Origin of the sequence: Streptomyces vulcanius, from assembly GCF_042653945.1 — a bacterium.
Lineage (GTDB): Bacteria > Actinomycetota > Actinomycetes > Streptomycetales > Streptomycetaceae > Streptomyces > Streptomyces mangrovi.
The window spans coordinates 1-112,028 of sequence record NZ_JBHSFK010000009.1 but is presented as its reverse complement, the minus strand read 5'-3'; the positions used below and the strand labels follow the sequence as shown (position 1 = coordinate 112,028).

General features: G+C 72.2%; 104 protein-coding genes and 1 pseudogene (1 of these 105 running past the window's edge). 56 read left to right on the top strand and 49 right to left on the bottom strand.

From position 1 onward, the window contains the following. On the top strand, nt 1–460 hold the 3' portion of the coding sequence (locus ACFPIH_RS15860; protein WP_381172531.1) for an ArsR/SmtB family transcription factor. 317 nt of this gene lie to the left of the window's left edge; 460 of the gene's 777 nt are visible here — the last part of the coding sequence; its start codon lies beyond the left edge, outside the window; the stop codon is at nt 458–460. A 79-nt stretch (nt 461–539) separates the two neighbouring features. On the opposite strand, the gene ACFPIH_RS15855 is transcribed toward ACFPIH_RS15860, so the two are convergent. Both ACFPIH_RS15855 and ACFPIH_RS15850 read right to left on the bottom strand, forming a co-directional pair. Further along, nucleotides 540–980, bottom strand: coding sequence for an SPW repeat protein (locus tag ACFPIH_RS15855; protein ID WP_381172534.1), 441 nt, complete (start codon nt 978–980; stop codon nt 540–542). A gap of 132 nt (nt 981–1,112) precedes the next feature. Beyond that, a complete protein-coding gene (locus ACFPIH_RS15850; protein WP_381172537.1) occupies nt 1,113–1,709 on the bottom strand; it encodes a sigma-70 family RNA polymerase sigma factor in 597 nt (198 codons plus the stop codon). A gap of 68 nt (nt 1,710–1,777) precedes the next feature. On the opposite strand from ACFPIH_RS15850, the gene ACFPIH_RS15845 reads away from it, so the two are divergent. Beyond that, complete coding sequence (locus tag ACFPIH_RS15845) at nt 1,778–2,815, top strand: MerR family transcriptional regulator (RefSeq protein WP_381172539.1); 1,038 nt, start codon at nt 1,778–1,780, stop codon at nt 2,813–2,815. 44 nt (nt 2,816–2,859) lie between these two features. Here ACFPIH_RS15845 and ACFPIH_RS15840 read toward each other — a convergent pair whose 3' ends face one another. Continuing rightward, nucleotides 2,860–4,233 carry a cryptochrome/photolyase family protein gene (locus ACFPIH_RS15840; protein ID WP_381172542.1) on the bottom strand — a complete coding sequence of 458 codons (1,374 nt, stop codon included), beginning with the start codon at nt 4,231–4,233 and terminating at the stop codon, nt 2,860–2,862. Nucleotides 4,234–4,318: 85 nt separating this feature from the next. Next, nucleotides 4,319–5,836 carry an SDR family oxidoreductase gene (locus ACFPIH_RS15835; RefSeq protein ID WP_381172545.1) on the bottom strand — a complete coding sequence of 506 codons (1,518 nt, stop codon included), beginning with the start codon at nt 5,834–5,836 and terminating at the stop codon, nt 4,319–4,321. A 152-nt stretch (nt 5,837–5,988) separates the two neighbouring features. On the opposite strand from ACFPIH_RS15835, the gene ACFPIH_RS15830 reads away from it, so the two are divergent. Further along, on the top strand, nt 5,989–6,156 hold the full coding sequence (locus ACFPIH_RS15830) for a hypothetical protein (RefSeq protein ID WP_381172547.1): 168 nt from the start codon (nt 5,989–5,991) through the stop codon (nt 6,154–6,156). Nucleotides 6,157–6,192: 36 nt separating this feature from the next. Here the strand turns inward: ACFPIH_RS15830 and ACFPIH_RS15825 are convergent, their stop codons facing one another. Beyond that, nucleotides 6,193–7,095, bottom strand: a complete 903-nt coding sequence (locus ACFPIH_RS15825; RefSeq protein ID WP_381172550.1) for a LysR family transcriptional regulator — start codon at nt 7,093–7,095, stop codon at nt 6,193–6,195. A 138-nt stretch (nt 7,096–7,233) separates the two neighbouring features. Between ACFPIH_RS15825 and ACFPIH_RS15820 the strand changes: the two genes are divergently transcribed. The 7 genes from ACFPIH_RS15820 to ACFPIH_RS15790 all read left to right on the top strand — a co-directional run bounded on the left by ACFPIH_RS15820 (nt 7,234) and on the right by ACFPIH_RS15790 (nt 13,306). Then, on the top strand, nt 7,234–7,317 hold the full coding sequence (locus ACFPIH_RS15820; protein WP_350760414.1) for a putative leader peptide: 84 nt from the start codon (nt 7,234–7,236) through the stop codon (nt 7,315–7,317). 119 nt (nt 7,318–7,436) lie between these two features. Further along, the gene (gene sfnG, locus ACFPIH_RS15815) at nt 7,437–8,543 is read left to right on the top strand and encodes a dimethylsulfone monooxygenase SfnG (protein WP_381172552.1); all 1,107 of its coding nucleotides are present in this window, start codon (nt 7,437–7,439) and stop codon (nt 8,541–8,543) included. Between the two features lie 87 nt (nt 8,544–8,630). Then, on the top strand, nt 8,631–9,185 hold the full coding sequence (ssuE, locus tag ACFPIH_RS15810) for an NADPH-dependent FMN reductase (RefSeq protein WP_381172555.1): 555 nt from the start codon (nt 8,631–8,633) through the stop codon (nt 9,183–9,185). 2 nt (nt 9,186–9,187) lie between these two features. After that, the gene (locus ACFPIH_RS15805; RefSeq protein ID WP_381172558.1) at nt 9,188–10,372 is read left to right on the top strand and encodes an SfnB family sulfur acquisition oxidoreductase; all 1,185 of its coding nucleotides are present in this window, start codon (nt 9,188–9,190) and stop codon (nt 10,370–10,372) included. A gap of 36 nt (nt 10,373–10,408) precedes the next feature. Further along, complete coding sequence (locus ACFPIH_RS15800; protein ID WP_381172561.1) at nt 10,409–11,560, top strand: LLM class flavin-dependent oxidoreductase; 1,152 nt, start codon at nt 10,409–10,411, stop codon at nt 11,558–11,560. An 84-nt stretch (nt 11,561–11,644) separates the two neighbouring features. After that, nucleotides 11,645–12,085 (top strand): peptidoglycan-binding protein, encoded by a 441-nt coding sequence (locus ACFPIH_RS15795; protein ID WP_381172564.1) that lies wholly within the window; start codon nt 11,645–11,647, stop codon nt 12,083–12,085. Between the two features lie 39 nt (nt 12,086–12,124). Beyond that, nucleotides 12,125–13,306, top strand: coding sequence for a hypothetical protein (locus ACFPIH_RS15790; RefSeq protein ID WP_381172567.1), 1,182 nt, complete (start codon nt 12,125–12,127; stop codon nt 13,304–13,306). Here the strand turns inward: ACFPIH_RS15790 and ACFPIH_RS15785 are convergent. After that, the gene (locus tag ACFPIH_RS15785) at nt 13,271–14,299 is read right to left on the bottom strand and encodes an acyl-CoA dehydrogenase family protein (RefSeq protein ID WP_381172569.1); all 1,029 of its coding nucleotides are present in this window, start codon (nt 14,297–14,299) and stop codon (nt 13,271–13,273) included. The two genes, ACFPIH_RS15790 and ACFPIH_RS15785, sit on opposite strands and share 36 nt — an antisense overlap. Before the next feature lie 99 nt (nt 14,300–14,398). Between ACFPIH_RS15785 and ACFPIH_RS15780 the strand changes: the two genes are divergently transcribed. Further along, a complete protein-coding gene (locus ACFPIH_RS15780) occupies nt 14,399–14,749 on the top strand; it encodes a YciI family protein (protein WP_381172572.1) in 351 nt (116 codons plus the stop codon). Next, on the top strand, nt 14,749–15,942 hold the full coding sequence (locus ACFPIH_RS15775) for an RNA polymerase sigma factor (protein ID WP_381172574.1): 1,194 nt from the start codon (nt 14,749–14,751) through the stop codon (nt 15,940–15,942). The genes ACFPIH_RS15780 and ACFPIH_RS15775 overlap by 1 nt, the downstream gene beginning before the upstream one ends. A gap of 117 nt (nt 15,943–16,059) precedes the next feature. Here the strand turns inward: ACFPIH_RS15775 and urtE are convergent, their stop codons facing one another. The 6 genes from urtE to ACFPIH_RS15745 form a co-directional block, all read right to left on the bottom strand. Then, nucleotides 16,060–16,752 carry an urea ABC transporter ATP-binding subunit UrtE gene (gene urtE, locus ACFPIH_RS15770; protein WP_381172577.1) on the bottom strand — a complete coding sequence of 231 codons (693 nt, stop codon included), beginning with the start codon at nt 16,750–16,752 and terminating at the stop codon, nt 16,060–16,062. Then, the gene (urtD, locus tag ACFPIH_RS15765; RefSeq protein ID WP_381172579.1) at nt 16,752–17,522 is read right to left on the bottom strand and encodes an urea ABC transporter ATP-binding protein UrtD; all 771 of its coding nucleotides are present in this window, start codon (nt 17,520–17,522) and stop codon (nt 16,752–16,754) included. Before urtD ends, urtE begins: the two co-directional genes overlap by 1 nt. Beyond that, nucleotides 17,519–18,598 (bottom strand): urea ABC transporter permease subunit UrtC, encoded by a 1,080-nt coding sequence (urtC, locus tag ACFPIH_RS15760; RefSeq protein ID WP_381172581.1) that lies wholly within the window; start codon nt 18,596–18,598, stop codon nt 17,519–17,521. Before urtC ends, urtD begins: the two co-directional genes overlap by 4 nt. Then, on the bottom strand, nt 18,595–19,491 hold the full coding sequence (urtB, locus tag ACFPIH_RS15755) for an urea ABC transporter permease subunit UrtB (RefSeq protein ID WP_381172583.1): 897 nt from the start codon (nt 19,489–19,491) through the stop codon (nt 18,595–18,597). Before urtB ends, urtC begins: the two co-directional genes overlap by 4 nt. Before the next feature lie 60 nt (nt 19,492–19,551). After that, nucleotides 19,552–20,811: an urea ABC transporter substrate-binding protein gene (urtA, locus tag ACFPIH_RS15750; protein WP_381172585.1), complete on the bottom strand. Its 1,260-nt coding sequence runs from the start codon at nt 20,809–20,811 to the stop codon at nt 19,552–19,554. Between the two features lie 223 nt (nt 20,812–21,034). After that, the gene (locus ACFPIH_RS15745; RefSeq protein ID WP_381172587.1) at nt 21,035–22,147 is read right to left on the bottom strand and encodes a substrate-binding domain-containing protein; all 1,113 of its coding nucleotides are present in this window, start codon (nt 22,145–22,147) and stop codon (nt 21,035–21,037) included. An 82-nt stretch (nt 22,148–22,229) separates the two neighbouring features. Here ACFPIH_RS15745 and ACFPIH_RS15740 point away from each other — a divergent pair, with 82 nt between their 5' ends. The 7 genes from ACFPIH_RS15740 to ACFPIH_RS15710 all read left to right on the top strand — a co-directional run bounded on the left by ACFPIH_RS15740 (nt 22,230) and on the right by ACFPIH_RS15710 (nt 27,855). Next, nucleotides 22,230–22,670 (top strand): MarR family winged helix-turn-helix transcriptional regulator, encoded by a 441-nt coding sequence (locus tag ACFPIH_RS15740; RefSeq protein WP_381172589.1) that lies wholly within the window; start codon nt 22,230–22,232, stop codon nt 22,668–22,670. Between the two features lie 139 nt (nt 22,671–22,809). Beyond that, the gene (locus ACFPIH_RS15735) at nt 22,810–24,129 is read left to right on the top strand and encodes an aldehyde dehydrogenase family protein (protein WP_381172591.1); all 1,320 of its coding nucleotides are present in this window, start codon (nt 22,810–22,812) and stop codon (nt 24,127–24,129) included. 237 nt (nt 24,130–24,366) lie between these two features. Beyond that, nucleotides 24,367–24,531: a hypothetical protein gene (locus tag ACFPIH_RS15730; protein ID WP_381172594.1), complete on the top strand. Its 165-nt coding sequence runs from the start codon at nt 24,367–24,369 to the stop codon at nt 24,529–24,531. Further along, nucleotides 24,528–25,094 carry a sigma-70 family RNA polymerase sigma factor gene (locus ACFPIH_RS15725; RefSeq protein ID WP_381172597.1) on the top strand — a complete coding sequence of 189 codons (567 nt, stop codon included), beginning with the start codon at nt 24,528–24,530 and terminating at the stop codon, nt 25,092–25,094. Before ACFPIH_RS15730 ends, ACFPIH_RS15725 begins: the two co-directional genes overlap by 4 nt. After that, nucleotides 25,091–25,933 carry a hypothetical protein gene (locus ACFPIH_RS15720; RefSeq protein WP_381172599.1) on the top strand — a complete coding sequence of 281 codons (843 nt, stop codon included), beginning with the start codon at nt 25,091–25,093 and terminating at the stop codon, nt 25,931–25,933. The genes ACFPIH_RS15725 and ACFPIH_RS15720 overlap by 4 nt, the downstream gene beginning before the upstream one ends. A gap of 403 nt (nt 25,934–26,336) precedes the next feature. Continuing rightward, complete coding sequence (locus ACFPIH_RS15715) at nt 26,337–26,735, top strand: VOC family protein (RefSeq protein WP_381172601.1); 399 nt, start codon at nt 26,337–26,339, stop codon at nt 26,733–26,735. Nucleotides 26,736–26,787: 52 nt separating this feature from the next. Next, the gene (locus tag ACFPIH_RS15710; RefSeq protein ID WP_381172603.1) at nt 26,788–27,855 is read left to right on the top strand and encodes an adenosine deaminase; all 1,068 of its coding nucleotides are present in this window, start codon (nt 26,788–26,790) and stop codon (nt 27,853–27,855) included. On the opposite strand, the gene ACFPIH_RS15705 is transcribed toward ACFPIH_RS15710, so the two are convergent. Continuing rightward, nucleotides 27,840–28,352 carry a mycothiol transferase gene (locus ACFPIH_RS15705; RefSeq protein ID WP_381172605.1) on the bottom strand — a complete coding sequence of 171 codons (513 nt, stop codon included), beginning with the start codon at nt 28,350–28,352 and terminating at the stop codon, nt 27,840–27,842. The two genes, ACFPIH_RS15710 and ACFPIH_RS15705, sit on opposite strands and share 16 nt — an antisense overlap. 25 nt (nt 28,353–28,377) lie before the next feature. Further along, nucleotides 28,378–29,268 (bottom strand): LysR family transcriptional regulator, encoded by an 891-nt coding sequence (locus ACFPIH_RS15700; RefSeq protein ID WP_381172608.1) that lies wholly within the window; start codon nt 29,266–29,268, stop codon nt 28,378–28,380. 131 nt (nt 29,269–29,399) lie between these two features. Here ACFPIH_RS15700 and mgrA point away from each other — a divergent pair, with 131 nt between their 5' ends. From mgrA to ACFPIH_RS15675, 5 genes are all read left to right on the top strand, one after another. Next, the gene (mgrA, locus tag ACFPIH_RS15695) at nt 29,400–30,392 is read left to right on the top strand and encodes an L-glyceraldehyde 3-phosphate reductase (RefSeq protein ID WP_381172609.1); all 993 of its coding nucleotides are present in this window, start codon (nt 29,400–29,402) and stop codon (nt 30,390–30,392) included. 367 nt (nt 30,393–30,759) lie between these two features. Continuing rightward, the gene (locus ACFPIH_RS15690) at nt 30,760–31,170 is read left to right on the top strand and encodes a hypothetical protein (RefSeq protein ID WP_381172611.1); all 411 of its coding nucleotides are present in this window, start codon (nt 30,760–30,762) and stop codon (nt 31,168–31,170) included. 56 nt (nt 31,171–31,226) lie between these two features. After that, nucleotides 31,227–33,566 carry an FHA domain-containing protein gene (locus tag ACFPIH_RS15685; RefSeq protein WP_381172613.1) on the top strand — a complete coding sequence of 780 codons (2,340 nt, stop codon included), beginning with the start codon at nt 31,227–31,229 and terminating at the stop codon, nt 33,564–33,566. A 103-nt stretch (nt 33,567–33,669) separates the two neighbouring features. Then, entirely contained in the window at nt 33,670–34,224 is a 555-nt protein-coding gene (locus tag ACFPIH_RS15680; protein ID WP_381172615.1) for an SH3 domain-containing protein, read from the top strand. Continuing rightward, entirely contained in the window at nt 34,224–35,198 is a 975-nt protein-coding gene (locus tag ACFPIH_RS15675; protein ID WP_381172617.1) for a serine/threonine-protein kinase, read from the top strand. Before ACFPIH_RS15680 ends, ACFPIH_RS15675 begins: the two co-directional genes overlap by 1 nt. Here ACFPIH_RS15675 and ACFPIH_RS15670 read toward each other — a convergent pair. Both ACFPIH_RS15670 and ACFPIH_RS15665 read right to left on the bottom strand, forming a co-directional pair. Next, nucleotides 35,189–35,602, bottom strand: coding sequence for a nuclear transport factor 2 family protein (locus ACFPIH_RS15670; RefSeq protein WP_381172619.1), 414 nt, complete (start codon nt 35,600–35,602; stop codon nt 35,189–35,191). The two genes, ACFPIH_RS15675 and ACFPIH_RS15670, sit on opposite strands and share 10 nt — an antisense overlap. A gap of 34 nt (nt 35,603–35,636) precedes the next feature. Then, complete coding sequence (locus ACFPIH_RS15665) at nt 35,637–36,902, bottom strand: streptophobe family protein (protein WP_381172621.1); 1,266 nt, start codon at nt 36,900–36,902, stop codon at nt 35,637–35,639. A gap of 127 nt (nt 36,903–37,029) precedes the next feature. Between ACFPIH_RS15665 and ACFPIH_RS15660 the strand changes: the two genes are divergently transcribed. Then, nucleotides 37,030–38,349, top strand: coding sequence for a DUF6777 domain-containing protein (locus tag ACFPIH_RS15660; protein WP_381172623.1), 1,320 nt, complete (start codon nt 37,030–37,032; stop codon nt 38,347–38,349). A gap of 86 nt (nt 38,350–38,435) precedes the next feature. Continuing rightward, nucleotides 38,436–38,888, top strand: coding sequence for an ATP-binding protein (locus tag ACFPIH_RS15655; protein ID WP_381172625.1), 453 nt, complete (start codon nt 38,436–38,438; stop codon nt 38,886–38,888). A gap of 42 nt (nt 38,889–38,930) precedes the next feature. Here ACFPIH_RS15655 and ACFPIH_RS15650 read toward each other — a convergent pair whose 3' ends face one another. Next, the gene (locus tag ACFPIH_RS15650; protein ID WP_381172627.1) at nt 38,931–39,818 is read right to left on the bottom strand and encodes an RNA polymerase sigma factor SigF; all 888 of its coding nucleotides are present in this window, start codon (nt 39,816–39,818) and stop codon (nt 38,931–38,933) included. A 205-nt stretch (nt 39,819–40,023) separates the two neighbouring features. On the opposite strand from ACFPIH_RS15650, the gene ACFPIH_RS15645 reads away from it, so the two are divergent. Beyond that, nucleotides 40,024–40,425, top strand: coding sequence for a helix-turn-helix domain-containing protein (locus tag ACFPIH_RS15645; protein WP_381172629.1), 402 nt, complete (start codon nt 40,024–40,026; stop codon nt 40,423–40,425). A 13-nt stretch (nt 40,426–40,438) separates the two neighbouring features. Here the strand turns inward: ACFPIH_RS15645 and ACFPIH_RS15640 are convergent, their stop codons facing one another. The 3 genes from ACFPIH_RS15640 to ACFPIH_RS15630 form a co-directional block, all read right to left on the bottom strand. Further along, on the bottom strand, nt 40,439–41,035 hold the full coding sequence (locus tag ACFPIH_RS15640) for a ClpP family protease (protein WP_381172631.1): 597 nt from the start codon (nt 41,033–41,035) through the stop codon (nt 40,439–40,441). A 2-nt stretch (nt 41,036–41,037) separates the two neighbouring features. Beyond that, a complete protein-coding gene (locus ACFPIH_RS15635) occupies nt 41,038–41,676 on the bottom strand; it encodes an ATP-dependent Clp protease proteolytic subunit (RefSeq protein WP_381172633.1) in 639 nt (212 codons plus the stop codon). A gap of 86 nt (nt 41,677–41,762) precedes the next feature. Further along, nucleotides 41,763–42,974: an epoxide hydrolase family protein gene (locus tag ACFPIH_RS15630; protein ID WP_381172635.1), complete on the bottom strand. Its 1,212-nt coding sequence runs from the start codon at nt 42,972–42,974 to the stop codon at nt 41,763–41,765. A gap of 122 nt (nt 42,975–43,096) precedes the next feature. Between ACFPIH_RS15630 and ACFPIH_RS15625 the strand changes: the two genes are divergently transcribed. Next, nucleotides 43,097–43,579 carry a VOC family protein gene (locus ACFPIH_RS15625; RefSeq protein WP_381172637.1) on the top strand — a complete coding sequence of 161 codons (483 nt, stop codon included), beginning with the start codon at nt 43,097–43,099 and terminating at the stop codon, nt 43,577–43,579. Between the two features lie 109 nt (nt 43,580–43,688). On the opposite strand, the gene ACFPIH_RS15620 is transcribed toward ACFPIH_RS15625, so the two are convergent. Genes ACFPIH_RS15620 through ACFPIH_RS15610 form a run of 3 tightly spaced genes read right to left on the bottom strand, consistent with a single transcriptional unit; the run spans nt 43,689 to nt 47,118 of the window. Continuing rightward, nucleotides 43,689–44,567 (bottom strand): geranyl diphosphate 2-C-methyltransferase, encoded by an 879-nt coding sequence (locus ACFPIH_RS15620; protein WP_381172639.1) that lies wholly within the window; start codon nt 44,565–44,567, stop codon nt 43,689–43,691. Between the two features lie 59 nt (nt 44,568–44,626). Beyond that, entirely contained in the window at nt 44,627–45,679 is a 1,053-nt protein-coding gene (locus ACFPIH_RS15615) for a family 2 encapsulin nanocompartment cargo protein terpene cyclase (protein ID WP_381172641.1), read from the bottom strand. Continuing rightward, nucleotides 45,676–47,118 carry a family 2B encapsulin nanocompartment shell protein gene (locus ACFPIH_RS15610; RefSeq protein ID WP_381172644.1) on the bottom strand — a complete coding sequence of 481 codons (1,443 nt, stop codon included), beginning with the start codon at nt 47,116–47,118 and terminating at the stop codon, nt 45,676–45,678. The genes ACFPIH_RS15615 and ACFPIH_RS15610 overlap by 4 nt, the downstream gene beginning before the upstream one ends. A gap of 299 nt (nt 47,119–47,417) precedes the next feature. Between ACFPIH_RS15610 and ACFPIH_RS15605 the strand changes: the two genes are divergently transcribed. The 5 genes from ACFPIH_RS15605 to ACFPIH_RS15585 all read left to right on the top strand — a co-directional run bounded on the left by ACFPIH_RS15605 (nt 47,418) and on the right by ACFPIH_RS15585 (nt 52,609). Next, on the top strand, nt 47,418–48,212 hold the full coding sequence (locus ACFPIH_RS15605) for a VOC family protein (protein ID WP_381172646.1): 795 nt from the start codon (nt 47,418–47,420) through the stop codon (nt 48,210–48,212). A 32-nt stretch (nt 48,213–48,244) separates the two neighbouring features. Continuing rightward, nucleotides 48,245–48,955 carry a ribonuclease H family protein gene (locus ACFPIH_RS15600; protein ID WP_381172648.1) on the top strand — a complete coding sequence of 237 codons (711 nt, stop codon included), beginning with the start codon at nt 48,245–48,247 and terminating at the stop codon, nt 48,953–48,955. A 171-nt stretch (nt 48,956–49,126) separates the two neighbouring features. Then, nucleotides 49,127–50,326, top strand: coding sequence for an FAD-dependent monooxygenase (locus ACFPIH_RS15595; protein ID WP_381172650.1), 1,200 nt, complete (start codon nt 49,127–49,129; stop codon nt 50,324–50,326). Between the two features lie 115 nt (nt 50,327–50,441). Continuing rightward, a complete protein-coding gene (locus ACFPIH_RS15590; RefSeq protein ID WP_381172652.1) occupies nt 50,442–52,025 on the top strand; it encodes an MFS transporter in 1,584 nt (527 codons plus the stop codon). Beyond that, on the top strand, nt 52,022–52,609 hold the full coding sequence (locus ACFPIH_RS15585; RefSeq protein ID WP_381172654.1) for a TetR/AcrR family transcriptional regulator: 588 nt from the start codon (nt 52,022–52,024) through the stop codon (nt 52,607–52,609). Before ACFPIH_RS15590 ends, ACFPIH_RS15585 begins: the two co-directional genes overlap by 4 nt. Here ACFPIH_RS15585 and ACFPIH_RS15580 read toward each other — a convergent pair. After that, complete coding sequence (locus tag ACFPIH_RS15580) at nt 52,606–54,339, bottom strand: cholesterol oxidase substrate-binding domain-containing protein (protein ID WP_381172656.1); 1,734 nt, start codon at nt 54,337–54,339, stop codon at nt 52,606–52,608. The two genes, ACFPIH_RS15585 and ACFPIH_RS15580, sit on opposite strands and share 4 nt — an antisense overlap. A 135-nt stretch (nt 54,340–54,474) precedes the next feature. On the opposite strand from ACFPIH_RS15580, the gene ACFPIH_RS15575 reads away from it, so the two are divergent. After that, nucleotides 54,475–55,458, top strand: coding sequence for an aldo/keto reductase (locus tag ACFPIH_RS15575; RefSeq protein ID WP_381172657.1), 984 nt, complete (start codon nt 54,475–54,477; stop codon nt 55,456–55,458). A gap of 45 nt (nt 55,459–55,503) precedes the next feature. Next, nucleotides 55,504–55,992 carry a DUF6328 family protein gene (locus ACFPIH_RS15570; protein ID WP_381172659.1) on the top strand — a complete coding sequence of 163 codons (489 nt, stop codon included), beginning with the start codon at nt 55,504–55,506 and terminating at the stop codon, nt 55,990–55,992. 9 nt (nt 55,993–56,001) lie between these two features. Here ACFPIH_RS15570 and ACFPIH_RS15565 read toward each other — a convergent pair whose 3' ends face one another. Then, nucleotides 56,002–57,057, bottom strand: coding sequence for a hypothetical protein (locus ACFPIH_RS15565; RefSeq protein WP_381172660.1), 1,056 nt, complete (start codon nt 57,055–57,057; stop codon nt 56,002–56,004). 126 nt (nt 57,058–57,183) lie between these two features. Here ACFPIH_RS15565 and ACFPIH_RS15560 point away from each other — a divergent pair, with 126 nt between their 5' ends. Next, a complete protein-coding gene (locus tag ACFPIH_RS15560) occupies nt 57,184–58,647 on the top strand; it encodes a serine hydrolase domain-containing protein (protein ID WP_381172662.1) in 1,464 nt (487 codons plus the stop codon). On the opposite strand, the gene ACFPIH_RS15555 is transcribed toward ACFPIH_RS15560, so the two are convergent. The 3 genes from ACFPIH_RS15555 to ACFPIH_RS15545 form a co-directional block, all read right to left on the bottom strand. Then, entirely contained in the window at nt 58,636–60,279 is a 1,644-nt protein-coding gene (locus ACFPIH_RS15555; protein WP_381172664.1) for a serine/threonine protein kinase, read from the bottom strand. The two genes, ACFPIH_RS15560 and ACFPIH_RS15555, sit on opposite strands and share 12 nt — an antisense overlap. A 299-nt stretch (nt 60,280–60,578) precedes the next feature. After that, entirely contained in the window at nt 60,579–62,183 is a 1,605-nt protein-coding gene (locus tag ACFPIH_RS15550) for a CAP domain-containing protein (protein ID WP_385876948.1), read from the bottom strand. Nucleotides 62,184–62,284: 101 nt separating this feature from the next. Beyond that, a complete protein-coding gene (locus tag ACFPIH_RS15545) occupies nt 62,285–63,487 on the bottom strand; it encodes a serine hydrolase domain-containing protein (RefSeq protein ID WP_381172761.1) in 1,203 nt (400 codons plus the stop codon). A gap of 292 nt (nt 63,488–63,779) precedes the next feature. Here ACFPIH_RS15545 and ACFPIH_RS15540 point away from each other — a divergent pair, with 292 nt between their 5' ends. Then, nucleotides 63,780–65,588 (top strand): M4 family metallopeptidase, encoded by a 1,809-nt coding sequence (locus tag ACFPIH_RS15540; protein ID WP_381172668.1) that lies wholly within the window; start codon nt 63,780–63,782, stop codon nt 65,586–65,588. A 16-nt stretch (nt 65,589–65,604) separates the two neighbouring features. Here the strand turns inward: ACFPIH_RS15540 and ACFPIH_RS15535 are convergent, their stop codons facing one another. The 5 genes from ACFPIH_RS15535 to ACFPIH_RS15515 form a co-directional block, all read right to left on the bottom strand. Next, on the bottom strand, nt 65,605–68,601 hold the full coding sequence (locus ACFPIH_RS15535; RefSeq protein ID WP_385876946.1) for a helix-turn-helix transcriptional regulator: 2,997 nt from the start codon (nt 68,599–68,601) through the stop codon (nt 65,605–65,607). Between the two features lie 196 nt (nt 68,602–68,797). Further along, on the bottom strand, nt 68,798–69,151 hold the full coding sequence (locus tag ACFPIH_RS15530; protein ID WP_381172672.1) for a UBP-type zinc finger domain-containing protein: 354 nt from the start codon (nt 69,149–69,151) through the stop codon (nt 68,798–68,800). Beyond that, nucleotides 69,148–70,611 (bottom strand): ATP-binding protein, encoded by a 1,464-nt coding sequence (locus ACFPIH_RS15525; RefSeq protein WP_381172763.1) that lies wholly within the window; start codon nt 70,609–70,611, stop codon nt 69,148–69,150. The genes ACFPIH_RS15530 and ACFPIH_RS15525 overlap by 4 nt, the downstream gene beginning before the upstream one ends. Before the next feature lie 11 nt (nt 70,612–70,622). After that, on the bottom strand, nt 70,623–72,299 hold the full coding sequence (locus ACFPIH_RS15520) for an NAD(P)/FAD-dependent oxidoreductase (RefSeq protein ID WP_381172674.1): 1,677 nt from the start codon (nt 72,297–72,299) through the stop codon (nt 70,623–70,625). Nucleotides 72,300–72,433: 134 nt separating this feature from the next. Next, nucleotides 72,434–72,787, bottom strand: a complete 354-nt coding sequence (locus ACFPIH_RS15515; protein ID WP_381172676.1) for a VOC family protein — start codon at nt 72,785–72,787, stop codon at nt 72,434–72,436. Nucleotides 72,788–72,848: 61 nt separating this feature from the next. Here ACFPIH_RS15515 and ACFPIH_RS15510 point away from each other — a divergent pair, with 61 nt between their 5' ends. Then, nucleotides 72,849–73,721, top strand: a complete 873-nt coding sequence (locus ACFPIH_RS15510) for a universal stress protein (RefSeq protein WP_381172678.1) — start codon at nt 72,849–72,851, stop codon at nt 73,719–73,721. A gap of 1 nt (nt 73,722) precedes the next feature. On the opposite strand, the gene ACFPIH_RS15505 is transcribed toward ACFPIH_RS15510, so the two are convergent. Further along, complete coding sequence (locus ACFPIH_RS15505) at nt 73,723–74,958, bottom strand: DUF4032 domain-containing protein (protein ID WP_381172680.1); 1,236 nt, start codon at nt 74,956–74,958, stop codon at nt 73,723–73,725. A 9-nt stretch (nt 74,959–74,967) separates the two neighbouring features. Beyond that, on the bottom strand, nt 74,968–75,717 hold the full coding sequence (locus ACFPIH_RS15500; RefSeq protein WP_381172682.1) for an MBL fold metallo-hydrolase: 750 nt from the start codon (nt 75,715–75,717) through the stop codon (nt 74,968–74,970). Nucleotides 75,718–76,097: 380 nt separating this feature from the next. Between ACFPIH_RS15500 and ACFPIH_RS15495 the strand changes: the two genes are divergently transcribed. The 5 genes from ACFPIH_RS15495 to ACFPIH_RS15475 all read left to right on the top strand — a co-directional run bounded on the left by ACFPIH_RS15495 (nt 76,098) and on the right by ACFPIH_RS15475 (nt 83,909). After that, the gene (locus tag ACFPIH_RS15495) at nt 76,098–77,282 is read left to right on the top strand and encodes a carboxylate-amine ligase (protein ID WP_381172685.1); all 1,185 of its coding nucleotides are present in this window, start codon (nt 76,098–76,100) and stop codon (nt 77,280–77,282) included. 97 nt (nt 77,283–77,379) lie between these two features. Next, nucleotides 77,380–79,164 carry an N-acetylglutaminylglutamine amidotransferase gene (locus ACFPIH_RS15490; protein WP_381172687.1) on the top strand — a complete coding sequence of 595 codons (1,785 nt, stop codon included), beginning with the start codon at nt 77,380–77,382 and terminating at the stop codon, nt 79,162–79,164. Beyond that, a complete protein-coding gene (locus ACFPIH_RS15485) occupies nt 79,137–81,368 on the top strand; it encodes a S9 family peptidase (RefSeq protein ID WP_381172689.1) in 2,232 nt (743 codons plus the stop codon). Before ACFPIH_RS15490 ends, ACFPIH_RS15485 begins: the two co-directional genes overlap by 28 nt. Before the next feature lie 152 nt (nt 81,369–81,520). Further along, on the top strand, nt 81,521–82,141 hold the full coding sequence (locus tag ACFPIH_RS15480; RefSeq protein WP_381172690.1) for a TetR/AcrR family transcriptional regulator: 621 nt from the start codon (nt 81,521–81,523) through the stop codon (nt 82,139–82,141). Between the two features lie 94 nt (nt 82,142–82,235). Beyond that, the gene (locus ACFPIH_RS15475; protein ID WP_381172692.1) at nt 82,236–83,909 is read left to right on the top strand and encodes an FAD-binding dehydrogenase; all 1,674 of its coding nucleotides are present in this window, start codon (nt 82,236–82,238) and stop codon (nt 83,907–83,909) included. Nucleotides 83,910–83,958: 49 nt separating this feature from the next. Here the strand turns inward: ACFPIH_RS15475 and ACFPIH_RS15470 are convergent, their stop codons facing one another. Beyond that, a complete protein-coding gene (locus ACFPIH_RS15470) occupies nt 83,959–84,759 on the bottom strand; it encodes an SDR family NAD(P)-dependent oxidoreductase (protein ID WP_381172694.1) in 801 nt (266 codons plus the stop codon). Nucleotides 84,760–84,864: 105 nt separating this feature from the next. Here ACFPIH_RS15470 and ACFPIH_RS15465 point away from each other — a divergent pair, with 105 nt between their 5' ends. Both ACFPIH_RS15465 and ACFPIH_RS15460 read left to right on the top strand, forming a co-directional pair. Continuing rightward, on the top strand, nt 84,865–85,458 hold the full coding sequence (locus tag ACFPIH_RS15465) for a TetR/AcrR family transcriptional regulator (RefSeq protein ID WP_381172696.1): 594 nt from the start codon (nt 84,865–84,867) through the stop codon (nt 85,456–85,458). Beyond that, nucleotides 85,455–86,162: a uracil-DNA glycosylase gene (locus tag ACFPIH_RS15460; protein ID WP_381172698.1), complete on the top strand. Its 708-nt coding sequence runs from the start codon at nt 85,455–85,457 to the stop codon at nt 86,160–86,162. Before ACFPIH_RS15465 ends, ACFPIH_RS15460 begins: the two co-directional genes overlap by 4 nt. 10 nt (nt 86,163–86,172) lie before the next feature. Here ACFPIH_RS15460 and ACFPIH_RS15455 read toward each other — a convergent pair whose 3' ends face one another. Next, nucleotides 86,173–86,520, bottom strand: a complete 348-nt coding sequence (locus ACFPIH_RS15455) for a DUF488 domain-containing protein (RefSeq protein WP_381172701.1) — start codon at nt 86,518–86,520, stop codon at nt 86,173–86,175. A 127-nt stretch (nt 86,521–86,647) separates the two neighbouring features. On the opposite strand from ACFPIH_RS15455, the gene ACFPIH_RS15450 reads away from it, so the two are divergent. From ACFPIH_RS15450 to ACFPIH_RS15435, 4 genes and pseudogenes are all read left to right on the top strand, one after another. After that, nucleotides 86,648–88,063 carry a M1 family metallopeptidase gene (locus ACFPIH_RS15450; RefSeq protein ID WP_381172703.1) on the top strand — a complete coding sequence of 472 codons (1,416 nt, stop codon included), beginning with the start codon at nt 86,648–86,650 and terminating at the stop codon, nt 88,061–88,063. Nucleotides 88,064–88,123: 60 nt separating this feature from the next. After that, a pseudogene (locus tag ACFPIH_RS15445) lies at nt 88,124–88,860 on the top strand (hypothetical protein). Nucleotides 88,861–88,894: 34 nt separating this feature from the next. Next, entirely contained in the window at nt 88,895–89,590 is a 696-nt protein-coding gene (locus ACFPIH_RS15440; protein WP_381172705.1) for a response regulator, read from the top strand. After that, a complete protein-coding gene (locus tag ACFPIH_RS15435) occupies nt 89,587–91,416 on the top strand; it encodes a sensor histidine kinase (protein WP_381172707.1) in 1,830 nt (609 codons plus the stop codon). Before ACFPIH_RS15440 ends, ACFPIH_RS15435 begins: the two co-directional genes overlap by 4 nt. Nucleotides 91,417–91,419: 3 nt before the next feature. Here ACFPIH_RS15435 and ACFPIH_RS15430 read toward each other — a convergent pair whose 3' ends face one another. Next, nucleotides 91,420–92,637: a saccharopine dehydrogenase family protein gene (locus tag ACFPIH_RS15430; RefSeq protein WP_381172709.1), complete on the bottom strand. Its 1,218-nt coding sequence runs from the start codon at nt 92,635–92,637 to the stop codon at nt 91,420–91,422. A gap of 133 nt (nt 92,638–92,770) precedes the next feature. Here ACFPIH_RS15430 and ACFPIH_RS15425 point away from each other — a divergent pair, with 133 nt between their 5' ends. Continuing rightward, nucleotides 92,771–93,478, top strand: a complete 708-nt coding sequence (locus tag ACFPIH_RS15425; protein WP_381172711.1) for a TetR/AcrR family transcriptional regulator — start codon at nt 92,771–92,773, stop codon at nt 93,476–93,478. Here the strand turns inward: ACFPIH_RS15425 and ACFPIH_RS15420 are convergent. Further along, nucleotides 93,468–94,367 carry a LysR family transcriptional regulator ArgP gene (locus ACFPIH_RS15420; RefSeq protein WP_381172713.1) on the bottom strand — a complete coding sequence of 300 codons (900 nt, stop codon included), beginning with the start codon at nt 94,365–94,367 and terminating at the stop codon, nt 93,468–93,470. The genes ACFPIH_RS15425 and ACFPIH_RS15420 overlap by 11 nt on opposite strands. An 80-nt stretch (nt 94,368–94,447) precedes the next feature. On the opposite strand from ACFPIH_RS15420, the gene ACFPIH_RS15415 reads away from it, so the two are divergent. Both ACFPIH_RS15415 and ACFPIH_RS15410 read left to right on the top strand, forming a co-directional pair. Then, nucleotides 94,448–95,065 carry a LysE/ArgO family amino acid transporter gene (locus tag ACFPIH_RS15415; RefSeq protein ID WP_381172715.1) on the top strand — a complete coding sequence of 206 codons (618 nt, stop codon included), beginning with the start codon at nt 94,448–94,450 and terminating at the stop codon, nt 95,063–95,065. Between the two features lie 105 nt (nt 95,066–95,170). Beyond that, nucleotides 95,171–96,481 carry an MFS transporter gene (locus ACFPIH_RS15410; RefSeq protein WP_381172717.1) on the top strand — a complete coding sequence of 437 codons (1,311 nt, stop codon included), beginning with the start codon at nt 95,171–95,173 and terminating at the stop codon, nt 96,479–96,481. Nucleotides 96,482–96,598: 117 nt separating this feature from the next. Here ACFPIH_RS15410 and ACFPIH_RS15405 read toward each other — a convergent pair whose 3' ends face one another. Beyond that, complete coding sequence (locus ACFPIH_RS15405) at nt 96,599–97,054, bottom strand: cyclic nucleotide-binding domain-containing protein (protein ID WP_381172719.1); 456 nt, start codon at nt 97,052–97,054, stop codon at nt 96,599–96,601. Nucleotides 97,055–97,340: 286 nt separating this feature from the next. Then, nucleotides 97,341–97,592: a hypothetical protein gene (locus tag ACFPIH_RS15400; RefSeq protein ID WP_381172721.1), complete on the bottom strand. Its 252-nt coding sequence runs from the start codon at nt 97,590–97,592 to the stop codon at nt 97,341–97,343. Nucleotides 97,593–97,734: 142 nt separating this feature from the next. On the opposite strand from ACFPIH_RS15400, the gene ACFPIH_RS15395 reads away from it, so the two are divergent. The 3 genes from ACFPIH_RS15395 to ACFPIH_RS15385 all read left to right on the top strand — a co-directional run bounded on the left by ACFPIH_RS15395 (nt 97,735) and on the right by ACFPIH_RS15385 (nt 99,726). Next, nucleotides 97,735–98,175 carry an ATP-binding protein gene (locus ACFPIH_RS15395; RefSeq protein WP_381172723.1) on the top strand — a complete coding sequence of 147 codons (441 nt, stop codon included), beginning with the start codon at nt 97,735–97,737 and terminating at the stop codon, nt 98,173–98,175. 198 nt (nt 98,176–98,373) lie between these two features. Next, nucleotides 98,374–99,213: a SigB/SigF/SigG family RNA polymerase sigma factor gene (locus ACFPIH_RS15390; protein ID WP_381172725.1), complete on the top strand. Its 840-nt coding sequence runs from the start codon at nt 98,374–98,376 to the stop codon at nt 99,211–99,213. Nucleotides 99,214–99,294: 81 nt separating this feature from the next. Next, a complete protein-coding gene (locus tag ACFPIH_RS15385; protein WP_381172727.1) occupies nt 99,295–99,726 on the top strand; it encodes a hypothetical protein in 432 nt (143 codons plus the stop codon). Nucleotides 99,727–99,747: 21 nt separating this feature from the next. Here ACFPIH_RS15385 and ACFPIH_RS15380 read toward each other — a convergent pair whose 3' ends face one another. Both ACFPIH_RS15380 and ACFPIH_RS15375 read right to left on the bottom strand, forming a co-directional pair. Beyond that, complete coding sequence (locus ACFPIH_RS15380) at nt 99,748–101,970, bottom strand: FUSC family protein (protein ID WP_381172729.1); 2,223 nt, start codon at nt 101,968–101,970, stop codon at nt 99,748–99,750. Beyond that, nucleotides 101,967–103,352: an NAD(P)/FAD-dependent oxidoreductase gene (locus tag ACFPIH_RS15375; RefSeq protein WP_381172731.1), complete on the bottom strand. Its 1,386-nt coding sequence runs from the start codon at nt 103,350–103,352 to the stop codon at nt 101,967–101,969. The genes ACFPIH_RS15380 and ACFPIH_RS15375 overlap by 4 nt, the downstream gene beginning before the upstream one ends. Nucleotides 103,353–103,660: 308 nt before the next feature. Between ACFPIH_RS15375 and ACFPIH_RS15370 the strand changes: the two genes are divergently transcribed. Continuing rightward, complete coding sequence (locus tag ACFPIH_RS15370; protein WP_381172734.1) at nt 103,661–104,026, top strand: PRC-barrel domain containing protein; 366 nt, start codon at nt 103,661–103,663, stop codon at nt 104,024–104,026. Nucleotides 104,027–104,043: 17 nt separating this feature from the next. On the opposite strand, the gene ACFPIH_RS15365 is transcribed toward ACFPIH_RS15370, so the two are convergent. The 6 genes from ACFPIH_RS15365 to ACFPIH_RS15340 form a co-directional block, all read right to left on the bottom strand. Next, nucleotides 104,044–104,478, bottom strand: coding sequence for an ATP-binding protein (locus ACFPIH_RS15365; RefSeq protein ID WP_381172765.1), 435 nt, complete (start codon nt 104,476–104,478; stop codon nt 104,044–104,046). A gap of 163 nt (nt 104,479–104,641) precedes the next feature. Beyond that, nucleotides 104,642–106,537, bottom strand: coding sequence for an AMP-dependent synthetase/ligase (locus tag ACFPIH_RS15360; RefSeq protein ID WP_381172737.1), 1,896 nt, complete (start codon nt 106,535–106,537; stop codon nt 104,642–104,644). A 164-nt stretch (nt 106,538–106,701) separates the two neighbouring features. After that, nucleotides 106,702–107,799 carry a glutamate--cysteine ligase 2 gene (locus ACFPIH_RS15355; RefSeq protein WP_381172739.1) on the bottom strand — a complete coding sequence of 366 codons (1,098 nt, stop codon included), beginning with the start codon at nt 107,797–107,799 and terminating at the stop codon, nt 106,702–106,704. Between the two features lie 56 nt (nt 107,800–107,855). Further along, nucleotides 107,856–110,060: a 1,4-alpha-glucan branching enzyme gene (glgB, locus tag ACFPIH_RS15350; protein WP_381172742.1), complete on the bottom strand. Its 2,205-nt coding sequence runs from the start codon at nt 110,058–110,060 to the stop codon at nt 107,856–107,858. Nucleotides 110,061–110,063: 3 nt separating this feature from the next. After that, nucleotides 110,064–111,425, bottom strand: coding sequence for a maltokinase N-terminal cap-like domain-containing protein (locus tag ACFPIH_RS15345; protein WP_381172745.1), 1,362 nt, complete (start codon nt 111,423–111,425; stop codon nt 110,064–110,066). A 28-nt stretch (nt 111,426–111,453) separates the two neighbouring features. Further along, the coding region (locus ACFPIH_RS15340) for an alpha-glucosidase C-terminal domain-containing protein (protein ID WP_381172748.1) at nt 111,454–112,028 on the bottom strand (575 nt) is incomplete at its 5' end.

The following is a 112,028-nucleotide window of genomic DNA, read 5'->3' as shown; positions in this document are numbered from 1 at the left end:
GACCGAGCAGCCCACATTCGTCTACGTCACCTACATCGCCAGCACGCCCGAGAAGGTCTGGGACGCCCTCACCGACGCCGACCTCACGGCCGTCTACTGGGGACACAGCAACGTGTCCGACTGGCGGCCGGGCTCCCGCTGGGAACATGTGCGCGTCGACGGCTCCGGGATCGCCGACGTCGTCGGCACGGTCGAGGTGAGCGAGCGTCCGACCCGGCTGGTGACCACCTGGACCGAGCCCGGGAACGAGGGGCGCGAGGACATGTACTCCCGGGTCACCTTCGACATCCGGCCGCACGCCGACATCGTCCGGCTCACCGTCACCCACGAGAACCTGCGCACCGAGCGCGACCTCGCGGACGTGTCCCTGGGCTGGCCGGCGGTGCTGTCGAACCTCAAGTCGCTGCTGGAGACCGGCCGGCCGCTGCCGCAGCAGCCCTGGACGGTGCCGGGAGAGTGAGCGGAGGGCGCGGATGACGCGGGCCGGCCGGCCCGTGGGCGCGGGCCGGCCGTACCGCCTTCCTGGGCGGGTGTGGGGTTCAGGGCTTGGTGGCGCTCCTCGCCGAGTTGAAGGCGCACAGCGCTCCCAGGACGATCGCCAGAGCGCCGATGATGATGTTGTTGACCGCGACACCGGCGTCCGGGCTGTCGCCGACGACCCACGGCGCGATGATCATCCAGATGCCGAGCGCGCACATGGCCCAGCTCAGCCCGTACATCCGGGCCGGAGCGGCGGTGAAGCCGAGGGCCAGCAGACCGATGGCGATGCCGACGATCAGGTTGTGTGTCATGAGGGCGGGCTGACTGGTGGTGTAGTGGAGGATCCACGGGGACACGGCGCAGTACAGACCGAGCAGGAACACCGGTCCGTCCACGAGCGCCACATCACGGCCGCCGAGCATGCGGTCGTACCGTGCCCGCATCTCGGAAACATCGGGGTGGGTCGACATGTCACCACGGCTGGGCGAGACGTTGGCCATGGTTCGTCTCCTTCGACTTGCAGGCCTGACCGCGTCTGGTGCGGTGTGCGGTGAGCGCCGCGCATCTGTCATTCTGCGCTTATTCGGCCTTTATGTGTAGAGGTAGAAGGTAATGCCCGGGCAGGAACATGGTCAGCGGAACACCGACGGTTCCAGGCGGACCCGCAGTCGCCGCAGGCCCCGCCGGGCGTGGCTCTTGACCGTGCCCAGCGGCCAGCCGGTGCGCTCCGCGATCTGGGTCTGGGTGAGGTCCTCGTAGAAGGTGAGCCGCAGCACCCGCTGCTGCGGCGCGGGGAGCCGGGCGAGTTCGCCGTGGACCAGGACGCGGTCGAGGACGGCGGACTCCGGGTGGCCGTGGCCGGCCTCCGCGAGCCTGGCACCGGCGGCGGCGAGCAGGTGCGTGCGCCGGGCCCGCGCGGCGAGTGCGTCGGCGATCCGGCGCCGGGTGATGCCCACGATCCAGCCGCCGAGCGAGCCCCGCTCGGACCGGTAGCCCGCGCGGCCCCGCCACACCCCCAGGAACACCTGCTGGGTGACGTCCTCGGCCTCCCGCGCGTCCCCCAGGGAGCGCCGGGCCAGCGCGTGCACCAGCGCCGACCAGCGGCGGTATGCGGCGGCCAGACACGCCTCGTCGCCCGCCACCAGGCCCCGGGCGAGCTCCGCGTCCCCGAGCGGCTCGTCGACACGGGCGCGGGCGGAACGGACGGCGGGGGAGGGCTGAGTGCTCATGCGATCATCCTGTGAGCCGTGCGAGCGACCCTTCAACACGCGTCGTTTCTGCATCGTATTGTCCTGGCATGAGCAAGTCCGCAGCCCCCGACGACCCCGCCCTGACCACCGGCGCCCTGGCCCGCCGCCTCGGCGTGGCGCCCACCACCCTGCGCTCCTGGGACCGCCGTTACGGCATCGGACCCGCCGTGCGCGACGACGGCCGGCACCGCCGCTGGCGGCCCGCCGACGTGGCCGTACTGGAGGCGATGTGCCGGCTGACCTCGGCCGGGGTGCCGCCTGCCGAGGCCGCCCGCGCCGCGAGAGAGGGCGCTGCCGGACCCGTGCGCGTGGTGCAGGGTCGGTCCGGCGCGCTGCCGCTCGGCGGTGACGTCCGCCAGGAGTGCCGGGGGCTGGCCCGGGCCGCCGTACGACTGGACGCGCCGGCCGTGGCCGGACAGCTGACCGCGGCCGTCGAACGGCATGGACTGACCACCGCCTGGCAGGAGGTGATGGCGCCGACGCTGCACGCCGTGGGCCGCAAGTGGGCCTCGTCCGGGGACCGTTACGTGGAGGTCGAGCACCTGCTGTCCTGGCACGTCTCCACCACCCTGAGGTGCGCCACCCGCCCCGCCGCGACAGGAGAAACCGCGCCGGGAGCAACCGCGCCGGGAGCAACCGCGCCGGGAGACGCCGTGCCGTGGGACACCGTGCCGGGAGACAACACGCCATCGGACACCGCCGACGGGCCGGGGCCGGTGGTGCTGGCCTGTGTGCCGGGCGAGCAGCACACTCTGGCGCTGGAGGCGCTCAACGCGGGGCTCAGCCGGGCGGGTGTCCCCACCCGGATGTTCGGCGCGGCGGTGCCCGCCGAAGCGCTGACCGCGGCCGTGCGGCGGCTGGGCCCGGCCGCCGTGGTGCTGTGGGCGCAGGCCCGTTCCACCGCGAGCCTGGCTCTCGCCCGGCATGTCGCCGGGACCCGCTGGGGCGTCAGCGGCGCCCGGCGGACCCCGGCCGTCGTGCTCGGCGGCCCCGGCTGGGCCGGCCGCCCGGTACCGGGCCTGCCCCGGCCGACGGGCCTCGGCGACGCACTGGAGACCCTGGCCGGGGTGTACGGCGCCTCCTGACCGTCGCCCTCAGCCCCTGGTTCAGGCGGCGACACCGTTCCGGCTCAGTCCCGTCCGCGCGCTCGCTTGAACCGGGCCAGTCCGTCGGCGAGTTCGACGATCGGGGGCGGGTAGTCGAGCGCCGTGCGGTCCAACTCCCTCAGTTTCCAAGGCTCGTGCACGGCCGGGCCCGGCATGTCCGCCAACTCCGGTACCCAGCGCCGCACATACACCCCCTGCGGGTCGTACCGTTTCGCCTGGGTGACGGGGTTGAGGACCCGGTTCGGCCGGGAGTCGGTGCCGGTGCCCGCCATCCACTGCCAGTTGAGCTGGTTGTTGGCCATGTCCCCGTCGACCAGCAGCTCCAGGAAGTGGCGGGCGCCGATCCGCCAGTCGACATACAGCGTCTTGGCGAGGAAGCTCGCCGTCAGCAGCCGTCCCCGGTTGTGCATCCAGCCCTCCTCGCGCAGCTGCCGCATCGCCGCGTCCACGACCGGGTAGCCGGTACGGCCCGTCGCCCACGCCTCGATGTCGTCCCCGGCTGTCCGCTCCGTACGCCAACGGTCGTGCTTGGTGCGGTAGTCGGCGCTCGCCGCGTCCGGGCGGGCCGCCAGCACCTGACGGTGGAAGTCGCGCCACGCGACCTGCCGTACGAACGCCTCGGCGCCCGGGCCGCCCGCCGCGCGCGCCCGGTGCACCAGCTCGACGGGGGAGAGGGTGCCGAAGTGCAGATGCGGGGAGAGCCGGGAGGTCGCGTCGCCCGCCAGGTCGTCGTGCCGGTCCTCGTACGCCGCGAGACCCGAGCGCAGCCAGGCGGTCAGCCGTTCGCGGCCCGCCGTCTCGCCGCCGGTCGCCAGTCGGGGCGACAGCCCCGACAGCCCCTTGCGCGTGGGCGGTTCCTGCGAACCGACACCCTCCGGAACCGGCACCGTCCGGGGCGCGCCGAGCGTGTCCCGCAGCCGCTCCCGGGACCAGTGGCGGAAGTACGGCGTGAAGACCGCGAAGTGGTCCGAGGAGGCCGGGGCCAGCGCACCGGGATCCACCGCGGTCGTCACCGTGCCGTGCACGTGCAGCCGCACCCCCTCCGCCTCCAGGGCATGCCGCAGCCGCTCCTCGCGGCGCTGGGCGTACGCGCTCACGTCCGCCGCGATGTGCACCTCGTCGGCATCCGCCTCGGCCGCCGTCCGGCACACCTCCGCCACCAGGTCCCCGGACCGCACGATCAGCCGGCCGCCGCGCTCACGGAGCCCCGCGTCGAGATCGCGCAGACAGTCGGCGAGGAACGCGAGGCGGTTCGGTGCCGCGAAGCCCGCCGACTCCACGGCCCGGTCGCGGACGAACAGCGGGACCACCTGCCGCGCTCCGTCCAGCGCCGCGCGGAGCGGGGGATGGTCGTGCAGCCGCAGGTCGGAGGTGAACAGGACGACCGAGACGTTCATGGACGGCTCCGGGGGAGGAGGTGGGGGAGACACACAGGCCATGGACCGCTTCCGGTCGGTGGCGCCCGGCGGATGCGGCACGCGGTCACCGGCTCGGCTCCCGGGCCGCCGCGTCCGCCACCGCCGCCCGCGCGATGTTGCGGGCCATGCCCCCGAACACGGCCGCGTGGAAGGGCGAGACACTCCACCAGTACGCGTGGCCGAGCAGCCCGTGCGGATGGAACAGGGCGCGCTGGCGGAAGCGGGTGCGTCCGGTGTCGTCGGTCTCCGCGTACATCTCCAGCCAGGCGAGGCCCGGCAGCCGCATCTCGGCCCGCAGTCGCAGCAGCCGCCCCGGCTCGATCTCCTCCACCCGCCAGAAGTCCAGCGAGTCGCCCACCCGCAGCCGCGCCGCGTCCCGGCGTCCACGGCGCAGGCCCACCCCGCCCACCAGCCGGTCCAGCCACCCCCGGACGGCCCAGGCGAGCGGGAACGAGTACCAGCCGTTGTCCCCGCCGATGCCCTCGATCACCCGCCACAGCGAGTCGCGCGGCGCGTCCACACCCAGCTCGCGGCGGTCCGTGTAGAGGCTGCCGCCCGCCCAGCCGGGGTCGGTGGGCAGCGGATCGCTGGGCGCCCCGGGCAGGGAGGCCGACGACCAGCGGGTGCTGACCTGCGTGTCGCGCACCTTCCGCAGGGCCAGCCGGACCGCCTCGTCGAAGCCCACCGGATGACCGGGCGGATCCGGAACGTACCGCGCGATGTCGTGCTCGCGGCAGACCACCTCGTGCCGCAGCGACTCGGTGAGCGGCCGCGCGATGGCGGCCGGAACGGGCGTCACCAGCCCCACCCAGTGGCTGGACAGACCCGGCGACAGCACCGGAACCGGCAGGATCAGCCGGCGCGGCAGCCCCGCGACGGCGGCGTAGCGGACCATCATCTCGCGGTACGTCAGGACATCGGGTCCGCCGATGTCGAAGGCGCGGCTGACCTCGTACGGCAGCCGCGCGCAGCCGACCAGGGCGCGCAGCACGTCCCGGACCGCCACGGGCTGGATCCGGGTGTGCACCCAGCTCGGGGTCACCATCACCGGGAGGCGCTCGGTGAGGTAACGCAGCATCTCGAACGAGGCCGACCCGGAGCCGATCACGATCGCCGCCCGCAGCACCGCCGCGGGCACGCCGGAGGCCAGCAGGATCCGGCCCACCTCGGCGCGCGAGCGCAGATGCGGGGACAGCTCCCGCTCTGGTACGCCGTACGGGGTGAGGCCGCCCAGGTAGACGAGCCGCCGTACGCCCGCGGCGCGCGCCGACTCCCCGAAGACCCGGGCGGCCCGCCGGTCGGTCTCCTCGAAGTCCTTGCCGGTGCCCAGCGCGTGCACCAGGTAGTACGCGACGTCCACGCCCCGCATGGCCGCCGCGACGGACGCCGGATGGGTGACGTCCCCGCGGACCACCTCGACCGCGCCGGCCCAGGGATGGTCCCGCAGCCGGTCCGGAGAGCGTGCCAGGCAGCGCACCCGCAGGCCCGCCGCCAGCAGCTCCGGGACGAGCCGGCCACCGATGTACCCCGTGGCGCCGGTCACCAGACAGAGCGGCTGCGCGCCGCGATCGTCCTGCGTCATCTCTCCTCGGCCCTTCGCGTAGGTGGTCCCCGTGGATGACTTCCACCCGGAGGGCCGTCACGGATGCGCCGACCGGGTCGGACCAGCGGTGACATGGTCGCGGCGATCCGGGGCAGGCGGACGGTACGACGATTTACGGAGGTGGCGCCGCCATGAGCGCGAAGGTGTTGGAACGGTTCCCCGCGGGGGCGCCCCGCGGATCGTGGCCGGCGGAGGAGTACGCGGCCCGTCGCCGCGCCGAGGGCCTCCCCGCGACCGTGGTCATGGACCTGAGGTCCGACGCCTTCCTCGTGGTGGTCCAGGCGAACGACGAGGAGTGAGGGCCCGGGCCCTCGGGCTCACCAGGAGCGAGGGAGTCAGGCGAAGAGCTCCCGGGCCCTGCGGACGAACTCCTCGTGCAGCTCCCCCGCCGCCTGCGGCACCGACTCCGCCCTGCGCCGCTCCAGCATCAGCAGGACGCGGGTGGAGTCCCCCGCGATCGGCCGGCAGACGAGGGCGCCGGACCGCTCCAGGGGATCCCCGACCACACTGAAGTCCGGCAGGACGGTCGCCCCCAGCCCCTCGGCCACCATCAGCTTGCCCATCTCCGCCCCGTCGGTGGAGTACGCGAACGCCGGATCGCGCCCGCCCAGCAGCCGGTGGACATAGCGGTGCATGACATAGCCCGAGCGCATGCCGATCAGCGGTACGCCGAGCAGGTCGTCCACCGTCACCGAAGGCGCCGCCGCGAGCGGGCTGTCGGCGCGCACGCACACCACCGGACGCCCGCGCAGCAGCTCGGTGGACTCCAGCTCGGCGCGCACGTCGTCGCCTTCCAGATGGTTGACCAGACCGAGGTCGAACCCGCCCTCCAGCAGGGCCCGCCGGATGTCGGTCTGCTGGGCGCCCACCACCTCGACCTGGGTGACGGGATGCGTGGCCCGGAACTCCCGCAGCACCGGGATCAGCAGCGGCACGGTGGCCGCGTTCACCGTGCCCACCCGCACCGTACGGCTGATCCGGTGCTGTTCGCCCGCCGACGCCCGCAGCCGGTCCACCGCCTCCAGCACCCCGATGATGTGCGGGAGCAGCTCCCGGCCCGACGCGCTCATCGTCGCGCCGGACCGCTTGCGCTCCAGCAGGTCCACGCCCAGCTCGCGCTCCAGGTTCCGCACGGTCTCGCTCAACGCGGGCTGTGAGAGCCGTAGTTCCTCGGCGGCCCGGCGCAGTGAACCGACCCGGGTGACCGCCGCGATGTATTCCAACTGTTCCGTCCGCACGTCCTCGACAATGCGGACTCATTCCGCACCCGTTCAAGGGTTTCCCTGTCACACCTTCGTGAAATTCAATGGTCCGCGATACGAGACCGGTCGGGTTTGCCTTGACTGCCTCGACCGGCGGCTGTCACGATCGACGGCATGAAGATGCGACTGGACCTCACGCGGCGACGCCACGTCGACCTCGCGCGCGTCTCCAGCGCCTCCTGTTGCGCCGCGGCCTGATCCCCTTCCGTAGATCCGCCGCGCTCTTCTCTTTTCCCGCCTGAATTCACGGCGCCCGCCCACCTGCGTGCCTCGTGAATTCGGCGTGCCTGAAAACATTTCCGCAACAGGAGTTCCGCATGCCCGCCGCGCCCCTGAAATTCGCCTACTGGGTCCCCAACGTCAGCGGGGGACTCGTCACCAGCAGGATCGAGCAGCGCACCGACTGGGGATACGACTACAACCGCGAACTCGCCGTCCTCGCCGAGAACAACGGCTTCGAGTACGCCCTCAGCCAGGTCCGCTACATGGCCAGTTACGGCGCCGAGTACCAGCACGAGTCGACCAGCTTCAGCCTCGCGCTGCTGCTCGCCACCGAGCGCCTGAAGGTCATCGCCGCCGTCCACCCCGGGCTGTGGCACCCCGGCGTGCTCGCCAAGTTCGGCGCCACCGCCGACCACCTCTCCAGCGGCCGTTTCGCCGTGAACGTAGTGTCGGGCTGGTTCAAGGGCGAGTTCACCGCCCTGGGCGAGCCCTGGCTGGAGCACGACGAGCGCTACCGCCGCTCCGAGGAGTTCATCCGCGCCCTGCGCCAGATCTGGACCGAGGACCACACCGAACTCGCCGGTGACTTCTACCGGTTGCGCGACTTCTCGCTCAAGCCCAAGCCCCTCAACACACCCGAGCGCCCGCACCCGGAGATCTTCCAGGGCGGCAACTCCACCGCGGCGCGCGCCATGGCCGGCCGGGTCTCCGACTGGTACTTCTCCAACGGAAAGGACTTCGACGGAGTCGTCGAGCAGATCAACGACGTACGCAAGTCGGCCGCCGAAGCGGGCCGCAGCGCGCCGAAGTTCGGCCTGAACGGCTTCCTCATCGCCCGCGACACCGAGGCCGAGGCCCGCGACACCCTGCGGGAGATCGTCGCGCAGGCCGACCCCGAGGCCGTCGAGGGCTTCGGTGCCGCCGTGAAGCAGGCCGGCCGCTCCACCGCCGACGGCAAGGGGATGTGGCAGGACTCCACCTTCGAGGACCTGGTCCAGTACAACGACGGCTTCCGCACCGGCCTCATCGGCACCCCCGAGCAGATCGCCGAACGGATCGTCGCCTACAAGCGGCTCGGCGTCGACCTCTTCCTCCTGGGCTTCCTCCACTACCACGAGGAGGTCGAGTACTTCGGCCGGCGCGTCCTGCCGCTGGTGCGCGAGCTGGAGGCCCAGCTGCCCGAGGCCGGCTCGTACTCCTGAAAGTCCTTCTCCCGCTTGAAAGTCCTTCTCCCGTTCTTGAAGCTTCTCGCTCGTTCTGTTCGTGACCGATCCTTCGAAAGAGGACCCATGGCCACCGTCCTGTCCGTCTCCGGCAGCCCCTCCGCCTCCTCCCGCACCGGCCGTCTGCTGCGCCACCTCGACCAGCGGCTGACCGCCCAGGGCCACCGGGTGATCCCGCTCGACGTCCGCACCATCCCGGCCGAGGCCCTGCTCGGCGCGGACTTCCGTCATCCGGCGATCGTCGAGGCCACCGAGCTGTTCGCACGCGCCGACGGCGTCGTCGTCGGCACCCCCGTCTACAAGGCGTCCTATTCCGGGGTCCTGAAGGCGCTGCTCGATCTGCTCCCGCAGTACGCGCTCACCGGGAAGACCGTCCTTCCGCTGGCCACCGGCGGCTCCACCGCCCATGTCCTCGCCATCGACTACGCGTTGCGGCCGGTGCTGAACTCCATGGGCGCCGCGCACATCGTGCAGGGCTGGTTCACCCTCGACAAGGACATCACCGCCCACGAGGACGGCACGCTCACCCTCGCCCCCGCCACCGCCGAGGCGCTCACCCAGATCGTCGACCAGTTCTCGGCCGCCCTCGGGCGCACCCCGCAGTTGGCCGCGGCGAGCTGACCATGACCGCGCACGTCATCGCCGACGACGCCGAGGCACTCGCCGTGGCCGCCGCGCTGGCCGACGAGTTCCGCGCGGGCGCCTCCACCCGGGACGCCGAACGCCGCCTGCCGCGCGCCGAGTTGGACCGGCTCTCCGCCTCCGGACTGCTCGCCGTCACCGTGCCCGCCGACCACGGTGGCGCGGATGTCGGCGCGGGGACCCTGGCGGAGATCTTCCGCCTCCTCGGCACCGCCGACGGCAGCCTCGCCCAGATCCCGCAGAGCCACTTCGCCTACGTCAATGTGATCTGCCGTCAGGGCACCGAGGAACAGCGGAAGTTCTTCTTCGCGGAGCTGCTCGCGGGCCGCCGCTTCGGCAACGCCCAGTCCGAGGCCGGCACCAAGCACGTCCAGGACATCCGCACCCGGCTGGAGCCCCAGCCCGACGGCTCCTACCTCCTCGAGGGCGTCAAGCACTACTCCACCGGTGCCCTGTTCGCCGACTGGATCCCCGTCCTGGCCCGCGCCGAGGACGACAAACTCCATGTGGCGTACGTCCCCGCCGACGCCCCCGGTCTCACCGTGACCGACGACTGGGACGGCCTCGGCCAGCGTACGACGGCCAGCGGCACCGTCGTCCTCGCCGGCGTGACGGTCCCGCGCGACCGGGTCCTGCCCCACCACCTCACCTTCGAGGGCCCCCAACTCCACGGAGCCGTGGCCCAGTTGCTGCATGCCGCCATCGACGCGGGTCTGGCCGCCGGTGCCCTCGCGGAGGCGGCGGAGTTCGTGCGGACGAAGAGCAGGCCGTGGTTCGAGAGCGGTGTGGAGACCGCCGTAGAGGAGCCGCTGCTGATCCAGCGGTTCGGCGAACTCGACCTCCAGGTACGGGCGTCGGAGGCGCTGCTGCGCGAGGCCGCCCGCGCGGTCGACGCGGCGCGGGCCGACCTCACCGACGACACCGCGGCCGGGGCGTCCCTCGCGGTGGCCGCCGCGAAGGTGCAGGCGGCCCGGGCGGCGTTGGAGGTGTCGAGCGCGCTGTTCGAGGTCTCCGGCACCCGATCCGCTGCCAACTCCCTGAATCTGCACCGCCATTGGCGTGACGCCCGCACCCACACCCTGCACGACCCGACCCGCTGGAAGATCCAGCACCTCGGGCGCCACGTGCTCACCGGTACCCGGCCGCCGCGCCACGGCCTCCTCTAGCGACGACCCACACGGCCCACCTGAACGGAGCCCCCCGTGTCCCTCACCTTCCACTGGTTCCTGCCCACCAACGGCGACAGCCGCCACGTCGTCGGAGGCGGCCACGGCACCCCGGCCACCGCCTCCGGACGGGACCGGCCGCCGACGGTCGCCTACCTGAGCCAGATCGCCCGCGCCGCGGAGGATCTCGGGTTCGTGGGGGCGCTCACCCCGACCGGGGCGTGGTGCGAGGACGCGTGGCTCACCACCGCCATGGTCAGCCAGCACACCGAGCGGCTGAAGTTCCTGGTCGCGTTCCGGCCCGGCTTCGTCTCGCCGACGCTCGCCGCGCAGATGGCGTCCACCTTTCAGCGGCAGACCGGCGGACGGCTGCTGCTCAACGTCGTCACCGGCGGCGAGAGCCACGAGCAGCGGGCCTACGGCGACTTCCTCGACAAGGACGACCGGTACCGCCGTACCGGTGAATTCCTGGAGATCGTCCGGGGGTTGTGGGAGGGCAAGTCCGTCGACCTGGACGGCGAGCACCTGCGGGTCGAGGACGCGAAACTGGCCCGGGTGCCCGAGCCCGTCCCCGAGGTGTACTTCGGGGGCTCCTCGCCCATCGCCGGGGAGATCGCCGCCCGGCACGTCGATGTCTATCTCACCTGGGGCGAGCCGCCGGCCCAGGTCGCCGAGAAGATCGCCTGGATCCGGGGGCTCGCGGCGAAGCAGGGGCGCACGCTGCGGTTCGGCATCCGGCTGCACGTCATCACCCGGGACACCGCCGAGCAGGCGTGGGCCGAGGCGAACCGGCTGGTCGACGGGTTCGACCCGGAGACGGTCAGGGCCGTCCAGTCCGGGCTGGCCCGCAGCGAGTCCGAGGGACAGCAGCGGATGCTGGCACTGCACGGCGGTGGCCGGGACGGGCTGGAGATCCATCCCAACCTGTGGGCGGGCATCGGGCTGGTGCGGGGTGGCGCGGGGACCGCGCTGGTCGGCAGCCACGAGGAGGTCGCCGACCGGATCGAGGAGTACGCGGCCCTCGGCATCGAGGAGTTCGTGCTGTCCGGGTATCCGCATCTGGAGGAGGCGTACTGGTTCGGCGAAGGCGTCCTGCCGAGGCTGGCCGCGCGGGGCGTGTGGCGTCATCCCTTCCGCACGGAGGCCCCGCCCTCGGCGCAGGTGCCGTTCGCCGACCGAGCTCAGTGAACGTTCAACCGGCGAACGTTCAACCGCCCACTCACCATCGGGACTTGAGTCGAGTTCTGTCCCATTTGTCACTAAGATGGAGGTATGACCAAAACAACGGAATTCTACGTGGTAAGGGCGGGCGACACGCTCGGCGGAATCGCGACCAGGCACCACGTGAGCCTGGCCCAGATCATCAAGTGGAACCCCCAGATCAAGAATCCGAACCTCATTCACCCCGGGCAGCGGGTCCGCGTGGCCGCGCCGACCGCGAATCCCGTCTTCGACGACGAGCCCTTCCCGGGCAAGGACTTCTTCCAGCCGTCCGTGAGCAGCCCGATCATCGAGGCCATGGGCTGGCGCCTCATCGACGAGGACTGCTCGGCGTACGCCGACGGGCCCGACAGCCGGTGGAGCGACGCGGACCGGAAGTCCTACGCCATGTTCCAGCGCAAGCTCGGCTTCGGCGGCCCCGACGCGGACGGCATTCCGGGACCCACCTCCTGGAAGCGACTCCATGTGCCCGCCCTGCCCGTGAGCGACTAGCCCGCCCGGACGCCGACGGACACCGGCGGGAGACCGGCCATGGGCACGACCGAGGCGGTCGTCAAAGGGCGCTCAGTGGGCACGGGCCGACGGCTCGCGGCCAGAATGCGTCCCCGACCGCCCCGGTCGCCCTGGCGGGCACGGGCCGACACCCGGCTCGCGACTCTCGAGGTCCAGCTCAGACGCGAGGAGACCAGGCCGTGCTCCGACGAACGCAGAACGCTCGTCGACGGGATGAAAGGCCATCTCGCGAAGGCCCGTGCCGCCGGGGACGAGACGTTCGGCTGGCGGCGGCCGTGGTCGGGTTCGACCGCCCGTGAGGGCGTGTGGTCGAACCTGCGCGCCGCCGAGGTGCTGCTTCTCCAACTGGTCCCGGACACGGACCTCGCCGGCCGCGCCGGCGAGGTGATGTCGCTGGCCAAGCGCCATCTGGACAAGGACGATCCGCTGCGCGCCAGACTCGCCCGGCGCATCCGTCCCATCGTCACCGGCCATATGACGCCGAGTGACCGTGACCTCGTGGCCCAGGCGCTCGGCAGTGCGTACAACGCGCTCGACGCCGAACTGGCCCGGGTCCGCAGTCTGCGCAACATCCTCTGGACCGCCACGTTCGTCGTCATGCTCGGCGTGGCGGGCCTCGCTCTCTACGGCTGGATCTCCCCGAAATCGCTGAGCCTGTGCTTCGCACCCAAGGTCAGTGCCGGGGAGGCGAACCTGCTCGACGTCGTGTGCCCCAGCGAGGAGTTCCCGAACAAGCCTACGAACACCGCTCCCAGCTCACTCGCCCAGCCGAGGGACATCCTCACCGTCGAGATCGCCGGTCTGGCCGGCGCGGCGCTCACCGTCATCGCCTCACTGCGCCGGATCCGGGGCACCAGTGCCCCCTACATGCTGCCCCTGGCCTCGGCGGTGCTGAAGCTCCCCACCGGCGCGCTGTCCGCCTTCCTCGGGGTACTCCTGATCAGGGGCGCTTTCGTGCCCGGGCTCAGCAACCTGGACAGCAGGGGACAGGTCCTCGCCTGGGCGGCGGTGTTCGGCGCCGCCCAGCACCTCGTGACCCGGCTGGTCGACGACCGCGCGCAGCTGACGCTGGCGGAGGTGGGCAGACCCACCGGCGTGACGGTCGATCCGGAGAACGCCGCGGTCAGGGAGGGCGACGGGGACAGGGAGGCCCCGGCACCCGGGTCAGCGGGCCAGAGCTCCGAGGTGCGCCGTACGTGACTCCCGCGTCTGGCCCTGGACGAGCAGGAACAGGCCCTCCCGCGCCAGGCGTTGGGCCCGGTGCGTCAGGAGCATCGTGCGGCCGCCGCCCGTCACCACGGCCGCGGTGGTCGCCGCCTGCATCACGTCGTACGCCCGCGTCCTGAGGGCGAGGCGTTCCTCCGGGTGCTCGTGCGGGGCCGCCTCGTCGATCAGGGCGTACGCCTGGTGGCGGACCTCCGCCAGACGGGCGCGCAGCGGCGTCGCCGTGTCCTCGTCCAGCAGTCCGAGTGCCGCCTCCGCGATGCCGAAGACCGCGGGGTTGGCATTCAACGTCTTGAGACGGTCCTGCGCCGCCCAGCGGTCGTGCGGCGCACACAGGGCCACCGACTCCTCCGGGAGCCACAGGCCGTCGAGTTCCAGGGAGACCGTGCGGGCCGCCGTGAGGGCGGCCAGCCGCATGGGGGCCGACGCCCGCAGTCCCGGCTGGTCGCGGGCGTCGGCGAAGGCGAAAAGGGCCTCGCCCGCGTCCGTGACCCCGGCCAGCAGCATCACGTCGTTGAGGCCCCAGCCGGTGTACCAGGGCACCTTCCCGTCGAAGCGCCGGCCGCCGCGCTCCCGGGTGACACGGACGGGCACGCGTGGGAACGCCCGCAGATGCGCGTACGCCACCCCCGACAGCAGTTCCCCGCTCGCCAGCCTTCCCAACAGACGCTCGCGCACCGGGCCCTCGCCCTTCGCCAGGGTCAGCACCGGCGTGTGGTGCTGCGTCTGCACGAACCATGTCGAGCAGCAGGCCCCGGCCAGGATCTCCGTCGTCTCGCGGAACACCGCGCCGGGTGCCGCCGCGCCGCCGTACTCCCGCGGCGCCTGCAGCCCGAGCAGGCCCGAGCGGCGGATCTCGGTGAGATGGCCGACCGGCACCTCCCCCTGGTCGACCTGCTCGGCGTGCGGCGCCAGGAGGTCGTCGGCGAGACGGCGGGCTTGGGCCACGAGGGGGTGCGGTGCGGTCATGAGCAAGATTCTTTCCCGATTCGCGGTGTGGGGTGTCGATCCGGGGGACTGCCGTTCGTGTAGTTGGTGACACAACGGAACGACGCCAAGGAGGACGTCATGCAGCACTACCTGCTCAGCGTGGTCCAGCCCGCCCACGGCGAGCCGCCCGCCCCCGACGAGCTGGCCGAGATCATGCGCCGCGTGGAGGCGTACAACGACGAGCTGCGCGCCGCCGGTGTCTGGGTCTTCGCCGGCGGACTCCACGGCCCGGAGACGGCCACCGTGCTGCGCCCCAAGGACGGCGACGTCCTGATCACCGACGGGCCGTACGCCGAGGGCAAGGAGTACCTCGGCGGGCTGTGCCTGATCCGTGCCGCCGACCTGGACGAGGCCCTGGAATGGGGCCGCAAGGCCGCCCTGGCCACCACCCTCCCCATCGAGGTGCGGCCCTTCGCGGACCAGCACTGATGCCGGACGCCGGCGCCGTCGAGGCCGTCTTCCGCGCCGAGTACGGGCGCGCGGTCTCGGTCCTCGTCCGCTTCCTCGGCGACATCGACCTCGCCGAGGAAGCGGTCCAGGACGCCTTCACCACGGCCGTACGGCGCTGGCCGGAGACGGGCGTACCGCCGAGCCCGGCCGGCTGGATCATCACCACCGCCCGCAACCGGGCGCTCGACCGGCTGCGCCGCGAGTCCACCCGGGACGCCCGGCACGCCGAGGCCGCCCGGCTGTACGCCGCCGGCCCGCCCGTCGAGGAGGGCCCCGTGCGCGACGACCGGCTCCGCCTGATCTTCACCTGCTGCCACCCCGCCCTCGCCCCGCAGGCCCAGGTCGCCCTGACCCTGCGGCTGCTCGGCGGGCTCACCACACCCCAGATCGCCCGTGCCTTCCTGGTCCCCGAGCCGACCATGGCGCAGCGCCTGGTCCGCGCCAAGGCCAAGATCCGCGACGCGCGCATCCCGTACCGCGTTCCGCGCGACGCCGATCTGCCCGACCGGCTGAAGGGCGTCCTCGCCGTCGTCTACCTGATCTTCAACCAGGGGTACGAGGGTGAGGCCGGCCTCTGTGCGGAGGCGCTGCGTCTCGGCCGGCTCCTCGCCGAGCTGATGCCCGACGAGCCCGAAGTCACCGGCCTGCTCGCCCTGTTGCTGCTCGTCGAGTCCCGCCGGGCCGCACGGGTCGACGCCGACGGGACGCTCGTACCGCTGCCCGAACAGGACCGCGCCCGCTGGGACCGGGAGCTGATCGCCGAGGGGCAGTCCCTCGTCCGGCGCTGTCTGCGCCTCGGACGGCCGGGGCCGTACCAGATCCAGGCCGCGATCCAGGCGGTCCACAGCGACGCCCCGACCGCCGACGCCACCGACTGGGGGCAGATCCTGCGGCTGTACGACCAGCTCATGGCCGTGGCCCCGAGCCCCGTCGTCGCCCTGAACCGCGCCGTCGTGGTCGCCGAGCTCGACGGCCCGGAGCAGGCACTCGACCTCCTGGCCGGCCTCGACCTGGACGGCTACCACGTCTACCACGCGGTCCGCGCCGACCTGCTGCGCCGCCTGGCCCGTACGGACGAGGCCGTACGGGCCTACCAGGCCGCGCTCACGCTCACCGAGAACCCTGCCGAGCGGGCCCACCTCGACACCCGCCTGCGCGAACTCACCCGCTGACCGTCGGCTGCGCGCGCTCGCCCGCTGATCACCGACGACGTGCGCCCACCCGCTGACCACGGACTGCCGCGTTCACCCGTGACCACCGACTGTGCGCGCACTCACCCGCTGAAAGCCCTACACGCTCAGTGCCTCCCGCACCGACCGCTCCGCGTCCCGGCCGCCCTCCCCGGACGACGTGACCCGGCCGGCCTCCAGGACGTAGTACCGCTGCGCCGCCCGCATCGCGAAGCCGACGTGCTGCTCCACCAGCAGCACCGACAGCCCGCCGCGCGCCGCCAGGGCGAGGATGGTCTCCTCGATCTCGGCGACCACCGACGGCTGGATGCCCTCGGTCGGTTCGTCCAGGAGCAGGATCCGAGGCTCCGTCACCAGGGCGCGGGCGATGGCGAGTTGCTGACGCTGACCGCCCGAGAGCAGACCCGCGCGCCGCCCGGACAGCGCCCTGAGTGCCGGGAACAGGTCCAGTGCCTCCGCCACCGCCTCCTTGCCGCGCCTGCGGCCGTCCGCGACCAGCTGGAGGTTCTCCGCGGTGGTCAGGTGCGGGAACGCCTGCTGGCCCTGCGGGACGTACGCCATCCCGCGCGCCACCCGCTCGTGGGGCCTGCGGCGGGTGATGTCCTCGCCGTCGAGCCGGACCGTGCCGCTCGTCGGGGTGAGCAGTCCGACGGCGGCGCGCAGGAGGGTGCTCTTGCCCGCGCCGTTGTGGCCGAGCACCGCCGCCACCCCGTCCGCCGGCACCTCGACGGAGACGCCGTGCAGGACCGTGCTGCGGTGGTAGCCGACCCGGACGTCCTCGATCTGGAGCATCACGCCTCCCGCACGGCCGCGCCGGAGGGGACGGCGTCCTCGGCGGCCGTGTGCCCGAGGTACACCTCCTGCACCTTCGGATCGGCCTGCACATCGGCGACCGTGCCCTCGCTGAGCACCCGGCCCGCGTGCAGCACGCTGACGCTGCGCGCGAAGGACCGCATGAAGTCCATGTCGTGCTCGATGACGACGACCGTGCGCTCTTCGCTGATCCGCTGGAGCAGCTCGCCGGTGGCCTGCCGTTCGTCGTGGCTCATCCCGGCCACCGGCTCGTCGAGCAGCAGCAGCCGGACGTCCTGCACCAGCAGCATGCCGATCTCCAGCCACTGCTTCTGCCCGTGCGCGAGGGTCCCGGCGGGGGAGTCGGACAGCCCGGTGAGCCCGACCGTCTCCAGCGCCTTCGCGACCGGCTCCGGCACGTCCCTGCGGCGGCGCAGCATGGTCCAGGCGTTGCGGCCCGCGCCCGCCGCGATGTCCAGGTTCTGAAGCACCGTCAACTCCTCGAAGACGGTGGCCGTCTGGAACGTGCGCCCGATGCCCGACCGGGCGATCCGGTGCACACTGCGCCCCAGCAGTTCCTCGCCCTCGAAACGCACCGAGCCCCGCGCCCTCACCAGCCCGGTGACGGCGTCGACGAGCGTCGTCTTGCCGGCGCCGTTCGGCCCGATGAGGAACCGCAGATCGCCCGTCGGCACATCGAGGTCGACCCCGTCCACGGCGGTGAACCCGTCGAAGGAAACCCGCAGTTGCCGTATCTCCAGCCCGCTCATGCTGCCTCTCCCACGGGAACGACGGCTGTCTTGCGTACGGTGTCCCTGCGGCGCCGTACGAGCTTCGTCAGCGAGGCCAGTCCGCCCGGCAGGAACGCCAGCGCCACGATGAAGAGCAGGCCCTGGAAGTAGGTCCAGGCCGCCGGGAACTCCTCCGACAGCGCCGTCTTCGCCCAGGCGACCGCGACCGCCCCCAGCACCGCCCCCACCAGGCTCGCGCGTCCACCGACCGCCGCGCCGATCACGAACTCGATCGACGGGACGATCCCGATCAGTGCGGGCGAGATGATGCCGACCGCCGGCACGAACAGCGCGCCCGCGAGGCCCGCCATGCCGGCGGCGACGACGTACGCGACGAGCTTGACGTTCGCCGGGTCGTACCCGAGGAAGCGCACCCGCTCCTCCGAGTCCCTTACGGCGACCAGGAGTTCGCCGTACCGGCTGTTGATGAGCTGCCGGGCGAGGGCGATGAGCAGCAGCAGGGCGGCGGCGATGACGAAGTACACCATCCGCTGGTTGACCGGGTCGTCGAGGGCGTAGCCGAAGAAGCCCTGGATGTCGGTGAGTCCGTTGGTGCCGCCGGTGGTGGCCTGCTGGCCGACCAGCCAGATCGCGAACGCCGAGGCGAGCGCCTGGCTGAGGATCGCGAAGTAGGCGCCCTTGACCCGGCGGCGGAAGATGAACAGGCCCAGCAGCGCGGCGACGGCCATCGGCAGCAGCACGGTCGCCGCGAGCGCGAACGCCGGGTTGGCGAACGGCCGCCACCACCAGGGGAGTTCGGTCGCGGTGCCGTAGAGCTGCATGAAGTCGGGCAGGTTGCCGGGTCCCGCGTCGGCGATCTTCAGGTGCATCGCCATGGCGTAGCCGCCGAGGCCGAAGAACACGCCCTGACCGAGCGTCAGAAGCCCGCCGCGGCCCCACGCGAGGCAGATGCCGACGGCGACCATCGCCATGCAGAGGTACTTGGCGAGCAGCCCGAGGCGGAAGTCGGACAGGACGACCGGGGCGACGGCGAAGAGCAGGACCGCGCCGCCCGCGAAACCCGCCCACGCGGCACGTTTCTTGAGGACGTTCATACGAGACTCCTGGTCCGCAGCGTGTACAGCCCCTGGGGCCGCCACTGGAGGAACGCGACGATGGCGACCAGGACGAGCACCTTGGCGACGGAGACGGTCGTGGAGTACTCCAGCACCGCCTGGAGCACGCCCAGCACGAAGGCGACGATCACACTGCCCTTGAGCTGGCCGATCCCGCCGACCACGATCACCAGGAAGGCGTCGATGATGACATTGGTGCCCATCGTCGGGCCGATCGGGCCGACCAGGGTGAGCGCCACCCCGGCGACGCCCGCGAGGCCGGAGCCGATGAAGAAGGCGGTGCGGTCGACCCGGGACGTGGAGATGCCGGAGACCTCCGCGAGGTCCCGGTTCTGCACCACGGCCCGGATCCGGCGGCCCAGCGGCGTCAGCCGCAGCGTCAGCGACAACGCGACCACGGCCGCGACCGCCAGCCCCAGGATGAACAGCCGGCTGTTGGCGAAGGTGAGCGGGTCGTCGCCGCCGATGACGGTGATGTTCCCGGTGAGGACGTCCGGCGCGCGCGTCTGCACGTTCGGCGCGCCGAAGATGTCCCGGGCGAGTTGCTGGAGCATCAGGGAGACGCCCCAGGTGACGAGAAGCGTGTCGAGCGGGCGGAGATACAGGCGCCGAATGAGCAGCCATTCAAGGAGCGCGCCGAGGGCGCCCGACACGAGAAAGGCGACGGGAAGCGCGACGAGCAGTGAGATTCCCGCACTCGAAATGGACTTCTGCAGGACGTACGTCGTGTAGGCGCCCGCCATGATGAACTCGCCGTGGGCCATGTTGATGACGTTCATCTGGCCGAAGGTGAGCGACAGGCCGAGCGCGATGAGCAGCAGGACGGCACCGATCGAGATACCGGTGAAGGTCTGACCGAGGACCACGGTCATACGGCGGCTCCGATGGGGGAGACGGGAGACGCCGGCAAGCGTCTCCCGTATGACGGTCGGTCAGGACAGGCCGGAGGCCCAGGAGTAGCCCTTGAGGAACGGGTCCGGCTTGACGGGCTTGCCCGAGTTCCACACCTCGTTGATCAGACCGTCGCTGCCGATCTTCCCGATCCGCGCGGTCTTGTAGATGTGCTGGGACGCCCCGTCCACGGTGACCTTGCCCTCGGGTGCGTCGAAGGTGATGCCGTCGGAGGCCGCCTTCACCTTCTCCGGGTCGAAGGACTTCGCCTTCTCGACCATCGCCTTCCACAGGTAGACCGACGTGTACGCGGCCTCCATCGGGTCACTGGTCGGCTTGTCCGCGCCGTACTTGGCCTTGTACGCCTTCACGAACTTGGTGTTCGCCGCGCCCGGGGTGGTCTGGTAGTAGTTCCACGCCGTCAACTGCCCCGCCAGGTACTGCGATCCGATCGACTTGACCTCCTCCTCGGCGATCGACACCGAGACCACCGGCATGGACTTCGCGGTCAGTCCGGCGGACTTGTACTCCTTGAAGAACGCCACGTTGGAGTCGCCGTTGAGGGTGTTGAAGACCGCGTCCGCCTTCGACGCCTTCACCTTGTTGGCGATCGTGCTGAATTCCGTGGAGCCCAGCGGCGCGTAGTCCTCGCCGAGGATCGTCATGCCGTTGGCCTTCGCGTACGCCTTGATCTCCTTGTTGGCGGTACGGGGGAAGACGTAGTCGCTGCCGACCAGGTACAGCTTCTTCTTTCCCTGGCTCTTGAGGTAGTCGAGCGCCGGGATGATCTGCTGGTTGGTGGTGGCGCCGGTGTAGAAGATGTACGGCGACTCCTCCAGGCCCTCGTACTGCACGGGGTAGAAGAGCAGCGACTTGTTCTTCTCGAAGACCGGCTTGACGGCCTTGCGGCTCGCGGAGGTCCAGCAGCCGAAGGTGGCCGCGACCTCGTCCTCCTTGATCAGCTTGGTCGCCTTCTCGGCGAACGTCGGCCAGTCGGAGGCGCCGTCCTCGCTGATCGGTTTGATCTTCTTGCCGAGGACCCCGCCGGAGGCGTTGATCTCGTCGATGGCCAGCAGCAGCGAGTTGCGTACCGTCACCTCGCTGATCGCCATCGTGCCGGAGAGCGAGTTGAGCAGACCGACCTTGACCGTGTCGCCGCTGACGTCGATCTTCGCGGCCTTGTCGGACGACGAGCCGGCCGCGTCGGTCTTGGCGCCGCACGCGGAGAGCGCGACGACGGCCGCGAGCGCGGCACCGCCGGCCAGGAAACGACGGCGGAGAATGGGTGAACCGCTGGACAAGACAACCCCCTCGGGTGTGGAGGAGACAACCTCCTGAAGTGCGGTCCACAGCCTCAAGTCGCCCTGTTTCCCCGGTGTTTCACAGGACTTTCCCGGACGCAACAAAAAACGCCCCGAGGCGTTGTGACGTGCATTCAAACCTGTTCAACGGCCTGAATTCACAATTCGCCCGAGGCATTCTAATTACTTTCTGTGGGAAGTATCTTGGCGGCCAAGGGAGCTGTCAAGGGCGGGAGTTGTGAAGGTCCAGCTCCGTGAGCACGTCGAAGTCCAGCCCGTCCGCGCGGGCCAGATAGATGCGCTGCCGGACATGACTGCCCCTCAGATGCAGCAGCCCGCGCGGTCCCTCGTACGACACCCGGTCCGCCGCCGCGCCGATCGCCGCCACGTCGAGCGTGCCCGCCTGCCGCAGCAGCGCGGCGAGCAACAGGACACCCTCGTAACAGGATTCGCCGAGACTGCCCGGCGCGGGAGCGTCGAAGCCGAAGCGGCCGGCGTACTGCCCGTGGAAGTCCAGGGTGTCCGCGTTGGCGAGCGAGGCGAAGAAGCCGGCCGTGCTGTAGAGGTCCACGGTCGCCGAAGGGCCGCTCGCCAGCAGCATGTTCTCGTCCATCAGAGTGCTCAGCCGCAGGCAGCGCGCGTCCAACCCATGGGCGGCGAAAGCCCGGTTGAAGCGCACCGCGTCGCTGCCGACCAGCAGCAGGAGCACCCCGTCCGCGTCGGAACGCTCGATGCGGCGCAGCACCGGCTCGAAGTCGTGTGTCCCCAGCGGCAGATACACCTCGCCGCCGATCCGGCCGCCCGCCTCCCGGGCGTACGCGTGCGCCGCACGGGCCGTACGCCGGGGCCACACATAGTCGTTGCCGACCACGAACCACCGGCGCACCCGCCGCTCGCGCGCCAACAGCAGCATCGCGGGCCGGAGTTGGTCACGCGGCGTCTCGCTCGTCAGGAACACCCCGGCCGTGTCCTCGCCGCCCTCGTACAGCGCGGTGTAGACGTACGGCACCCGGTGGGCGATCCTCGGCGCCAGCGCCTGCCGTACCGAGGAGATGTGCCAGCCCGTGACTCCCTGCACCACCCCGAGGTCCACCAGCGCCTCGACCTGGTCGGCGACCTCGCGCGGCGGTGCGCCCCCGTCCACCGGCACCAGCCGCAGCTCCCGGCCGAGCACCCCGCCCGCCTTGTTGACCTCCTCGACGGCCAGCCGCGCGCACAGTTCGCACGCCGCCCCGAAGATCCCGGCCGGTCCCTGCGACGGGAACACCAGGGCCACGCCGAGCGCCGAGGCGTCGGCCGTGAACCACTCGGCGGCGGGGGAGTCGGGCCGGAACATGACGTCATGCTTCCGGGTCCGCCGGGTGAACTCCAGTCCGTCTCATACGATGTACGCACCCCGTGACCTAGGAGCGGACTGGATGCCCACCTCCTCGACTCCTCGCAGACCGCACGACCTGATGCAACTCCTCACCCGGGCCGAGCGGCTCGCCGCGCGCCGGCTCCAGGCGGCGCTGGAGGAGGAGGGCTGCTCGCTGGACACGTGGCGGGTGCTCGCCCTGCTCTCCGACGGCGCCGGCCACCGCATGACGGCCATCGCCGAGGCGGCCTTCCTGCCGCCGCCCACGCTGACCAAGCTGGTCGACCACCTCGTCGACCAGAACCTCGTCCACCGCCGCGTGGACCCTCTCGACCGCCGCCGCATCCTGGCCTACCTGACCCCGCGCGGTCAGGACCACTGGCGGCGCGTCGACAAGGCCGTACGGGCCGCCTGGCCCGCCGGGGGAGAGGCGGACGAGGAACTGCTGGGCGCTCTGCTGGACCGTCTCTCGCAGCACCTGGACGACACCACGCGCGTGTGACCGGTCCGGCACGGAAAGTAGCCGGGGGCTGGGGGAATGTAGGGTGGTCCGCGAATAGTTGGCATATACACCGAGCCGACCGCTCGCACCCCACCGACCCCAGGGCCGACAAGGCCCGCGCACCCCCCAGCGAGGCACCGTGACCACCGCCACCGAGCAGCCCGCCGACGTCGTGGCCCGGCTGCGGGCCACCTTCCGCACCGGCCGCACCAAGCCCGTCGCCCGGCGCACCGACCAACTGCGCAGGCTGCGCGCGCTGCTCACCGAGCGGGGCGCCGACCTCGCCGCCGCCCTCCACGCCGACCTGGGCAAGAGCTCCACCGAGGCCTACCGCACCGAGATCGACTTCACCGTCCGCGAGATCGATCACACCCTCGACCACCTCGACGCCTGGCTGCGCCCGGAGTCCGCCCCGGTCCCCGCCCACCTCGGCACGGACGCGAGCGCCTGGACCCAGTACGACCCCCTCGGCGTCGTCCTCGTCATCGCCCCCTGGAACTACCCGGCCCAGCTGCTGCTCGCCCCGCTGGTCGGTGCCCTCGCCGCCGGCAACACGGTGGTCGTGAAGCCCAGCGAGCTCGCGCCCGCCACCTCCGCGGCCCTGGCCCGGCTGCTCCCGGCGTACCTGGACACCGACACGGTCGCCGTCGTCGAGGGCGGTGTCCCGGAGACCACGGCCCTGCTCGCCGAGCGGTTCGACCACATCTTCTACACCGGCAACGGCACCGTCGGCCGTATCGTCCTGCGCGCCGCCGCCGAGCACCTCACCCCCGTCACCCTCGAACTCGGCGGCAAGTCCCCGGTGTTCGTCGACCGGGACGCCGATCTCGCGGTCGTCGCCGACCGGCTGGCCCGCGGCAAGTTCCTCAACGCGGGCCAGACCTGTGTCGCCCCCGACTACGTCCTCACCGACCCGCGGACCGCCGCCGCCCTCGAACCCCTCCTCACCGGTGCCGTCGAGGCGCTCTACGGCACCGACCCGCAGAGTTCCCCGGAGTACGGCCGGATCGTCAACGAACGCCACTTCGACCGGCTCACCGGCCTGCTGGAATCCGGGCGGACCGTGGTCGGCGGCGGCACCGACCGTACGGACAAGTACATCGCGCCGACCGTCCTCGCCGACGTCGACCCGAAGTCGCCCGTCATGCGGGAGGAGATCTTCGGCCCGATCCTGCCGATCGTGACGGTGTCCGGCCTCGACGAGGCGATCGCCTTCGTCAACGACCGCGACAAGCCGCTCGCGCTCTACGTGTTCACCGAGTCGGACGCCACGCGGGCCCGCATCGCCGCCGAAACCTCCTCCGGCGGCCTCGGGTTCGGCCTTCCGCTCGCCCATCTCACCGTCTCCGACCTGCCGTTCGGCGGAGTCGGCGAGAGCGGCATGGGCAACTACCACGGCCGCTACTCCATCGAGACGTTCAGCCACCGCAAGGCGGTACTGGCGAAGCCGCTCGGCTGAGACCGCGCGAGCGGAAACGGTCGTGAACGGGTCCGAGTAGCCCGGCAAGTGGCGGCAACCACACACGTATTGGCCCGGAACGGCCCGGTCCGTAGCCCGAAGCGGCCAATTCAGCCGGACTTTCGAATCCGGCATGCACGAAACGCCTCCGCCGAACGCCGTGGGGGGCAGAAGGTGTAACCGTCGCCTTCCGGGGCCCCTGGGCCCCGAACACCCAGCGGAAGGACCGAAGGGTCCGTGAACGACCAGTTCGAACAGCTCGCCCGGGACGTGGCACTGTCCCTGCTCGCCCTCCGTGTCTTCGGACCCGGCGTCGTCACGCTCGCGCGCCGGGTCGCCGCCGCACTCGTGAGGGTGGGGGTCCGTGAGATGGACCACCGGCTCCCCGGGGGCGATCGGTGACCCGGGAACAGGCGCGCCCCACCGGGGACCCGCGGGCCCCGGAGAAACTGCCCCTGGACTTCGCCGCGTTCCACCAGATGCACCGGCCGCGCTACGTCCGTGAGGCCGAGCGCCGGCTGCGCTGCCTCGCCGACGCCGAGGAGGCGGTGGACGAGGCGTTCGTCCAGCTCGCCCGCGAGTGGCCCCGGATACTGCGCACCGAGAACCCGGCCGCCTACGCATGGCAGGTCATGAAGAACCGCGTCATCGACCACGCCCGGGCCCGTGGCCGGCGTGCCACGCTCATGGACACCGCCGTCTTCGAGACGGTGACCCTCCAGGGCGCCGAGGACGCCTTCGAGGTGATCGAGCAGAACCTGCGGCTGTTCCGTGCGATCGCCGCCCTGCCCGAGCGGCAGCGGGACGTCATCCGGCTGCGCTTCTGCGAGGGCTACAGCACCGCCGAGGTGGCGTTCCACCTGGGCATCACGGAGGCCGGTGTGCGCTCCACCGAGCGCTACGCCAAGCGCCGGCTGCGGGAGATCTACGCATCGTGCGCCGAGGAGGAGGCGGAGCGGGCATGACCTTCGACCCGATGACCGACATCGACACCCTGCTGGCCGGGGCGCGGCTCGTGCCCACGGCCCCCTACGGCCGCGCGGACATCGAGGCCGCCGAGGCCAGGATCGCCGCCAGGGTGGCGGCCGGCGCCGACGAGACCACCGTGCCGTCCCGTCCCCGGTCCCCCGGAGCCCATCCCGCGGCCCGGGATCTGCGGGCGATGTGCGAGGCGCTGCTGTCCCGCGCCGGCGCGCTGCGGGACCTCGGCAACTTCCTCGACAGCGCGCTGCCCGAGCCCCCCGGTGCCCGGCTGCTCGGCGGCATCCTCTACCTGGCCGGCTGCGAGGACGGCGCCCGCTTCTGGTGGCAGTACGGCGCCGGCGCCTCCGACACCGTCTCCGCGTACTGCCTCCATCTGCTCCACCGCTCGCTGGGGGAGGACCTGGAGGCCGACTGGTGGCTGCGCCAGACGGAGGTCACCCCCGCCACGCTCGGCCGGGAGGCCACCGAACGGGAGATCGCCGCCGCACTGCACGTGCTCAGGGGCCTGCGACGCGGCCGGCGCGGACTGCCCGAGCCGCTGCGGGCGCTCGTTGAGTACATATCGGCCGTGGTCGGCTTCGTGGACGACGACCTGGAACTCCCCCTCCCGAACGGCGACTTGGCCGAGATGGTGGAGGAGGCCGTCACCCATGGCACGCAGGCCGCCGGCGACCGTCGTCGCACCAGCCCCGGTCCCCTCCCCGAGCGTCGGGAAACCCCCGTCCACACCGTCTCCACGGCCACGCCCCCGACCCCCCGTCCCTGGAGCCGCGACGTCCGCGAGGCCCTGCGCAGGTGCGAGGAGACGGTGGCCTGCTGAGCTCGGCATCCGAGGTGACGACGGCCCCAACCCCGGCCCTGCCGACGGGCGTTGTCAGTCCCCGTTGGTGGAACTGCGGGCGTCAGGACGTCGGAAGCGCACCTCTTTCCCTTCCAGGAGCAGTCGTAAGCCGATCCTCAACCGTCTCGACGGGCTGTACGGGCTGCCCGCCCGCACCTTCCCGGCCCTCGACGAGCGGACCGACGCTCTCCCCGACCCGGACGGCTTCGCCTGGCGGGTCACCATCAAGCTCGGTTCGGCCCCCGCCTGGGGTCATGGCCCCGTGCACTCCGCTGCGCTCCACAGGCCTGCGCCCCGGCCTCGGGCAACGATTGGCGTCCCTTACGTTTTACGTATAACCTCTCCCGTCAATCACCCCTCCGCGGCTTCCGAAAGGGTTCCGATGTCGCACATCGCCCTGGTCGCCCTCGTCGTCGACGACTACGACGAGGCGATCCGCTTCTACACCGAGGCACTCGGGTTCGGGCTCGCCGAGGACGAGCCGCGCCCCGACGGCTCGCGGTGGGTCGTCGTGCGGCCCGGCGCCCATCAGCAGGGCACCGGGCTGCTGCTCGCGCGCGCCAAGGGCGACGCCCAGCGGGCCCGGATCGGCGACCAGACCGGCGGCCGCGTCGGGTTCTTCCTGCACACCGAGGACTTCGCCCGCGACCACGCCCGGATGAGCGCCGCCGGCGTGACCTTCCTGGAGGAGCCCCGCCACGAGCCCTACGGCTCCGTCGCCGTCTTCCAGGACCTGTACGGAAACCGCTGGGACCTGCTCCAGCCCGCCACCCCGGCCTGAGCCCGGGAAAGACCCGCCACCACCGCCTGAGCCCGAGAAAGACACGACGCACATGACCGCCCCCCGCATCGGCACCGACACCCTCCGCAGGCTCCCCAAGGCCGTCCTGCACGACCACCTCGACGGCGGCCTGCGCCCCGCCACCGTCGTCGAACTCGCCGAGGCCGTCGGGCACACGCTGCCCACCACCGACCCCGACGAGCTGGCCGCCTGGTACGTCGAGGCCGCCAACTCCGGTGACCTGGTGCGCTACATCGCCACCTTCGAGCACACCCTCGCGGTGCTGCAGACCCGTGAGGGCCTGCTGCGCACCGCCGAGGAGTACGTCCTCGACCTCGCGGCGGACGGGGTCGTCTACGCGGAGGTGCGGTACGCCCCCGAGCTGATGCTCCAGGGAGGACTGGCCCTGTCCGAGGTCGTCGAGACCGTGCAGGAGGGCCTCGCGGCCGGAATGGCGAAGGCCGCCGCCGCGGGGGCACCGGTCCGCGTCGGCACGCTGCTGTGCGGCATGCGGATGTTCGACCGCACCCGAGCCACCGCCGACCTCGCGGTCGCCTTCCGGGACGCGGGTGTCGTCGGCTTCGACATCGCCGGCGCCGAGGACGGCTTCCCGCCCGCCGACCACCTGGACGCCTTCGAGCACCTGCGCCGCGAGAACGTCCCGTTCACCATCCACGCCGGCGAGGCCCACGGTCTGCCCAGCATCCACCAGGCGCTCCAGGTGTGCGGGGCCCAGCGCATCGGGCACGGGGTACGGATCACCGACGACATCGTGGACGGCAAGCTCGGCCGGCTCGCCGGCTGGGTGCGGGACCGCCGGGTCGCGCTGGAGATGTGCCCCACCTCCAACCTCCAGACCGGCGCGGCGACCTCCATGGCCGAGCACCCGATCACCACGCTCAAGGACCTCGGCTTCCGGGTCACCCTCAACACCGACAACCGGCTGGTCTCGGGCACCACGATGACCCGCGAGATGGAACTCCTGGTGACGGAGGCGGGCTGGACCGTCGAGGACCTGCGCACGGTCACGGTGAACGCCCTGAAGAGCGCGTTCATCCCGTTCGACGAGCGCAGGGCCCTCGTCGAGGACGTCGTGCTCCCGGGTTACGCCGCGCTCTGAAGCAGCCCGCGCGCGTAGGCGGCCTGTCCGACGTGCTGCAGATCGTCGGACAGGACGCTCACCAGCCGTACGCCCAGCGTGACCGGTGGATCCCAGCGGACGTCCACCACCCGCTCCAGGTCCGCCGCGGTCAGTGCGCGCAGCGACTGGAGCGTGCGCTCGTGTACGGCGTCGTAGTAGCCGATGAGCAGCTCACCGTCGGCGACCCGCACCTTCGCGACCTGCGCGGGGCTGTGCCCGTACCCGGTGTCGTGCGGTGGCAGATCGAGGCCGAACCGTTTCTCCCAGTTCTGGGTCAGCCACACCTGATCGAGGTCGAAGGCGTCCGCGACATGGTCGTCCTGCACGCGCGTGAGGTGCCAGACGAGCCAGGCGACGGAGTTGGTCGCGGCGGTGGGGAGGGCGTTGAGGCCGTCGGGGTCCAGGCCCTCGACGGCGGCGTGGACCTCGTCCTGGATGCGGCCGTAGCCGTCGATGAGGATGTCCTTCGCATGCATACGTCCACCATGACCCACCCGCCGCTCACGCGCCCCCCGTTTCCGGTTCCAGCAGGGCCATCAACGCCCGGGCGGCAGGACTGGTGGCCCGTGCGGGCGGCAGCAGCGCGACCGTCTCGTAGCCGACGCCGCCGGTGTCCTTCAGCGGCAGTGCGCTGAGCGTCTCCCGCTTGTGCCGGAAGTGCCGCGGTACGACGGCGACGCCGAGGTTCTCACCCACCAGGTCCAGAAGGCTGTGCACGTCGTTGACCTCCAGCGCGACCGTACGGTCCACGCCCGCCGCGGCGAACGCGGTGTCCGTGGCGCGGCGCGGCCCCCAGTCCGGGTGGAAGTCGACGAACACCTCACCGGCGACGTCCTCGGGCGTCACCACGGCGGCGCCCTCGGCCAGCCGGTGGTCGGGATGGCACAGCACGTACATCGGCTCACTGGCCAGCGGTACGCAGCGCAGCTGGTCGCTGTCCGCCTGGGTGCGGTAGGCGAAGGCCAGGTCGAGGCGGCCGGCCGCCACCTCCTCGCCCAGCGCGCCCGAGCCGGTCTGCCGCAGCCGGATCTCCACGTCGGGATGCGCCCGCCGGAACGCCGCGAGGAGCCCCGCCACGTCCACCCCGGCGATGCACTGCTCGGTGCCCACCGAGAGCGTGCCGCGCACCACGCCCTGCACGGCCGCCACCGCCTCGTGCGCCGCCCGCACCTGCGCCAGGATCCGCTCCGCCTCGCCCAGCAGGGCCCGGCCCGCCTCCGTCAGCGTCACCCGCCGGGTGGTCCGTACGAACAGCGGCGCCCGCAGCTCCCGCTCCAGCGCCCTGATCGACGCCGAGAGGCCCGACTGGGACACCATGAGCCGCTCGGCGGCCCGGGTGAAGTGCTGGTCCTCGGCGACGGCGACGAAATGCTGGAGGTGGCGCAGTTCCATGACCCGGAGACTAACCATTGAGAAGCGCGTCCACTGAATTCCATCGGATTCTTCTGTTGGACCACTACCGGCAGGTCGGGCCAGAGTGGGTAACGGTTCTGGTACCCGAAACCGATCTTCCTGGAGTCGCGTTGTACACCGCTCACCCCGACCGTTATGCGGACATGCCCTACCGGCGCACCGGACGCAGCGGTCTGAAGCTCCCCGCGCTGTCGCTCGGACTGTGGCACAACTTCGGCCCGGACCGCCCGGTCCAGACGCAGCGGGACATCCTGCGCCGCGCCTTCGACCTCGGCGTCTCCCACTTCGACCTGGCCAACAACTACGGTCCGCCGCCCGGCGCCGCCGAGTCCGCGCTGGGCGAGGCGCTGAAGGCCGACTTCGCGCCCTACCGCGACGAGCTGGTCATCTCCACCAAGGCCGGCTACCTGATGTGGCCCGGCCCGTACGGCGAGTGGGGCTCGCGCAAGTACCTGCTGTCCTCGCTCGACCAGAGCCTGACCCGGATGGGCCTGGACTACGTCGACATCTTCTACTCGCACCGCCCCGACCCGGAGACTCCCCTCGAGGAGACGATGGGGGCTCTGCACTCCGCCGTCCAGCAGGGCAAGGCGCTCTACGTCGGCGTCTCCAACTACTCGGCCGAGCAGACCCGGGAGGCCGCCCGTATCCTCGGCGAGCTGGGCACCCCGCTCCTCATCCACCAGCCGCGCTACTCGATGCTCGACCGCCGCCCCGAGAGCGGGGGCCTGCTGGACGCGCTCGACGAGCTCCAGGTCGGCTCGATCGTCTTCTCCCCGCTGGAGCAGGGCGTGCTGAGCTCCCGCTACCTCGACGGCATCCCCGAGGGCTCCCGCGCGGCGAGCGACAGCCCGTTCCTGAACTCCGACGCGCTGACCGAGGAGCTCGTCGGCAAGCTGCGCGCCCTCGACGACATCGCGAAGTCCCGCGGTCAGTCCCTGGCCCAGCTCGCCCTGGCCTGGGTGCTGCGCGGCGGCCGGGTGACCTCGGCGCTGGTCGGCGCGAGCAGCGCCCGCCAGATCGAGGACAGCGTCGGCGCCCTCGCCAACCTGGACTTCGACGCCGAGGAACTGGCCCGCATCGACGCGGTCGTCAACGGCTGAGCCGTTCCGTCGGCCGTACGGCGACGGAGTTCGGGTGCGTGATTCCTCCGCTCGCGGGTCGGTCTGTCCCCCGGCAGACCACCGCGAGCGTCGGTATTCCCCGCTGCCGTGTCGCGATCCGGCCATCACGCTCCGTAGTCGTTACTTACCGTCGACCAGGGTAAACGCACTGTGTCGTCCGGTTACACGCCGTATCTGGGCCGGAATCGGGCCCGAAGTTGGTGTGAATACGTCAACAGGCTGGCCGGAAAGACGTGGTGACACTGTTTTAGAAGTGAACATACTCGTCACCCAGGGGTTGTTCACCCCACAGGAGCCGCACGGAGAGTGAGGAACTGCCGGCAAGCGAGCCCCGGGGGAGAGGGACGTGCACGACGAATTCCTGTGCCATGTCACCGCGTACGGCGTCTGCGACGGCCGGCGCATCGGTGTACCGCTCGGCACCTACCGGGCGCCGACGCTGGCGCTCGCGCTGTGGTGGCTGCGGGACCGTGCCTCCTGGATGGCCGAACGGCTCGATCCGCTGCCCGAGGGCGGGAGTGTCCCGGCGGGCGCCCTGGTGCCGGTCGCCGACTCCGTCCCCGATGTGCCCGCCCTGCTCCGCGCCTGGTGCGCCGACATGAACCAGCAGGAACTGGTGGCCGACGAACTCGCCGGCGGACGGCTGGTGCGGATCGCCGTCAGCGACGAGACCACCGAGTACGAACTGCTCGCCGAGTCCGTCGACGCACTGCGCATGCAGCGGACGGTCCCCGCACTGGTCGTGCCGGTCGGATGAGGCCGCAGGCTCCGCCTCACCGGGCAGCCAAAGGAGCCAATCGATAGAATTCGGGCATGGTGGAGCGGCGTGTCGCCCCGACTGCGCCCGAACTCGTGCTGGAGACCGAGTCGGGCGCCACGGTGATGACGCCGGGCCACGACTACCACGTCGGCCGGGACCCGTTCAGTGACATCGTGATCGACGACGCCCGGGTCTCCTGGCACCACGCGGTGCTGCGGCCCGACGGCGACCACTGGACCCTCGCAGACGAGGACAGCACCAACGGCACCTGGGCCGACGGCCGCCGCGTCCAGGAGTGGGACGTCGGCCCCGGCACCGTGATCCGCTTCGGCAGCCCCTCCGACGGCCCGTGCGCCGTGCTCTCCGGCCGCCCCCCGCCCGCCCCGGAGCGCCCCTCCGCCGTCTCGATGCCGGCCAGGACCGGCACCTTCAAACAGCCCACCAACGTACGGCCGCTGCCGACCCGCACCGTCCGCATCGGCCGCGCCGCCGACAACGACCTGGTCGTCGACGACCTCAGCGTCTCCCGCCGGCACGCCGAGCTGCGCGCCCGGCCCGACGGCGGCTACGAGATCGCCGACCTCGGCAGCCACAACGGCACCTACCTCAACGGCCTGCCGGTCACCGCCGCCCCGATCGGCCCCGGTGACATCGTCGGCATCGGCCACTCGGCGTTCTGCCTGGTCGGGGATGAGCTGCAGGAGTACGTCGACACCGGCGAGGTCTCCCTCGACGTCCAGGAGCTCACCGTCGCCGTCGACCACGGGCGCAAGGTGCTCCTCGACGACGTGTCGTTCCCGGTGGGCGAGAAGTGCCTGCTCGCGGTCGTCGGGCCGAGCGGCGCCGGGAAGTCCACCCTGCTCGGCGCCCTCACCGGCCAGCGCCCCGCCGGCCACGGCACCGTCGTCTACGACGGCCGCGACCTCTACCGCGACTACGCCGAGCTGCGCCAGCGCATCGGACTGGTCCCGCAGGACGACATCCTGCACGCCCAGCTCACCGTGCGCGCCGCCCTCGCCTACGCCGCCGAACTGCGCTTCCCGCAGGACACCGCCCGGGCCGAGCGCCGCGAGCGGGTCGCGGAGGTCATCCGCGAACTGGGCCTCGAACAGCGCGCGGGCCAGGCCGTGCACAGTCTCTCCGGCGGTCAGCGCAAGCGGGTCAGCGTGGCCCTGGAACTGCTCACCAAGCCCTCGCTGCTCTTCCTCGACGAGCCGACCTCCGGCCTGGACCCCGGCATGGACCGCTCCGTCATGCACATGCTGCGCGGCCTCGCGGACGACGGCCGTACCGTCATCGTCGTCACGCACAGCGTCCTCAGCCTCGACGTCTGCGACCGTCTGCTCGTCCTCGCCCCCGGCGGCAAGGTCGCCTACTACGGCCCGCCCGACGACGCCCTCGCCTTCTTCGGCTTCCGTCAGTGGCCCGCGGCGTTCGAGGCGTTCGAACGGGACCAGGACCGGGACTGGGCGGGGGAGTACCGCGACTCGCCGTTCCACCGGCACTACGTCGTCAACTCCAGCGCACAGCCCCTGCTGCCCCGCGAGGGCCCGGTGATCATGCTGCCGCCGCCCCGGCCGCGCAGCTGGAGCGCCCAGCTCTCCACCCTGGTCCGCCGCTACACCGCCGCGCTGAGCGCCGACCGCACCTTCCTGGTCATCATGGTCGCCCTGCCGTTCGTCATGGGAGCCATGGCCCGGGCCCTCGCGGGCGGTCAGCTGACCCGGGACACGGCGATGAACGCGCTGCTGATCCTGTGCGTCGGCGGCGTCCTCACCGGCGCGGCGAACGCCGTGCGCGAGATCGTCAAGGAACGGGTGATCTACCGGCGGGAGCGGGCCGTCGGCCTGTCCAGATCGGCGTACCTGATGTCCAAGGTCGTCGTCCTCGGCACGGTGACCGTCGCGCAGGCCGTCGTCCTCACCCTCGTCGCCCTGCTCGGCGTCGACCTCAACGCACCGGGTGACGAGGGCGTGTTGATGCCGCCCCTTGTCGAAATCACCGTCGCCGTGGCCCTGTTGGCGTTCACCGCGATGATGCTCGGCCTGCTGGTCTCCGCGCTGGTACGCAAGGAGGAGGTCACGATGCCGCTCCTGGTGCTGCTCGCCATCGTCCAAGTGGTGTTCTGCGGCGCCCTGTTGAAACTTGACGACGTGCCCGGCCTGGCGCAGCTGTCCTGGCTGGTGCCCTCGCGCTGGGCGCTCGGCGCGATGGCCGGCACGATCGGCCTCTCCCGGATCGTGCCCGGGGACCTCACCGACGACCCGCTCTTCGAGCACTCGGCCGGGGTGTGGCTGCTGGACGTGGGCATGCTGGTCGTGCTCTCCGTCGTCTTCGGGTACGCCGTCGCCCGGCTGCTGCGCCGGCGCGAACCCGTCGTGATGCGGAAGTAGGAGGCAGCCCCATGACGGCGACGACGGCGACGACGGGGACGACTGCACCGACGGCCACGACTGCGCCCGAGGCGAAGACGGCGACGACTGCGGGGAGCGGCCGATGACGACCCCCGGCTTCCGGCCCACGCACGTCGTCCCCCAGCAGGGCATGCCCGCCTGGGAGGCCCCCGACCCCGCCCGCCCCACCGTCCCCCTCGACGCGCTGCTGCCCGTCCAGCTGGTGGAGCGGCGCGGGGACTGGGGGCATGTGCTGTGCGCCAACGGCTGGGAGGCCTGGGTGGACGGTCGCTTTCTCGTCGCCGTTCCACAGGACCCGCCCGCCGCCGACGGCCCCGACTCACCCGGCGCCGACCCGCGTCCCCTCCTCGCCCGTGCCGAGGAGGCCCTCGCGCGCTACCGGGCGGCGGTGGAGGACCTGGCCGGCGCAGGCCTCGACGGCGAGTCCTTCCGCCGCCGTACCCAGGGCCTGCGGATCGGCGTGGTCGTCGAGGGCGAGTCCGTGTGGCTGTACGACCCCGCCCAGGGCCGCTGGGTCTACGGCGACGGCACCCGTCTGAGCACCTACGCCACCGACCGGGCCCCAGGGGCGGCGGCCGACCGCGGGCACAGCCCCACCCAGGTCGTCCCCTCCGACCGGGGCCGCGGCGGTCCCTGATGTCCATCGGCGCCTTCTCCGGCAGCCCCTCCGAACTGGTCGGCAGACAGATCGCGGGCTACCGCATCGAGCGCGAGATCGGCCGCGGCGGCATGGCCGTCGTCTTCCGCGCCCGTGACCTGCGCCTGGACCGCACCGTCGCGCTGAAACTGCTCGCCCCCGAACTGGCCCGCAACGACACCTTCCGCAAGCGGTTCAGCCACGAGTCCCGGGCCGCCGCGGCGATCGACCACCCGCACATCGTGCCCGTCTTCGAGGCCGACGAGGCCGACGGCGTGCTCTACATCGCCATGCGCTACGTCGCGGGCAGCGACCTGCGCCACCTTCTCGACCGGCAGGGACCGCTGCCGCTGCCGACGGCCCTGCGTATCGCCGCGCAGGTCGCCTCCGCGCTGGACGCGGCCCACGAGCACGGCCTGGTCCACCGGGACGTCAAGCCCGGCAACATCCTGGTCGCGCCCGGCACCGACAGCGACCACCCCGAGCACGTCTACCTCACCGACTTCGGCCTCACCAAGAAGTCCCTGTCACTGACCGGATTCACCTCGGTCGGCCAGTTCGTCGGCACCCTCGACTACGTCGCGCCCGAGCAGATCTCCGGGCGTCCGGTCGACGGCCGCTGCGACGTCTACGGCTTCGCGTGCGTCGTCTACGAGACCCTGGCGGGGCATCCGCCGTTCCGCCGCGAGGAGGACATGGCACTGCTCTGGGCCCACCAGCAGGACGAGCCGCCCCCGCTGACCGGCGCCCGCCCCGATCTGCCGACCGCGGTCGACGCCGTCTTCACCCGGGCCCTCGCCAAGGCCCCCGACGCCCGCCACCCCACCTGCCTCGCCTTTGTGACGGCCCTGCGCACGGCCGCCCGCGCCGAACCCGGCACCGCCCATCCCGCGACCCGGCCGGTGCGCCGCCCGGACGCGCCACGACCGCCCCCGGACTGGGCCCGCCCGGTCTTCCGCACCCCTCAGCCCTGACCCGCTCCGCCCAGCGGAACCCGCCTGGCCAGCACGCTCCGGTGGGCGATACGCCAGGAACCCCCGACGCGCACCACGGTGTCCTCGTAGGTCACGGAACCGCACGAGCCGTCCGCCCGGACACCGATCCCCTTGGAGCGGACGCGGACCTCACCACCGTCCGGCCGCTCGACGACCACGTTGGTGACATGGTGCGCCACCGGGTTCGCGGCGCCGTGAGCCAGGGCCGCCTCCCGGATTGCGTCCGGGCCGGTGAGGGTGCCCTGGCCGAAGTCGGAGAGGTCGTAGACCACGTCCGCGGTGAACACCTCGGCGAGGCGGTCCAGCGCGCCGTCGTCGACCAGATGACCGTGCAGGGCGATCAACTCCGTGATGGCCAGGCGGTCTTCGAGAGAGAGTGTCATGCCCCGCACCCTGTCATGCCCGGGATCCCCGCCGTCAACGCGGTGTCGTCTCGCCGCGCCGGTGTACCGGTCGGGCCGACAGGGCGCCCAGGAAGCCGGTGGCCAGGCCCCACAGCGCGGCGAGACCGAGCGCGGACCACACCTCCGGGTGGAGGAACAGCTCTCCGGCCAGGCCGGCCAGGTCGTTGATGCCGAGCACGCTCAGGCCGTAGCGCGCGTCGATCCGGCCCGTCAGACAGACCGCCAGCACTGTGAGCATCAGCGCCACCGCCATGTGCACGGCGTGCCACCAGGCCCGGATCCCGGCCGGTGACCGGGCCGCCATCACGAACGCGGCTCCCAGCAGCAGCACCGCTTCCACGACGATCAGCCACCACACCCGGCCGTCGTACTCGGCCAGGCTGCCCAGGTTCAGCGTGGCGGTGTCCTTGCCGCGCAGCACCTCGTCCAGCGCGTGCGGCATGGGCAGCCCGAAGGGACCCTCCACCCGGCCGGTCCAGGTCACACCGAGCCCGAGGGTGAACACCAGCCACACCAGGTTCGGCAGACCCAGCAGGACCAGCGCCAGGGTCTCCCGGGCGTGACCGCGCGTCACCGCCACGACCAGCGCGACGAGCAGCCCGAGGGCGACGTACGCCAGCAGCAGCGCGACCATCGCGTACGCGGCGGGCCGCACCGACTCCTGGAAGCGCAGCAGCCGGGCCGGCAGCGGCGCCCCGCGCGAGACCAGCAGCGCCAGCGCCAGCACCCCGGCCAGCCACAGCAGCCCGACAAGGAGTGTGAGCGGCACATCCGTGGTGAAGCCGACCTCCGGGCGGACGCCGAACAGATCGCCCAGGTCGCTCAGCGTGTCGTCACCGAGGGAGAGCTGGAACGTCTGCCGGGCCGCGAGGGCCAGACCCAGCAGTCCGAGCAGCCACGCCACGGCGATCCGCGCCGCCCAGCCGGCCAGCTCCCGCGCGCTCGCCACCGCCCGGTGCCGCAGCGGGCGCAGAAACCCGGCCGCGGTGACCAGCGCCCCGACCAGCGTGACGGACAGCGGCACCACCGTGAGACCGGCCTTCGTACCGGCGAGCGGGCCCGCGCTGCCCGACAGCTTCACGGTGCCGCCGACGGCCGTGACGACGGTCGCCGCGACCACCCTCGGGAACGCCCCCTCGGGCAGGTCGGCGGCCCCCGCCGCCCACAGACCGAGCGCGGCCACGACCGACATGGCGATCAGCCCGGCCAGCGCCACGACGATCGCCCGGACCCAGCCATGACGGACGACTGCCTGGTCGGAGGGGGTGTGCGCGCTCACCCTGCCACGCTAAGCAGGGCGGCGGCCCGCCGCCCGTCGAGCGGGTCCGTCCGCGTCCGGCTTGCGGGTGACACCCGACCGGGGCACACAATCGGAAGAGTACGTTCCGAAGAGCACGGGAGAGCATGTGAGCGCCGAACCTCCGTCCTCCGGCCGTCCCACAGGACCGCCCTCAGGCCCCCTGTCGGGTCCCTCGCAGCCACCCTCGGAACCGCCGCCCTCCACGCCACCTCCGGGCGACTCGTCGGGCGGCTCCTCGTCCGGCGGCTCCTCGGGCGGTGGCTCCTCGGGCGGTGGCCCGCCGGGCGGCGGTGCGCCCGAGCCCGGACCGGAGCCCGGCCGGGCGTGGTGGAAGTCCGCACCGAGGGTCGCCCTGCTCGCCACCGCCGTCGTCGCCGCGGTCGCCCTCGCCCTCGTCCTCACCCTCCCTGGCGGAGGCGGCTCCTCCTCGGTGTCCTCCCCCGGCAGCGGCAAGATCTTCACGCAGGCCGCGGCCAAGACCGGCCCCGACCCGTTCACCGAGAGCACCGCCACCGACAGTTCCGCCGCGCCCGCCTCCACCGCCCCGGCGCACACCCCGGGCGAGACCGCGCGGAACGCCGTCCAGGCCGTCGACGGCGGGGCCGCCGGTGTCTACGGCGGTACCCGCAAGGTCGCCAGCTGCGACGTGGAGAAACAGATCACCTTCCTGCGCGAGGCCCCCGCCAGGAACCGCGCGTTCGCCTCCGTCGCCGGCGTCCGGCCCGAGGGCGTCCCCGCCTATCTGCGCTCCCTCACCCCCGTACAGCTGCGCATGGACACCTGGGTCACCAACCACGGCTACCGCGACGGCGCCGTGACCACCTACCAGGCCGTCCTGCAGGCGGGCACCGCCGTCCTCGTCGACGCGCACGGCCTGCCGCGCGTGCGCTGCGCCTGCGGCAACCCGCTCACCAAGCCCGTCCTGCAGCAGAAGCCGCTCGAGCGCACCGGCGACACCTGGCCGTCGTACAGCTCCTCGAACGTCGTCGTGGTCCAGCCCGCCGCCAAGCCGGTGAAGGAGTTCGTCCTCTACGACCCCGACAACGCCCACCACTGGTTCGCCCGCCATCCGGGCGACACGCGAGGCCACCAGGACCGGCCCACCCGTCCGCCGGCCAAGCCCACGCCGTCCGTGACGGTGACGACCCCGTCCGCGTCGACCAGTCCTTCGACCCCGACCCCGTCGCGCCCCAGCTCGCCGGGCTCCGAGCCGCCCTCGTCCTCGCCGAGCTCCGAATCGCCGTCCACCCCGTCTCCGCCCGAGTCTCCGTCTGCGCCTCCGTCGTCGGCCCCGTCGTCGGCGCCGTCCCCGGCCTCGCCCGAGTCCCCCGGCTCCGCGTCGGCGCCGGAGTCCGCCGACACGCTGAGCGGGTCGCCGCCGGTCCTCTCCGACGTCCCGTCCTCCCCGGGCTCACCGGCGGTGTGAGGAGCCTCAGGACTGTGCGGCGCGGGACGGGGTACGAGGAGAGGTGCAGCAGCGTCCGGCCAGTCCGGCTTCTCAGAGAGATACGCATGATCGAACACCTGGACGGGGCAGTGACAACGACCGGCTTCGACGTCCCCGTGGAACCGTTGCGGAGAGCGGCGCACTACACCGGTGAACCCGGGTGCATCGCCGAGGCCCGCAGCTTCGCCGCGCACTTCGTCGAGCAGCTCAGGACCGAGTGGTGCGCACGCATAGGCGAACGCGCGGGCGGCGAGGTGCTGCTGGTCGTCAGCGAACTGGTCACCAACGCCGACCGGCACAGCAACGGGCCGTACATCCTGGAGCTGGAGGGAACCGAAGACGCCGTGAGCGTCTGTGTCTACGACAGCAGCGACGCGCTGCCCCTGCGGTTCCCGAAGGACCCCCGGCGCATCGGCCGGCACGGTCTGGAGATCGTGCACGCGCTGGCCGCGGAGGTCACCGCCGAGCGCGTGCCGGTCGGCAAGCGCGTCCGCGCCCTGCTGCGTCTGACCGCCTGACCCTCGAGAGGCCGTCAGGCGGTCGGACGCAGCGGACTCTCGTCAGGCGCAGCCCAGCTCGCCCAGCATCCCCTCGCGCAGCCGGAAGATGATCCGCTTGATCAGCCGGGACACATGCATCTGCGAGCAGCCGAGCCGCTCGCCGATCTCCGCCTGCGTGGCCTCCTCCACGAACCGCAGGCACAGGATCTGCCGGTCGCGCTCGCTGAGCTCGGCCATGAGCGGGGCCAGCGACTGGAAGTCCTCGACGAGCCGCAGCCCGTTCTCCTCCACACCGATGAAGTCCGCCAGGACCGCCTCGCCGTTCTCCGGTCCGTCGCCGGTGAGCGCCGCGTCCAGCGACGAGGAGTTGTAGCCGTTGGCGGCGACCTGCGCCTCGACCACCTCGTCCTCCGAGAGGTTCATCAACGTGGCCAGTTCCGCCACGGTCGGTTCCCGGTCGAGCCGGCCGGCCAGCTCGTCACGGGCCTTCGCCAGCTCCACACGCAGCTCCTGGAGCCGGCGCGGTACGTGCACGGCCCAGGTGGTGTCCCGGAAGAAACGCTTGATCTCACCGACGATGTACGGCAGCGCGAAGGACGTGAACTCCACCTCGCGCGAGATCTCGAACCGGTCGATGGCCTTGATCAGACCGATCATCCCGGTCTGGACGATGTCCTCCATGTCGTCCCCGCGACCACGGAAGCGTCCGGCCGCGAAGCGCACCAGGGACATGTTCATCTCGATGAGGGTGTTGCGCGCGTACTGGTGCTCGGGCGTGCCCTCCTCGACCTCGGCAAGCCGTTGGAAGAACTGGCGGGACAACTCCCGTGCGTCGCGCGGAGCCACGCTCCGGGGGTCCTCGATGCCCGGCAACGACGCGTCACCCGTGCTGGTCCTGGCGGTGTCCTCTACGGTCTTTGCCTGCGACCCCTTCACGGCGGTGTGCATTACCTCTCCCCACGAAGTCACGGTTGGACATGGTGTCTTCATGCTGTCTTCGACGTGTTCTCCCAGGGGCGGTTACCCGGACTTCGCCGAGGCATGCCTTCCGGATGAGGAGAGTGGCGGAAAACCACCGTCGGCCGCCGTGCACTTCACCGAGAGCGGAACGCCGGAGCCTTCCCCCGGCGGCGCCGGCTCCTAGGCTGGGACGGTGAGCAACCATGTGCCGAAGCCCGCGCCGAGTCCGGCCTCCGACGAAGCCCGCGTGATCCCGCTGCGCCCCGCCCCCGAGCGGCCCGCCGCACCCCGGGAGCCCCTCCTGCGCGACCTGGTCGGCGACGTGCTGCGCCGCGAACGCCAGTCCCAGGAGCGCACGTTGAAGGACGTCGCCGACGAGGCGCGGATCTCCATGCCGTATCTGTCGGAGGTGGAGCGGGGCCGCAAGGAGGCCTCCTCGGAGGTTCTCGCGGCCGCCGCCCACGCCCTCGGACTGAGCCTCGGCGACCTGCTGGCCCGGGCCCAGGGGGAACTCGTACGGCTCGGCAGCGGGCACTCCCGCCGCAGCCGTACGACGTCCAACTCGTCGTACGACGGTCTCTGCCTGGCGGCCTGAGGACGGGCCGGATTCAGACCCGGCGGCGGCCCAGCACCTCGTCGGCCAGCCCGTAGGCCACCGCCTCCGGCGCCGTGAACACCTTGTCGCGGTCCATGTCGGCGCGCAGGGTGGCGAGGCCGTGGCGGGTGTGGCGGGCGAGGACCTCCTCCACCTGGGCGCGGACGCGGACCATCTCCTTGGCCTGGAGCGCCAGGTCCGACACCGTGCCCTGGCGTCCGCCGCTGGCCGGCTGGCCGAGCAGCACGCGCGCGTGCTCCAGCACGAACCGGCGGCCGGGATCCCCGCCGGCCAGCAGCACGGCCGCCGTGGACGCCGCCTGTCCGACGCAGACCGTCGAGACCGGCGCCTGTACGTACGTCATCGTGTCGTAGATCGCCATCAGCGAAGTGAACGATCCACCGGGGGAGTTGAGGTAGATCGCGATCTCGCTCTCCGGGGCCGCCGACTCCAGGTGGAGGAGCTGCGCGATGACGACGTTGGCGACGCCGTCGTCGATCTCGGTGCCGAGGAAGATGATCCGCTCCGACAGCAGCCGGCTGTACACGTCGTAGGACCGCTCGCCCTGCGGGGTGCGCTCGACGACGTTCGGAATCGTGTAGGTCCCCATGGTCACAGCCCCGCCCGTCGCCGCGTCGAGGCCGGGCGGACGTCGGCGAGCGACTCCACCACCCGGTCCACCATGCCGTACTCCCTGGCCTCCTCGGCCGTGAACCAGCGGTCCCGGTCGCCGTCCCGGGAGATGGTCTCCGGGGTCTGGCCGGTGTGCTCGGCGGTGATCCGCTCGATGGTCCGCTTGGTGAAGTCCAGGTTCTCCGCCTGGATCTCGATGTCCGCCGTGGTGCCGCCGATCCCGGCCGACGGCTGGTGCATCATCACGCGCGCGTTCGGCAGCGCGTACCGCTTGCCCGCCGCGCCGACGCTGAGCAGGAACTGGCCCATGCTGGCCGCGAACCCCATGGCGAGCGTCGAGACGTCGTTGGGGATCAGCCGCATGGTGTCGTAGATCGCGAGGCCCGCGTGCACCGACCCGCCCGGGCTGTTGATGTACAGGGCGATGTCGGTGCGCGGGTCCTCGGCGGACAGGATCAGCAGCTGTGCGCAGACCCGGTTCGCGGAGACCTCGTCGACCTGGGTGCCCAGCAGGACGATCCGCTGCGCCAGGAGCTGGGCGGCGAGATGGTCGTCGAAGCGGGTCGGTGGGGTGTCGCCCTCCTCGGCCCGGGGCGCGAGCACGGAAAGTGGAGTCATCGGATCTCCTCGTGGTGGTGGGGATGCCTCGACCCCACTGTTGACCGCGAACGACGCCGATGACCGTGTTCTCTGCCCGTGGCAGATCAGCCGAAGGCAGAGTCCTCCCGCAACTGCCGGAAGAACGCCCGCACGTCGCCCACCAGCAGGTCGGGCTCCTCCATCGCCGGGAAGTGGCCGCCCCGGTCGAACTCGGTCCAGCGCACGATGTTCTCCGTGCGGTCGGCCCTGTGCCGCAGCGGCTTCTGAATCTCGGCCGGGAAGACGGCCACCGCCGTCGGCGCGGTGGACGGCTCAGTGGGGCGGGCGATCCGCTCGCCGGTGACATGCGCCCGTTCGTAGTAGATCCGGGCCGCCGAACCGGCCGTGCCGGTCAGCCAGTACAGCATCACGTTCGTCAGCAGCCGGTCCCGGTCCACCGCTTCCTCGGGACGCTCCGCCGAGTCCGACCACTCCCGGAACTTCTCGATGATCCAGGCGAGTTGGCCGACGGGCGAGTCCGTGAGCGCGTACGCCAGGGTCTGCGGACGGGTGGAGTGCAGGACGGCGTAACCGGTGCCCTCGCGCTTCCACTCGGCCCACGACCGCCATGAGGCGAGCGTGTTCTCCCGCTCGGCGGGGTCGAGCGCGGCCAGTTCCTCGGCGGTCGGCTCGCGGGTGGCCTGCGCGCCGGGCAGGAGGTTGAGATGGATGCCGATGACGCGCTCGGGGTGGCTGCGGCCCAGTTCCCGGGAGATGCCCGAGCCCCAGTCGCCGCCCTGCGCGCCGAACCGCTCGTAGCCGAGCCGCGTCATCAGCTCGACCCAGGCGTACGCCACCCGGCCCGCCTCCCAGCCGGTGTCCGCGGGCGGCCCGGACAGCCCGAACCCGGGAATGCTCGGTACCACGACATGGAACGCGTCGGCCGGGTCGCCGCCGTGCGCGGCCGGGTCGGTGAGCGGCCCGACGACATCGAGGAACTCGACGACCGACCCCGGCCAGCCGTGCGTGAGGATCAGCGGTGTGGCGTCCGGCTCGGGGGAGCGGACATGGGCGAAGTGGACGTTCGATCCGTCGATGGTGGTGGTGAACTGCGGCCACTCGTTGAGCTGCGCCTCGGCGGCCCGCCAGTCGTACGAGTGCCGCCAGTGGTGGACGAGTTCCCGCAGGTAGTCGGCCGGTACGCCGTACGCCCAGCCGGTGCCGGACAGATCGTCGGGCCAGCGGGCGCGGTCCAGCCGGTCGTACAGGTCGTCGAGGTCGCGCTGCGGGATGTCGATACGGAAGGGCCTGATGTCGGGTGCGGGCGAGGACGTCATGATCGCGAGCCTAGTTCCGGAGCGTGGTGGGGCCGAACGGATTAAGCCCCGGCCCCACCGATGAGTTCCGGGGCGAACCCGGGTCGACACTGATGACCGCGTTCCACGCCCAGGAGGTACTCATGACCACCGACGGATTCACCACGTGTCTCTGGTTCGACGGCCAGGCCGAGCAGGCCGCGCACCACTACGTGTCGATCTTCAAGAACTCGAAGGTCGGCGACGTCACCCACTACACCGACGCCGGACCGGGCCCCGTCGGGTCCGTGCTCACCGTGGAGTTCACGGCGAACGGCCAGAAGTTCGTCGCGCTGAACGGCGGCCCGGAGTTCAAGTTCAACGAGGCGATCTCCTTCCAGATCGACTGCGCCGACCAGGAGGAGATCGACTTCTACTGGAACAAGCTCCTCGAGGGCGGCGGCGAGCCCGGCCCCTGCGGCTGGCTCAAGGACAAGTACGGCGTGTCCTGGCAGGTCGTCCCGATCGCGATGATGGAGATGCTCACCAGCGGTGAACCGGAGAAGTCGGCCCGCGCCATGAAGGCCATGCTCGCCATGGGCAAGCTCGACCTCGCGGCCCTGCGGAAGGCGTACGACGGCGCGTAGGAAACCTGGTCGGTCTACGGCCGGGCGAACCGTTCCTGTGGGCTGAGCGGGAGTGAGCCCGCTCAGCCGCACGCCCCGAACGGTCTTGGGCGCACTGGTCCCCGGCGTCTCAGACCCGGTCCGCCGCGATCAGCAGATACTGGAAGCTGCCGTTCCGGTAGGCGCTGAGGAATGTTTCCTCGATGCCGGTGACCAGGTGCTCCGCCTGGCTCCGCAGCTCCCAGTAGGGGATGGCCGTCGCGGTGAGGTCCTCGACGTGGACCGGCACCAGCCGGTTGGCGGTCAGCGCCCGGAAGTACGCCGAGCGCGGATGGATGTCGCAGATGTAGTGGGCGTTGATCAGCGACACCTCCCGAGAGGCCTGTCCGTAGGTGTCGTTGTAGCAGCCGGTGATGACGACGTACCGTCCGCCGCGGCGCAGCAGCCGGGCGTGCTCGGCGAACAGCAGGTCCAGCTCGACGTACATCGTCGACTCGTTGTTCCACGACGCCGCGTAGGCGCCGGTCTCCAGACCCGTGTCCAGCATGTTGCGGTGGTGGTAGCGCACCTTGTCGTCGATGCCCCGCTTACGGGCCTGCTCGTTGGCGAACCCGGCCTGCTTGGCGGAGATGGTGACGCCGTCCGCCCCGCAGCCGTAGCGCAGGTTGGCCGTCACACTGCCGCCACCGCGCCCGCAGCCGGCGTCGAAGACACGGTCGTCAGGGGTGAGCCCGCCGAGCCGGGCGGCGAGCAGCTCGGCCTGGGCGTGCTCCAGCCGGTGCAGCTCGGCGGTGAGCCGGTCCTTGCGCAGCCCGGGGTCGGGCTCGTCGAGCACGGACCAGTCGGCGTCACCCACGCCGTAGTGATGGTGGTAGAGATCGTCGATCCGGCCGAGATCGAGGTTGACCGGGTTCTCCTCGGCGTTCCAGTAGTCGGCGACGCGGTTCTGGTAGACGGACTGGGTCGGCAGCTGCACGGTCGCGGTCGGGGCGTCGGGGGTGATGGTCAACGGTGACTCCTTGCGATGCGGTACGTGGTTCATATGACGTGGTGTCAAGAGCGTTCTGCTCACCAGTAGTTGGGCAGGCTGTAACGGTGGGTGTTGGTGGCGTGCCACTCGTGGTTGCCGGCCACCCAGTCCGACAGCCCCTGGACATAGCGCCCGACGAGCGGCGAGGTGGCGGCGAGCACGGCCGACTCCTCCTCGAACGCCTCCATGACCTGGTTGTGGATCTCGACCGACCGCAGATAGCCGGCCTGGAGACCGCAGCGGTCGTTGGCGGCCACGACCTGCGGCAGATTGAGGTGGGTGGGGTCGGAGGCCAGCTCCTTCGTGAAGGAGTACAGGTCGTTGACAATGGTGGTGGCATTGCAGGCCAGCGCCGTGACCCGCTGGATCTCCGGGCGGGCGTAGAGCTGCTCGGGCAGTTCGTAGCCGTCGACCGCGTCCACGAGCGACAGACACGGCCGGAAGTTGTTGAACTGCCGCATGACCAGGTACTCCCAGGTCCGCGGCTTGTACCGGGTCTCGCTCCAGGCCGCCTCGGCGAGATAGCCCTGGTGCAGCCGGGCCATGTCGTGCACGAACCGGTCGGTCTGGCTGGGGGTGGCGACGGCCGCGTAGTCCTTGAGCGCCCAGTAGTAGGAGCGCAGCGGGCCGTCGGCCTGCATGCCCTGCTCCCACTCCTCCTGGAAGCCGGGCGGGCCGTGGAAGGGGTCGAGCGCCGACTGCGCGAGGACCAGCCGTCCGCCCAGGCCGCTGCGGGACGCGCCCCGGCCCTCGTCCTCCTCGCAGTAGCAGCTGTCGACCACGTTCTCCGCCAGCAGCAGCTTGCCCGCCGCCGTCAGGCGGTCCAGGTCGAGGGCGCCCGGATGCTGGAGCACCACGGCACGGCCGACCTGGAACTCCGCGAAGTCCCCGTCCCAGGCCGCCGGGAACAGATCGAGACCGCGCGCCCACTCCTCCAGCCGGCGATCGACCTCCGCCGCCTTCTCCGGGTCGGCGGGGGCGACCTCCCGGTACCGCAGCCCGGGGACCGCCCCGCTGCGCCGGGCCCTGACGCTCGCGGCGAGACTCGGCGGGCCGGGCAGCAGGACCGGACTGTTCAGCGGCGTGCTCACTCGGCCGTCCGGCCGATCTGGACGTTCTCCAGGACCCCGGCCGCGTCCGGTACCAGCAGGGCCATCGAGTAGTAGGCGGTGGCGAGGTAACGGATGACCGAGTGGGTGTCGATGCCCATGAACCGCACGTTCAGACCGGGCTGGAACTCGTCCGGGATACCCGTCTGGTAGAGCCCGACGACCCCCTGGTCGGCCTCACCCGTGCGCAGCGCGATGATGCTGCTGGTGTGCTGCTCGGTGATCGGGATCTTGTTGCACGGGAAGATCGGCACCCCCCGCCAGGCCGGGACCTCGTGTCCCTCCACGGTGGCCGTGCCCGGCACCAGACCGCGCCGGTTGCACTGCCGGAAGAAGGCCGCGATCGCCTTGGGATGGGCGAGGAACAGCTTGGTCTTGCGCCGCATCGTCAGCAGCTCGTCCATGTCGTCCGGGGTCGGCGGCCCGGTGAACGTGCTCACCCGCTGCCTGTAGTCGATGTTGTGCAGCAGCCCGAAGTCCCGGTTGTTCACCATCTCCCACTCCTGGCGCTCCCGGATCTCCTCGACGGTGAGCCGGAGTTGCTGCTGGGTCTGGTTCATCGGGTTGTTGTAGAGATCGGCGACCCTGGTGTGGACCTTCAGCACGGTCTGGGTCAGCGACAACTCGTATTCGCGCGGCGCGAGTTCGTAGTCGACGAAGCCGCCGGACAGCGTCGGCTCGCCCGCATGGCCGGCCTGCAGCGGCAGGTCCGCCTCGCCCTTGCGGTTCATCGGCAGCCGTTGCCGCGCGGCGTACGCGCGCACATGCGCCTGGAGCGACGGCACCCGGCCGACGAACTCCCGCAGTACGTCCCAGGGCACCGCGAGCAGCACGCCCGAGGTCTCCGCGCGCACCGACGTCAGCCACAGCGGATCGTCCTGGCCGAGGGCCTCGTCGCCGAACTGGTCGCCGCCGGAGACGACGCCGACGATCTCCTCACCGCCGTACTTGCCGGCCTTGTACCGGGTGAAGCGGCCGTGCACGACCAGGTAGGCCTCCGTGACCGGCTGCCCGGCCTCGAAGACGACCTGTCCGGCCCGGACCTCCCGGGTCTGGAAGCGCGAGGCGAGCTCACCGAGCGTGCCGTTGTCGGAGTAGCCCCGCAGCAGGGGCAGCTCGGTCAGGGTCTCCGGGATGACCCGGACGTCGTCCCCGCCGTTCTGCTCGAACTGCACCCGGCCCCGGCCCACCTTCAGCTGCAGACGCCGGTTGACCCGGTAGGTGCCGCCCTTGACGTCCACCCACGGCAGCATGCGCAGCAGCCAGCGCGAGCTGATGGCCTGCATCTGGGGTTCGGACTTGTGGGTGGTGGCGAGTTGGCGGGCCGCCTCGGTGCCGAGGCTGGTGAACTGCCCGTCGGTGGAGGGCTCGGGGGCCGGTTCGTCGAGAGCGGTACCGGCGGTGCTGTCCGGTGTGGACACATTCCCTCCAGGAAGATCGGTTTCGGTGATCCGCGGCACCAGCCAAACACCCTGAGTGACGGATGGGTACGGCGTGAAAGGGGCGGCAGTACGCGCTCGAAGGTGTAAACCGGAGGGAAGGTGCGGAAGGTGTGTCCCGCGCTTTCCGGCGGCCTTCATGTGCTCCCGCACGCCGGTGATCAAGAGGATTGAGGGAGATCGTTCACCGGGACGGGGGAACGCGTTCGACGCGCGCGGCGCCGGGCGGGTGACTAGCGTGAGGAAACGGACAGAGTCGTCTCTTCGGAAGGGCCGCGGTCATGGCCGTACAACCAGAGGGAACCCCGTGCTGGGTCGACGCGATGTACAGCGACGTCGAGGGAGCCAAGAGCTTCTACGGCGACGTCCTGGGCTGGACGTTCGGCGAGTCGTCGTCGGAGTACGGCAACTACACCCAGGCCTACGCCGACGGCAAGGCGACCGCCGCCGTCGTCCCGCCGATGCCCGGGCAGGAGGGCCAGTCGCAGTGGTGTCTGTACTTCGCCTCCCCGGACGCCGCCGCCACCGCGGCGAAGATCCGCGCCGCCGGCGGTGAGGTGCTGATGGAGCCGATGCAGGTCGGCGACTTCGGCACGATGTGCCTGGCCCGCGAGCCCAGCGGCGCGGTGTTCGGCGTCTGGCAGGCCGGCAGCCACGAGGGCTTCGAGGCGCAGGCCGTCCCGGGCGCCTACGGCTGGGCCGAGGTCTTCACCCGCGAGCCCGACAAGGCGGACCGGTTCTTCAGCGCGGTCTTCCCGTACACGGCCCAGCAACTCGAGGACGACGCGATCGACTTCCGGATGTTCAACGTCGGCGACGCCACGGTGCTCGGCCGGATGAGGATGACGGAGGAGTTCCCGCCCGAGGTGCCGTCCTACGTCAACGTGTACTTCGTGGTCTCCGACTGCGACGACACCGTCGCCAAGGCCACCAAGCTCGGCGCCGTCCTGCGCTTCGGGCCGATGAGCAGCCCCTACGGCCGGTTCGCCGCCCTCACCGACCCGCAGGGCGCGAACTTCTCGGTGATCGACATCAGGACGACGGAGGGCGAGCAGCCGAAGGCCAAGCCGGTCTGAGCTTCCTGCTGAGGGCGCCGCGCGGCCATGGCATGATCGTGCCCATGCGTGAACGTGTTGTGGCCGCGTGCGACGGGGCTTCGAAGGGAAACCCGGGACCGGCCGGCTGGGCATGGGTGGTCGCCGACGCGACGGAGGCGCCGGCCCGCTGGGAGGCGGGGCCGCTCGGCAGGGCGACCAACAACGTCGCCGAACTCACCGCCCTGGAACAGCTGTTGGCGTCGACCGACCCGGCCGTGCCGCTCGAGGTCCGGATGGACTCGCAGTACGCCATGAAGGCCGTCACCACCTGGCTGCCCGGCTGGAAGCGCAACGGCTGGAAGACCTCCGCGGGCAAGCCGGTCGCCAACCAGGATCTGGTCGTCCGGATCGACGAACTGCTCGACGGCCGCTCGGTCGACTTCCGTTACGTCCCCGCCCACCAGGTCGACGGCGACCCGCTGAACGACTTCGCCGACCGCGCCGCCAGCCAGGCCGCGATCGTCCAGCAGGCGGCGGGCAGCGAGCAGGGTTCCCCGGAGCCGCCGCCCTCGCCCGACACCCCGAAGGCGAAGCCGGCCCGCTCCTCCGGCGGCGCCAAGTCCCCCCGGAGGACTGGCAGTTCGTCTTCGTCGTCCGCCCGCACGATCAAGGCCAAGTTCCCCGGCCGTTGTCTGTGCGGCCGGGGCTACGCGGCCGGTGAGCCGATCGCCAAGAACGCGCAGGGCTGGGGACACCCGGAGTGCCGTACCGCAGAGGCCTGATCCGCCGAGGTCTGATCCACCGCACCGACGCCGCGCGAGCCGGAAGGGGCAATTCCCTTCCGGCTCGCCGCCGCTTCGGGTGATCTTTCGCGCCGCCCGGGCCTGACCCGTCACCCCGACTGTTACCTTGCGTCGTTCATCCATCACGACCAGTAATTCCTAGGGGTTTACGTGAAGGTCGCCTGTGTCGGCGGCGGGCCCGCCGGCCTGTATCTCTCGATCCTGCTCAAGCGGCAGGACCCGTCCCACGACGTCACCGTCCACGAGCGCGACCCGGAGGGCTCGACCTACGGCTGGGGCGTCACCTACTGGCAGGGACTCCTCGACAGACTCCGCGTGTGTGACCCCGAGTCGGCCGCCGCCATCGAGGAGCACTCGGTCCGCTGGAACCAAGGCGTCGCCCACGTACGGGACCTGTCGACCCGTCAGCCCGGCGACGAGGGCCATGGCATCGGCCGCCACAAACTCCTGGAACTCCTCGCCGACCGCGCCCGCACCCTCGGCGTACGTCTGGAGTTCGAGGACGAGATCACGCCCGACACCCTCCCGGACGCCGATCTGATCGTGGCCGGCGACGGCGTCCACAGCGCCCTGCGCACCCACCACACCGCGCACTTCGGCGCCGAACTCGTCCCGGGCCGCAACTCCTATGTGTGGCTCGGCACCACCAAGGTCTTCGACTCCTTCACCTTCGCCTTCGTGGAGACCGGGCACGGCTGGGTCTGGTGCTACGGCTACCCCTTCAGCGCCGAACAGAGCACCTGCGTCATCGAGTGCGCCCCCGAGACCCGCGACGGGCTCGGCCTGGAGGCGGCCGACGGGCTCGCCCGCGTGGAGAAGCTCTTCGCGCACGTCCTCGACGGCCACCCCCTCGTCGGCCGCGACGACGACGGCGCCACCTCGTGGCTCACCTTCCGCACCCTCACCAACCGCACCTGGCACCGCGACAACCTCGTCCTCCTCGGCGACGCCGCCCACACCACCCACTACTCCATCGGCGCCGGCACCACCCTCGCCCTGGAGGACGCCATCGCCCTCGCCGACGCCCTGCGGGAGAGCGACGGCATCCCGCGGGCCCTCGCCCGCTACGAACGCGAGCGCAAGGCCGCCCTGCTCTCCCTCCAGAGCGCCGCCCGCTACAGCGCCCAGTGGTACGAGAACCTCAACCGCTACATCCATCTCCCCCCGGAGCGGATGTTCGCCCTGCTCGGCCAGCGCCACTCGCCCCTGCTGCCCTACGTCCCGCCCCAGCTGTACTACCGGCTCGACAGGGCCGCCGGACAGCTGGAGGCCCTGCGCCGGTTCAAGCGCTGGCTCGGCCCGAAGCTCGCCCGCGGCGCCCACGCCCGAGCCCTGGGTACCCGCAAGTAGGTACTCGGCAGTAGGTATTCGCGCTGGAGGTACCCGTTTGGGTGAATGGCCATTCACTGTTACGGTGAATCGCCATTCACCCACTTTTTGTTTCCCGTAGGCCGCTGGAGTTCCCATGGTGTCGCCCGCTCCGATACCCGCCCCGACCAGGGAATCGGCCGGCCTCAGGGCCCGGCTGACCATCCCGGTCCTGGCGTACTGCGGCATCCTGATGGCGGTCATGCAGACCGTCGTCGTCCCCCTCCTGCCGGACCTGCCCCGGCTGACCGGCTCCTCTCAGGCCACGGTCTCGTGGATGGTGACCGCCTCGCTGCTCTCCGGAGCCGTCCTCACCCCGGTGCTCGGCCGCGCCGGCGACATGTACGGCAAGCGGCGGGTCCTGCTCCTCTCCTTCGCGCTGATGGCCGCGGGCTCGGTGATCTGCGCGCTCACCTCGCAGATCGGCATCCTGATCGCGGCCCGCGCCCTCCAGGGCGCCGCGTCCTCCGTCGTCCCGCTCTCCATCAGCATCCTGCGCGACGAACTGCCCCCGCAGCGCCGGGGTTCCGCGGTGGCGCTGATGAGCTCCACCGTCGGCATCGGCGCCGCCCTCGGCCTGCCCGCGGCGGCCATGATCATCCAGTACGCCGACTGGCACGTGATGTTCTGGGCGACCGCGGTCCTGGGCGTGACCGGCGTCGCGCTGATCCGCTGGGCGGTGCCGGAGTCGCCCGTGCGCGAGCCCGGACGGTTCGACGTGACGGGCGCGCTGGGACTCGCCGCCGGGCTGACCTGTCTGCTCCTCGCCGTGTCCCAGGGCGGTCAGTGGGGCTGGGGGAGTACCCGGATCGTCGGACTGTTCCTCGCCGCCGTCGTCGTCCTCGGCCTGTGGTGGCGGCAGCAACTGCGCGCCGAGCGGCCCCTGGTGGACCTGCGGCTGGTCTCCCGGCCCAGCGTCGGCCTCGCCCACGTGGCCGCGCTGCTCACCGGCTTCGCCTTCTACGCCAACTCGCTCGTCACCGCCCAGCTCGTGCAGGCCCCCAAGGCCAGTGGCTACGGCCTCGGGCTGTCCATCGTCCAGACCGGCCTGTGCCTGCTGCCCGGCGGCATCACCATGCTGCTGTTCTCCCCGCTCTCCGCCCGGATCTCCGAGGCCCGCGGCCCCCGCATCACGCTCGCGCTCGGCGCCGCCGTCATCGCCGCCGGGTACGCGGTGCGCATCGGCAACAGCCACGCGCTGTGGATGATCATCGTGGGGGCCACGGTGGTGGCCACCGGCACCACCCTCGCCTACTCCGCGCTGCCCGCGCTGATCCTGCGGGCCGTCCCGGCCGCCCAGACGGCCTCCGCGAACGGCGTCAACGTCCTGATGCGCACCATCGGCCAGGCCACCTCCAGCGCCGCCGTGGCCGCGGTGCTCGTCCACCACACCAGCCTGGTCGGCAGTGTCCCGGTGCCCACCCTGCACGGCTACCTGCTGGCCTTCGGCGTCGCGGGCGCCGTCGCCCTCGCCGCCGGCGCGGTGGCCCTGACCATCCCCGGCGGCCCGGACTCCGCCGCTCCCGGACACCCGGAGCCGGGCCTCTCCGACAGCGACCGGCACCCCGGCGCCCTGAAGCCCGCCGTCCCCGCCGTCCCGGGCGATCCGGACCCCGAGGACCCCCGACGCGCCCGCCGCGCCCCCCGACCCGTCGCCGACGAGGCCTTGGAGGGAGCATGAACGCCGTGAGCACTGCACCCGGCACTCCTCCACCCCCCGTCCGCCGCGACGCCGAGGCCACCAAGGCGGCCATCCTGCGTGCCGCCCGACATCTCCTCGCCCGTCAGGCGCACGCCGACATCACCCTCAAGGCCGTGGCCGAGCGCGCCGGGGTGAGCCCGCCGCTGATCCTCAAGTACTTCGGCAACAAGGACGCCCTGTTCGCCCGCGTGATGTCCTTCGAGGAGGACGCCGACACGTTCCTCGCCGGCCCCCTGGAGGACCTGGGCCGCCACATGGTCCGGCAGATCATGGCCGGCCAGCGCGAGCGCGGTGTCGATCCCGTGCTGCGGATCGCCTTCGCACCCCTGCAGGGCGAGCACGGCGACGTGCTGCGCGCCAACTTCCGCGCCCAGGTCCTCGCCCGTCTCACCGCCCGTCTCACCGGCCCCGACGCGGCCGTCCGCGCCGAACTGGCCCTCGCCACCGCCCTCGGCCTCGGCATGATGCTGGGCATCGCCCGGGGCCCGGAACTCTGGTCCCTCCCCGTCGAGGACATCGTCGACCGCTACGGGCCCACAGTGCAGGCCCACCTGACGGGCTAGCCGAACAACCGCCCGTGCAGCGGCGTGGTGAACACCCGGTGCGGATCCAGCCGGTCCAGCACCCCGGCGGCCTCGCTCCACTCCGCGCCGAACGACTCCGGTACGACGGTCCCCAGCACCTCCCCGTCGCTCCAGGCGGCCTCGTCGGTGTACCCCCACCCCTTCGACCACTCCACCCGGGTCAGGGCGTGCGTCCCGTCGTACGTGGCCAGCAGGAAGCGCTCCAGCTCGCGGTAGAACGCGTCGGCGTAGGGCGTGCCGGGCAGCGTCAGCACGTCCAGCCAGACGGCCGTGTCCCACTCGGGGTGCTCCGGGCCGGGTCGCAGCGCCGACAGCGCCGGCGCCCGGGCACCGGCGAGTTCGGCCTCCGCCGGATCGTCGAGCCCGGTGACCCGGATCTCCACCGAACCGTTGACGGGGAACCGCCCCAGCGCGGCGTACGCGTCGAGCCGCTCCCGGTAGAAGGCGGTGAACTCGGCCACGACACGCTGCACTTGGTCCCGGGCGGTGAGCACCGCGTACCCGTTGGCGTGCACCCGCAGCGTGGTCGGCCTGATGTACAGCAGGGTGTTCTTCGACGGCCCCCACACGTCCGCCGACAGCGTCGCCACCAGCCCCAGCGCGGCCACGTCGAACTGCGCGTTCCCCAGCACCGGCGCCAGGTACCAGGCCGCGTCCGACACCATCCGCCCGGCCAGATCCGCCACCGGGGTCGGGACGTTGTCGGAGAAGGGATACGGGTACGGCGACGTCACGCGCCGCGAGCCGAGCGGCTTCGTCGGCTCGACGGACCACACCTTGAACCACGGGCGCTCGGTGAACGCGAACCAGATCGCCTCCACCCGCCCCTCGGCCTCCAGGAAGCCCGCCAGCGTCCGTCCGCCCCCGCTCCCGCCCGGCGCCGCGAACAGCTCGGCCGCCGGAATGTCCGTACGGCTCACGCACCGCAGATTGCTGTTGGCGCCCACCCGCAGCACCACCTCGGTCACCAGCGACCGTCCGAGATGGGTGAGCAGCGCGGCGCAGTCCGCCTCGTCACGGGTGAACGTCCGCAGCGCGTACGCCCCGCCGTCCCCGTCCTGTGCGTCCCACACCACGGCCGTCAGCTCCAGCACACGGTTGCTGAGCGAGCCGTACGTCTGCCCGGGCAGCCGCTCCTCGCCCCGCGCCGGCACCGCCGTCCCGTGCGCGTCGACCGCCAGCGCGCCGCCCAGGGTGAGATCGCCGGGCGCCGGCGCCGCGGTGACCCCGAGACCGTGCCCTTCGAGGAAGGTGAGCAGGGCCTCCAGTGTCACCCCGGTGCCCGCGCGGACCTCGCTCGCGGACTCCAGGGACAGCCCGGTCAGATGCGGGGCGGTGTCGACGAGGAGGATCCGCGCATCCGACGCCGTGCCCGCCGGGACGGTCAGCGGCGACCAGCCGTGCGAGGCGCCCCGGGCCCGGACCGTCCAGCCGTTGCGCCGGGCCCAGTTGACGACGGCGACCACCTGCTGCGGGTCCGCGGGCGCGCACGCCCACAGCCCGGTCACGGTGATCTCGCCGTCCCAGTTGCGGTATGCCGTACGGGAGAGGGCCACGCCCGCCGGGAAGTCCGGCAGTTCCTCCGCCGCGACGGCCGGATCGGCGGCGACCAGGACGGGCACGACGGCCAGGGCGGCGGAGCGCAGAAAGCCGCGCCGGGTCCAGGAGGAGTCTCCCGGCTGGAAGTTGCTCACTGAACGATCAGTCACGGGGCCACGCTAGGCGCCCGTCGACACCTGACCGCGTTTCTTCGAACAGGCTCACCCATGTGAGTGAACGATTCGCCTCCGTGGGCCGGATCGGCCGGTTCCGCGCCGTCCCCCGCCGGATGACAGACTGACGCCATGGACGAGCGCGAATTCGGAAGATCCGGTCAGCACGCATCTGTCGTGGGCCTCGGCACCTGGCAGCTGGGCGCCGACTGGGGAGACGTGGACGACAAGGAGGCGCTGACGGTCCTGGAGGCGGCGGCCGAGTCGGGAGTGACCTTCTTCGACACCGCCGACGTCTACGGCGACGGACGCAGCGAGCAGACCATCGCCGCCTTCCTGAGCGGCCGGCCCGACCTGCACGTCCTGGTCGCCACCAAGATGGGCCGCCGGGTCGAACAGATCCCCGAGAACTACGTCCTGGACAACTTCCGCGCCTGGAACGACCGCTCCCGCCGCAACCTCGGCGTCGACCGCATCGACCTGGTCCAGCTGCACTGCCCGCCCACCCCGGTCTACTCCGGCGACGAGGTCTTCGACGCGCTCGACACCCTCGTCGAGGAGGAGCGCATCGCCCACTACGGCGTCAGCGTCGAGACCTCCGCCGAGGCCCTCACCGCCATCGCCCGGCCCGGTGTGGCCAGTGTGCAGATCATCCTCAACCCGTTCCGCCTGAAGCCCCTGTACGAGGTGCTCCCGGCGGCCCGCGAGGCCGGCGTCGGCATCATCGCCCGCGTCCCGCTCGCCTCCGGCCTGCTGTCCGGCAAGTACACCAAGGACACCGTCTTCCCCGAGAACGACCACCGCACCTACAACCGGCACGGCGAGTCCTTCGACCAGGGCGAGACCTTCTCCGGCGTCGACTACGCCACCGGCGTCGAGGCCGCCGTCGAGTTCGCCGCCCTCGCCCCCGAGGGGTACACCCCGGCCCAGCTCGCCCTGCGCTGGATCATCCAGCAGCCCGGTGTGACGACCGTGATCCCCGGCGCCCGCTCGCCCGAGCAGGCCCGCGCCAACGCCGCCGCGGCCCGGCTGCCGGAGCTCTCCGAGGAGACCCTGACGGCGATCCGGGATCTGTACGACCGCCGGATCAAGGCGCAGGTCGAGGACCGCTGGTAGAGCGACTGCCGTTTGAACGCCATGCGGCCCGGTAACCCGGGCCGCATGGATCACGACGAAGACCGAAGAACGGGACGTGACGAGACCGAGGAAGAGCGCGCCGACCGGATGTGGGGCGAGCTCATCCAGGAGGTCCGCGTCGCCCAGACGGGCGTGCAGATCCTCTTCGGCTTCCTGCTCACCGTGGTGTTCCAGTCGAAGTACGAGAGGCTGAGCGACACGGACCAGACGATCTACATCGTGACGGTCGTCCTGGGCGCCGCCGCCACCGGCGCCCTGATCGGACCGGTGTCCCTGCACCGCCTGGTGTCCGGGCAGAGCGTCAAGCCGCAGGCTGTGGCCTGGGCCTCCCGGCTCACCTTCGTCGGCCTGCTGCTGCTCCTCGCCACCATGACGTCCGCACTCCTGCTGGTCCTGCGTGTCGCGACGCACGACGGGTACGTGCCCTGGCTGGTCGCCGGGGTGGTCGCGTGGTACCTGCTGTGCTGGTACGGACTGCCCATGTGGACCCGGTACCGGCACACCAACCGGTGACGCCGGCCGCTACGCGGCTCCGGGTGTGTTCCCCCGCGCCCCGCGCAGGGACGCGATGCAGGAGCCGATCGCCTGCTGAAGCTCCTCCAACTGCTGCACCATGTCGTCCTCGTAGAAGTCCTGCGCGTCGTCGAAGGTCAGCTCCTCGAAGACCTTCGTCGCCCGCTGCAGGCCGCTGTAGAACTTCGTGCGCCGCTCCTGGACCCGCAGCTCGGGGTCGGCCTCCACGGTCTCCACGACGAGGCTCTTCATCGTGTCGTACGCCTCGGACGCCCACTCCCCGGCGTTCTCGTTGTCGTCCAGCTCGTCGATGAGCGACAGGTGCCGCTCGGCCTCCCGGCGCAGCTCGACCGGCGCGTCGATGGTCTGTCCGGCGGGCGTCTTCACCTGGCCCGACTCGGCGATCTGACGGACGTACCCGATACGGTCCGCCGAGCGGCTCTCGGTGGCCACCGCCTTCTTCAGGTCGTCGGTGCGCACCACGTCCCGGGCCAGCTCGGCCTGGAGCTCCGGGTCCTCCCGTACCCGGTCCAGCAGGGCGGCGCGGGCCGTGCGGGCCGTCGAGGGGTCGGCGAGGATCGCGGCGCGCAGGGCGGTGGGGTTCTCCGCGACCTCCAGCGCCTTGGTCGGCCGGATGCCCTCGGCCTCCGCCGCCTCGGCGATCGCCGTCCCGCGCTCGGAGGCGGCGCTGGACCGTGAGACGTAGTACGTGAGCCAGACGTCGGCGTCCGGCAGTTCGACCTCCTGGCCCGGCGCCAGTTCCTCGAAGTGCGGCACGAGACCGTCGTCGGCGGCCCGGTCCCAGGCCTTGTAGTAGCGCATGACCCGCTCGGCCGAGCAGCCGGCCAGCTCCGCGAACTCCTTCGCCGACACCTTCGGCGTCTCCTCCGCGGCCTGTCCGCCCGGCCGGACACTGCGCGCCACCATCAGCCCGAAGGCCCACCCGCCGGTGCGCGCGTAGACTCCGAACTCCCGCGCGTCATGCGCGACGAGGTCGGACAGGGGCGCGGGGGCGTCCACGGCGGACGTCTCGGATGTCTCGGACGGGTCGATCGCCAGGGTCACGGATGACTCTCCTCTGCGGGCTGTGACAGTGCAACGGGCAGCCTATATGCAGGCATTGACGCTGCTTTGCCCGCGGCGCGGATCAACCCGTCGATCATCGCGCGCCCCCGCTGGCAGGATGCGGGTATGAGCCTGCCCCCGCTTACTCCCAGCACCCCGTCCGCCCAGGGTGTCGACGCGAACGCCGTCCACGACCTCCTCGACGCCCTGGAGACGGCCGAGGCCGTCGAACCGCACAGCCTGATGATCGTCCGCCACGGCCGCCTCGTCGCCTCCGGCTGGTGGGCGCCGTACACCCCCGACCGGCTCCATCTGCTGTACTCGCTGAGCAAGAGCTTCACGTCCACGGCCGTCGGGCTCGCCGTCGCCGAGGGGCTGGTCGACCTCGACGCGCCGGTGCTGTCGTACTTCCCGGAACTAGACGCGGAGATCACCGACCCGCGCAGCCGGGCGATGCTGGTGCGGCACGCGGCGGCGATGGCCAGCGGGCACGAGGAGGAGGACACCGTCGACCGGGCCTACGCCCTCGACCCCGGGAATCTCGTCCGCGCCTTCCTGCTGCTGCCGCCGGACCGCGACCCGGGAACCGTGTTCGCCTACAACCAGTGCGCCACCTACGCGCTCGGCGCGATCGTCCGGCGCGTCACCGGCCAGTCCCTCACCGCCTATCTGCGACCGCGTCTGTTCGACCCGCTGGGCATCGGCGAGGTCGCCTGGCTGACCGACCCGCCCGGTGCCGAACTCGGCTTCAGCGGCCTGCACGGCACCACCGACACGATCGCCCGGCTCGGCCTGCTGTATCTCGACGAGGGCGTCTGGGACGGCGAGCGGGTGCTGCCCCGGGAGTGGGTCGCCGAGGCGACGCGTGAACACATACCGACCTCCGACCAGCCGGCGGACACGGACCGGCTGGACTGGGAGCGCGGCTACGGCTTCCAGTTCTGGCAGTCGCGGCACGGCTACCGGGGCGACGGGGCCTACGGCCAGTTCTGCCTGGTCCTGCCCGAGTACGACGCCGTCGTGGCCGCGACCGCGGCGGCCGGCGACATGCAGGCCGTGCTCACCTTCGTCTGGGAGCTTCTGCTGCCCGGCTTCCGGTCGGCGCCCCTGAGCGGCGGCGAGGAGGCCGACACGGCCCTAGCGGAGCGCCTGTCCCGCCTCGCGCTGCCCCCCGCCCCCGGAAAGCCGGCCCCGTCGGAACGGGCCGGGGAGTGGCAGCGGGCCGTCTTCACGCCGTACGGCGGTGCCTGCGCGGCGCAGCCGGGCCTGACCGGCGCCTCCGTGGCCGCGGACGGGGACGGCGACGGCGACGGCTGGACGCTGACCCTCGTGGAGGACGGCCGGGAACTGGCCCTGCCCCTGGGCTTCGGCGGCTGGAACGTCACCGAGGAGCCGCTGCCCACCGCGGTGAGCGGCGGCTGGACCGACGGCGACACCCTGGCCGTGGACGTCGCCTTCCTGGAGACCCCGCACCGGCTGCGCGTGTCCTGCTCGCTCGCCGACCACACCTTCACCGCGCGCTGGGCCACCGCACCCCTGCACGGCGGCCCGCTGCGTACGCAGTGCGCGCCGCGCGGGTCAGGCGGCTGAGCCCGGCCGGAACGTCCTGAGGACGGTTTCGAGGGCGAGCCGGTTGGCCGACTTGTCCCAGTCGGCGTCGGGCGTCGTCCAGCGCAGGGAGAAGCTGCGGTGTCCGCCGAGCAGGAAACCACGCCCGAACGTGCGCACCTTCGTGCCGTCCGCCTCCTCGACCCACTCCATGTCGGCGGCCTTGTACCCCTGGTACGTCGTCGCCTCGATCTTCCCGATCTGCCGGAAACCGTCCCGCTCCTTCAGTCCGGGCAGGACGTCGTCGCGCCAGACGGCCACCGGATCCGAGCCGGCGCTCTCGCTGTAGGTCACCGCGAGGGTGCGCGGATCGCCCTCCGCGCCGAAGGTGACGCGGTAGGCCAGATCGGCCTTGTCGGTGTCCAGCCGCTTCCACCCCTTGGGCAGGGCCACGGAAAAGCCCTCGGGCGCGCGGTAGACGCGGTAACCGTCGGGGAGGGCGTCGGTGGAGGCGGGCGGCGAAGAGGCGGCCGGGGGAGCCGACGGGGAGGCGGAGGGAGTGGCTTCCGCGGTGATGGTGGCGGACGCGCCGGCGGTCGGCGTGGCTCTGCCGTCGGTGTCCCCGGCGTCCTCCCCGGACGGCGCGGCGGACACGGACGGCAGGGCCTGCGCCCCGTCGGACGCCGCCTCCTCGGTGCCGGGCAGCTGGTGTGTGACGGCGAGGGCGGCGACCGCGACGGTGACCACGGCCAGGGCCGTCCCGGCCGCCATCGCCCGGCCGCTCCAGTGCGGCCCGACGTGCCGGGCGGCGGCGTAGGCCCGGCGCAGCCGGGGGGCCGGCCGGTCGGCCCCCGGTTCCTCGTCCAGGATCCGGAGCAGCGACTGACGCACCAGGGACCGGGTCAGCCGCTCCCGGTACTCCTTGCGCAGCAGCCCCTGCACGGCCGGGGCGAGCGGGCCCGCCCGCAGCGGGGCGCGCAGCGGCAGCCGGTCCACCCCGCGCAGGGTGTTCTCGGGCCGGTCCCGGTCCCGGTAGGGCGGCCGCCCCTCGACCATCGCGTAGAGGATCGCGCCCAGCGCCCACAGGTCGGCCGCCGGACCGATCCGCTCGTCCCGGGCCTGCTCGGGAGAGGCGTACGACGGTGCCGCGATCCTCGGCACGAGGGCGGCCCCCGCCAGCCCGAACCCGGTGAGCACCACCGGCCCCCGGACCCGCACGAACACCTGACCCGGACTGAGTTCGCCGTGCGTGATCCCCTCCTCGTGCGCGGCCTCGAGGATGTCGAGCAACTGGAGCCCGACCGTGGCGGCCTTCGCCGGGCTGAACGCGCCCTTCTGGTCCATGAGCTGACCCAGCGGCAGACCGTCGATCCACTCGGTGACGGTCCACAGGGAACCCGCCTCCACCAGCGAGTCGACGACCGCGGCGATCCGGCCGGGGCACAGCCGGGCCATCGTCTCCGACATGCGCACCACCCGGTCCGCCGCCTGCTCCGCCTCTTCCTCGCCCAGTTCGGGGGGCAGCCCGATCCGGGTGACCAGGCACGGGCGTCCGCCCTGCACATCCTCGCCGTACCAGCTGACCCGGTTGGTTTCGCGGTGGACGACATCCAGCAGCCGGTACCTACCGGCGACCAACTCGTCCGTGGAGACGTGCGCCTTGACCATGGTCATCCCTCGCTGAACCCCCGGTGCTCCGCTTTCCCAGAAGTACGGCGCGTGTGTGGGGATCCGTTCAATTGGACCGTGACTCCGTGGTGATTCCTGTCTTTGATTCAAGGATTGCGAGCGTATGTGCGAGGAAGACGAAGACGAAAGGGAATTGCCGGGGGCCGTCCAGCGGTGTAACCAGCGGTAAACAGGCTCCGGTGGGGCCCGGGGCGGGCGTCCGCAGAAACGTTCTTCGGGGCCTGGTTGCCATTTCGACCAGGCACGGAGTGGGGAATTTTCCGGTTGTCCGACACCCGTTGGCCTCAGGCGCCGAAGAGCTGGGTCCAGTACGTGCCGGCCGGCCCGCCGCCCGCGTAGCCGACGCCGATGTGGGTGAAGGCGGGCTTGAGGATGTTGGCGCGGTGGCCCGGGCTGTTCATCCAGCCCTCCACCACCTCGGCGGGGGAGCGCTGGCCGCAGGCGATGTTCTCGCCGATCGTCCGCCGGGTGGAGCCCGCAGCGGCGGCCCGGTCCCATGGCTGACTGCCCTCGGGCGACGTATGGGAGTAGAAGGCGCGCGCCACCATGTCCGCGCAGTGCGCCTGGGCGGCGGTGGTGAGCAGGGGATCGACGGCGAGCGGACGCAGTCCCGCCCGGGCCCGCTCCCGGTTGGTGAGGTCGACGACCCCGGCCGCCGTGCTGGCCAGGCCGTCCGGAGTGAGCGGGCTCGCCCACAGGGCCGTCCAGTACGTGGTGCCGCGGCGGTCGGTGGCGTGCGCGAGGGCGGTGTGGGTGAACGCCGGGTCGAGCAGGGTACGGCGGGCGTCGTCGGTGCGCAGGCAGTAGTCCACGAACTCGGCGGGCGTACGCGGCCCGGAGACCAGGTGCTCGCCCACGGTGAGATACCGGTACCCGGCGGCCGTGACCCGCTGGTGCACCGAGACACCGTCCCGGCCCTCACCACCCAGCCGCCCGGCGTCGGCCATGGCCGCGGCATGCCGACCGGCGGCCGAGCCGAGCCGCGCGTCCCACGAGACGGGCGGCGAACCGGCGGCGGCCCGGGCGGGGTTGACGAGGGCGAGAATGCCGTCGGGACCGTCCGCCAAGGGCGCCGAGGCGCGCTGCGCCCCCGGGGTGGCGGCGGTCCGCGCGGGGGCCTGGGCGTTGTACGGGTTCGGGGCGGTGGTCCGCGTGGGGGCCTCGGCGTGGTGTGGGTAAGGGGCGGCGGTCCGCGCCCGACCGCTGTCGGTGCCGGGCGGTGAGCCTGGGCGCGCGCCCGGGGCGGTGTGCGGGGGGGCCTGCGGGCGGTGTGGGCTCGGGGCCGTGGGGGGCGAGCCGCCGGTGGCCGCGCCGGGGGGTGTGAGGCGCGTGCCTCGCCGTGGCGGCCGGGCGGCGGACCGCGTGGGTCCTCCGCGCGGGGCAGGGTCCGCTGCCGTGGCCGCGCCGCTGTCCTCTACGACGTCCACCCCGAAGTCCCTGGCCAGCCCCGCCAGTCCGTCCGCGTAGCCCTGGCCGAGTGCCCGGAGCTTCCAGCCCGTGCCCCGCCGGTACACCTCCGCGAGCAGCAGCACCGTCTCCTGCCGTGGGGCGGGCGGCGCGAACCGGGCGAGGACGCGGCCCCGGGGGTCGGTGACCTGGAGTGCGGGCGCGGGCAGCCGGGCCAGGGGGGTGCCCGGGTCGGCGGCGCTGATCACCACCGTGACCCGGGTGGCCCCGGCGCGCAGCCGGCCCGGGTCCAGCGTCAGCGTGTCTCCCTGGAGGCGCGCGCCCGGGGCCGTCGGCTGGTTGTAGAACACGAAGTCGCCGTCGCCGCGGACCTTGCCGCTGTCGTCGGTGACGAGCGCGCAGACGTCGAAGGGGCCGGGCACCCGGACGGCCAGGGCGCCGCCCGGGAGGGGCACGTTGCCCCCGGGGACCAACTCGCTCATCCTGCCGCCCTGGTGTCGTCGCACGCGCGTACTGCCCGTTGCCGGTACTGCCCGGACAACGGACACCGGGGAGGCCGGGTTCCCGGCGCGCCGGCCCCGGGTCAGCGTCCGGCCAGGTCCTCCGCCACGTCGTAGGCCGTGCCGGCCGCCTTCGTCGCCGTGCGGGTGCGCGCGCCGGTGCCGCAGAACGACGACTCCAGGGTGCGCAGCATCGTGGTGTGCACCTTGGAGCTGTTGGAGGAGTTGGCGAGCGCCGACAGGGTGCGCCGGCCGTCCCCCGAGGTGAAGGCGTACGAGTAGTAGCCCTGCACGGCACCCGTGTGCCCGTACACCGACACCCCGCACGACAGGTCGCGGCGCCGCAGTCCGAGGCCGTAGGCCTGGCTGCCGCCCGCCGGGACCCAGCGGCGCATCTGCTTCAGCGCGCCGGCCGACATCAGCTTGCCGCGCAGCAGGGCCGACAGGAAGGTGTCCAGGTCCTTGGTGCTGGAGATCAGGGCGCCCGCGCTCTGCGCCCAGGACACCGTCTGCCTCGTCGCGTCGACCAGGGCCGCGCCGGAGGTGTCCGGGGTGAGGTAACCCCGGGTGTACCGGCCGGGAAGGGCGGTGCCGGGGTGGACGTAGAACGTGTCGCGCAGCTTCAGCGGCTCGATGATCCGCTTGCGGTACTCCGTGCCCACGGTGTGCCCCGTCAGCTTCTCGATGAGCAGGCCCGCGACGACGAAGTTGGTGTTGGAGTAGGAGTAGGCCCCGCCGGGCGCGGTCGTACGCGCGTGACTCAGCGAGCGCTTCACCAGCTGACGGTAGGTGAAGACCTTGGTGCGCACGGCCTCGAAGCCGGAGACGGACCGGGCGAACATGTCGTTGCTGTAGTCGTACAGACCGCTGCGGTGGCTCAGCACGTGGCGGACCGTGATCCGGTTGTCGGGCAGCAGCCCCGGCAGATAGCGGTTGACCGGTGCGTCGAGGGAGAGCTTGCCCGCGTCGACGAGTTGCAGCAGGACGACCGCCGAGAAGGTCTTGGTGACGCTCCCGATGCGGAAGCGGTCGGCGTTGTTCAGCGCCCGGCGGGTCCGCCGGTCGGCGACACCCACGGCGAGCTGGTGCACCGTGCCGCGGTCGTCGAGCCGGGCCATCGCGCCCGGTGCGCCCTGGCTCACCGCCGTGCGCAACACGCCGCGCAGACCGGTGAGGTCGGGACTGGGCAGGGTGGCGGCGGTCGCGGCCGGGGTGGGCAGCAGGAACACCAGGGCCGCCGCACAGAGGGCTGTGGCGACGGATCTGCGTCGTCCGCGCCGGCTCATGTCCGGTGCGAGATGGGTCACATTCACCCGAGGGAACCTTCTTCCGTCGTGTCACATCTTCACGGGCGACGCACAGTTGATGGCTTTTGGTGTCTCGTCGATCACAGTGCGTCGAGGGTGCGCCAAGTATCGCCATGAAACGCGCTGGATGCGATGATTTCGGCTTTACATGGACATGACTTGTCCGTAAGGGTGGGATTCGAGGGCCCGACCAGCCCCTATGACGCCCAACGGCGCCATGCGCGAAGGCGGTTGGGGACACCGGCCCGCCTGGACGAAAGAAGCCGCACCTTTGCACAGCGCACACATACGCGGCGTGGCGGTCGCCATAGCCGTCACCACGGCCGCCACCGGCCTGACCGGCACGGCCTTCGCGGGCCCGTCCGCGGGGGAGACGCGGGCCACGACCACCGCCGCCACACAAGCCACCGCCGACGCGCAGGCCACCGCGGTGGTGCGGGCCGCCCGCGCCGCCGCGTTCGCCCACGCCGCCGCGAGCGGCGTGACCCGAGGCGACGAACTGCGCCCGCAGGACGTCATGATCGACCCGGAGGGCGCACGCCACGTCCGGTTCGTCCGCACCCACCAGGGCATGCCGGTCCTCGGCGGCGACCTCGTCGTCCACCTCACCAAGGGCCTCGCCTACGCGGGCGTGACCCGCGCCGCCGGGCACACCGTGGCCCCCGCCACCGTCAAGGCCCGGCTGACGGCGGCCCAGGCCGAGGCCAGGGCCGCCGCCGTCGCCGAGGGCGAGGCCGGCACCGCCGCGCCGGTGGTCGACGCCCGCGCCGGGGCCTCCGCGCTCGCCTACCAGGTCCGGGTGACCGGCAGCGACACCGCCGAGGCCGACGGCTCCCGCACGGTCGTCGTGGACGCCGTCACCGGCAGGGTCCGCAGCAACGTGCCCGACAGCGACGAGTTCCTCTCGCCCAAGCTGGTCGACACCCTGCGCGAGCGCGGTGAGTCCCTCGACCCCGCCACCGGCACCGCGCCCACCACCGCGGGACTCACGGCGGGCGTCGCCGCCGCCCCCCGCTACCCCGCCACCGCCAAGGGCACCGGCAGCTCCCTGTTCGTCGGCAAGGTACCGCTCACCACCACCCGCACCGCCGCCCGCAGCTATCTGCTGAAGGACCCCACCCACGGGGGCACCGAGACGCGCGACGCCAAGAACAAGGAGCTGGAGAACTTCGCGCGCGGCACGAAGCTCACCAGCACCACCAACAAGTGGGGCAACGGCGCCGTCTCCAGCCGCGCCAGCGCCGCCGTCGACGCCCAGTACGGCGTCGTCCAGACACTCGACTTCTACAAGAAGACCCTCGGCCGCAAGGGCATCGAGAACAACGGCAAGGGCGCCCGCGCCATGGTCCACTTCGGCAAGAAGGTGGGCAACGCGTTCTGGGACCCGGCCTGCGACTGCATGCTGTACGGCGACGGAGACGGCGACCTCATCAAGAAGCCCCTCGTCGTCCTCGACGTCACCGGCCACGAGCTCACCCACGGCGTCGTCGACGCCACCGCCGGCCTGGAGCCGACCTACGTCGACGCCGACGGCAACCAGTACGGCGAACCGGGCTCGCTGAACGAGTCACTCGCCGACGTCTTCGGCTCCAACGTCGAGTTCAGCGCCAACAACCCCAAGAACCCGCCGAACTACCTGGTCGGCGAGAAGCTGGGCCTCGACCAGAAGTTCCTGCGCCGCCTCGACAAGCCGTCCCTGGACGTCCTCGAGCAGGCCATCGACTACTGGTCGCCCCAGACAGCGTACACCGAGGTCCACGCCGGCTCGGGCGTCTCCTCGCATGCGTACTACCTCCTCGCGGAGGGCAGCGGCAAGAAGAAGATCGGCACCGTCACCTACGACTCGCCGACCTACGACGGGGCCGCGGTGAAGGGCATCGGACGCGCCAAGGCCACGAAGATCTACTACCGTGCGCTGACCCGCTACATGGTCTCCTCGACCGACTTCCACGGCGCGCGCACCGCGACACTGAAGGCGGCCAAGGACCTCTACGGCCTCAACAGCACCGAGTACAAGGCCGTGAACCGCTCCTGGGCGGCCGTCAACGTGACCTTGGCGAACACACCGGCCGCTCGCTAGCCGGCCACGCGGCGCGTCACCCGGGCGCGCCGCCGGACTCCGGGACCAGCAGCCCCTCCCGGTAGGCGATCGCCACCGCCTCCGTGCGGCTCGCCGCGCCCACCTTGGCGAGGATGTTGGAGACATGGACGCTCGCCGTCTTGCCGCTGATGAACAGCTCCTCGCCGATCTGCCGGTTGCTGCGCCCGAGCGCCAGCAGCCGCAGCACGTCCTCCTCGCGCGCGGTGAGCGCGATCGACCGGTGCCGGGCGCCGGGCGCGGCGTCCCCGAGGCGGCCCCGGCGGATCAGCGCGTCCAACCGCTCCAGCAGCGGCGCGGCACCCAGCCGTAGGGCCGTCTCGCGGGCCGAGGCGCCCTTGGCGGCGGCCTCCTCGCGCCGGTCCGCCGCCAGCAGGGCCTCCGCGTAGCGCAGCCGGCAGCGCGCCAGTTCGTACACATCGCCGTCCGCGAACGCGGACACCGCCTTCTCCCAGGCCGCCGCGTCCGGGCCCGCGACGGCCCAGACCCCCTCCGCCTCGGCGCGGGCCAGCCAGGCCTGTCCCTCCGGACCCTGCGGCGTGCCCGTCTCGGAGCGCAGGGCCGCTTCCCGCGCCGGCTCCAGCAGCTCGCCCGCGACCTTCGCCCAACGGCCGGCCGCCGCCTCGTCGCCGGTGAGCCGGGCCGTGGCCGCGGCGTCGGCGACCGGTGCGAGGGCGAGCGCGGTGAGCCGGACCACGGCGTCCGGGCGGCTGCCCGCGTCGTCGGTGAGCGCCTCGACGGAGGACCGCAGCTGCGCCACCGCAACCTCGGCGCCGTCCCACCGGGCGGCCGCGTCGGTCAGGACGATGCTCGCGACGAGCGCCGCCATCCAGTCCTCCGGGCCTTCGAGCAGGGCGCGTGCCTGCTCGACGACGGCCCGGTCGCCGCGGCCCAGCGCCGTGTACAGCGCCGCCCCGACCGCGTATCCGCCCGCCGCGGGCAGCACGGCCAGATCGGTCTCCGCCGTCCGCAGGCACTCGTCCCAGCGGCCCAGCGTGTACAGCACCAGCAGGTGCAGATAGCGCATCTCCAGCGGATACGGCGAGGACAGCAGCCCCGCGCGACGGGCCCGGTCCAGGCCCTCGGCGAGCCACGGCAGGCTCTCCCGCGGGTCCCCGGCCTCGTACGCGGTGATGGCCAGCGTGAACAGCGCGCGCAGCTCGACCGGCGCGTTGCCCGAGCCCCGGGCCAGCTCGCGCGCCCGCAGCAGATGCGTGCGGGCGCCGGGGGAGCGGCGGCCACCCTCCTCCAGATTGGCCAGCGAGATCAGCAGGTCGGCCTGCGCGTCCGCCAGCCCCAGCCGCTCGGCGGCGTCCAGCGCCCGGCGGGCGACCCGCGCCGCCGTCCCGGTGTCGCCCACCTGACGTGCCGCCAGGACGTGCGTGGCCGCCGCCCACACCCACGTCGGCGTCGGCGGCTCGGCGGGGATCATCTCCAGCGCCTCACTGCTGTAGCCGAAGGCGGCCCGCAGGCTGTCGACGCCCATCAGGGTGCCGGCCAGCGTGTAGCGCACGCGTGCGGCGAGTTCGGTGTCGGTGTCCCGGCCGATGCCCGCGAGAGCGGCCCGGTTGAGGGCCACCGCCCGGTGCGCCTCCCCGGCGTGCGCCGCCGCGGCCGAGGCGCGCAGCATGAGCGTGACCCGGTCGGTCCCCTCGCCCGACGGCCGGGCGGCGGCGTCCACCGTCGCCCACAGGTCCAGGACGGCCTCCAGATGGTGCCACTCCTCGGCGGGCGCGCCGAGGCGCCGGGCGTGGTCGGCGGCCTCCAGGGAGGCGGTCAGCGCCGCGGCCGGGGCGTGGCTCTCGCGGTGGTGGTGGGCGCGCTCCGCGGCCGTCTCCGCCCGCCGGCCCGGTCCGGCCAGCAGCCGTGCGAACGCGCCGTGCAGCCGCGACCGCTCACCCGGGAGCAGATCCGCGTACACCGCCTCACGGGCGAGCGCGTGCCGGAACGCGTACGTACGGCCGTCCCCGGGGACCAGCAACTGGCGGCCGACGGCCTCGCGCAGCGCCGACTCCAGCTCCTCCTCGGGCAGCCCCACGGCGTCCCGCAGCAGGTCGTGCTCCACCCGCCGCCCCGCCACCGCCGCCGTACGCAGCACCAGCTGGGCGGTCTCGGAGAGCTGTTCGACCCGGATGAGCAGTACGTCGGCCAGCGCGCTCGGCATACCACCGGACTCCGCGCCCGCCGACGCGAGCAGTTCCTCCGCGTAGAAGGCGTTGCCCTCGGCGCGCGCCACGATCGACCGCACCGTGGCCTCCGGCAGGGGCCGTTCCTCCAGCGCGCGCACCAGGCGGGTGACGTCCGGGTCGGCCAGTGGCCGCAGCTCCAGCCGGTCGACGCCCGGCAGCCGCACCAGCTCGGCCAGCAGCGGGCGCAGCGGGTGCCTGCGGTGCAGGTCGTCCGCGCGGTAGGAGGCCAGCACCGCCAGCCGGTGGGTACCGGCGCCGCCCGAGGGCCGCTGGAGCAGGCCCCGGCTGAGCAGGAAGCGCAGCAGGTCCCGGGAGGACTGGTCGGCCCAGTGCAGGTCCTCCAGGACGAGCAGCAGCGGCGCGGTCCGCGCGAGGTCGGCCAGCAGCCCCGCCATCCCCTCGAACAGCCGCAGCCGCCCACCCGAGTCCCGCTCCGTGCCGGTGTCCGGACCCGTGCCCAGCAGCCGGTCGACCACCGGATACGCGGCGAGAACAGGAGCGAACCGCTCGTCGGCGGCGAGCGCCCCGAGGATCTCCGTGAACGGCAGATACGGCAGCCCGACGTCACCGAGGTCCACACAGTGACCGGTGAGCACGGTCATCCCGGCCCCTACCGCCCGCGCCGCGGTCTCGTCCAGCACACGGGTCTTGCCCACGCCCGCGTCCCCGGCGACCAGCACCGCCCGCGCCTCCCCGGCCCGGGCGCGCTCCAGCACACCGGAGAGCCGGGTCAGTTCCTCGTCCCGGCCGACGAGCGGACGGGCGAACGGACTGGTGAACGGGCTGGCGAACACGGTCGGTGACACGGTCCCATCCTGTCACGCACCACCGACACCGGGGCCGAGGCCGGCGAGGGAGCGGGCGTGCCGGGTGGGCTGCGGAGCGGCACCCGGGGCTGGGCGCGGCCGCGCGACCCGCCCTTCACCGCCGACAGCGGCGGCGCGCTGGGCGGCCAGGACACGGCCGAGGCGCAGGCGCTGCTCGCGGACGCCTCGGCCGGCCTCAGCGGTGCAGCGACCGCGCCCAGTCCTCCGGCACCCGCCCGGCCGGCCCCGGCACGGGCTGGTCCTCGGGGTGGGCGACCGGCGGCGCCAACTCCGGCCCCGACTCGTACAGTTCGTCGGCCGAGAAGTCCCAGAACCACTCCTCGCCCGGCTCGAAGCTGCGGATGAACGCGTGACCGGTCGTCTTGTAGTGGGCGGAGGCGTGCTGGGCGGGGGAGGAGTCGCAGCAGCCGATGTGGCCGCAGGTCGCACAGCGCCGCAGATGGAACCACCAGCCCCCGACCGTGTCGCACTCCACGCAGCCGGTGCCGCTGGGCGGGACGCTCGGGTCGATGGCGTCGGTGTCGGTCATACGGGTTCCTCCGCGGGCTCTGACAGGGGGTCCTGGTCGTCGGGTTCGGGGGCGGTCAGCGGCAGCAGCACCTGGAAGCGGGTGTCGCCCGGCGCGGACTCCACCTGGAGGCTGCCGTGGTGCTTGTTGACGACGATCCGCCAGGAGATGTCCAGGCCGAGACCGGTGCCCTCACCCACCGGCTTGGTGGTGAAGAAGGGGTCGAAGATCCGGCTGCGGATCTCCGTCGGGATACCGGGACCGGTGTCGCGGAACTCCACCAGCAGCCGGTCGTCCTCCCGTGCCGTGCGCACGGTCAACGTGCCTTCCCCACCACTGCTGTTGATGGCGAACACCGCGTTGTCGACGAGGTTCGTCCACACCTGGTTGAGCTCCGCCGGGTAGGCCGGGACCTCCGGGAGCGTACGGTCGTAGTCCTTGACGACTCCGATGCGCTGCCCGATCTTCCCGGAGAGCATCAGCAGGGTGCTGTCGAGGAGTTCGTGGACGTCGACGACCCGGTAGGGGGCGCGGTCGAGCTGCGAGTACTGCTTGGCCGCGTCGACGAGGTGCGAGATGCGGTTGGTGGAGTCGGCGATCTCGTCCATCAACAGCTCGGTCTCGACCGTGTAGTTGAGCCAGCCGACCGCGCTCGGCAGGATGTTCTCCTCCACGGCGGCGGCCACTTGCTCCAGCCAGTCCACGTCGAGCCCCGCCTGCACGAACACCGGCGCGATCCGCCAGCCCTCCTGGATGCCGTGGTCGTCGAGCCAGTCGGCGAGCGCGTCCTCCCGGTCGGAGGCCTCCAGCGGGCTCAACACCGGTGCCTTCGCGACCAGTTCGGCCGTGCGCTCCTGGATCTCGATCAGCCGGGTCAGGGCCTCGGGGTCGTACGCGCCGGAGGCGATGACGCCCAGCTTCTGGCGCATCTTCGCCACCCGCTCCCGCAGCGTGGCGGTGGCCCGCACCGCCGCCGCGGCGGGGTTGTTCAGCTCGTGGGTGAGCCCCGCCGACAACGAGCCCAGGGCGAGCAGCCGTTCGCGCTGGCCGATGGCCCGCTGGGTGTTCTTCGAACCGAAGAAGAGCCCCTCCAGCAGATGCGTCCCCATCGGGAACCACTCCTGCATGACGGCTGCGAACGACTCGGCGGGCAGCACGAAGAACCTGGTCGGCTCGGTCACCCGCATCGAGTTGTTGTAGACCTGCGGCACCCGGTCACCCAGGTACGCCTGCATGGCCCCCGAGTACACCCCGCGCTGCGAGGTGCGGCTGACCTCCACGTCGTCCCCGCCGACCCGGCGGGACAGCACGACCGTGCCCTCGATCATCACGTAGAAGCAGGTCGCGGGATCGCCCTCGGTGTAGACCGGACCGGGCTCGAACAGCTCCACCCGCCCCTCCGCGCACAGCCGCCCCAGCTGCTCGGGGGCGAGCTTCTCGAACAGGAACAGCGAGCCGACCTCCGCCGGGCTGCACGGCATCAGCCGCCCGCTCACGACTGCTCCAGATACCGGTGGACGAGCATCACGGCCATGGCTCCCTCTCCTACGGCGGACGCGACCCGCTTGGCGGACTCGGCGCGCGCGTCGCCCGCCACGAACACGCCGGGCACGCTGGTCTCCAGGTGGTACGGCGGCCGGTCCAGCTCCCAGTCCGCCGGCGGCCGTCCGTCCGGTGTCAGATCGGGCCCGGCGAGGATGAACCCGCGCCCGTCGCGCAGCACGGTGCCGTCCAGCCAGTCGGTGAGCGGGGCCGCGCCGATGAACACGAACATCCACTGCGCGTCGACGAGTTCGGTCTCGCCGGTCACCACGTCCCGCAGCGTCAGCTGCTCCAGGCGCCCGTCGCCGTGCGCCTTGTCGACGACCGTGCGGGCGCGCACCGAGATGTTCGACGACTCCTCGATCTGCTGGACCAGGTAGTACGACATCGACGCCGCCAGGGACTCCCCGCGCACCAGCAGCGTGACCGACTTGGCGCCCCGCGCCAGGTACATCGCGGCCTGTCCCGCCGAGTTGGCGCCGCCCACGATGTACACGTCCTGCCCCTGGCAGGAGGCCGCCTCGGTGAGCGCGGAGCCGTAGTACACCCCGCAGCCGGTCAGGTCGTCGCAGCCCGGCGCCGCCAGCTGCCGGTACGACACACCGGTCGCCAGGATCACGCTGTGCGCCGCCACCGCCGAGCCGTCGGAGAACCGTACGACCCGGGCGGCGCCGTTGACCTCCAGGCCCGTCACCTCGCGCGCGGTGAGGATCTCGGCGCCGAACTTCGTCGCCTGCCGCCGTGCCCGGTCGGTGAGCTGGGCGCCGGACACGCCGTCGGGGAAGCCCAGGTAGTTCTCGATGCGGGAGCTCTGCCCGGCCTGTCCGCCGGTCGCCGACCGCTCCACGAGCACCGTGCGCAGCCCCTCCGAGGCCCCGTACACGGCCGAGCCGAGGCCCGCCGGGCCGCCGCCGATCACCACCAGGTCGTAGAACTCCGCCGTCGGCGTGGTCGCCAGACCCACCCGAGAGGCCAGCTCCGGCGCGTCCGGTTCGACCAGCGTGTCGCCCTCCGGGGTGATCACCAGCGGCAGCCGCTGGCCGTCCGCCCCGGCCGCCGCCAGCAGCCGCTGTCCCTCGGGCTCCTCGGCGGAGTACCAGCGGTACGGCACCTGGTTGCGGGCCAGGAACTCCCGGACGTCCGAGGAACGCGCCGACCAGCGGTGCCCGACCACCTTCGTGGCGGGCACCGGCCGGTAGTCGCTGGTCCGCCAGGCCTCCAGCAGGTCGTCCAGGACGGGGTAGAGCTTCTCCTCCGGCGGGTCCCAGGGCTTGAGCAGATAGTGGTCGAGGTCCACCACGTTGATCGCGTCGATCGCCGCGTTGGTGTCCGCGTACGCGGTCAGCAGCACACGCCGGGCGCCCGGGTGGATGTCCAGGGCCTGTTCCAGGAACTCGATGCCGTTCATCTGCGGCATCCGGTAGTCGGCCAGGATCACCGCCACCAGGTCGCCGCGCAGCTTCAGCTCGCGCAGCGCCTCCAGCGCGGACTCGCCGGACTCGGCGCGCACGATCCGGTACGAGGCGCCGTAGCGGCGCCGCAGGTCACGGGCGACGGCACGGGAGACCCCCGGGTCGTCGTCCACGGTCAGGATGACGGTCCGCGCGGTTTCGGCGGCCTGTGCCATACGTCTCCCACCCCGAGAGCGGTCAGGACTGATGGGATCTTGCTGAAGGAGCTGGCTGATTGTCCTTCAAACGCCCATCGTATGTTCGACGGCCCCGGTTCGCGCCGTGCTGCCGGTGGATCGTGCACGCACGGTCAAGCCTGCCGTCGCGCGAGCACACAGAACTCGTTGCCCTCGGGATCGGCGAGTGTGACCCACGACTGCTCGCCCTGGCCCACATCCGCGTGGCGCGCGCCCAGGGACAGCAGCCGGGCCACCTCCGCCTGCTGGTCCTGCGGGCGGAAGTCCGGATGGAGCCGGTTCTTGACCTGCTTGCCCTCCGGCACCGGGACGAAGATCAGCCCCGGCAGCCGGTCCGGAGCCGGCCGGATCTCGAACTCGTCCGGCTCCTCCGCGACCACCACCCAGCCCAGCGCCTCGGCCCACCAGCGCCCGAGCGCCACCGGGTCGGCGGAGTCGACGACCACTTGTTCCCATTCGAGACTCATGCCGTCCAGCGTAGTGAAGACTGGCCCCGACGAAGTGATCACGACCGAGGGAGACAGCGGGATGACGGGCCCGATCACGGCAGGGGTCGACGGGACGGACGAGAGCCTCGCCGCGCTCGCCTGGGCGGCCCGGGAGGCCGTACGGCGCGACCTTGCGCTGCGGGTGGTGCACGCCTGGAGGTTCCAGCCGGACAGCGCGCCCGACGTGGCCGACGAGGACACCCAGCGGCGCTGGGTGCGGGACGCGGTCGAGCGGGCCGTCGGCACGGTCGCCGAGCGGCACCCCGGGCTGGCCGTGACCACCGACGTCGAGGAGGGCCGGCCGGCGGAGACGCTGCTCGCCGCGGCGGCGGACGCGGAACTGCTGGTGCTCGGCTCGCGCGGGCACGGCGCGGTCGTCGGCTTCCTGCTGGGCTCCGTCGGCCGCCAGGTGCTGGCGGAGGCGGCACGCCCGGTCGTCCTGGTCCGGGCCGGTGACCGGCCGTCGGCCGAGGCCGCCGGGCACGAGGTCGTCGTCGGCCAGCACGGAGACCCCGAGGACAGCGCCCCCGCGCTGCGGTTCGCCTTCGAGACCGCGGCGGCGCGCGGCGCGGGCGTCCGCGCGGTACGGGCCTGGACGCTCCCGCCGGTGTTCGCCTACAGCCCCGCCTCCCTCAAGCTCCTCGACGAGGCCGGCGGCCCGGAGCCGTTCGAGAAGAAGGCCCTCTCCGAGGCCGTCGCGCCGTGGCGGGAACGCTTCCCGGACGTGCACGTCGTCGAACACGTGGAGATGGGCAGCGCGGGGCAGGTGCTCCTGTCGGTGTCCGGCCGGGCCCAGCTGATGGTCGTCGGCCGCCGCGCCCACCGCACGGCGGCGGGCGCCCTCCTCGGCTCGGTGGCCCATGGCGTCCTGCACCACGCCGACTGCCCGGTGGCGGTCGTCCCGCACGAGTGACTCACTCCGGCAGCGTCGGCTCCAGCGTCTCCCGGGCCTTGGGCAGGATCTTCTCGATGTAGTCCTCGACGGCCGTGCCGAGGCCGATGTCGTGCTGGGCGTGCTCGGAGAGGTACCAGCGGTGCTCCAGGAGCTCGTGGTAGATCTCCGCCGAGTCCATGGAGCCGCGCAGCTCCGGGGGGACCGCGCGCACGGTGGGGCGGAAGACGTCCCGCACCCACCGGTGCGCCAGCACCTCGGGGCGGGCCGCGAGGGGATCGCCGGGGGCGTAGTCGTCCTGGGTCGCCATCCAGCTCTCCAGGTCGTTCAGCAGCCGCCTGGCCTGGTTCTCCTCGGTGTCGAGGCCCGTCAGCCGCAGCAGCTGGCGCTGGTGGTGGCCCGCGTCGACGACCTTCGGCACGAAGGTGACGGTGTCGCCGTTGGTGGAGTGCTCGATCTGCATCTCGGCGACGTCGAAGCCCAGCTCGTTGAGGCGGCGGATACGGCGCTCGATGAAGTGGTACTTGCCCGCCGGGTAGACCGAGGTGCGGGTCAGCTCCTCCCACAGCGCGTTGTAGCGGTTGCAGATCTCCATGCCGAACTCGATCGCGTCCACCGACGGGTGCAGCGCCCCGGACGCCTCCAGGTCGAGCAGCTCGCCGCTGATGTTGACCCGGGCCAGATCGAGGTCGTACTCCCGCTGGCCCGGGCTGAGCTGCGGGTAGAGGTCGCCGGTCTCGGCGTCCACGAGATAGGCGGCGTAGGCGCCCGCGTCCCGCCGGAACAGCGTGTTGGACAGCGAGCAGTCGCCCCACGCGAAACCGGCCAGGTGCAGCCGCACCAGCAGCACGGCGAGGGCGTCCATCAGCCGGTGCATGGTGGCGGGCCGCATGGTCGTCTCGAACATCGACCGGTACGGCATCGAACCGCCCAGGTGCCGGGTGACCAGCACCGACTCCAGCGGTTCGCCGACGCCGTCGGCCCGGCCCGTGACCACGGCCAGCGGGTCGACGGCCGGGATACCGATGCGGTCCAGGTCGCGCAGCAGCTCGTACTCGCGCAGCGCCGGGCGCTCGGCCAGCTCCTTGACGGCGATCACCTCGTCACCGGCGCGCGCGTAGCGCACCACGTGCCGGGAGATACCGCGCGGCAGCGGGACGAGGATGTCCTCGGGCCACTCCTCCAGGGGCACGTCCCACGGCAGCTCCAGGAGGAGTACCGGGTGCTCCGGGTTGGTGGCGCTGATCTGCAAAGCCATGGCCTGACCTTAGACGGCGCGCTCGCGCGCCTGCTGGGCGGCCGTCTTCACGGACCCCCGGTGCAGGGGACCGTGCCCGGGCAGCAGCAGGTCGGCGTCGAGCGCTTCTATGAGGTCCAGCGAGGTCACCGCGCGGGAGCGCTCGTGGTGGAACATGTCGGGCAGCAGCTGCGGTCCCTGGACACGGGAGGTCGGATGGCCGCTCACCAGGGCGTCCCCGGAGATCACGACCCCCGCCTCCGGGAGGTGGAAGACGGCGTGGCCGTCGGTGTGCCCCGGAGTGTGCACAGGGACCGGCCGGCCCGGCAGGTCGAGCGGGCCGGCGGCGACCGGGAACGCCTCGGGCGCGGTGACCGGGTGCTGCTCGGTGCCGCCGGAGCGCAGCGCGTGCACCATCCAGGGCAGCACACCGGGCCGCCAGGCGTTCCTCAGCACCTCGCCCACGCTCACCTGCTGGAGGAACTCCCGGCGGGCGTGCGGTACTTCGGCCTCGTGCAGATAGACCGGGGTGCCGTACGCCGAGCGCAGGTGCTCGGCCGAGCCCAGGTGGTCGTTGTGGGCGTGGGTGATCAGTACGGCCACCACCGCCTCCGGTGAACCGCCCACCTCGGCAAGGGAGTCCAGCACCTGCTGCCGGTCGCCCGGGTATCCGGTGTCGATGAGGGTGACGGCGTCCCCGTCGGTGAGGATCACCCAGTTGGTGTTGGAGCCGTGCACCAGGTAGGTGCCGTCCGCGACTTGGCGTACGTCCGCGCCCATGGTTCGTCGTCCCGTGTGGTAGGAGCCTGTGCGACGACCACAGCAAAGCAGATCATGTCGATCGTCTGTGCGGCGGCTCCGCCTCGGCGCACCCCACGTGGCCGGAACCGGATGCTCACACGCGGCCCGGCGGGCGCGCGTGGGCTTCGGGACGCGGTGCTCCCAGATCCGCCGGCAGGAGCCGCCCTCTTCGTTCCGCAACATCCGTCCGGTGTGGAGAAGGGCGGAATGCCTGCTCTGCCTGACTTCGGTAATCTGCTTGAGTGGCGGTCGGAACTCGGTCCGCCTCGCACAGGGGTACCTGCTCATTTGAGAGGTTCGCCGGGGAGGCGCCCATCCGCCGACGCCTGGCAGCCTCCGTATCACCCCGAGGAGTGACCGTGAGCGTTCGTATCGGAGTGGAGGAGGAGTTTCACGTCCTGGAGGTGGAGAGCGGGCTGCTCGTGCCGCGCGCCGCTCCGATCCTGCGACACCTTCCCCGACGCACCTTCACGACGGAGCTGCACCAGTCCACCGTGGAGTCGAACAGCGAGGTGCACTCGTCACTGGACGATCTCCACGCCGACCTCGCCGGAACGAGACGGCGGCTCGACGCGGCCGCCTCCGCGCTGGGGCTCGCGGTGGTGGCCGCCGGTACGGCGCCGCTCGCGCCCCCGGCCTCCGCGCACCCCACCGGCGGCGCACGCTACCGCCACATGGTCGAGGACTACCGCACGGTCGCCGACGAGCAGCTCATCTGCGGCGCCCAGGTCCATGTGGACGTACCCGACCGCGACACGGCGGTACAGGCCATGTGCCTGGTCTCGCCCTGGCTGCCCGTGCTTCTCGCGCTCTCCACCAGTTCGCCGTTCTGGCAGGGGTCCGACACCGGTTACGCGAGCTGGCGCACCATGCTGTGGCAGCGCTGGCCCACCGCGGGCCCGGCCGGCTGCTTCGCGAACGCGGCCGAGTACGACGCCACGGTGCGCGACCTCGTCCGGGCCGGGATCATCAGCGACACGGGGATGATCTACTACGACGTACGCCCCTCCGCTCACCTGCAGACGCTGGAACTGCGCATCTGTGACTCCTGCCCGCGCGCGGAAACCGTCGTGCTCGTCGCCGGACTGTTCCGCGCCCTGGTGACCGAGGCCTGCGAGAGGCTTCGGACGGGCGGTCCTCCGGGCCGCGAAGGCCGGCACGAGTGGCTGCGCGGCGCCTCCTGGCGGGCTGCCCGGTCCGGGCTCGAAGGCGTCCTGGTGGACCCCGAGACCCACCAGGAGTCGCCCGCCGAGCAGGTCGTGCGGAAGCTGCTCGCCCGAATGCGCCCCGCCCTGGAGGCGCACGGCGACTGGGAGACCGTCCGCACGTTGGCGGGGGCGGCCCTCGCCGACGGCAGCGCGGCCCAGCGCCTGCGCCGTATCGCACAGGAAGAGGACCTGCTGGCCTGCGTCGACATGCTGATCGCCGAGACCCGCGGCGAACGCGCGGCCCACAGGGCGACGGACACCCGACGCAAGACCCCGCCGTCCGCCGCCGAAGGGACAGGCTCCCACCGGTCCGTGCGGCCGTTGACCCGCAGGTGAATGCCATGGGCACCGACGATCTGCCCCTCTATGCCGACGAGCCGGAACCCGTGTTCCGGCGGTCGGTCCACGTCGAACGGAACGGAGGTGATACGTCATGTGCGGTCTGAGTGGTGAGATCCGCTTCGACGGTCGCCGACCCGACCTCGCTGCCGTCGAGCGGATGAGCGAGCGACTTGCCGCACGTGGTCCCGACGGCCGGGGAATCTGGACGCGGGGCGCGGTGGCGCTGGGTCACCGGCGACTGAAGATCATCGACCTGTCGGATCTCGCGGCACAGCCGATGACCGACTCCCGAGGCGGCATCACCGGCGTCTTCAACGGATGTGTGTACAACTACCAGGAGCTGCGTGAAGAGCTCCGAGGACTGGGACATCGCTTCGCGACGACGTCCGACACCGAGGTGGTGCTGAAGGCCTACCGGGAGTGGGGCACCTCCTGTGTGGAGCGCTTCTACGGCATGTTCGCCTTCGCCCTCGTCGAGCACCGGTCCGGGCGTGTGGTGCTGGGCCGTGACCGGCTCGGCATCAAGCCCCTGTACCTGGCACGGACGCCGGGCCGGCTCCGGTTCGCGTCCTCCCTGCCCGCCCTCCTCGCCGCCGGCGACGTGGACACCTCGCTCGATCCGGTGGCCGTCCACCAGTACCTGAGCTGGCACGCCACGGTCGCGGCGCCGCGCACCGTCCTGGCCGGGGTGCGCAAGCTCCCGCCGGCCACCGTGCGGGTCGTCGAACCGGACGGCACCCACCGCGACCACCGCTACTGGCAGCCGTCGTACACGCGCCGGGCCGAGTACGCGGCCATGGGCGCGCACGACTGGCGGGACGCCGTGCTGGAGGCGCTGCGCACGGCCGTACGCCGGCGGATGGTCTCCGACGTCCCGGTCGGTGTCCTGCTCTCCGGCGGCCTCGACTCCAGCCTGATCGTCGCGCTGCTGGCCGAGGAGGGACAGCGGGACCTGATGACGTTCAGCGTGGGATTCGAGTCGGAGGGCGGGGAAGAGGGCGACGAGTTCCGGTACTCGGATCTGGTGGCCCGGGAGTTCGGCACCGACCACCGTCGGCTGATGGTTCCGTCCGACCGGGTGTCGACGGCCCTGGACGGTGCCGTCGCGGCCATGAGCGAGCCGATGACCAGCCACGACGTGGTCGCCTTCTATCTGCTGTCCGAGCAGGTGTCCAAGGAGGTGAAGGTCGTGCAGAGCGGACAGGGCGCCGACGAGGTGCTCGCCGGCTACCACTGGTATCCGCGGCTCGCCGAGGTCGCCCGCGCTGACGCGGCCGAACGGTACGCCGAGACGTACTTCGACCGGCCGCATGCCGACCTCGCCCGGATCCTGGAGTCCCGCGTGCTGCCCGACGACGACGTCTCGGGTCGCTTCGTCCGGGACCACATGGCGGCCCCCGGGGCCGAGACGGCCCTGGACGCGGCCCTGCGCCTGGACACGCACGTGATGCTCGTCGACGACCCGGTCAAGCGAGTCGACAACATGACCATGGCCTGGGGGCTCGAGGCCCGTGTGCCGTTCCTCGACCACGAACTCGTCGAACTGGCCGCGGCCTGTCCGCCGGAACTCAAACTCGCGGACGGCGGCAAGGGCGTGCTGAAGGCGGCGGGCCGCGGGCTTCTGCCCCTGGACGTCGTCGACCGCCCGAAGGGCTACTTCCCGGTACCGGCCATCAGGTACATGGCGGACCCCGTCCTGAAGCGGGTGCGCGAGGCGCTCGGGGCACCCGAGGCGAGGCGGCGCGGACTCTTCCAGGAGTCGTACGTGTCCGAGCTCCTCGAGGCTCCCGACGAACACCGCACCAAACGGGGAGCAAACGCCTTGTGGCAGGTAGCGTTGCTGGAGATATGGCTGCAGACGCACGGGATCACGTGACCGACGAGCGGAGCACCGCCCCGTCCGACACGGTGTCCGTCCCGCCGTCCCTCGCCGCTCAGCCCGGGGCCCCCGGCGTCGCCCAAGTCGCGCCCCCCGAGCCCCGCCCGGCGGACGCGCACGGCTCTGCCCACGCCGCCCCGAAGCCGCTTCCCCTGCCCGAGGCGAGTGGTCCGCGGGACGCCGTGACCCGGCTGCACGCTCACGGCTGCTGGTATCCCTCCGCCAACCCGGACGGCACCCAGGCGGCCTTCATCTGTGACCGGGGCGGAGTTCCCCAACTGTGGGCCGGGCCCGTGGACGGTGACGAGGTGCGACTGCTCGACACCTGCCCGGATCCCGTCAAAGAGGTGGCCTGGTCACCGGACGGCCGCTGGATCGCCTACACCACCGCACCGGGCGGCGGCGAGCACACCCGGGTGCTGTGTGTACGACCCGACGGCACCGGCCGCCGCGTCCTGGCCGCGGCCGACCCGGGCAGCACCGCCTACCTGGGCCGCTGGGCGCACGACGGCTCGGCCGTCGCCGTCACCGTCGCCGCACCGGCCGCCCGCACGCCCCCGGACGGTACGGGGTGGGCACCTGCGGACACCGGCCCGTCGATGGACCGGGCCGACCGCGACGGCCGCCGTGCGACGCTCCTGGGCGGAACCCCGTACGACACCCGGTACGGCACCGCACAGGGGGCGGAACAGACCGTAGCGGCTGCCGACGCCATGGCTCTCCCCGTACCGGCGGTCCGGCCCGACGACGGTCTGTCGGCCTATCTGATCGATCCCGACGGTCTGGCGTCCGCCGTACTGCTCGCCACGGAAACGCACGCCGCCACGCTGCGGGTGTGCGACATCAGCCGCGACGGCGGGTTCGTGCTGCTGCGCCGGGGGCCGCGCGGACGGCGGGAAGCGGTCGTCCGGCGCACGGCCGACCCGGCGACGACGTGCACCGTGCCGGTCGCCGACGGAGATCCGTGGATCGGACGGTTCTCGCCCGACGGCCGGACTCTGTGGCTGCGCAGCAACGTCGACCGGGAGTACGCGGCGCTCCTCGCCGTCGCCCTCGGCACCGACGGCCGACCACACGGCATGTCCGTCGTGGCGGAACGGCACGACAGCGACCTCGATCTCCTGGCGTTGTCGCACGACGGCCGCACTGCCGTGCTGTCCTGGAACGCACGGGGCGCGAGCCGGCTCGAACTCCTCGACACCTCCCCGACACACCGGGCACCGCACGGCCCGCCGCCGACGCCCGTTCCCCTGCCCCACGAGGTTGTCACGCGTGTCGAGGCGGTCGGCCCGCGGCGCCTGCTGTCGGCGCTGTCCGGGTCCCAGCGCCGGCCCGGTGTGTGGTGGGCCTCCCAAGGCGTGTCCCTGCTGCGCAGCCCCTGGTCCTCCCGCGACGAGGACGCCGTTCCGCCGGGGCGTCCGCCCGTGCGCCCTGTCCTCCTACGGCTCACGGCGCAGGACGGACTGCCGCTGAGCGGTTGGTACTACCGGGCACCGGGCCGGGCTCCGGACGAGCCGGCGCCCTGTGTGATCCACCTGCACGGTGGTCCGGAGGAGCAGGAGCGCCCGGTCTTCAACCCGCTCTACCACGAGCTGACCGGACGGGGACTGGACGTCTTCGCCCCCGACGTCCGAGGCTCCTCGGGGCACGGCAGGTCCTTCGTCGACGCCGATCTGGGTACCGGCCGCTTCGCCGCGCTGGACGACGTCGCGGACTGCGCGGCTCACTCGGTGTCGGCGGGCCCCGTCGACCCGACCCGGCTGGCGGTCATGGGGCGCTCGTACGGCGGCTATCTGACCTTCGCCTCCCTCGTACGGCATCCGGATCTGTTCCGTACCGGGGTCGCCGTCTGCGGTATGTCGGACTTCGCGACCTTCTTCGCCAGTACGGAGCCCTGGCTCGCGGAGTCGGCGGCCCACAAGTACGGCCACCCCGAGCGCGACCGCGAGCTGCTGCGCGCGCTCTCGCCCATGAACCGCATCGACGCGCTGCGCGTCCCCCTGCTCGCCGTCCACGGTGAACACGACACCAACGTGCCACCGGGGGAGTCCGAGCAGTTCGTCCGGGCGGCGCGTGAACGAGGCATCCCGGCCGAGCTCCTCACCCTGCGCGATGAGGGCCACGACTTCCTGCGCGCGGACAACCGGCGACTGTTCCGCCGGACCGCCGCGGACTGGCTGGAACGCCATCTGAGCGGCTGAGTCCGCGTCGTCGGCAGTGATGAGGTGCCCACCCCGAGAGGGCTGCTCGGCGCCGAGGTGTTCGCGGCTGATTCCGGTCAAGGGGTCGAGGCCGATGCCTTTCGATACATCGATGTATCCGATACATTCGCGTATCGAACGGAGGTTCCACCATGGCCACGCAGCAGACGGGGCGTGTCACCCGGCGCCGGGTCCGCACGCGGGCCAACCTGCTCGACGCCGCCTTCTCGGTGTTCGCGGCCAAGGGGTTCGGGCGCGTCTCCATCGAGGAGGTGTGCGACGCCGCCGGCTACAGCAGGGGCGCCTTCTACTCGAACTTCGCCAGCCTGGACGAGCTGTTCTTCGCGCTCTACGGGGAGCGCGCCGACCTCATCGCCCGGCAGGTCGCCGATGCCCTCGCCGGGGACGGCCCCGACCTCGACGTGCCGTCCTCCGTGGACCGGGTCACCGAGGTGCTGCTCCTCGACCTGGACTGGCTCCAGGTGAAGACGGACTTCCTGGTGCACGCCGCCCGTGACCCGGCCGTCGCCCAGACCCTGCTGGAGCACCGGGCCAGGCTGCGCGGCGCCATCGCCGACCGGCTGGCCCGGGCCCGCGGCCACACCGCCCTGCCCGCGGTACTCGGCGACGCGGACTCCGCCGCCCACGCGGTGGTCGCCGCCTACGACGGAGTCACCGTCCAACTGCTCCTGGACAAGGACGTGGACGGCGCCCGCGCCTGGCTCAAGCAACTGCTCACCGCGCTGCTGACCGACGGCAGCAACCACGCATGACAACTTCCCCAGGTTCCCCAGGTTCCCCAGGTTCCCCAGGTTCCCCAGGTTCCCCAGGTTCTTCAGGTTTTCAGGCAGAAAGGCAACGGTCGCCATGGACGCGGACGTCATCGTCGTCGGAGCGGGCCTCGCGGGCCTCGTCGCGGCGCACGAACTCACCAGCAGGGGCCGGCGGGTCGCCCTGGTCGACCAGGAGAACGCCGCCAACCTCGGCGGCCAGGCGTTCTGGTCCTTCGGCGGGCTGTTCCTCGTCGACTCCCCGGAGCAGCGCCGCCTCGGCATCAAGGACTCCCTCGACCTGGCCTGGAACGACTGGCAGGGCAGCGCGCAGTTCGACCGCACGGACGACGAGGACTCCTGGGCGGTGCGCTGGGCGCGCGCCTATGTCGAGTGGGCGGCGGGGGAGAAGCGGACCTGGCTGACCGGGCACGGGATCTCCTTCGTGCCGACGGTCGGCTGGGCCGAGCGCGGCGACCTGCGCGCCGACGGACACGGCAACTCCGTACCCCGCTTCCATGTCGCCTGGGGGACGGGTACCGGCGTCGTCGACCCGTTCGTCCGGTACGCCAAGCAGGCCGCGAAGGACGGGCTGCTGACCTTCTACCACCGCCACCGCGTCGACGAGCTGGTCCTCACGGACGGCGCCGCCCGGGGCGTACGCGGCACCGTCCTCGCCGCCGACGACTCCGCGCGCGGAGTCGCCTCCAACCGCGACGCGATCGGCGACTTCGAGCTGACCGCGCAGGCCGTGGTCGTCACCAGCGGCGGCATCGGCGCCAACCACGAGATCGTCCGCCGCTACTGGCCCGAACGGCTCGGCACCCCGCCCGCCGAGATGGTCACCGGCGTCCCCGCCTACGTCGACGGCAGGATGCTCGACATCAGCGCCGAGGCCGGTGTACGGCTGGTCAACCGCGACCGTATGTGGCACTACACCGAGGGCATCCAGAACTGGGACCCTGTCTGGCCCGGCCACGGCATCCGCATCCTGCCCGGCCCGTCCTCGATGTGGTTCGACGCGCTCGGCCGCCGGCTGCCCGACCCGTGCCTGCCCGGGTACGACACCCTCGGCACCCTCAGGCATCTGCGCACCACGGAGGACATCGCGGGGCACGACCACTCCTGGTTCGTCCTCAGTCAGAAGATCGTGGAGAAGGAGTTCGCGCTGTCGGGCTCCGAGCAGAACCCCGACATCACCGCGAAGGACCGCAAGGGCGTCCTGCGCGACCGGATCCTCGGCAAGGGCGCCCCCGCCCCCGTGCAGGCGTTCCTCGACCACGGCGCCGACTTCGTCATCGCGGACACCCTCGACCGGCTCGTCGAGAAGATGAACGCGCTGACCGACAAGCCCCTCCTCGACGCCGACGCACTGCGCCGCCAGATCCGCGCCCGCGACCTCCAGATGGGCAACGCGTACAGCAAGGACGCCCAGGTGCAGGGCATCCGCAACGCCCGCCGCTACATCGGCGACCGCCTCGGCCGCGTCGCCACCCCGCACCGCATCCTCGATCCGGCGGCGGGCCCGCTCATCGCCGTCAAGCTGCACGTCCTCACCCGCAAGACCCTCGGCGGCATCCAGACCGACCTCGACTCGCGCGCCATCGGCGCCGAAGGACAGCCGATCGAGGGCCTGTACGCGGCCGGCGAGGTGGCCGGCTTCGGCGGCGGCGGCGTCCACGGCTACAACGCCCTGGAGGGCACCTTCCTCGGCGGCTGCCTCTTCTCGGGGCGCGCGGCGGGGCGGGCGGCGGCGAAGCAGACGGGCTGAGGCCCGGGCGGGGCAGCGCCGGGGTCCCGGCGCTGCCGCGGTACCGGGCTCAGAGCAGGGTCTGGCCGCCGTCCACCGTCAGGATCTGGCCCGTGACGTAGTTGTTGGCCATGAGGAAGAGGGCCGTGGCGGCGGCCTCCTCGGGGGTGCCGACCCGGCCGAGGGGGATGGTGGAGCCGGCGGTGGCGATGGCCTCGTCGGAGCCGTGACCCGGCACCGCGCGCAGCAGCGGGGTGTCGATGCGGCCGTAGCGGATGGCGTTCACGCGCTTGCGCGCGGGGGCCAGTTCCACGGCGAGGGCCCTGGTGAGGGTCTCCGCCGCACCGCCGATCGACAGGGGCACGGACATCCCGGGCATGGGGCGGCCCACGAGGATCCCCGAGGAGAGGGTGAGCGAGCCGCCCGCGGGGAGCCGGGTGGCCGCCGCGCGGGCAGCCGCGAAGACGGACCAGAGCCGGGCGTCGAGGGTGCCGCGGATGTCGTCGGCCGACAACTCGGTCAGAGGGCCGACGCCGGTGAGGCCGCCCGCCGTGAGGAGTACGTGGTCGACGTGCCCCGCCGTGTCGAAGGCCTCGGCGAGGACCTCCTCGTCCCCGGCGTCGCCGGAAACGCCCAGCACGACGTCGTCGATGTCGCCGTCCGCGCCCGCGCCCCGTACCTGGTCGACGGCGGTCTTCAGCCGGCCGGGATCACGGCCGACCAGGACGACACGCGCGCCGACCGAGCGCAGCAGCACGCCCGCCGCGAGGCCGATGCCCGAGGTGCCGCCGAGCAGGACGGCGGTCGCGCCGGCAAGGGCGCTCGTCAGCGGCGAGCGGACGGGTATGGGGGCAGGGGTGGCAGTGCTCATGACGGACCCTTCGGTGAGGATGAAATAAACCATCCGTTTGTTTTAGTACGCCGCCGATACTGCCGCCCCGGGCAGGAGGAGTCAACCGGATGGTTTAATTCGGTCATGGCCTATGACGCGGAGGACACAAGACGGCGGATTTTCGACGCCGCCGCCGCCGAGTTCGCCGAGCACGGCCTGGCGGGGGCCAGGGTCGAGCGGATCGCGACGGCGGCCAGAGCCAACAAGCAGGCGATCTATCTGTACTACGGGAGCAAGGAGAAGCTGTTCTCCCGCATCGTGCGGGACAGGCTGGAGGGGCTCCGTGTCTCCCTCTCGATCGACCCCGACTCCGTGGCCGATTCGGTCGGGCAGATCTTCGACTGGTACCGGGAGCACCCGGAGCTGATCAGGCTTCTGCTGTGGGAGGCGCTGGAGGAGTGCGCCGCTTCAGAGGAGGGCGAGCGGGACCGGCGTGACAGCTTCCAGGAGAAGGCGCGCTGCCTCGTGGAAGGAGGCATGGCCCCCCATCTCCCCGCGGACGCCCGCATCCGGGCCGCGCAGGACCTGCTGTTCACCCTCATGGGGCTGATCGCCTGGAACTTCGCGGTGCCGGGGATATGCCGCACGGTCCTGGACGAGGACACCGACGGGGCCGCGCTGGCCCGCCGCCGCGAGACGGTGATCGAAGCCGCCCGCAGACTCACCGCCGGACAATGACCGACACGGACGGCCTGGCTCGGCTCGACACGCGGGTCGCCGGATGCCGGGCGTGTCCCCGGCTCGTGGAGTGGCGGGAGGAGGTCGGCCGGACGAAGCGGGCCGCCTTCCGGGACTGGAGCTACTGGGCGCGGCCGGTGCCCGGCTTCGGGCCCGCCGACGCCTCGCTCCTGATCATCGGTCTTGCCCCCGCCGCCCACGGCGGCAACCGCACCGGCCGTATGTTCACCGGCGACCGCTCCGGGGACGTGCTGTACCGGGCGCTGTACGACGTGGGCCTGGCGAACCAGCCGACCTCCGTCGCCGCCGACGACGGCCTCGCACTGCACGGCGTCCGCATCACCGCGCCCGTGCACTGCGCCCCGCCCGAGAACAAGCCCACCCCCGAGGAGCGGAACACCTGCCGGCCCTGGCTCGTCCAGGAACTGAGGCTGCTGCGGCCGACGCTGCGCGCCGTGGTCGTGCTCGGCGCCTTCGGCTGGCAGGCCGCGCTGCCCGCATTCGCCGAGGCGGGCTGGACGGTACCCCGGCCACGACCCGTCTTCGCGCACGGCGCGCGCGTGCCGCTCGACGGCCTCGACCTCTTCGGCTGCTTCCACGTCAGCCAGCGCAACACCTTCACCGGCAAGCTCACCCCGCAGATGCTGCGGGACGTACTGCGTACGGCGGCGCAGGCGGCGGGGCTGCCGACGAAGTCCGGGTGACCGCCGGGCGCTAGCCGAGCAGCCGCAGCAGCACGGCCGCGTGGCTCTCCTGCGGAGCCTTCGCCGCCGTCAGCAGCGTCACCGGGCCCTTGCCCGTCAACTCCCGGACGCCGTCGAGGAGTTCAGCCGCCTCGGGGGCGGTCAGCTCCGCCTCGTAGCGGCGTGCGAACTCCTCGTACGATCCCTCGCCCGCGTGGTACCAGCGGCGCAGCTCGTTCGACGGAGTGAGGCCCTTGGGCCACTCGTCCACCCGGGCCGCGTCCTTGGACAGACCGCGCGGCCACAGCCGGTCGACGAGAACCCGCACCCCGTCGCCCGGCTCGGGCGGTTCGTAGACGCGACGCACGCGAACACTCATGCCGTCGAGCCTAGAACGAGGAGGTGCGACACCGCCGTGTGGCTTGACCCGAATGAGGGGGAAACCGATATGACGGTTCCTTAGTCTGAGGATCTCCTGATCACACGCCACCCCCCAAGGAGCGCACGTGACCCACCCCCGCAGACGCACCGCCGTCCTCGGCCGAGGAGCCGTCGTCGCCACCGTGCCCGTCGCCGTGGCGGCCCTGCTCACGGCGGCCGGCCCCGCCACCGCGGCCGGCCAGGCGGGCGCTTCCGGCGTCGGCGACCCCTACTTCCCGCTCGCCGGCAACGGCGGCTACCACGTCGCCCACTACGGCCTGACGCTCGGTTACGACCCGACGAGCCGTCACCTCACCGGCAAGGCGGTCCTCACCGCCCGCGCCACCCAGCGGCTGACCCGCTTCGACCTCGACTTCAAGGGCCTGAAGATCACCGCCCTGACCGTCGACAGCGCCAGGGCGGCCTACCGCCGCAGCGGCCAGGAACTCGTCGTCACCCCGCACCGGGCCCTGCACAAGGGCCAGACGTTCCGCGTCACCGTCACCTACCGGGGCAAGCCCGGCCCGGTCACCGACCCCGACGGCTCCCTCGACGGCTGGATCCCCACCGACGACGGCGCGTTCGTCGCCGGCGAACCCCAGGGCGCCATGACCTGGTTCCCCGCCAACAACCACCCGCTCGACAAGTCGTCGTACGACTTCACCATCACCGTCCCCAAGGGCCGCACCGCCGTCGCCAACGGCGTCCTGCTCGGCCAGCGCACCCGGGGCGGCAGGACCACCTTCCGCTGGCGGCAGAAGGAACCCATGGCCGCCTACCTCGCCACCGCGACCGTCGGGAAGTTCGAGGTCAAGCAGTACACGACCCGCGGCGGCATCAAGGTCTACGACGCCGTCGACCCGCGTGAGGCCTCCGCCGCCGCACCGGTGCTGAAGAAACTGCCGTCCGTGCTGGAGTGGGAGAGCAAGCTCTTCGGGCCCTACCCGTACCGCGCCGCCGGCTCCATCGTCGACCGCGCGCCCAACGTCGGATACGCCCTGGAGACCCAGACCCGGCCGGTGTACGACAGCGCCCCCGACCTGAGCACCCTCGTCCACGAGAGCGCCCACCAGTGGTTCGGCGACTCCGTCTCCCTCACCTCCTGGAAGGACATCTGGCTCAACGAGGGCTTCGCGACCTACGCCGAGTGGCTCTACGCCGAACAGCACGGCGGCGACAGCGCCCAGAAGACCTTCAAGGCCCTCTACGCCCGCCCCGCCACCGACGGTCTGTGGGAGTTCCCGCCCGGCAACCCCGGCAGCGGCGCGAACATCTTCGGTACCCCCGTCTACGCCCGCGGCGCCATGGCCCTGCACGCCCTGCGCACCGCCGTCGGCGACCGCGCCTTCTTCCGCGTCCTGCGCGCCTGGGCCGACCGCAACCGCTACGGGCACGGCACGACCGCCCAGTTCGAGCGGCTGGCGGAGCGGGAGTCGGGGAAGAACCTGGGTCCCCTGTTCCACAAGTGGCTGTACGCTCAGGGCAAACCCAGCACACCGTGACCGCCCGAACCGTCGCCGGAACCTGACAGGTTCCACACAACTGTCGGCCAAGGTCGTTTCATGATCACGCCTCGACGCAGCACCGCGCTGCTCGCCGCGTCCCTCCTGCTCACCGGATGCGGCGGCGGCGCGGGCACCAGCTCCGCGCCCCCGCACGCCGCACCGCCCGCGGCCACCCCGACCACCCCCGCCCCCTCGCTCTCCACGCAGACCGTGCCGCAGCGGATACCCGGCCCGGGACCCGGTCCCAGGTGCCCGAGCGGACGAAGCAGGTCGTCGTGGTGACCGGACGCGGCAGGAACTCCCCGGACTCCACGGTCGTCCTATATCGGCGCACCGGGACCGGCTGGCAGGCCGGGCAGCGCTGGCCCGCGCACAACGCGCTCAGGGGCTGGAGCGACCACCACGTGGTAGGCGACCTGCGCTCACCCATCGGTGTCTACGGCCTCACCGACGCCGGCGGCCTGCTGCCCGACCCCGGCACACGACTGCCGTACGACCACGGGAGCGGCTTCACCGCGCACGGCACCGGATTCAGGGGCGAGCCGCTCGCCGGCTCCTTCGACTACGTGATCGCCGTCAACTACAACCGCAGGCCCGGCACCACCCCGCTCGACTGGACCCGTCCGATGGGCGCGCGGCGCGGCGGCGGGATATGGCTGCACGTCGACCACGGCGGACCCACCCAGGCCTGTGTGAGCCTCGCCGAGAAGCACATGAGGGAACTCCTGCGCACCCTCGACCCCGCCCTGCACCCGGTCGTGGTCATGGGCGACCATGCCTCTCTGGCCCGCTGACCGGGGCCGCCGACCGCATTGGGGGAACCGCCGCGTGTGCGCACATGTACTGGTCGCCGAGGACGACCGGATGCAGGCCGAGCTGATCCGCCGCTCCCTGCTCGCCGACGGCCACACCGCCACCGTCGTCCACGACGGACCCGCCGCCGTCGAGGCGGCCCGCCGGCTCGAGCCCGACCTCGTCGTCCTGGACCTGATGCTGCCCGTCCTCGACGGCATCGCGGTGTGCCGGGCGCTGCGCCGCGAGGACGACATCCCCGTCCTGATGCTCACCGCCCGCGCCGGCGAGGACGACGTCCTGCTAGGCCTGGAGGTCGGCGCCGACGACTACATGACCAAGCCGTACAGCCCGCGCGAGCTCATGGCGCGGATCCGCACCGTGCTGCGGCGCAGCGGGCGCTCCGTGGACCGGCGCGAGGAGCCCGTGCTGCGGGCCGCCGGGATCGTCGTCGACCCGGTACGGCACGAGGTGCACTGCGACGGGCTGCCGGTGGAGTGCACGCCCGCCGAGTTCCAGATCCTGCTCGCCCTCACCGGCGAACCCGAACGGGTCTTCTCCCGGGGGCAGTTGCTCCAGTGCACCCGCGGCTTCGACCGCGCCTCCACCGAACGCGCCGTCGACGTCCACATCATGAACCTGCGCCGGAAGGTCGAGGCCGACCCGCGCAGACCCGTACGCCTGGTGACCGTGTTCGGCGTCGGCTACAAGCTGAGCGGCGGACGCGCGTGACCCGGATACCCCTGCGCAAACGCCTGCTGGTGCGGCTGCTGTTCACCTCCGTGCTCATCGCCGTGTGCTCGGTGGCCGCCACCGCCTGGCTCGCGGTGGCCACCACCACCCGCGCCCTGCGCGAGGAGCAGGGCCAGGCCCTCGCCGACGACATGGACATCCTCGCCGAGCTCAGCGGCTACGCCGCCACCCACCCCGACTGGAAGGGCGTCGGGCCCAAGGTCCGCGCGCTGTCCGCCAAGACCGGCCGGCGCATCGCCCTGGCCACCGCCACCGGCCGTGTGCCGATCGCGGACTCCGCCCCGCGCGGCGCCTCCCTGCCCCCGCGCTCCGCGGCCACCGTCGATCCGCTGAGCACCGACACCTACACCGAGCGCGGCGCCCAGCTCACCGGCATCGACCCCCGGGTGGTCGGCCCCTACCGGCTCACCGCGGCCGAACGCGCCAAGGTCGACCAGATCGCCCGGGCGACCCGGAAGTGCTACACGCGTTACGGGTACGAGACGACGACCACCCGCATCCCCAGCGGCCGGTCGATCCTCACCGGCGACAACGGCAGCCCCGGCGGCGACGGGGCCACCCCGTGCGCGGACGGCCGGCTCAACACGCCGACCCCCACCGAGAAGAAGGCCCTCGACGACCTCCAGAATCGCGCCCTGCCCTGTCTGAACCGGACGGGACTCAAGGGCAAGGTGCCCTACATGCTCACCGTCGACGTCGGCGGCGGCAGTCTCGCCCCGCCCATCCTCGCGGGATACGCCAAGATCGGCGACTCCAGGATCCAGCGTGCCTTCGAGACGTGCATCGACAAAGCCCGCCGCGCCCAGCTCGCCCCGTACGTCGCTCCCGCCGCCGAACTCTTCCTGGGCGGTGGCGACAACCGCGCCGCGCCCCGCTGGAACATGTCCCCGGGCAACAAGGCGAAGGTCTTCGGCACGGCCGGCCTGGTGCTCGCCCTCACCGTCGCCGTGTCCGCCGTCGTCGCCATCCGTCTGGTGCGGCCCCTGCGCGCGCTCACCGAGGCCGCCCAGCAGCCTCCCGACCGGCACGCGCGCGTAGCCGTGACCACCCGCGACGAGACCGGGATCCTCGCCGAGGCGTTCAACGACCTCGCCGAGCGCCGGGAACGCCTGGAGATCCAGCGCAAGGCCATGGTCAGCGACATCGCGCACGAACTGCGCAGCCCCCTCACCAACATCCGGGGCTGGCTGGAGGTCACCCGCGACGGTCTGGTCGAACCCGACCCCGAACTGCTCGGCGCCCTGCACGAGGAGGCCCTGGTCCTCCAGCGCGTCATCGACGACCTGCGCGACCTCGCCGCCGCCGACGCCGGCACCCTGCTCCTGCACCGCGAACCCGTCCCCGCCGACGACCTCCTCGCCCAGGTGGCCGCCGCCCACCGCGTCGCCGCCAAGACCGCCGACGTCCATCTGCGCACCGAGACCGACGGCATCCCCTGGCTGGACGCCGACCCGGTACGCCTCCGCCAGGCCCTCGGCAACCTGGTCAACAACGCCGTACGGCACACCCCGGCGGGCGGCACGGTCACCCTCACCGCCCGCCGCGCCGGCGCGGACGTCGTGCTGGCGGTCGCCGACACCGGCACCGGGATCACCGCCGAGGACCTGCCGCATGTCTTCGAGCGGTTCTGGCGCGCCGAGAAGTCCCGCAGCCGCCGTACCGGAGGCAGCGGCCTCGGCCTCGCCATCGTCCGCCACCTGGTCGCCGCCCACGGCGGTACGGCCGAGGCCACGAGCACCCCCGGCAGCGGCAGTGTCTTCACCCTGATCCTGCCGGCCGCGCCGGCCCCGCAGGACGACGCCTGAGGGTCACTGCTCGCGCATCCCCCAGGGCGAGCCGTACGCCGTGAGCAGGTCGAGGAAGGGCCGCGCCGGGAACGCCTCGGGGCCCAGGACACCCGCGCCCGACCAGGCGCCGGTGGCGAGGAGTTCGAGGGCGACGACCGGGTTGACGGCCGTCTGCCAGACCACGGCCTGGCTGCCGTACTCGGTCATCGACCACTGGTTGTCGACCACGTGGTACAGGTACACCTCGCGCGGCGCGCCGTCCTTCACGCCGCGCACCCAGGTGCCCGCGCAGGTCTTGCCGTGCATCCGCTCGCCCAGCGTCGCCGGGTCGGGCAGACAGGCGGCGACCACGTCCCGGGGCGAGACCGCCACCGGGCCCGCCGCGCCCTTCACGGTCACCGGCTCGGTGCGGTCCAGCTCCAGCCGGTGCAGCGTCTTCAGCGTCTCGATGAACTCCCCGCCCAGGCCGTACTTGAAGGTGACCCGGCGCGCCTCCACCCAGCGCGGCACCAACAGCACCTCCTCGTGCTCCACGTTCACGCACTCGACCGGGCCGATGCCCTCGGGGAAGTCGAACACCTCGGGCTCGCTGAACGGCGCGGTGGTGAACCAGCCCCGGTCGGCCTCGTAGACGACCGGAGGGTTGAGGCACTCCTCGATCGTGGTCCAGATGCTGAAGGAGGGCGCGAAGTCGAGGCCTTCGACGGTGAGATTCGCTCCGTCGCGGATGCCGATCTCCTCGATCTCGTCGAAGAGTTCGTCGGCGGCGTACCGCGCGAACACGTCCGAGAGACCGGGTTCGACACCCATGCCGACCAGGGCGAGTCCGCCCGCCTTCGCCCACTCGTCGGCCTGCGCGAACTGTGCGTCACCGAGCTTGACCCCGCACTCCTCGTACGGCCGCTCCGGGTGCGGGCGTGACAGTGACATCGCCATGTCGACGTAGGTGGCCCCGGCCGTGCGCGCCGCTCCGAACAGGGGCATCACGAAACGCGGGTCGGTGGCGTTGAGCAGCACGTCGCAGCGGTGCCGGGCGAGCAGCCCGGCCACCGCCGCCTCGTCGGCCGCGTCGACCCGCTCGGCGGTGAACCGGTCGTCGCCGTCGAGCGCGGAGACGGCTGCCTCGGCGCGGGCGGGGTCGTAGTCGGCGACCACCATCGCCTCGAAGAACGGGCGCCGGGCGGCGATCCGGGTGACGGCGGTGCCCACACCACCGGCACCCACGAGCAGGACACGCATGACGGAACTCCCTCGGTCGAAAGTGTGCGAAGGGTGCCAAAGGTACGAAAGGCGGGGCCCTGTCGGAGATACAACGCTCCCGGGCGTCGTAAGGTCAATGGCGTTGGCATAAGGCGCACTGAAGGGAGCCGGCATGCCCAAGGCGGTCGTACCGGAGGAGAGACGTCGCCGGCGGCGGCCGACCAGGAGTGGCACGGTGCTGTCCGAGCGGCTGATCGTCGAGGCCGCGCTGCGGCTGCTGCGCGAGCACGGCAGCACCGGACTCACCGCCCGCAGGCTCGGCCTCGCGCTCGACTGCGACCCCAGCACCCTCTACCGCTACTTCCGCGGCATGGACGACCTCACCCTCGCCATCGGCGACGCGCTGATCGGAGAGGCGCTGCGCGGCTGGGCACCGACGGGGGAGTGGCGGACCGACCTGCACGGCATCGGGCTGCGCATCCACGCCGCGTACGTCGCCCACCCGCAGGCCGCCCAGCTCACCACGAGCCGGGTCACCGGGCGGCCCAACGAACTCGCCGCCGACGAGGCCGTCCTGGACGTGCTGCGCACCGCCGGCTTCCCGCTGCCGGACACGGTCCGCGTCTACCACGCCTTCATCGACCAGACCCTGGCCTTCGCCGCCCTGGACGCCGCGTCCCTGGCCCTGCCGAGTGCCTCGCAGCGCGCCGACGACGCGATGTGGCGCTCGACGTACGCCCGGCTGCCGGCCGCCACCCACCCCCGGATCGCCGAGGCCGCCCCGCTGCTGCCGGCCCGCATGGTGACCAGCGCCTATCCGACCGCGCTGGAGATGCTGCTGGACAGCGCGGCGGCGACCCTGGCCCGGCTCAGTTCCTGAGACTGACCGCCGCCGTCCGCGCGACCGCGTCCGCCACCAGTGCCAGCGCGGGCGAGTCGAGCTTCCAATGCTGCCAGTACAGCGGGACGTCCAGGGGCCGCTCGGGGGCGAGGGAGACCAGTCGCCCGCCGGCCAGCAGCGGCCCGGCCTGCACCTCGGGCACCATGCCCCAGCCGAGCCCGGCCACGACCGCGTCCAGGAAGCCCTCCGAGGTCGGCACGGCGTGTCGCAGGCGGCTCGCGCCCTCGGCGCCCCGGCGCAGGGCGCGTACGAACGCGTCCTGGAGGTCGTCGCGCCGGTCGAAGGTCATGACCGGAGCCTCGGCGAGCGCCTCGGGCAGGGGTGCGTCGGCGAGATGGCGGGCGGCGAAGTCCGGATTCGCGGCGGCCAGATAGCGCATCCGGCCCAGCGTCCGCACGGAGCAGCCGGTCACGGGGTCCGGCGACGAGGTGACCGCGGCCATGACGCGGCCCTCCCGCAGCAGCTCCGCTGTGCGGGTCTCGTCCTCGCGGTGCAGCTCGAAGCAGAGCCGGGGCTCGTGCGACAGCCGAGTCAGGGCCGGCAGGATCCAGGTCGCCAGCGAGTCCGCGTTCACCGCGACCGTCACCCGCGTCGGCTCGCCTGCCCCGCTCATGCCCAGCTCGGACCGCGTGTCGCGTTCCAGCCGGGCCAGCTGCCGGGCGAACCGGACGACGATCTCCCCGGACTCCGTCGGCCGCACCGGCTTGGTGCGCAGCAGCAGAACGCGGCCCGTGCGCTGCTCCAGCGCCTTGACCCGCTGACTCACCGCCGACGGCGTCACATGCAGGGCTGCGGCCGCCGCGTCGAAGGTGCCCTCGTCCACCACCGCCAGCAGCGTCCGCACCTGGTCCAGAGGAAGATCGGTCATCAAGGGGTCATCACAAACGCTAATCATACTTAAGAATCTTTAGCTGTACGTGCAGTGATCGCCTCCCTAGCGTGGAAGCCATGTCCACCGCTCTCGCCGCCGCGGCCGCAGGCTTCGGCACCGGTCTCTCGCTCATCGTCGCCATCGGCGCCCAGAACGCCTTCGTCCTGCGTCAGGGCATCCGCCGTGACGCCGTCCTCGCCGTCGTCGGGATCTGCGCCCTCTCCGACGCGCTGCTCATCACCCTGGGCGTGGGCGGAGTGGGCGCACTGGTGGTGGCCTGGCCGGGGGCGCTCACCGCGGTCGGCTGGATCGGCGGCGCGTTCCTGCTCGGGTACGGGCTCCTCGCGGCCCGTAGGGTGATCCGGCCCGGCACCGAAGCCCTGCGCACGGACGGCGAGGCCGCCGGCACGCGCCGCCGCGCGGTCCTCACCTGTCTGGCGCTGACCTGGCTCAACCCCCACGTCTACCTCGACACCCTCTTCCTGGTCGGCTCCCTCGCCGCCGACCGCGGTCCGCTGCGCTGGACCTTCGGCCTCGGCGCCGCCCTCGCCAGCCTCTGCTGGTTCGCCGCCCTCGGCTTCGGCGCCCGGCTGCTCGGCCGCTTCCTGACCCGGCCCGCCGCCTGGCGCGTCCTCGACGGCCTGGTCGCCGCCACGATGATCACCCTCGGGGTGCTGCTGGTCGCGGGTGCCTGACGTACCGCGATGTGAGATTGCGCGTCCAACAGACGGCCGAACCACGGAAGATGCTGGGATAGTGGCCTCCGCACCCGAAAGATGTAACGAGCAACCAGGACGCGCGTGGACACCAGCGAGAGCAGCAGCACCGCACCCGGGACAGCCGACGACGACGGCCCGAGTCCGCAGGAGGCCCCCCGGCGCGGCTGGCGCCGCTGGGCGATGGACACCCGCCCCCTGCGCCGGCCCGCCTACCGCCGGCTGTGGTCCTCGACCATCGTCACGGCCGTCGGCAGCCAGCTCACCGCGGTCGCCGTGCCCAAGCAGATCTACGACATCACCGGCTCCTCGGCCTGGGTCGGCTACGCCAGCCTCGCCGGTCTCGTGCCGATGGTCGCCTTCGCGCTGTGGGGCGGCGCGGTCGCCGACACCATGGACCGGCGCAGACTCCTGCTGATCACCAACACGGGGATCGCCGTCACCTCGGTGCTGTTCTGGCTCCAGGCGGCGGCGGGGCTCGACAACGTGGCCGTACTGATGGTGCTGCTCGCCGCGCAACAGGCCTTCTTCGGGCTCAACGCGCCCGCCCGCACCGCCTCCATCGCCCGGCTCGTCCCGGCTCAGGAACTGGCCGCGGCCAACGCCCTCGGCTCGACCGTGATGCAGACCGGACTGGTGGCCGGACCCCTGCTGGCCGGTGCCCTGATACCCGTGATCGGGCTGCCCGAGCTGTACCTCGTCGACGCGCTCGCGCTGTGCGTGACCCTGTGGGCCGTCTACCGGCTCCCCGCGCTGCCGCCCCTGGACGGCAGCGCCGCGCGACGGGCCGGGATACGGGAGATCGCGGAGGGCTTCCGCTACATCTCCCGGCACAAGGTGCTCCTGCTGTCCTTCCTGGCCGACATCGTCGCCATGGTCTTCGGCATGCCCCGCGCCCTGTTCCCGCAGCTCGCCGCCCAGACGTACGCCTCCTACGGCGAAGGGCTCGCGCTCGGCCTGCTGTTCGCGGCGATCCCCATCGGCGCGGTGCTGGGCGGGCTGTTCTCCGGGACGTTCTCGCGGGCGCGCCGGCACGGCTGGATGGTGATCGGCGCGGTCGTCGCCTGGGGCGCGGCGATCGCCGCCTTCGGGCTCAGCGGCAGTCTGTGGTTCGCGGTGGTGTTCCTGGCCGTCGCCGGTGTCGCCGACATGGTCTCGATGGTCTTCCGGGGCGCGATCCTGCTCTCCGCCGTCACCGACGAGATGCGCGGCCGGATGCAGGGCGTCTTCACCGTCGTCGTCGCGGGCGGCCCGCGGCTCGCCGACGTCCTGCACGGCACGGCGGGCGCCGCCTTCGGCCCCCGCACGGCGGTCACGGGCGGCGGCCTGCTGGTCGTCGCCGTCATGCTGGCCCTGACGGCAGCGGCCCCGGCCCTGCGCCGCTACCGCATCTGAGACGCGCGCCCGAGACAGCCCCGGCCGCCAACCGCATCGGAGCAAGCGCCCTACGGCATCCGTGCCGGCCTCGCGCCGCCTGGGTGAGCGGGTCCGGTGCGGGTCACAGTGTGCGGGTCACAGCACATCCCGTCGACGCGAGCCGTACTGTTCCATCAGCCTTCCCCGGGTGAGTTCCAGGCGGTGGGCGAGGATCTCGGCCACCAGCCGCACCAGGGTCATCCCGAGCGCCGGGTCCTCCTCGCAGAGCTTCAGCACCGGCTGCGCCTGGAACTCGTAGGCGCGGACCGGGCTGAAAGCCTCCGCGCCGAAGTCCCAGCGGTACGGCGGGAACAGCCAGGACCAGCCGAGCAGATCGCCCGCGCCGAGGCTGGCGACGACGACCCGCTGCACAGATGTCACCTGCTGGTCCAGGGAGACCGCGCCGGACCGGACCACCCAGAACCGGTCGGCCGTGCCGCCCGCCTCGAAGATCCGGGCGTCCTCCGGGAAGGAGACCTCGCGGGCGAGTTCCATCAGGCGCCCGCGCTGGAGCGGGGGAAGGGCGGTCAGCAACTTGGTCGCTCTGGTCATGGCGCGGGGCTCCTCGCCGACGATCGGTCGCGGTGCTTTCTCCACAGCCCATTTCAGCCGCTGCCGACGCCGAGAGCACCTCGGCGGAGCGCACTTTCCGGCCGGGGGCATGGCAGGGGCATGGCCCGGAGGATGGTTCGGAGCATGGAAAAGCCCTGGCTGGACGGGGGAAGCCAGCCAGGGCAGTCACACCGTGACGTGCGGAGGAGTCTCGGCTCGCACTCCGCGCACCACGTATGAATGAACGGTAAACCATTGGCGGAGATTTTGCGTAGCCCGAACCCGGTCACGTGACCTGTTTCACTTCGCGCGCCCCGCCCGGACCCGTCCCGCCGTGCCCGGGCGCCACGATCTCGTCCAGCGCCCCGAGCACCGTCTCGTACGCCAGCCCCCGGATCCGCGCCTCGCGCGCGCCCTCCGGATCGGTCCGTTCCAGTTCCGCACCCCGGACCTGCCAGATCCGCACCTCCTCGCGGGCTTGGTCCCGGGCCCGCCGGATGCGCCGGAGCAGTTCGTCCGCGTCCACGCCATCTGTCATGGAGCCCGGGTACCCGTTCCGGCCGGATTGATGACTTTCCCGTCCGGAGGTTTGGGCCCGCCCCAGGCGGCCAGCCGCACAAAGAGGGCCGCGTCGGTCGGCCGACGCGGCTTCACCCGTCCGACAGTCAGGGAGCGAAAGGATGCGCGCCGAGAACCACTCCACCCACCTCGTGGTTGCAGCGGAGGGCCACTGCGGCGGACCGGGGCCGTGTCTGCCCTCCGACGTCCGCAGCGCCGTACGGCTCGCGGCGGCCGGGCGCCGTGGTGCCACCGGCCGTCCGTACGACGAGGAAGCCCTCGCCGACGCGCTGCTCGTCGCCTCGGAACTCACCGCCAACGCCATCCTGCACGGCGGAGGGGTCACCGCGTTCGAGGTCGATGTCGAGGGACCCGTCGTGCGGGTATCCGTGAGCGACCGCAGCGACCGGCTGCCGGTGGCCCGGAACATGCTCGACGAACGCGGCCGGCGAAGTCCCGGCGGCCGGGGCTGGCCGATCGTGTGCCGGCTCGCCCGGGACGTCCTGGTCTCCGGTCTGCCCTCCGGGGGCAAGCGCGTCACCGCGGTCGTGCCTGTGGGCTGACCGCCCCCTGACTGTCGGCCCCTGCTCACCGGCTGGTGGGCGCCGGCCACTGTCCACCAGGCCACCGCCTACCGAGCCATCGCCCGAGACCCACCAGGCCACCGCCTACCGAGCCATCGCCCGAGACCCGCCAAGCCACCACCCGCCGGGCCCACCGCCCGCCCGAGATCCGCAAAGCCCGATCAGGAGCGATTCTGCATGGCCATCGACCTGTCGACAAATCGACCGGCTCAATCCGCCCGCGCCGTGGCCCGGCCGCGGCGCACCCACGACGACGCACCCGACACCATGGCCCTGTTCGCACGGCTGACCGCCCTGGAGGACGGGCCCGAACGGGACAGCCTGCGCGAGGAGATCGTCACGGCGTGGCTGCCCATGGCCCACCGGATCGCCGGCCGGTTCCGCAACCGCGGCGAGACCGTCGAGGACCTGCGCCAGGTGGCCGCGCTCGGACTGCTGAAGGCCGTCGACCGTTTCGACCCCGAGCGCGGGGCCTTCGAGAGCTACGCCGTGCCCACCATCACCGGCGAGATCAAGCGGCACTTCCGCGACCGGATGTGGGCCCTGCGGGTGCCCCGCCGCGTCCAGGAACTGCGCAACAAGGTACGGCTCGCCCGCCGGGAGCTCACCCAGAACCCCGGCTCCCACGAACCCTCCGTCACCGACATCGCCGCCCACACCGGCTTAACAGAGGAGGAGGTGGGCGCCGGTCTGGAGGCTCTGGAGAGCTACAGCACACTGTCTCTCGACGCCGAGGCACCGGTCGGCGACGACGGCCACAGCCTGGCCGACACACTCGGCGGCCCCGACGCCTCGTACGACGTCGTCGTGGACCGTGAGTCCGCCAAGGAGGGTCTGCGCTGCCTGCCCGAGCGCGAGCGCGCCATCCTGTACATGCGCTTCTTCGAGGACATGACCCAGAGCCGGATCGCCGACCGCCTCGGCATCTCCCAGATGCACGTCTCCCGCCTCATCGACCGCAGCTGCGCCCGGGTCCGCGCCCACGCCATGGCCCGGCCCCGGCACCGCGAGGCCTGACGCGCGCGCTCGTCTGCCCACAAGCCGAGACTGAGGCCCGGAGACACTCTTGATTCGGCGTGACGTGGGCACCCGGTACAGATGAACGAATCCGAGTTCCCGCCCGACGGCCGGCCCGTGGACGTCTACCTCGACCTGCTGCGCGTCCGTATGGACAGCGAGGACTACCGGCTCCTGCTGGAGGTCGTCGCCCCCGCACTGCGCGCCCTGGACGAACAGCCGCCCCAACCGGTCGACCTCGCCCTCGACCCGGACAGTACCGAAGACGTGCCGCAGGAGATCCGCGACGAGGCCGCACTGGTCATCGCCACCGCCCTGACCGGCCGGCTGGACAACCAGCTGGTCGAGATCCAGGTCGAGGGCACGGAACCGGTCCGTGTGGTCACCGACGCGGCGACCGCGCGCGACCCGGCCCGCCTCGCCGAGATCGCTGGATACGTACAGCAGCGCCAGAGCGACACCGAGGAACTGCGGGGCATCGCCGCCGCGAGCGACCTGCCCACGGACTTCTGACCGGTCGGCCGGTCAGAAGGGTCAGGCGGGCGGGGCCACCGGCACCCCCAGCGGCCGGGCCAGCCCCAGCACCGCCTCGTCCAGCCGCTGCAGATGGCGCAGCACCCGGTCGGTCACCCGCCCGTAGCGGGGGGTCCCGAGTCCGCCCGGCTTCAGCAGCGAGGCGATGTTCGGCCCGGTGAGCACCTCGGCGGTCGCGTGCTCGTCCGTGACATGCGCGGCGATCGTCCCGATGTTGCGCAGGATCCGCTCCCCGGCCCCGCGCAGCCGGGGGTCCGCCGCGATCGACGGATGCGTGGGCAGCAGCTCCGCCGTGGCCGCCAGCGACCGCGCGTGATAGGCGCAGGTCTCGAGCAGCGCGACGACATAGCGAGCGGTGTTCCGCCGGGTCCGCAGCGGGGTCACCGGGTGGGTGAGCGGCTGGGTCGCCGCGCGCAGATCCGCCAGCGACTGGTCCAGGTCCCGGGCCAGGTCCAGCAGATCGGCCGGGGGAGAACCGCTGAGCTGGTCGACGGCGGCCTCCGTGACCTCGGCCAGCCGGTCCAGGACGGTCGACAGCAGCTCGTTCGTACGGCGGTCCGTGTGCACCGGCAGCACCAGCGCCGCCGCGACCACCCCGCAGGCCGCCCCCAGCGCCGTCTCCTCGATCCGCAGGACCAGCACCGACAGGCTGTAGGTGTGCAGCAGCGTGTACAGCACACCGAGCGCGGCCGTCACGAAGAACGACATCAGCGTGTACGACAGCGGCGCCGTGTAGAACATCGCGAACACACACAGCAGCACCACCGCGAACGCCGTCCACGTGTGATGGCCAACGGCGCCCGCGAGCACGATTCCCGCGACCACCCCGAGCACCGTCCCCAGCAGCCGCCGGTAGCCCTTGACCAGGATCTCCCCGGTGGACGACGTGTTGATGAAGACGATCCAGCAGGTCAGCACCGCCCAGTACCAGCGGTTCGAGGACAGCAGCTCGCCGCCCACGATGGCCAGCGACGACCCGACGGCCACCTGCACGGCCGCCCGCGTCGTCGGCCGCTTGAGGCCGGTGTCGCCCTCCTCCTGCTCGGCCTCGATGGCCGCGTCCTCCGCGTCCAGCTCCTCCCGGGACCTGGCCGTCTCCGGGCTGTCGTCGGACTCGTCCTGCGGACCGTCGAGCGCGATCCGCAGCCCCAGCACCGCGCGCGCCGCCTCACCGACCCCGCGGAACACGTCCTGCACGGCCGACGACGCCTGCGGCAGGTTCTCCTCGTCCCGGTACCCCAGCAGCCGGTTGCGCACCTGCGCCGTCCCCGAACCCTCCCCGGCGGGCTGCCGTACGAGCAGTTGCAGGGCCCGCAGATCCCGGCGCAGGACGTCCAGCGCCTCGTCCGGGACCGGCAGACGACTCCCCTCCGGTACCGGCGCCCCCGGCAGATGCAGGGTCAGGGTGTCGGCCCGCTCGGCACTGCGCGCCGTCAGCAGGAGCAGGCCCAGCCGCTCGGCGGCGATCTCCGCGTCCGCGACCCGGCGCTGCACCAGCCGCGCCACCGCCTCGTCGGAGGTGCCGTCCGCCAGCCGGCCCTGGATCATCAGGGCCGGCTCGTGCAGCCGCGCGGTGCCCTCGCGCGCGTGGGCGATGGCCTGCTCCACCTCGTCCGGCCCCGCGTCCAGCAACTCCAGCTGGGCGTCCAGCAGTTGCGCGAGCCGCGCCCGGAACGCCCGCCGCAGCCGGTCCAGGACCCCCGCCGGCGTCTGCGGCACCAGCGCGAACCGCGCCACCGCGCTGCTCGCGAACGCCACGGCGAGTGCCCCGCAGAACCCCGCGAGACTCGCCGTCGTGACCTCCACGAACAGCGCGAGGAAGTAGGTCTGGAACCCGATCAGCCCCAGCGCGGTGCCCCGGTCGCCGAACCGCCGCCCGTACACCGCGCAGAAGATGAGCACCACGAAGACGACGCCACCGGCCACCTCCCGCCCGCTCAGCAGCGCCGCCGACGACACCGAGGCGAGCGCCACCGGCAGCCCCAGCGCCAGCGTCACCGCCTGCTTGTCGCGCTGCTGCTCCCGGATGGCGAAGGTGGCCACCATCGCGGCGACCGCCCCCGCCACCAGATGCCTGACGTCCGCGCCCAGCAGCGAGAGCACGGCCAGCGTGAGCGAGATCGCCCCCACCGTCCGCAGCCCCGCCGCCAGCCGCAGCAGCCCCGGGTCGGATGCGGCGACCCGGTCCCGCAGGCGTGCCGCCGCTCCCGCTCCGGGCCTCACTCCGCCTCGGGACCCGTGCCCTCGACGTGTGCCCGTACCTGCTCGGGTGTCAGATAGCTGTCCGTGTACTCGAAGTCCTTCAGCTTGGCCGCCCGGCGCGACTGGAAGCCGGTACGGACGAAATCGTCGCCGGCGACGGCGTTGAGGGTCCAGTTGGTCAGCACCCGCGCCTTCGCCACGCCCGTGCGCAGCGCCGACCAGTGGTAGCCGCGCGCCACGGCCTGCGCGGGCAGCCCCCGCAGCGGGATGCCGAGCGGCTTGGACACGGCGTCGGTGCCGCCGAGGTCGACGACCAGACCCAGGTCCTTGTGCACGTACGGCCGCATCGCCTGCCCGCGCAGCGTCGCCACGACGTTGTCGGCCACGACCTTGCCCTGCCGCATCGCGTGCTGCGCGGTCGGCGGGCAGACCGCCCCGTCCTGGCCCTTCGACGCCTTCGCCTCGTCCGGCACGGCCGCCGCGTCGCCCAGCGCGAACACCCCGTCGTGGCCGGGCAGATCCATGTTCGCGGTGACCACGAGCCGCCCCCGTACCGTCTCCGCGCCGAGCGTGGCGATCAGCGGGCTGGCCACCACCCCGGCCGTCCAGATCAGGGTGCGGGTCGGGACCACCCGCCCGTCGGTGAAGGTGACCTCCTCCGGACCCGCCTTGGCGATGGAGACACCCAGCGAGATGTCGATCCCGCGCTTGCGGAGCACCTCCTGGGCGCTGCTGCCCAGCTTGTCGCCGAGTTCCGGCATCAGCTTCGGGGCGATGTCGATCAGATGCCACTTGATCAGCTTCGGGTCGATGCGCGGATAGCGCTTGACCGCGTTGTGCGTGAGCAGTTGCAGACAGGCGGCGGTCTCGGTGCCCGCGTAGCCGCCGCCCACGACCACGAACTGCAGCCGGGAGGCCCGCTCGGCGTCGTCGTGGCTGGCGTCGGCGAGGTCGAGCTGGGTGATGACGTGGTCGCGGATGTACGCGGCCTCCGCGAGCGTCTTCATCCCGTAGGCGTGGTCGGTCAGACCGGGGATGTCGAAGGTGCGGGTCACACTGCCGGGAGCCAGCACGATGTAGTCGTAGCGCTCGTTGACGACCTCGCCGTTGATGGTGCGGATCACGCAGACCTTCGAGTCGAGGTCCACGCCTATCGCACCACCCGGGATGATCCGGGTGCGGTACTTGCGGCTGCGGCGCAGGGACACGGCGATCGACTGGGGTGTCAGTACCCCCGAGGCGACCTGCGGCAGCAGCGGCAGATAGAGCTGATAGGCGAACGGCGTCACCAGGGTGATCTCGGCCTCCGCCGAGGCGAGCTTGCGTTCCAGGCGCCGAACGCACCCCACTCCCGCGAAGCCCGCGCCCACCACCAGGATCCTGGGTCGTGTCACGTTGTCCATCCCTTTCTGCCGCTCCGGGCGGTCCGCCCCTGCTCCACCGGCTGCGTGTGCCCGCCCGAGGGCTCCTCGCACCCGTCGATCCTTGCCGCCCCCGAACCGGTTGCGCCAGCCCGGTGTGGCATGCAGACGAACGTTTCTGCAGTTTTTTCCGAGGCCGGGGTCGTACCCGCCGAAAGGCATGTGTACGCACGGATTCCGGTTGCGCGTGGGTCGGATGTGACGCAGGAGGTCACAGCGGGTCCGCCCGTCCGGAATGCGGGCCGCTCGAACGGGTATTTGGTGCTGTGAAGGACGAGGAGGGGAGCAGAGTGACCATCGACGACGGAATATGGTCCTACCCGGCGGGCAGCGGCCGTGCCGGGGGACAGGATCTGACGGGGTACGCGGTGGTGGCGTCCGACGGCGCCACACTCGGGCACGTGGAGCGCGAGGCCGCACCGTTCGGCATGCGGCATCTGATCGTCGACTCGGGCGCCTGGGTGTTCGGCAGGAGCACCCTCGTACCTGCGGGCGTCGTACGGGCCGTCGACCCGGCGGGCCGCAAGGTCCGGCTGGACTGCACCCGGGACGAGGTCAAACAAGCGCCCCGGTTCCGCACCGACAGCGAGACCAGGGACTCCGGTTACCTGTCCGGTGTCGGCGACTACTACGCCCGGCTGACCACACCGGCCTGACCCGCCCGCCTCGGCGCTCACCACGGCAGGAAGACGTGTACGTCCTTGCCGTGGCCGTCCGGTACGACGCTGACCTGGGTGCCCAGCGCCTGGATCAGATACCAGCCGACCCCGCCGCCCCCGCTCTCGGGCCGGAAGGGACGCGGCGCCGGCAGGGTCCGGCTGGTGTCGTGCAGGGTGACGTGCACCCCGTCGAAGGTGGGACGCAGCCGCAGCTCGAAGGGGCCGGGCGCGTACTGGACGGCGTTGGCGGCGAGCTCCGTCACGATCAGCACGATGTCGTACCAGCACTCCGCCGTCGAGGGCGGCGAGACCCGTGTCAGCTCACGCAGGAAGCCCTCCGTGGCGAGCCGTGCGCCCGTCACGTCCCGCGGATCCCCCGCGAAATGGGCGGTGCGGCTCGGGATCGCCGAGGAGACCGATGAGTGATTGCCCCGTGGGTCGGCTGCCATGTCGTCGCGTGCGGCCCCGGCCCGGCCGGAACCGGCGTCCTCTCTCGTGCGGTTGTGTTGCGTCACCCCCCTGAGTTCCCGGAGGCGCGCGGCCTACGCCTCGGACGTCCGCCCGGCCCGAGCCGCGCCCGAGCCCGCGCCCCCGCCTCGCTTCGGCCTCGTTTCAGCGGAACACGTTGTCCGCGTCGTCCCAGCTCAGCACGTCCTCCGGGGCGGACTGCCGGGGCAGCCTGGCCCGGGCCTGGTACATCGCCTCGATCTCCGCCGCGTAGTGCGCCACGATCGAGTCGCGGCGCAGCTTCATGGAGGGCGTGAGCAGTCCGTTCGACTGGTCGAAGGGCTGCGGCAGGATCCGGAAGGCGCGGATGGACTCCGACCGGGACACCGAGCTGTTGGCCGCGGCCACCGCCCGGGCGATCTCCTCCCGCAGGGCGTTCTCCTCCCGTGCCTCCCGGCTGTCGCCGTGCAGCGTGAGGCTCCGCCGCCAGTGCGCCAGGAAGTCGGGATCCAGGGTGATCAGCGCGCCCACGCAGGGCCGGTTGTCGCCGACCACCACCGCCTGGTGCACGAGCGGATGCAGCCGCAGCCGCTGCTCCAGCGCGGCCGGCGCCACGCTCTTTCCGCTGCTGGTGATGATGACGTCCTTCTTGCGGCCGGTGATCGTGAGGTAGCCGTCGGTGTCCAGGAAGCCCAGGTCGCCCGTGGCCAGCCAGCCGCCCCGCAGTGCGGCCCGGGTCGCGGGCTCGGCGTTGACGTACCCCTGGAACACCGAAGGGCCGCGCACCAGGATCTCCCCGTCCTCCGCCACCCGGATGTCCGTGCCCGGCAGGGCCTGACCGACCGTGCCGGACTTCTCCCGGCCGAGGGGCTGCATGGTGACCCCGCCGCTGGTCTCCGTCAGGCCGTACCCGTCGTGGACGTAGACGCCGATGCCCTCGTAGAACAGCGACAGGTCGCGGTGGAGCGGGGAGCCGCCCGAGGTGGCCCGGTGGACGCGCCCGCCCAGGGCGGCACGGAGCCTGCGGTAGACCGTCCGCTCGAACAGGGCGTGCTGGAGCCGCAGGTCGAAACCGGGACCCGAGCCCCGGCCCAGCCGCTGCCGTTCGACGGCCGCCGCGAAGTCCCGCGCCGTCTCCGCGGCGCGCTCGAACAGCGACCCGCGGCCCGCCTCCTGGGCCGTCCGCAGGAAGTTCTTGTAGATCTTCTCGAAGACCGAGGGGACCGCGTAGAGATACGTCGGCCGGAACGTCCGCAGCGCCTCGGCGAGCGCCGCCCCGCCCAGATCGGGCTCGTGGCCCATCAGGATCCCGCCGCGCAGGCACAGCCCCTGGATCATCAGGCCGTACACATGGGAGAAAGGCAGGAAGGCCAGGACACTCGGCCGGCTGCCCGGCGGCGCGGCGGTGTGCGCCCAGCCGGCCAGCAGGGTGTCGCAGGGGCTGGCCAGGCTGCGATGGCTCAGCGCGCAGCCCAGGGGCCGGCCCGAGGTGCCGGAGGTGTACGCGATCACCGCGGTGGCGTCCGGCATGACGATGCGGCGCAGCGACTCGATCGTGGTCGGCGGAACGTGCTCGCCGCGCCGCGTGAGTTCCTCCAGTGCGCCCGTGTCCAGCTGCCACACGTGCCGCAGCGCGGGCAGCGTCGCGCACACCGACCCCACCGTCATCACGCTCTGCTCGTCCTCGACGACCACCCCGACACAGCCGGCGTCGCGCAGGATCCACGCGACCTGGTCGCGCGAGGCCGTCGGATACACCGGGACGACCTCCGCGCCCACCGCCCACAGCGCGTGGCTGAGCACCGTCCACTCGTAGCGGGTGCGCGCCATGATCGCGACGCGATGGCCGGGCGTGATCCCGCACGCGACAAAACCCTTCGCCAGGTCCACCACCTGGTCGCGCAGCTCGGCGGCGCTCACCTCCTGCCAGCTGGTCGCGTCGAGGCGGCGGGCGAGCACGGGAAGCGCCGGGGTGCGGAGCGCTGTCTCGAAAACACTGTCGGCGAGCCCTGCGGTCAGGGGCGTGGTGGCGACCGGGGGAGCGAGAGCGAAGTCACGCATACGCTGCTCCTGACATGTACGAAGGGTGACTCTGCCGACGAGAACTGTTATCGACGCTGGCGAATGTAGCCCAGGTGGGATCGTTTGTGGCCAGGAACCGACTAAGTGATGCGCGTTGATGACCTCGACGTCTGCCTGATTTCGAGTGATTTCCCGGCCGCGGCTCAGGCCTGGGTGTGCCGGACGCACGAGGCGACGACCTCGCGCAGACTGCCCGTCCGTTCGAACACCTCGCGCTGCACCCGCGCCCCGTTGCCGTGCAGCAGCAGCCCGGCACAGGACGCGCGCGCCCGCTCCAGGTCGCCGCTGTCCGAGAGCGCGTCCTTGACATACTCGAGGAGGGCTCCCACGACCGCCTGCGCGGGCGCGTTCCGCATGGTCACGGGGTGGACGAGTTCACCCATCAGCCCGGAGTGGGCGGCCCGCCAGTCCGCCAGCCGCAGCAGGCTGACGCTGTGGACCAGGGGCGGTTCACCGGCCTCCCAGGCGCGGGCGGCCGTCTCCACCAGGCCGCGCACCAGCGTGGCCACCAGCGCGGCGGTCTCCGCGTGCAGACACACGTCCGCCACCCGCACCTCCACCGTCGGGTACCGCGCCGACAGCCGGGCGTCGAAGTAGACCATCTTCTCGTCGAGGATCGTCCCCGTGGCCACCATGTCCGACACCCGCCGGTGGTAACCCTCCGCCGACCCGAACAGCTCGGTCGGCCCGGCCGACGGCCAGCGCAGCCACACCCGGCGGCGGTAGCTGTTGTATCCGGTCTCCCGCCCCTGCCAGAAGGGGGAGTTGGCGCTGAGCGCCATCAGTGTCGGCAGCCACGGCCGGATGCGGTCGAGGACCGCGACACCCTCCTCGTCGGACCCGACCGACACATGGACATGGCAGCCGCACACGATCTGTTCGCGGGTCGCGATGCCGTACTGCTCCGCCATCCACTTGTACCGATGCCCGATGCTGACCGAGGGACTCACCGCGAGCGGCGAGGTGGCCAGCGCGGCGACCGTGCACCCCGCCTCCCGCGCGTGCTGCGCCGCTTCCGCCCGGATGGCGACGATGTCCGCGGCGAGGTCGCCCATCCGCTCATGCGGACGGGTGGCGAACTCGACCATCTGGTTGTGCAGCTCCTTCTGGAACACCGAAGGCTCCTCCGGGTTCGTCTCGCACCGGGCGGCGCGAGCGAGTACCACGGCGGACAGTGCCTTCGGATCCCCGGTCTCGGGGTCGACCAGAAGGAGTTCCTCCTCCACTCCGACGGTGCGCACGGATGCCGCCTTTCTGTGGAGTCCGGTAGTCCCCCGACTGCCCCCGCGCCGCCTGCTCACACGGGCGACGGCCGCAGCCACACCGTGGCCAGCGGGGGCAGCGTCAGCGACAGCTCGCCGTTCGCCGCCTTGACGGGTTCGGGACAGGTGACATCGCTGCCGCCGTAGCGTCCGGAGTCGGTGTTGAGCGTCTCCTCCCAGAGCGGTACGTCGTCGAGGACGGCCAGCCGGTAGTCGTGGCGCACCACGGGGGAGAAGTTGCTGACGGCGAGCAGGGGAGCGCCGGCGGCGTCGTACCGCAGGAAGGCGAACACGTTGTCGTCGGCGGCGTCCCCGACCACCCACCGGAACCCGCCCGGGTCGGTGTCCCGCTGCCAGAGCGCGGGGGTCGCACGGTAGACGGTGTTCAGGTCGCGCACCAGGTCCCGCACCCCCCGGTGATCGCCCGCGGAGGCGTAGCCGGGGTCGAGCAGCCACCACTCGGGGCCGTGCTCCTCGGACCACTCCGCGCCCTGGGCGAACTCCTGCCCCATGAAGAGGAGCTGCTTGCCCGGGTGGGCCCACATGAAGGCCAGGTAGGCCCGGTGGTTGGCGCGCCGCTGCCACCAGTCGCCGGGCATCTTGGAGACCAGTGACCGCTTCCCGTGCACCACCTCGTCGTGGGAGATGGGCAGCACGTAGTTCTCGCTGTACGCGTACACCATCGAGAAGGTCATCTCGTGGTGGTGGTACTTGCGGTGCACCGGCTCCTTCGCGATGTACTGGAGCGAGTCGTGCATCCAGCCCATGTTCCACTTCAGGCCGAAGCCCAGCCCGCCGCTGTCGGTCGGCCGGGTCACCCCGCCCCAGGCGGTCGACTCCTCCGCGATCGTGACGACGCCCGGATTGCGCCGGTACACCGTCGCGTTCATCTCCTGAAGGAACGCCATCGCGTCGAGGTCCTCCCGCCCGCCGAACACATTCGGCGTCCACTGCCCGGAGTCCCGCGAGTAGTCGAGGTAGAGCATCGAGGCGACGGCGTCCACCCGCAGACCGTCGACATGGAACTCCTCGCACCAGTAAGTGGCGTTGGCCACGAGGAAGTTGCGCACCTCGATCCGCCCGTAGTCGAACTCGTACGTCCCCCAGTCCGGATGCTCGGCCCGCCGCCAGTCCCCGGGCTCGTACAGCGGCTCCCCGTCGAACCGGGCCAACGCCCAGTCGTCCTTGGGGAAATGGGCCGGCACCCAGTCCATCAGCACCCCGATGCCTGCCCGGTGCAGGGCGTCGACCAGGTACTTGAGGTCGTCCGGGGTGCCCAGCCGCGCGGTCGGCGCGTAGAAACCGGTGACCTGGTAGCCCCAGGACCCCGCGAAGGGATGCTGGGCGACCGCCATGAACTCCACATGCGTGAAGCCGAGGTCCCGCACGTACGCGGGCAGCTCCTCGGCGAGTTGACGGTATGTCAGCCCCGGTCGCCAGGACGGCAGATGGACCTCGTAGACGGAGAAGGGCGCCACATGCACCGGGACGTCCCCCCGGTGTGCCATCCACTCCGCGTCGTCCCACGCGTGGTGCGAGGCGTGCACGATCGACGCGGTGTCGGGCGGCACCTCCGCCCGGCGGGCCATCGGGTCGGCCTTCAGGAAGCGGTCCCCGTGCCGGGAGGTGATCTCGAACTTGTACCGGGTGCCCTCGCCGAGGCCCGGCAGGAACAGCTCCCACACCCCGGACGCGCCGAGCGAGCGCATCGGGAACGCGGTCCCGTCCCAGCGGCAGAAGTCGCCCGTGACCCGCGCCCCTCGGGCATGGGGCGCCCACACCGAGAACCGGGTGCCCGCCACGCCCTCGTGCGTCATCGGCTCGGCACCCAGCGCCCGCCACAGCTCCTCGTGTCTGCCCTCCCGGATCAGATGCAGATCCAGGTCGCCGACCGCCGGCCGGAACCGGTACGGGTCCTCCACCTCGTGGGTGTCGTCCCCGTACCGCACCAGCAGCCGGTACCCGGGCACCGCGTCCGGCGGCAGTACGACGGCGAAGAGGCCGTCCCCCTCCGAGACGAGCGGGGTCTCCGCGCCGTCCACCCGCACGCTCACCGCGTCGGCGAACGGACGCAGCGCCCGCAGCAGCACACCGCCCGGCACCGGATGCGCGCCCAGCAGGGCGTGCGGGTCGTGGTGCGCGCCCGACAGCAGACGGGCGCGGTCGGCGGGGTCGAGCGCGGGCGCCGCGGGCGGCCGGGGACCGGCCGCCTCGGGGAGGGCGGTGTCGCGCAGGGCCATGGGTCAGCCTCCTAGGGCGGCGAGTCGTTCGATCGCCGCCATGGGTACGGGTAGCCAGTCGGGCCGGTTGCGGGCCTCGTACAACACCTCGTAAACGGCGCGATCCGTCTCGTAGGCACGCAAAAGGGCGTGTTTCTTGCGTGGATCCCATCCGGCCCGGGCCGCGTAGCCCGCGCAGTAGGCCTCCCGGCAGCGGCGCGCCCACTCCGGACGCCACGGGCGGCGCTGCCGGGCCGCGTAGTCGAAGGAGCGCAGCATCCCGGCGATGTCCCGCACCGGGGAGTGCGCGAGCCGCCGCTCGGCCAGCGGCCGGGACGGCTCGCCCTCGAAGTCGATGACGAACCAGTCCCGTCCGGCCCGCAGCACCTGACCCAGGTGCAGGTCGCCGTGGATGCGCTGGGCGGGCGGCCCCGGATCGCACAGCTCGAGCGCGCCGAAGGCGGAGGTCAGCCCCGGGACGAACGGCCGCAGCGCCGCCACATGGTGCGCAGCCGTCTCCAGCCGTTCCGTCATCGCCGCCGCCGTACGCCCGTCCTCGGCGTCCGGACCGGCCGGCAGGGCCTCGGCCAGCGCCAGGTGGACGTCCGCCGTGGCCCGGCCCAGCTCGGCCGCCTCCGCGGTGAAGTCCTCCCCGCACGCGAGGGCCTGCAACGCGAGCGTCCAGCCGTCCGAGGCGTCCGGCAGGAACGGCTGGAGGACACCGAGGGTGGCCTCCAGGGGATGCGTGGTGCGGAACCACGCCACGGGCGCGGGAACCCGCCCGCACCCCTGCCCGGCCAGCGCCACCGGCACCTCCAGATCGGGGTTCACCCCGGGCTGGACGCGCCGGAAGATCTTCAGGATGAACGCGTCGCCGTACACCAGCGAGGTGTTGGACTGCTCGGCCTCCAGCAGCCGTGGCGCGAGCCCGGCCGGCACCGGGACGGACGGGTCGGACTCGAAGCACAGCGGACCCAGCGTGCCCGGATGGCGCAGCCGTTCGAGGAGCAGATGCGACGACCGCGGATCCCGCAACGCGTCATGGACCGCCAGCCCCGCCAGCGGGCCCTCCTCCACCCGCCCGATGAGCGCCCGCCCCAGCCGGGGCGACAGATGCTCCTGGACACCGAGGAGCAACTGGTAGCAGTCCCCGGCCGGGGGAGTGCCGCCGGGCGTCGGGACCCCCGACTGTCCGGCGTGCACCAGCAGATGCAGACAGCCCGGGAACAGCTCCGTCATCGACAGTGTGCGCAGGTCGGTGAGGGGCCGGTCCTTGCCGGCGAACCAGCGCTGCCGGGGCAGCCACTCGCGCAGCAGCGCGGCGAGCGACCCGCCGGAGCGGACGGCGCTCGGTGCGCTGCGTCTCGGTGAGGCGGTCTTCGTCACGGTGACCCATCCTTTCCTCGGCCCACGCTCACGGGCGTCGGCCGATCCGGGCCGCGGCTCGGGTGAGCCGGAACCAGTAGAAGCCGTGTCCCGCGAGGGTGAGCAGGTAGGGCAGTTCGCCGATGGCCGGGAAGCGCACCCCGCCGAACAGCTCCACCGGGTGGCGCCCCTCGAAGCGGCGCAGGTCCAGTTCGGTGGGCTGGGCGAAGCGCGAGAAGTTGTGCACACACAGGACCAGGTCGTCCTCGAAGTCGCGCAGGAAGGCGAGAACCGCGGCGTTGGAGGAAGGCAGCTCGGTGTACGTCCCCAGCCCGAAGGCGGGGTTCTGCTTGCGGATCTCGATCATGCGGCGGGTCCAGTGCAGCAGCGAGGAGGGCGAGGTCATGGACGCCTCGACGTTGGTGACCTGGTAGCCGTGGACGGGGTCCATGATGGTCGGCAGGAAGAGCCGTCCGGGGTCGCTGGAGGAGAAACCCGCGTTGCGGTCGGGTGTCCACTGCATGGGGGTGCGGACGGCGTCGCGGTCGCCGAGCCAGATGTTGTCGCCCATGCCGATCTCGTCGCCGTAGTAGAGGATCGGCGATCCGGGGAGAGACAGGAGCA

Coding starts and splice junctions, on each gene's coding strand:
- ACFPIH_RS15785 (WP_381172569.1), bottom strand. CDS start 14,299: ATGACCGCACCGCACCCCCTCGTGGCCCAAGCCCGCCGTCTCGCCGAC.
- ACFPIH_RS15700 (WP_381172608.1), bottom strand. CDS start 29,268: ATGGAACTGCGCCACCTCCAGCATTTCGTCGCCGTCGCCGAGGACCAG.
- ACFPIH_RS15420 (WP_381172713.1), bottom strand. CDS start 94,367: ATGACCGATCTTCCTCTGGACCAGGTGCGGACGCTGCTGGCGGTGGTG.
- ACFPIH_RS15550 (WP_385876948.1), bottom strand. CDS start 62,183: ATGAGCGAGTTGGTCCCCGGGGGCAACGTGCCCCTCCCGGGCGGCGCC.
- ACFPIH_RS15605 (WP_381172646.1), top strand. CDS start 47,418: ATGGCCGTACAACCAGAGGGAACCCCGTGCTGGGTCGACGCGATGTAC.
- ACFPIH_RS15820 (WP_350760414.1), top strand. CDS start 7,234: ATGAAGATGCGACTGGACCTCACGCGGCGACGCCACGTCGACCTCGCG.
- ACFPIH_RS15745 (WP_381172587.1), bottom strand. CDS start 22,147: ATGTTCCGGCCCGACTCCCCCGCCGCCGAGTGGTTCACGGCCGACGCC.
- ACFPIH_RS15430 (WP_381172709.1), bottom strand. CDS start 92,637: ATGCGTGTCCTGCTCGTGGGTGCCGGTGGTGTGGGCACCGCCGTCACC.
- ACFPIH_RS15715 (WP_381172601.1), top strand. CDS start 26,337: ATGTCGCACATCGCCCTGGTCGCCCTCGTCGTCGACGACTACGACGAG.
- ACFPIH_RS15835 (WP_381172545.1), bottom strand. CDS start 5,836: ATGACGCAGGACGATCGCGGCGCGCAGCCGCTCTGTCTGGTGACCGGC.
- urtC (WP_381172581.1), bottom strand. CDS start 18,598: ATGAACGTCCTCAAGAAACGTGCCGCGTGGGCGGGTTTCGCGGGCGGC.
- ACFPIH_RS15485 (WP_381172689.1), top strand. CDS start 79,137: ATGGCTGCAGACGCACGGGATCACGTGACCGACGAGCGGAGCACCGCC.
- ACFPIH_RS15590 (WP_381172652.1), top strand. CDS start 50,442: ATGGTGTCGCCCGCTCCGATACCCGCCCCGACCAGGGAATCGGCCGGC.
- ACFPIH_RS15830 (WP_381172547.1), top strand. CDS start 5,989: ATGAGCGCGAAGGTGTTGGAACGGTTCCCCGCGGGGGCGCCCCGCGGA.
- ACFPIH_RS15520 (WP_381172674.1), bottom strand. CDS start 72,299: ATGGCACAGGCCGCCGAAACCGCGCGGACCGTCATCCTGACCGTGGAC.
- ACFPIH_RS15555 (WP_381172664.1), bottom strand. CDS start 60,279: ATGACCATGGTCAAGGCGCACGTCTCCACGGACGAGTTGGTCGCCGGT.
- ACFPIH_RS15650 (WP_381172627.1), bottom strand. CDS start 39,818: ATGCACACCGCCGTGAAGGGGTCGCAGGCAAAGACCGTAGAGGACACC.
- ACFPIH_RS15845 (WP_381172539.1), top strand. CDS start 1,778: ATGAGCAAGTCCGCAGCCCCCGACGACCCCGCCCTGACCACCGGCGCC.
- ACFPIH_RS15515 (WP_381172676.1), bottom strand. CDS start 72,787: ATGAGTCTCGAATGGGAACAAGTGGTCGTCGACTCCGCCGACCCGGTG.
- ACFPIH_RS15685 (WP_381172613.1), top strand. CDS start 31,227: ATGGTGGAGCGGCGTGTCGCCCCGACTGCGCCCGAACTCGTGCTGGAG.
- ACFPIH_RS15570 (WP_381172659.1), top strand. CDS start 55,504: ATGGATCACGACGAAGACCGAAGAACGGGACGTGACGAGACCGAGGAA.
- ACFPIH_RS15675 (WP_381172617.1), top strand. CDS start 34,224: ATGTCCATCGGCGCCTTCTCCGGCAGCCCCTCCGAACTGGTCGGCAGA.
- ACFPIH_RS15855 (WP_381172534.1), bottom strand. CDS start 980: ATGGCCAACGTCTCGCCCAGCCGTGGTGACATGTCGACCCACCCCGAT.
- ACFPIH_RS15795 (WP_381172564.1), top strand. CDS start 11,645: ATGACCAAAACAACGGAATTCTACGTGGTAAGGGCGGGCGACACGCTC.
- ACFPIH_RS15705 (WP_381172605.1), bottom strand. CDS start 28,352: ATGCATGCGAAGGACATCCTCATCGACGGCTACGGCCGCATCCAGGAC.
- ACFPIH_RS15850 (WP_381172537.1), bottom strand. CDS start 1,709: ATGAGCACTCAGCCCTCCCCCGCCGTCCGTTCCGCCCGCGCCCGTGTC.
- ACFPIH_RS15805 (WP_381172558.1), top strand. CDS start 9,188: ATGACCGCGCACGTCATCGCCGACGACGCCGAGGCACTCGCCGTGGCC.
- ACFPIH_RS15390 (WP_381172725.1), top strand. CDS start 98,374: ATGGCCATCGACCTGTCGACAAATCGACCGGCTCAATCCGCCCGCGCC.
- ACFPIH_RS15530 (WP_381172672.1), bottom strand. CDS start 69,151: ATGACCGACACCGACGCCATCGACCCGAGCGTCCCGCCCAGCGGCACC.
- ACFPIH_RS15560 (WP_381172662.1), top strand. CDS start 57,184: ATGAGCCTGCCCCCGCTTACTCCCAGCACCCCGTCCGCCCAGGGTGTC.
- ACFPIH_RS15490 (WP_381172687.1), top strand. CDS start 77,380: ATGTGCGGTCTGAGTGGTGAGATCCGCTTCGACGGTCGCCGACCCGAC.
- ssuE (WP_381172555.1), top strand. CDS start 8,631: ATGGCCACCGTCCTGTCCGTCTCCGGCAGCCCCTCCGCCTCCTCCCGC.
- ACFPIH_RS15500 (WP_381172682.1), bottom strand. CDS start 75,717: ATGGGCGCGGACGTACGCCAAGTCGCGGACGGCACCTACCTGGTGCAC.
- ACFPIH_RS15385 (WP_381172727.1), top strand. CDS start 99,295: ATGAACGAATCCGAGTTCCCGCCCGACGGCCGGCCCGTGGACGTCTAC.
- urtD (WP_381172579.1), bottom strand. CDS start 17,522: ATGAGCGGGCTGGAGATACGGCAACTGCGGGTTTCCTTCGACGGGTTC.
- ACFPIH_RS15635 (WP_381172633.1), bottom strand. CDS start 41,676: ATGACTCCACTTTCCGTGCTCGCGCCCCGGGCCGAGGAGGGCGACACC.
- glgB (WP_381172742.1), bottom strand. CDS start 110,060: ATGGCCCTGCGCGACACCGCCCTCCCCGAGGCGGCCGGTCCCCGGCCG.
- ACFPIH_RS15575 (WP_381172657.1), top strand. CDS start 54,475: ATGGACGAGCGCGAATTCGGAAGATCCGGTCAGCACGCATCTGTCGTG.
- sfnG (WP_381172552.1), top strand. CDS start 7,437: ATGCCCGCCGCGCCCCTGAAATTCGCCTACTGGGTCCCCAACGTCAGC.
- ACFPIH_RS15365 (WP_381172765.1), bottom strand. CDS start 104,478: ATGGCAGCCGACCCACGGGGCAATCACTCATCGGTCTCCTCGGCGATC.
- ACFPIH_RS15600 (WP_381172648.1), top strand. CDS start 48,245: ATGATCGTGCCCATGCGTGAACGTGTTGTGGCCGCGTGCGACGGGGCT.
- ACFPIH_RS15775 (WP_381172574.1), top strand. CDS start 14,749: ATGCCGGACGCCGGCGCCGTCGAGGCCGTCTTCCGCGCCGAGTACGGG.
- ACFPIH_RS15670 (WP_381172619.1), bottom strand. CDS start 35,602: ATGACACTCTCTCTCGAAGACCGCCTGGCCATCACGGAGTTGATCGCC.
- ACFPIH_RS15375 (WP_381172731.1), bottom strand. CDS start 103,352: ATGGACAACGTGACACGACCCAGGATCCTGGTGGTGGGCGCGGGCTTC.
- ACFPIH_RS15465 (WP_381172696.1), top strand. CDS start 84,865: ATGGCCTATGACGCGGAGGACACAAGACGGCGGATTTTCGACGCCGCC.
- urtB (WP_381172583.1), bottom strand. CDS start 19,491: ATGACCGTGGTCCTCGGTCAGACCTTCACCGGTATCTCGATCGGTGCC.
- urtE (WP_381172577.1), bottom strand. CDS start 16,752: ATGCTCCAGATCGAGGACGTCCGGGTCGGCTACCACCGCAGCACGGTC.
- ACFPIH_RS15780 (WP_381172572.1), top strand. CDS start 14,399: ATGCAGCACTACCTGCTCAGCGTGGTCCAGCCCGCCCACGGCGAGCCG.
- ACFPIH_RS15475 (WP_381172692.1), top strand. CDS start 82,236: ATGGACGCGGACGTCATCGTCGTCGGAGCGGGCCTCGCGGGCCTCGTC.
- ACFPIH_RS15740 (WP_381172589.1), top strand. CDS start 22,230: ATGCCCACCTCCTCGACTCCTCGCAGACCGCACGACCTGATGCAACTC.
- ACFPIH_RS15710 (WP_381172603.1), top strand. CDS start 26,788: ATGACCGCCCCCCGCATCGGCACCGACACCCTCCGCAGGCTCCCCAAG.
- ACFPIH_RS15425 (WP_381172711.1), top strand. CDS start 92,771: ATGCCCAAGGCGGTCGTACCGGAGGAGAGACGTCGCCGGCGGCGGCCG.
- ACFPIH_RS15790 (WP_381172567.1), top strand. CDS start 12,125: ATGGGCACGACCGAGGCGGTCGTCAAAGGGCGCTCAGTGGGCACGGGC.
- ACFPIH_RS15640 (WP_381172631.1), bottom strand. CDS start 41,035: ATGGGGACCTACACGATTCCGAACGTCGTCGAGCGCACCCCGCAGGGC.
- ACFPIH_RS15470 (WP_381172694.1), bottom strand. CDS start 84,759: ATGAGCACTGCCACCCCTGCCCCCATACCCGTCCGCTCGCCGCTGACG.
- ACFPIH_RS15510 (WP_381172678.1), top strand. CDS start 72,849: ATGACGGGCCCGATCACGGCAGGGGTCGACGGGACGGACGAGAGCCTC.
- ACFPIH_RS15460 (WP_381172698.1), top strand. CDS start 85,455: ATGACCGACACGGACGGCCTGGCTCGGCTCGACACGCGGGTCGCCGGA.
- ACFPIH_RS15455 (WP_381172701.1), bottom strand. CDS start 86,520: ATGAGTGTTCGCGTGCGTCGCGTCTACGAACCGCCCGAGCCGGGCGAC.
- ACFPIH_RS15545 (WP_381172761.1), bottom strand. CDS start 63,487: ATGAGCCGGCGCGGACGACGCAGATCCGTCGCCACAGCCCTCTGTGCG.
- ACFPIH_RS15625 (WP_381172637.1), top strand. CDS start 43,097: ATGACCACCGACGGATTCACCACGTGTCTCTGGTTCGACGGCCAGGCC.
- ACFPIH_RS15585 (WP_381172654.1), top strand. CDS start 52,022: ATGAACGCCGTGAGCACTGCACCCGGCACTCCTCCACCCCCCGTCCGC.
- ACFPIH_RS15840 (WP_381172542.1), bottom strand. CDS start 4,233: ATGAACGTCTCGGTCGTCCTGTTCACCTCCGACCTGCGGCTGCACGAC.
- ACFPIH_RS15630 (WP_381172635.1), bottom strand. CDS start 42,974: ATGACGTCCTCGCCCGCACCCGACATCAGGCCCTTCCGTATCGACATC.
- ACFPIH_RS15480 (WP_381172690.1), top strand. CDS start 81,521: ATGGCCACGCAGCAGACGGGGCGTGTCACCCGGCGCCGGGTCCGCACG.
- ACFPIH_RS15655 (WP_381172625.1), top strand. CDS start 38,436: ATGATCGAACACCTGGACGGGGCAGTGACAACGACCGGCTTCGACGTC.
- ACFPIH_RS15395 (WP_381172723.1), top strand. CDS start 97,735: ATGCGCGCCGAGAACCACTCCACCCACCTCGTGGTTGCAGCGGAGGGC.
- ACFPIH_RS15505 (WP_381172680.1), bottom strand. CDS start 74,958: ATGGCTTTGCAGATCAGCGCCACCAACCCGGAGCACCCGGTACTCCTC.
- ACFPIH_RS15680 (WP_381172615.1), top strand. CDS start 33,670: ATGACGACCCCCGGCTTCCGGCCCACGCACGTCGTCCCCCAGCAGGGC.
- ACFPIH_RS15415 (WP_381172715.1), top strand. CDS start 94,448: ATGTCCACCGCTCTCGCCGCCGCGGCCGCAGGCTTCGGCACCGGTCTC.
- ACFPIH_RS15400 (WP_381172721.1), bottom strand. CDS start 97,592: ATGACAGATGGCGTGGACGCGGACGAACTGCTCCGGCGCATCCGGCGG.
- ACFPIH_RS15360 (WP_381172737.1), bottom strand. CDS start 106,537: ATGCGTGACTTCGCTCTCGCTCCCCCGGTCGCCACCACGCCCCTGACC.
- ACFPIH_RS15405 (WP_381172719.1), bottom strand. CDS start 97,054: ATGACCAGAGCGACCAAGTTGCTGACCGCCCTTCCCCCGCTCCAGCGC.
- ACFPIH_RS15720 (WP_381172599.1), top strand. CDS start 25,091: ATGACCTTCGACCCGATGACCGACATCGACACCCTGCTGGCCGGGGCG.
- ACFPIH_RS15525 (WP_381172763.1), bottom strand. CDS start 70,611: ATGCCGTGCAGCCCGGCGGAGGTCGGCTCGCTGTTCCTGTTCGAGAAG.